This window comes from Micromonospora sp. NPDC049151, from assembly GCF_040648395.1.
GTDB lineage: Bacteria > Actinomycetota > Actinomycetes > Mycobacteriales > Micromonosporaceae > Micromonospora.
In genome coordinates this window covers 57,672-166,601 of record NZ_JBEZDP010000011.1, presented here as the reverse complement: position 1 = coordinate 166,601, position 108,930 = coordinate 57,672, and the positions used below count along the sequence as shown (strand labels likewise).

Genomic DNA, 108,930 nt, shown 5'->3' with positions numbered 1-108,930 from the left:
CCGGGCCACGTCGACCAGTGCCAGGTACGCGTAGGCGTACAGGTGCCGCCAGGCCGGACCCCGCTCGCGGGGCAGCGCCGGGCCCGGTGGCAGCCAGGCGAAACCACCGAGGTCGGCGCGGACCAGGGCGATCGAGCGGTCGAGCAGCCAGCGCAGCTCCGGCGTCCACAGTGGCGACCCGGGCTCCGGCCAGCCCGCCAGGATCTCGGCGGCGTCGTCGGGACGGACCGCGAGCCGGTCCAGCAGCGCGGGCGCGTCCGCCCGGGCGGGCAGCGGCGCGGAGGGCAGGTCACCGGCGAGCCGGCGCACCCGGTCGACCTCCTCGGCGGGCACGCCGAGCCGGCCGGCGACGTCGTCGACATCCATGGCGACGACGCTACCGGCCGGCGCCCGCTCTAACAGCCCCGTGCGGTGCTCAGCGCCGTTGCTGGCACGGCACGCAGAAGCGGGCCGAGGGCAGGATCTCCAGGCGGGCGGTCGGGATGTCCTGCCCGCAGCGTTCGCAGACGCCGTACGTGCCCTCGGACATCCGCTTGAGCGCCTGTGCGGTGTCCGCGACGCCCTGGCGGGCGACCTCGATCAGCCGGCGCAGCGTGTCCGGGTCGTGGCCGCCGTGGCCGGGCTGCCGCGTGTGCAGCGTCAGCTCGGTGAGCTGGTCGGTGTACTCGCCGAACTGCCGGTCGAGCAGTTCGCGCAGGGTGTCGGTGCGGTTGAGGGCGTGCGTCATGATGTGGCGCTCCTTTCCGGGCGGCGCTGGGTGTCGTGCGGGTGGCGCAGGGCCGAGATGGCGGCCATGCCGGCGCCGGTCAGCGCCGCGGTACGGGGTGACGCGGCCCGGTGGACCGTCGCGCCGAGCGTGGCCACCAGGCGGGCGGTCACGTCGGGCCGGGTGGCGCCGTCGCCGATGACGACCGGGCCACGGGCCAGCGCGGCGCGGACCAGGGGCCGCAGCGCCGCGTCCTGCCGCAGCTCGCGTACCAGCCGGGCGGTGGTGTCGGCGAGCATGACGGCGGTCGTCGTGTGGTTCAGGTCCCGGGTGCCGACGTCGGCCCGCCGGGCGGCGACCACCCGGCCGTCCTCCAGCAGCGCCACCTCGCTGAGCTGGGCGCCGATGTCGGCGACCAGCAGCGTGCCGGCGGCGGCGCCGGCGCCGATGGCGCCCGCCCGGACGCTGTCGAGGAACAGCAGCCGGGACGGCGCGAGGACGGCGGTCAGCACCCGGCGCGCCGCCTCCTGCTCGGCCGGCGCGGCGAGCACCGGACGGCAGGCCACCACCAGCGCGCCGACCGGGACCGGGGTGCGGTGGTCGCGCAGGATCCGGCGCAGCTCGGTGACGCAGGCCGGACCGTCGACGATCCGCCCGCGCCGGACGACCGGGCTGCGCAGGCCGTGCCCGACCGGGACGCTCAGCGTCCGGCCCGGTCCCAGCCAGATCCGCAGCAGGCTGCTGCCGAGGTCCACGGCGATCGGCGCCGCGTCGACGGTCACCGACGGGCGGCTGCCGTGGGAACGGCCGATCAGCATGCCGGTACGGGCCGGCGGGCGAATGGCGGTGACAGGGTGCGGCATACCGACCTCTTTCGGATCAGGGTGCCCAACCGGGCGGTGGACGGTGCGGGGAAGGGGCGTGGCCGGGGCCGCGGGCGTCGGATTCACTCGACGACGCCGGTGGCCGGGGGCTTCAGACGCGCTTCTGGTCGCCGCTCGCAGGTCGGGACGCGACGAGAACGGCGAACGCCGGTGGTGGAGCCATCGACGTGCGGGTCATGCTCACCACCTCCTCGCTGCTCGGTACCGCCTCGGACCTCCAGCGTCGCCGGGAACAGCACGCGCGGCACTGCACGCCACCGGCCAACAACGGGCGCGATGATTGCCGGTCGCCGGAACCCGGATCTCCCCATCCCCCCTGGCTATGGTTGACACATGGAGAACGCGAGCGCAGCTCGAACGTCTTCCGCGTCGCCCTGACGCCGGCCGGTTCCGGCGGGTCCGCGGCGACCGCGTCCGAAGGAGGTCCCCGTGATCATCGAACGTACAACCCTCCCCGGCATCGGGGTCCGGCACACGCTGGTCACCGAGGAGGGCCGTCGCATCGGGGTGATCGACTACCAGGTGGGCGGCCGGCGCGACGTCGTCCACGACGACCCGGACGACCCGGACCGCATGGTCACGCTGACCCTCACCCGCGACGAGGCGGCGGCCCTGGCCAACCTGCTCGGTTTCCCGGAGCTGGTCGCCGTACCGGCCTGAGCCGGCCCTACGCCGGCAGCGGCCGGCGCGGCCAGTCCAGCGCCCGCGCCCCGAGCACGGCGGCGTGCAGCGTGAACCGGTCCCGCGCGTCGGCGGGGTCGTAGCCGCTCAACGCCCGGATCCGGGCCAGCCGGTAGGTGACGGTGCGCACCGACACGTGCAGCCGCCGGGCGGCCTCGGTGGCGACCTCGCCGCAGGCGAAGTACTCGTTGAGCGTGTCCAGCAGCGGCTCGGCGCCGCCACGTGCCTGGGCCAGCGGCGTCAGCACCGCCCGGACCAGGTCGACCATGGCGGGCTGGTCACGCAGCAGCACCCGGTAGATCAGCAGGTCGTGCGCGTCGATCACGGATGCCTCACTGTGCAGGCGGCGTGCTGTGGTCAGCGCCTCCCGGGCCTCCTCGTACGAGCGGGCGATGCCGTAGACGCCGGGATGCGGGCGGCCCACCGCCACCTGCCACGGCCGGCCCCGCACCAGGCGGTCCAGCTCGCCGTGCATCAGCGTGCCGAGGTTCGCGGACGGGCCGGCGTCACGGCCCCGGTCGGCGGTCACCGGGTCCGCCGGGGCGATCACCACGAGCAGGCCCTCCTTGGTCGCCACCAGCACGTCCCGGTCACCGAGCCGGTCGAAGATGACCCGCTCCAGCGCGCTGATCGCCGCCTCCGTGTCCGGCAGCCGGCGGCCGGGCGCGGCGAGCGCGACCTGGTGCACCCGGGCCAGGTCCAGGCCGAACGGCTCGGCCCGCTCCACCAGGCCGCCCAGGTCGGAGTCGCCGCGCAGCAGGTCGTCGACGAGTTCCCGGCGCAGTGACTCCTCGCGCCGGACGAGTTCCCGGCGGGCCACCGCGTACCCCTCGGCGAGCGTGGCCACCGCGGTGTCGACCACGTGCAGGACGGCGTCGGCGGCGGCGCGGACCGCCTCGCTGTCGTCGGACCGGTCCAGGTGCGGCAGTTGCCGCCAGACGCGCCGCGCCGCGGACAGGTAGAGGCGTACCGCGCGGCCGGCGGAGATCCCCTGCTCGGCCGCGCGCCGGCCCAGCGCGCCGACCGCGTCGAGTTCGGCGCGGCGCGGCCGGCGGCCGGTCACCGCCGCGTCGGTGAGCAGCCGCAGGTAGTCGCCGAGCAGCTCCACCGGCACGCCACCGGCGTCGGCGCCCGCCTCGCGGGCCACCTCGGCCAGCCACTGCTCGTCCTCGCCGCCCGCGACCGGACCTGGCCGGCGGACGCTGTCGGTCATCGCGATCCCCCCGTGCGGGGCCCGCGCCGGAGGCCGGCCCACCGCGCCCAGCGTAGGCCGCGGGGCCGGCGTCGGCGGGCGTGACCGGCCCGTCCGGGGGCGGGCGCGCCCGGCGTCATGCCCGCGACTGCGGGCCGGGGTCGATCACCAGCGCCGGGCCGATTCGCCGCTCACCCCGGGGACCCCGGGTCAGCCGCCGCGCCGCGACCGCCGGGTCGTCGTCGGCGGCGGTCACCTGATCGGGTACGCGCACCCAGTGCCGGCGGTGCGCGTCGGCGTACGCGGCGCCGAGGACGGCGATCCGGCGGCCCTCGACCGGTGCCGGCCGCAGGTCCCCGCCGGGGGCGGTGGCGCCGAGCGCCGGACCGGCCGGCACCGCCGCGAGTTCGCCCCGGTCACCGGCGACGGTGATCAGGTCGGGGGAGCCGCAGCGCACCGCCGCCACGGCGCCGGCCCGGTCCACCCGCACGATCGTGGCGCGCAGGTGACCCGCCGGGGCGAGATCGCGTACCGCCCGGTCGAGCACGCCGGCGAGGTCCGGCAGCGTGCGTCCCGGCCGGGCGTGGCGGCGGAAGGTCTGCTCGACGGCCCGGCGCCCGGCGGGGGTGTCCAGTGCCGCGCCGGTGACCGTGCCGATCAGGGCGAGCAGGCCGCCGCCGCGCAGCGGAACGGCGGCACCGATCTCCCCGGGTGTGCCGCAGATCGCCAGCGCGGCGCGTCCGGGGCCGGCCGGCACGGTGAACACCGCGACGTCCGGCGGGCCGGCGGCGCGCGCCACGGTCGCGGTCCGTGTCCGGCGGCGGGCCCAGGCCAGGGCCGGCACCGCGGCCAGGCTGACCGCCGAGGCGAGCAGCGCCTGCGGATCGCTGCGGTGGCCGGGGATGACCGGTACGACGACCGACAGCACTACCAGCGCGCCCGCCCAGGCCGACACCAGCACCGCCACCCGGGGCCGGGCCGAGACGCCGAGCAGGCCCGGTAGGAGCACCCAACCCAGCGGCGTGCTGACCTCGGCGAGGCCCATCAGCATCGCGTTCCCGGTGGTGCCCGCCAGGGCGGCTCGCATCGGCAGCACGCCGACCACCCTATCGGGGCGCCCGCCGGACGCCGACCGGTGTACCGGGCAGACCAAACCTCACTCCTTACCCGAAACAGAGCGGAGCTGACACGACACGTTCGCGTGATTCTCTCGACATACCGTCTCGCGGCCTGGCCGGTTAGGGTTGACGTACCGCAGGTCGATCTTGAGGAGTGTGTGTGCTGGTTCTGGTGGCGGTCCATGCGTTCGCAGCCGTGACCGCCCCCGTGCTGGTACGCCTCCTCGGTAGACGTGCGCTCTACCTGCTGGCCGCCGTCCCGGCCGCGGCGCTGGTCTGGGCGCTGACCCGGACCGAGGCGGTCCGCTCTGGCCGGCCCGTCGTCGAGACGGTCACCTGGGTGCCGCAGCTCGGGCTGGACCTCGCGTTGCGGATGGGCACGCTGTCCTGGCTGCTGGTGCTGCTCGTCGGCGGTGTCGGCGCGCTCGTGCTGGTCTACAGCGCGCGCTACTTCGACTCCGACGATCCCAGCCTCGGCCGGTTCGCCGCGGTGTTCGTCGCGTTCGCCGGCGCGATGCTCGGCCTGGTGGTCTCCGACGACCTGCTGCTGCTCTACGTGTTCTGGGAACTGACCACCGTCTTCTCGTACCTGCTGATCGGCAGCGATCCCACCAAGCGGGAGAGCCGGCGGGCCGCGATGCAGGCGCTGCTGGTGACCACGCTCGGCGGCCTGGCGATGCTCGCCGGGTTCGTGATGCTGGGCCAGCACGCCGGCTCGTACCGGTGGTCCGAGATCTCCGGGAACCTGCCCGAGGGCGGCTACCTCACCGTCGCGCTGGTGCTCGTCCTGCTCGGCGTGACCAGCAAGTCGGCGATCTTCCCGTTCAGCTTCTGGCTGCCGCGCGCGATGGCCGCGCCCACGCCGGTCAGCGCCTACCTGCATGCCGCCGCCATGGTCAAAGCGGGTGTGTTCCTGGCCGCGCTGATGGGCCCGGCGGTCGGCCAGGCCACCGTGTGGCGGGCGGTCCTGCTCGCCGGCGGCCTGATCACACTGTTCCTCGGCGGGTGGACGGCGCTGCGGCAGGTCGACCTCAAGCTGCTGCTGGCGTACGGCACCGTGAGCCAGCTCGGCCTGCTCATGGTGATCCTCGGCGCGGGCACCCGGGACACCGCGCTGGCCGGCGCCGCGATGCTGCTGGCACACGCCCTGTTCAAAGCCACCCTCTTCCTCGTCGTCGGCGTCGTCGACCACGTCACCGGCACCCGTGACCTGCGCGAACTGAGCGGTCTGGGTCGCCGGGCGCCGGTGCTGGCGGCCGTCGCCGGCCTCGCCGCCGCCTCCATGGCCGGCCTGCCGCCGCTGTTCGGCTTCGTGGCCAAGGAGGCCGCGCTGGAGGCGTTTCTGCACGGCGGGACCGTCGAGCTGCTGGTGCTCGCCGGGGTGGTCGTCGGCTCGGCGCTGACGGTGGCGTACACGCTGCGCTTCCTCTGGGGCGCGTTCGCCGCCAAGCCCGGCGTCGCGGAGACCCGGCCGCACCGGATCGAGCCGGCGTTCATCGGCCCGGCGGCGGTGCTCGCCCTGGCCGGCCTCGCGGTCGGCATCGGCGCCCCGGCGGTGGACCGGGTGCTCGCCCCGTACGCCGACCAGTTCCCGACCGCCGACCCCGGCTACCACCTGGCGCTCTGGCACGGGCTGACGCCCGCCCTCGGCCTGTCCGCGCTGGCCGTCACCGGCGGCGTCGCGCTGTTCCTCCTGCTGCACCGCCGCCGTCCGTACCTGGCCCGGCTGCCCTTCGACGGCGCCACCGGCTACGACCGGCTGGCGAGCGCCGTCGACCGCGCGGCGGTGGAGCTCACCGGCGCCACCCAGCGCGGATCCCTGCCGTTCTACCTCGGCGTCATCCTGCTGGTGCTGGTGATCATGCCGGGCGGCGCGCTGCTGGCCGGCGTGCCCTGGGCGCAGCGGTTCCAGCTGTGGGACACGCCGTTGCAGGCCGTCGCGGGCGCGGTGGTCGTCGTCGCCGCGCTGGTGGCCGCCCGCGCCCGCCGCCGGCTCACCGCGATGATCCTGGTCGGGGTGACCGGCTACGGCACGGCGCTGCTGTTCATCCTGCACGGCGCGCCGGACCTGGCGCTCACCCAGTTCCTGGTGGAGACCGTCACGATCGTGATGTTCGTGCTGGTGCTTCGCCGCCTGCCGCGCCGGTTCTCGGCCCGCCCGATCCGCGCCACCCGGCGGTTCCGCGTCGCGCTCGGCGTGGCCGTCGGCCTGGTCACCGCCGGCATGGCGTACGTCGCGGCGGGCAGCCGGACGGCCACGCCGATCTCGGCCGGCTTCCCGGACGAGGCGGTGTCCTACGGCGGCGGCAAGAACGTGGTGAACGTGACGCTCGTCGACATCCGCGCCTGGGACACGATGGGCGAGATCGCGGTGCTGGTGGTGGCCGCCACCGGCGTGGCCAGCCTGATCTTCCGCGGCACCCGCGCGCTGGACCTGCGCAGCGGCATCCCCGGCGCCGGCCGGCAGCAGTCGTCGCGTCCGCGCTGGCTCACCACCGGCGCGACCTCCCGGCAGCAGTCGGTGATCCTCCAGGTCGTCACCCGGCTGCTCTTCCACGCCATCCTGCTGTTCGCCATCTACCTGCTCTTCTCCGGCCACAACGCGCCGGGTGGCGGGTTCGCCGCCGGGCTGGTCGCCGGCCTCGGCCTCGCGGTGCGATACCTGGCGGGCGGGCGTACCGAACTCAACGGCGCCGCGCCGGTGGACGCCGGGTTCGTGCTCGGCGCGGGACTGTTCGTCGCGGTCGGCACCGGCGTCGTCGCGATGCTGCTGGGCGGCGAGTTCCTGCAGAGCGCGACGCTCGACTTCCACCTGCCGCTGCTGGGCCACGTCCACTTCGTCACGTCCGTGTTCTTCGACGTCGGCGTCTTCCTCATCGTGGTCGGCCTGGTGCTGGACATCCTGCGCAGCCTGGGCGCCGAGATGGACCGCCAGGAGGAGGACGACGAGCAGGAGAACGAACCGGCCGGCGTACGGGAAGAGGAGCTGGTGTGAGCCCGAACATCCCCAACCTGGTCTACATCCTGGTGATCGGCGTCCTGTTCGCCACCGGGGTCACGCTGCTGCTGGAACGCAGCCTCACCCGCGTCCTCATGGGGGTCATCCTGCTCGGCAACGGCGCGAACCTGCTGCTGCTCACCGGCGGCCGGGCGGGCGGCCCGCCGATCGTCGGCACCTCCGCCGAGGAGGACATGTCCGACCCGCTGCCCCAGGCGATGGTGCTGACCGCGATCGTCATCACGCTCGGCATGACCGCCTTCCTGCTCGCCCTCGCCTACCGCAGCTGGCACCTCAACGGCCACGACGAGGTGCAGGACGACGTCGAGGACCGCCGCATCATGGAGCTGGCCGACCGGGACGAGGGCCCCGGCACCGCCGACGCCGACGCCGACGTGGCCGACGGCAGTCCCGAGGCGCGGGTCCTGGCCGCCGCCGAGGCGGAGGGGGGCCGATGACCTGGCTCGTTCCGCTGCCGGTGGTGATGCCGCTGCTCGGCGCGGCCCTCACCCTGCTGCTCGCCCGGCGGGCCCGCATCCAGCGGTGGGTAAGCATCGTGGTGCTCGCGGCCACCGTCGCGGTCGCGGCTCTGCTGCTGGTCCGCTCGTCGCTGGACGGCCCGCTGGTGGTGGAGGTGGGCGGCTGGGCCGCGCCGATGGGCATCGTGCTCGTCGCCGACCAACTCGCCGCGCTGATGCTCGTGGTCTCCGCCTCGGTGACGCTGTGCGTGCTCGTCTACTCCATCGGGCAGGGCATGGCCGACGGCAACGAGGAGACGCCGCTGTCGGTCTACCACCCGACCTACCTCGTGCTGACCGCCGGCGTGTGCAACGCGTTCCTCTCCGGCGACCTGTTCAACCTCTACGTCGGCTTCGAGATCCTGCTGGTGGCCAGCTACGTGCTGCTGACGCTGGGCAGCACGGAGACGCGGATCCGGGCCGGTACCACGTACGTCGTGGTCAGCCTGCTGTCGTCGCTGATCTTCCTGGTGGCGATCGGCCTGGTCTACTCCGCCACCGGCACGCTGAACCTGGCCCAGCTCGCCGACCGCCTGGACGCGCTCCCCGACGACCTGCGCCTGGTCCTGCAGGGCATGCTGCTGCTCGCGTTCGGGATCAAGGCGGCGGTGTTCCCGCTGTCGGCGTGGCTGCCGGACAGCTACCCGACCGCGCCCGCGCCGGTCACAGCGGTCTTCGCCGGCCTGCTCACCAAGGTCGGCGTGTACGCGATCATCCGCACCGAGACGCTGCTGTTCCCCGGCGGCCGCACCGCCGACCTGCTCATGGTGATAGCGGCATTGACCATGGTGGTCGGCATCCTGGGCGCGGTGGCCCAGTCCGACATCAAACGGCTGCTGTCGTTCACGCTGGTCAGCCACATCGGCTACATGCTGTTCGGGGTCGGCCTGACCACCCCGCTCGGCCTGTCCGCGGCGATCTTCTACGTGGTGCACCACATCACCATCCAGACCACGCTGTTCCTCGCCGCCGGCCTGGTCGAACGGCGCGGGGGCAGCACCGCGCTGGACCGCCTCGGCGGGCTGGCCCGGCTGTCGCCGCTGCTGGCGCTGCTGTTCTTCGTGCCCGCCCTCAACCTGGCCGGCATACCACCGTTCTCCGGGTTCCTCGGCAAGCTCGGTCTCGTGCAGGCCGGCGTGGACGACGGCGGGTTCCTGGCCTGGGCGCTCGTCGCCGGTGGGCTGCTGACCAGCCTGCTCACGCTCTACGCCATCGCCCGGGTGTGGAACCTGGCGTTCTGGCGGGCCCCGCACCCGGACATGCCGGGGCCCGGCGACGCCGACCGGGCGGCCCGGACCGAGGGCGCCGAGCAGCCGCACGAGGGCGCCTCGCCGGCCGGTGCCGTGCTGCCCCGGCTGATGACCGTGCCGACCGCCGCCCTGGTGGTGCTCGGTCTGGCGCTGACAGTGGTGGCCGGGCCACTGTTCGAGATCAGCACCGACGCCGCCGACGACCTGTTGCGCCGTGCCCCGTACGTGGAGGCCGTGTTCCCGGAGGGACCGCCGTGACCAGTCAGCCGAAAGCGCCGCTGACCGCCCGTGACCGCTGGCGCAACCGAGCGATCGCCGTGACCGGCCTGGTCACCGTCTGGGTGCTGCTGTGGGGCACCTTCAGCTGGGCGAACGTGATAAGCGGCCTGGTCGTCGCCGCGGTGCTGCTCGTGGTCTTCCCGCTGCCACCGGTGACGTTCGCCGGCCGGATCCGGCCGGTGCCGCTGCTGAGGTTCCTGGCGCGCTTCCTGCGCGACCTGGTCGTGGCGTCCGCGCAGATCGCCTGGCTGGCTGTCCGGTCCAACCACCCCCAGTCGGCGATCATCGGGGTGCCGCTGCGGGTGAACACCGACCTCAACCTGACCCTCAACGCCGAAGCCCTGTCGCTGGTGCCGGGCAGCCTGATCGTGGAGGCCGACCGGAGCACGGGCACGCTCTACGTGCACGTCATCGGCATCCGCAGCCGCGACGAGGTGGAGCGCTTCCGCCAGAGCGTGCTGGAACTGGAGCAGCGCATCGTGGCGGCCGTCGGCTCGCCCGAGGAACTGGAGCTGGTCCGCCGATCCGCACCCGCCGGGCCGTCCCGGTCGGTCGACCTGGAAGGGGCACCGACGTGACAGTCGTCGCCGTGATCGTCACCCTGTTGCTCGTCGCTGCCGGTGGGCTCACCCTGGTCCGCATCATCCGCGGCCCGTCGATCCTCGACCGGGCGGTCGCCACCGACGTGCTGCTCGCCGTCGCTGTCGCGGCGATCGCGACCGAGGCGGCCTACAGCCGGGACGCCACCGCGCTGCCGGTGCTCGTGGTCCTGGCCCTGGTCGGTTTCGTCGGCTCGGTGAGCGTCGCCCGCTTCGCCGCGCGGAGGAACCCGAAATGAGCCTCGACACGGTCCTGGACACCGTCGCCGGTGCCTGCCTGATCGCGGGCGCGCTGCTCTGCCTCGCCGCCGGCATCGCGCTGGTCCGGTTCCCGGACGTGCTGTCGCGCATGCACGCCGCGGCCAAGCCGCAGGTGCTCGGACTGCTGCTGGTGCTGCTCGGTTGCGCGCTGCGGCTGCGTACCGGGGTGGACATCACCACGCTGGTGCTGGTCGGCCTGTTCCAGCTCGCCACCGCCCCGGTGGCCGCGCACATGGTCGGGCGGACCGCCTACCCGCACGACGACATCCGTCGGGACCTGCTGATCACCGACGAGCTGGCCGGTCACATCGACCGCATCCGCGCCGACCGGGCCGGTGAGCCGTGGGAGACGTCGCCGGTCCACACGCCCTGACGATCGCGAGCGCCGGAACAGGGGAGCCCATGAGCGGCACTGTCTACGAGAACGCCCGCATCCACACCCTCGACCCGGCCCGCCCGTACGCCGAGGCGATGCTGGTCCGCGGCGAGCGGATCGTCGCCGTCGGTGATCTCGCGGAGTGCCGGGACCGGGCCGGCGGCGGCGCACGCCGGGTCGACCTCGACGGGATGGCCGTGCTGCCCGGCCTGATCGACAGCCACATCCACGCGGCGTCCTACGTGCGCGGGCTGGACCAGGCGGACCTGCGCGGCACGGCGAGCCTCGACGAGGCGCTGACCCGGATCGCGGGACACGCCGCCACGCTGCCACCGGACGCCTGGCTGCTCGGCGGCGGGTGGGACAGCAACAGATGGACCCGGCCGGTGCAGCCGGACCGCATCGACCTGGACCGGGCCTGCCCGGACCGGCCGGCGGCGCTGCCGAGCATCGACGGCCACACCATCTGGGTGAACAGCGCGGCCCTGGCCCGGCTCGGCATCGACGCGGCCACCCCCGACCCGCCCGGCGGGCAGATCGCCCGGGACGAGCACGGCGAGCCGACCGGGATCCTGCGCGAGGCGGCGGCGGACGCGGCGTACGCGGTGGTGCGCTCCCCGCACGCCGGTGACCTGGTCGCACAGTTGCGTACCCACCTGCCCCGGCTGCTCGCCGCCGGGCTGACCAGCATCCACGACCTGGACGGGCAGGATGCCCGCGCCGCCTACGAGACGCTGTACGCGCGGGGTGAGCTGCCGCTGCGGGTGCACAAGACGATTCCGGCCACGGCGTTGGACGAGGCGATCGACAGCGGCTGGGCCACCGGGGACGGGGACCGCTGGCTGAGCACCGGCCCGGTGAAGATCTTCACCGACGGCGCGCTCGGCTCGCACACCTGCCTGATGACCGAGCCGTACGACGGTGAACCCGGCAACCACGGCATCGCTGTCACCCCGGCCGAGGAGTTCGAGCGGCTGGTGGCGCGCGCGGCCGGGGCCGGGATCGCGGTGGCGGCGCACGCCATCGGCGACGCGGCGAACCGGATGGTGCTGCGGGCGTACGCGCGCTGGCGCGAGTCGGCGCAACCCGGTCCGGCGGCCCGGCTGCGGCACCGGATCGAGCACACCCAGCACCTGCTGCCGGCCGACGTGCCGCTGCTCGCCCACCACGGGGTGATCGCCTCGATGCAGCCCACGCACTGCACCAGCGACATCCCGCTCACCACCCGGATGCTCGCCGGCCGGGGCCTGGCCTCGTACGCCTGGCGCAGCCTGCTGGACGCCGGCGCCACAGTGGCGTTCGGCTCGGACGCCCCGGTGGAGGATCCCGATCCGTTCTTCGGCATCCACGCCGCGGTGACCCGGCAGCAGCCCGACGGCACCCCGCCGGGCGGCGTCGACCCACACGAGCGGCTCGACCTGGACTCGGCGCTGCGCTGCTTCACCGAGGCCGGGGCGTACGCCTCCTACGAGGAGCACCTGAAGGGCCGGCTGCGCCAGGGCATGCTCGCCGACTTCATCGTGCTGCCCACCGACCCGTACCGGGTGGAGGCGCAGCGGCTGCGCGACCTGACAGTGGCGCTCACGGTGGTCGGCGGCGTGGTCCGCTGGCAGCGCTGACCGGTCCCGCCCGGACGCTGTTGTCCGGGCGGGACCCGGCGGTCAGGCGCCCTTCACCCAGTCGAGGCTGAACCGGGCGAAGTAGATGCCGCCGGTGTTGCCCACCTCGTACAGGTTGCCGACAGTGCCGTCGGCCAGCACCGCCATCGTCGAGTAGCCGGCGCCGCCGGGCTTGACCAGCGCCCGCGCCGGCCAGCTCGCGCCGTCGTCGGTCGACAGCCGTACGGTGAGGTCGTTGCGCGCGGTCGGGTGCGCGTTGTTGCTGAACAGCGCCGTGCGGGTGCGCACCGGCGCCCGGTTCGCGCCGACCTCGGACGGGCGCAGGTAGGACATCTCGTCGGCGTTGCAGAGCGGGTCGGGCAGCAGGGCGCTCGCCGTCGCCGCACCGAACGTCGCGGCCCCGTCGGGGGACGTGGCGTAGAACCGGCTGCGGGTCGAGTTGTGCCGCATGTTCTGCACCACCGCGCCCGTGCCGCGTTCGATCGCCTTGCTCTCGTTGATGTTCCCGCCGGCGGATCCGCCGCGCCGCCAGGTCACGCCGTGGTCGTCGCTGTAGATGTTCGCGGCGTGGCTGGTGCCGGCCGAGTCCCGGTAGGCGATCGGCTGGATGAGGCGGCCGGTGCTGGTCTGGATGCCGTGGCCGGAGGAGAAGAACACCTGCCGCCAGGTGGGGTCCTTGACGGCCGGGTTCAGCTCGACCGGGGCGCTCCAGGTGGCGCCGTTGTCCCGGCTGGTGATGTAGCGCAGGTGCATGCTGTTCGGGTCGTCGGCGGTGTTCAGGCCGGAGCCGCCGGACCAGAAGCTGATGCCGGGCCGGGGGGAGTAGGTGAAGAAGCAGTAGACGACGCCGGTGGCGCGGTCCACGAGCAGGCTGGGGTCGCCGACGCCCTCGCTGGTGGTGGGCGGGGCGTGGATGACGCGGGGCTGCTCGAAGGTCCGGCCGCCGTCGGTGCTGCGGATCATCACGATCTGGATGTTGTTGGTGCCGCCGCCGAGGTCGTACGAGCCGTTGACCCGGGCGTCGGCCACGGCGATCACGGTGCCGTTGTTGGTGACCGCCAGGCCGGGGATGCGGACCGAGGCGACGGTGCCGTCGTACCGGCCGCCCGCGCCGTTGAGGTCGCGGATCACGGTCTGCGTGGTGAGCAGCGTGGTGCTTGTCATCTGCGGGTTGCCGGTGGCCAGGTCGCAGGAGGTGGTGCCGCGCAGCGTGGTGTCGAAGCCGGGCGCGGTGACGCGCAGCGTGTACGGGGTGCCGGCGCCGACGGTCCAGTAGTGCGGGTAGTTGCCCCCGGCGGCGATCGTCCGGGTCCACGGTGAGCCGGTGCGCCCGGCCCATGTGACGGTGAAGTCCCGGGCGGTCGTGGTGCGGTTCTCCAGCGCGAGCTGGAGGCGGCCGTTGGTGCAGTCGAAGCTGGTGAGCGCGGACATGCCGGTGCCGCAGTGGAAGATGCCGCTGGTGGTGTCGTCCAGGCCGGTCGGGGTCGTGGTGCGCAGCGTGTACGGCGTGCCGGGGGACAGCGTCCAGTACAGCTCGGCGCTGCTGCCGGCGGCGACCGTGCGGGTCCACGGCGAGCCGGTGCGACCGGGCCAGGTGACGGTGTAGGTCTGCGCGGTGGTGCTGCGGTTGTCGAGGTCGAGCAGCAGCCGGCCGGTGGTGCAGTCGGTGCCGGCGGTGGCCGTCACTCCGGCCGGGGCGGCGGCCTGGGCCGCCGTGGTGGGCAGTACGGAGAGCAGGGTCAGGGCGGCCACCGCGAGGACGGTTGCCCGGCGCGGCATGGCGCGGCGAGGGGACACGTGGTTCCTTCCGGGACGGGGGAGGGGGATCGGATCGACTATCTGACGTCAGATGTCCGATGTCTGCACGCTAGGCGGATCCGCCCCGGCCCGTCAAGGATCGGTTCCGGTCGACGTCCGATACGGCGCCGAGAGCCCTCAGCGATCGCGCCCGGGCGCCTCGCCGAGCAGCGCCTCGCCCAACGCGGTGAGCCGGTGCAGCATCAGGTTGCCGTGCCGCTGGCTGACGATCAGGCCGGCCTCGCGCAGGATGGTGGTGTGATGGCTGGTGGTGGCCGGCGAGATGCGAGCGCGCCGGGCCAGCTCGCCGGTGGTGGCGCCGCCGGCGGCGGCGCGCAGCACCGCCACCCGGGTGTGGCCGAGCAGTGGGCCGAGCCGGCGTTGCGGGCCGGTCGGCGGCGTCGGTTCCGATCGTTGCCGGCACGCCGGGTAGACAAGCGTGGGCGGCAACTCCGGGTCGGCCAGCGTGATCGGCGCATGCCAGCAGAAGTACGACGGGACAAGCGTGATCCCCCGGCCGTCGAGACGCATCTCCCGGTCCTCCGGGTAGCCGTGCACGGACAGCACCGGGGGATCCCAGGAGGTCTCCGGGCTCAGGTCGTCGAGGATGCGCCCGGCGCCGTCGTCGAGGACCCATGCCCCGCGCAGGGCCCGGTCACCGGAGACGGCGGAGGTGACCTGCGTCCAGTGCGGAGCGAGTGCGACCCGGAAGTAGGCACGCAGCGCGTCGCCGAGGCAGTGCCGGGCGGCGGGTCGGCCGGCGGCCAGATCGACCAGCCAGGGGCTGTCGACGGGAGTCACCATCCGCCCCAGTTCGGTGCGGATCCGCCGGGCCGGGGTGTCGAGAACCAGGTCGATGCCCTCGTCGGGGTCGGTGACCGGGCCGGGGGTGAGGAAGTCCGGGAAGTACCGCCTGAGCGGCGCGATCGGCAGCAGCCGCTCGCGGAGGACCGGGACGAGGCCGGCTCGTTGCAGGTCGGGGCGCACCTGCCGGTGCCAGCGGGCGTAAGCCGCGTGGCCGGCCCGGGTCTGGAGGCGGTGCAGGCTACAGATGATCTCCCACAGTGGATCCGGCCGGGCCGCCAGCCGGGTGCGGCTGAGGTCCCCGGCCGTGAAGTGGATGCGTAGCGTCCCCATGACGCACAGTGTTCCCGCATGCGCCACCGCGCTCAGTCTCGTCCCTGACATTGATGTCCATCACCGAATGACGGCGATGGGGCGGCAGCCGTACGGCTGCCGCCCCGAGGTGTCTCAGCCGGCGCCGCAGCTGGACCGCCAGCGGTGGGAGGCGATGTTGTCGTTGGCGTTGGCCATGTAACCGTCGCGGTTGGAGCCCCAGGTGAACCAGACGCCGGTGAGGTTGTCCCACGCGTCGCCGGCGCCGAGACAGGCGTACGCGCCGGTGTAGTCGGGGTGGATGTAGAGGGCGACCGGCCGGCCGCTGTTGGAGTCGTTCCACGCCGACGACGCCAGGTTGCGCATGCTGGCCCGGTTGTTGTTGTCGCAGTTGGCGTTCTCCGCCGTGTTGATCGTGTCCCAGTTGTTGTCGGCGTTGTACCACCAGCACCACCGGCCCGCCCAGCCGGCGTCCTGGCTGACGTAGAGGTACCCGCTGCCCGCGGCGGCGCGCTGCGCGGTGTCCGCGTGTGGGGTCGGCCGGGGCGCGGCCTGGGCGGCGGTGGCGGTGAAGGCCAGCGCGGCTGCCGCCGCGACCACTGTGGCCAGCACGGCGCGTACTGCTCTCATGGTGTTTCCCTCCGGTCGGTTCCTTCCGTGGCGGGCTGCCACGGACGTCGTGGGTGGGTCAGCCGGCGGCCAGCGCGGCACGGGCCCGTGGCAGCGCGTCGGCCTCCAGGCGGAGCCGGTCCGCGATCTCGGTGCGGAACCGGGAGTCGACGGCCCGACGGTGCTCGGCGTCGAGCCGCCGGGCGAGCCGGCCGAGCCCGGTCCGCGTGGCGCAGGTCGCCTCCTCCACCGCCAGCCTGATCTCGCCGGGCGTGACGGAGCCGGGCGTGACGGACGTCGGCTCCGGCGCCGACGCGCGGGCCGACGCCGGGTCCGCGACGTCGTGTCCGGCGGCCCGCATGCACCGCCGCCACGCCCGCACGCCGTCGGCGTAGCGGGGGTCGGCGAGCACCCGCCCGACGCGCGGGCCGGCGAGGTTGTCGGTGATCCGGGTGACGCGGTACCAGCCGGGCAGGTCGCGATAGAGCTGTCGCTCCGCCTCGGAGGTACAGCTGTGACTGCTGCGGCGCAGCACCCCGCCCGCCGGCAGCGTCACGCGCAGCGCATCCGGCTCGCCCGGGTCGCCGTTGCGCGCGCGTACGGCGGCGGCGCCGCGCTCCGGTGGCAGCTCCCGGGCGTACCGCACGTTCGGGTCGGCCGCGATCGTCTCCTGGAGCCGGCGTTCCAGGGCGCCGCCGTATCCGTACCGGCGGGCGTAGGACACGTCGTCCAGGACGTACGGGAACTCGCGCAGTTCCGGCACCGGCTGCCGGGGGACCGGCCAGTAGCGGAACCCGCGCCGTTGCATGCAGTCGCGGATCAGCACCTGCTCGGCGGCGTACAGCACCTCAGCGGGCGGGGCGGACGCGGCCGGAGCGGACACGGCCGGCGCGCTCGGGTCCGGTGGCAGTGCGGCCGCGCCGTGGTCAGCGGGCGGCGGCACGGCGTCCCGGCTCGCGCCCAGCGCCCCGGCCACCGCCGCCGCGAGCACGGCCGGCACCGCTACCGCGTACCACCAGGACCGCGACCGGCGCGACACCACCGCCATGACACCCACCTCGGCCGTCCGGGGCGCCCGACGCGCCCGTCACAGACAGCTTCGGCACCGGGGGTGCCCCGGGACAGGGGGCTTCGATCAGGCTCGAACGACAGGTCCCGGCGTACGGCGGATCAGGGCTGCGCGGCGCGGGCGATGCTCGCCCGGATGGGCGCGTAGTGCTCGGCGATGGCCGAGCGCAGCGCCGCCGCGTCGGCGGCGGTGAGGGCGGCGACGATCGCCTGGTGCCGCTGGGCGGTGATGACCCGGTCCTCCGGCTCGGTGCGCAGGGTGGGCGCGACGATGGCCTGCACCTGCCAGAACGCCTCTGTCAACTGGACCAGCAGGTCGTTGCCGAGGGGTTCCATCAGCTTCAGGTGGAAGGCGCGGTCGACGTCGAGGAAGTCCTCGCCCTGGGCGGCCCGGCTGTGCATCTCGTCGGCGAGCGCGGACAGCTCCGACCGGTGTTGCTCGTCCAGCGCGTCGATGACGGTGGCGGCCAGGCCCTGCTCCAGCGTCTGGCGGACGTCGACGACCTGGGCCAGGACGTGATGGTCGTCCTCGCCGCTGAGCAGGCCCCGGAACGTCAGGCTCTCCACCAGGGCGTTGAGGGACATGCGGCCGACGAACGTGCCGTGGCCGTGGCGTACCTCCACGATGTCGAGCGCGGAGAGGATCTTGACCGCCTCGCGGACGCTGGACCGGCTGGCGCCGACCGCCTCGCACAGTTCCGTCTCGGTGGGCAGGAGGTTTCCCGGCTTCAGGCGGTTGCGCAGGATGTACTCCTTGATCCTGGTCGCCACCTCCTGTCGGCGAGGGCTGGGCCGCTCGGTGCCGCGTAGCGGACTGGCGTCAATGGTCGTCATCTGCCCCTTGCCCTTCGTTCCCGAATCTGTCACTCTCACCCTACCGGCATCAGACGTCAGACGTCATACACCTTATGCTTCACATCCCCGAGCGCGAGCGGTCACGCGAGCGCATGAAGAGCCTATGGAGGCAGCTACGTGAGCACCACCGGTAAGCCGTCGAGGAGCCGGCGCGCCCTGCGCGGCCGCGTCCGCTCCCTGACCGTCGCCTCCCTCGCGGGCGGTCTCGCGGTCGCGCTGGCGGCCTGCAGCGGCGGTCCCGCCTCGACAAACGCCGTGGGCGACGGGAAGGGGGGCACGTCGATCGAGGCCACGCTGGCCTTCACGCTCTCCAGCGGTTTCGATCCCAGCAACGCCTCCTCGGCCGTGGCGACAGCGGTCAACCAGCACGTCTTCGAGGGCCTCGTCGACCTCGACCCGATCACGCGGGAACCCTACAACGCCCTGGCCAAGAGCGACCCGACCCCCGGGGCCGACGGCCGGACCTACACCGTGACGCTGCGCGACGGCGCGAAGTTCTCCGACGGCACCCCGGTCACCGCCGAGGACGTGGCCTGGTCCTTCACCCGCGTGCTCAAGCCCGCGGACCCGAAGGCGCCGCCGCTCATGCAGGGCTTCGTCTCCTTCATCGACACCGTCACCGCCAAGGACGCCTCGACCGTCGAGTTCACGCTGAAGTACCCGTTCGCGCTGTTCAGCGAGCGGATCGCGGTCATCAAGATCGTCCCCAAGGCGAAGACCGGTGACGCGGCCGCGGCCAAGGCGTTCGACACCGCGCCGATCGGCTCCGGCCCGTTCAAGGTGGACAGCGCGTCCAAGGAATCCGGCATCAAGCTGAGCAAGAACGCGAACTACAACGGCCCGCGCGCCGCCAAGGTCGAGACGATGACGTGGAACACCACCACCGAGGCGTCGGCCCGCGTGTCGGACCTCCAGGGCGGCCGGGTGCAGGCCATCGAGGCCGTGCCGTACCTGAACGTGGACTCGCTCAAGGACAAGTACACGATCGACGTGAAGCAGGCCTTCAACCAGGTCTTCCTCATGTTCAACAACTCCGCCGCGCCGTTCAGCGACAAGCGCGTACGCCAGGCCCTGCACTACGCCATCGACAAGGAGGCGGTCATCAAGACCGCGCTCAACGGCTACGGCAGCCCGGCGACCAGCTACCTCGACGAGGGCAACAAGGCCTACCAGAAGGCCGGCACCGTCTACGACTACAACCCGGACAAGGCCAAGGCCCTGCTCCAGGAGGCCGGCGTCACCAACCTGTCGTTCCGGCTCGACACCACCGACAGCTCGGTGGTCAAGGACGTCGCCCCGCTGGTCATCGAGCAGTGGAAGAAGATCGGCGTCACCGCCACGCTGAACACCGTGCCGTCCTCGGCCATCTACGGCGACATCGTGCCCAAGGACACCTTCCGGGTGCTCATGGCCACCGGTGACCCGAGCGTCTTCGGCGTCGACACCGACCTGCTGATGCGCTGGTACTACTTCGGCGAGACCTGGCCGGGCCAGCGTTACCGCTGGAGCGACGCCGACCGCAAGGCCATGGGCGACCTGCTGGACAAGGCCGCGCAGACCTCCGACGAGGCGGCCCGCAAGGTGCTGTGGAAGCAGGCCCTGGACATGGCGGCGGACCAGGTGCCGCTCTACCCGATCCTGCACACCAAGGTCGTCACCGCGTACGACCCGGCCAAGGTGGACGGCTTCTCCGGCGCCTCCACCACCGGCCTGTACTTCCTGGGCACCGGCCGGACCGGCTGAGCCCACGCGCGGGGTTCCGGCCCCGCAGACGTCCCGCCCGGCCCACGTGACCCGTGCGGCCGGGCGGGCGTCCCGGCGCCCCCGCCACGAGAAAGAGAATCCATGCTGACCGTCCTGAACCTGGTCGCACGACGATTCCTGACGCTGATCCCCCTGGTGCTGGGCATCACGCTCTTCGTCTTCGTGATCATGCAGTTCTCCCCGATCGACCCGGCGCTCTCAGTCCTCGGTGACCAGGCCACGCCGGCGCAGGTCGAGGCGTTCCGCGCCGCCAACGGCCTGAACGACCCGCTGCCGCTGCGCTACCTGCACTTCCTCGGCGACCTCGTCCGCGGCGACCTCGGCATGACGTTCCCGCCGTCGGTCCCGGTCGCCGAGAAGATCGCCATGGCGCTGCCGCTGACCATCCAACTCACCGCGCTCGGTGTCATCGGCGCGCTCGTCATCGCGCTGGCCCTCGGCATCCCGGCCGCCCTGTACCGGGACCGCTGGCCCGACCAGGTCATCCGGATCGTCTCCATGGCCGGCATCGCCACGCCCTCGTTCTGGCTCGCCCTGCTGTTCATCCAGGAGTTCTCGGTCCGCCGCCCGATCTTCCCGACCGGCGGCTACGTCAACCCCGCCGACTCGGTCGGCCTGTGGTTGCAGTCGCTGGCCATGCCGGCGCTGGCGCTCGCCGTACCGGTCGGCTGCTCGCTGGCCCGCATCGTCCGCACGTCGATGGTCGAGGAACTCGACAAGGACTACGTCCGCACCGCGATCGGCGCCGGACTGCCGCCGCGCGTGGTGATCGGCCGCAACGTGCTGCGCAACGCGCTTGTCAACCCGCTCACCGCGCTCGGCCTGCGGATCGGCTACCTCATCGGCGGCACCGTCGTCATCGAGGCCATCTTCTCGCTACCAGGCATGGGCACCCAGATCATGAGCGCCGTCCAGCAGAACGACACCGCGCTCGCCCAGGGCACCGTCCTGACCATCGCCCTCTGCTTCGTCCTGGTGAACCTGGTCGTCGACATCCTCTACCTCTTCGCCAACCCCCGACTGCGCGGAGGCCACTGATGCGCCGCTCCCTCGCCACGCGGCTGTCCCGCCCCGGCATGGCCTTCGCCCGGCTCGGTCTCGCGGCCCGGTTCGCGCTCGGCTTCGTCGCGCTCATCGTCGTGGTCGGCGTGCTCGCCCCGCTGCTGCTGCGCCACGACCCCACCCAGACCGGGCTCGGACCGGCGCTGACCGGCCCGAACGGCGACTTCTGGTTCGGTCTGGACAAGCTCGGCCGCGATGTCTTCTCCCGGCTGGTCGCCGGCACCCGGCGCTCGCTGATCGTCGGCTTCGGCGCGGCCGGCATCGCGCTGGTGCTCGGCGCGATCCTCGGCGCGATCGCCGGCAGCAGCCGCACCGTGGTCGACGAGATCATCATGCGCTGCCTCGACGTGGTCATGGCCTTCCCCACGATCGTGCTCTCCGCGCTGCTGATCATCTCGTTCGGCAAGAACAGCCTGCTGGTCCTCGTCATCGCGATCGGCTTCGTGTTCACCCCGTCGGTCGCGCGCATCGTCCGCGCCAACGTGCTGTCCCAGTACGGCGAGGACTACGTGGCCGCCGAGCGGATCATCGGCGCCCGGCGACCGCACATCCTCTGGCGGCACGTCCTGCGCAACTGCGCCGCCCCGATCCTCGTCTTCGTCACCGTCATGGTGGCCGACGCGATCGTCTTCGAGGCGTCGCTGTCCTTCATCGGCGGCGGCCTCGCCCCGCAGGAGGCGGCCTCCTCGTGGGGCTCGGTGATCGCGTTCGGCAAGGAGATGGTGCAGATCGGCGGCTGGTGGGCCACGTTCTTCCCCGGCCTGCTGATCCTGCTCACCGTGCTGGCGCTCAACGTGCTCTCCGAGGGCATGTCCGACGCGTGGGCCGCCCCGGCGGCGCGCCGCGCCGCGTCCACCACCAGCGGTGACGCGCTGGAGCAGGCGAAGCCCGGCACCGGCGAGGTGGTCGAGCTGCCAGGTCTCGCCGAGGCGGCACAGCGGCTGCGCGAGCGCGCCCGCCCGCTGCCGCGGGGCAAGCCGGTCCTTCAGGTCAGCGACCTGTCCATCGGCTTCGCCGGCCGCCACCGCGGCGTGGACATCGTCGACGGGCTCTCCTTCGACGTCCGCCCCGGCGAGGTCGTCGGCCTGGTGGGGGAGTCCGGCTCCGGCAAGTCGCTCAGCGTCCTGGCCGTGATGGGCCTGCTGCCCCAGGGCGCCCGGGTACGTGGCGAGATCCGCTTCCAGGACACGGACCTGCTGAAGCTGAACGCCAGGGGCCGCCGTGCCCTGATGGGCCGCGAGATCGCCATGGTCTACCAGGACGCGCTGTCGGCGCTGAACCCGGCGCTGCGCGTCGGCGCCCAGCTCGCCCAGATGATCCGCCGCGGCGGCACCCGCTCGGCCGAGGAGCTGATGCGGTTGGTCGGGCTGGACCCGCGGCGCACGCTCGCCGCGTACCCGCACGAGCTGTCCGGCGGGCAGCGCCAGCGCGTGGTGATCGCCATGGCGCTGTCCCGCGACCCGAAGCTGATCATCGCGGACGAGCCGACCACCGCGCTCGACGTCACGGTGCAGGCCCAGGTGATGAAGCTGCTGCTGGATCTGCGCGAGCGGCTCGGCTTCGCCCTCATCCTGGTCAGCCACGATCTGGCCCTGGTCAGCGACGTCTGCGACCGGGTCGTGGTGATGTACGGCGGGCAGATCGTGGAGACCGGCGTGACCGCCGACGTGATGGAGGCACCCGCCCACCACTACGCCCGCGGGCTGCTCGGTTCCGTCCTGTCCCTGGAGACCGGCGCGGAACGGCTCACCCAGATCCGCGGCGTGGTGCCGTCACCCGCCGACTTCCCGAAGGGCTGCCGGTTCTCCGACCGCTGTCCGATGGCGACCGAGATCTGCCGGGACACCGCGCCCGCCCTGGAGGGCACGGACGGCCACGGGTACGCCTGCCACCACCCCGCCGTCACCGTCAGCGAGAAGGAGCCGGCCCGATGAGCGCCACCGCCGAGCACCGGCCGATCGCCGAACTGAGCGGCGTGCACGTGGTGCACGCCGCGCGCGGCGGCGGCATGTTCAGCCGGGAGAAGGTCTACGCGCTCACCGGCGCCGACCTGGTCATCCGGGCCGGTGAGACGGTCGGCATCGTGGGCGAGTCCGGCTGCGGCAAGTCCACGCTCGCCAAGGTGCTCGTCGGCCTGCAACGGCCGACCGCCGGCACGGTCTCGTTCGCCGGCAAGGACGTGTGGTCGATGAGCGCCGCCGAGCGGCGCGAGCACATCGGCGCCGGCGTCGGCATGATCTTCCAGGATCCGGCCACGTCGCTGAACCGGCGGATGCCGGTACGCGACATCCTGCGCGACCCGCTCGACGTGCACCGCCGGGGCACCCGCCAGCAGCGCGAGCAGCGCGTGACCGAGCTGATGGCGCTGGTGGGCCTGCCCCGCTCGGTCGCCGACGTGCTGCCCAGCCAGCTCTCCGGCGGCCAGCGCCAGCGGGTGTCCATCGCCCGCGCGCTGGCCCTGGAACCGGGGCTGGTCATCGCCGACGAGCCGACAAGCGCGCTCGACGTGTCGGTACGCGCCCAGATCCTCAACCTGCTGCTTGACCTCAAGGACCGGCTCGGGCTGGCCATGGTGCTGGTGTCGCACGACATCCAGACCGTCAAGCGGGTCAGCGACCGGGTGGTCACCATGTACCTCGGCCGCATCGTCGAGCAGACCCCCGCCGACCTGCTGCCCGAGGGCGGCCGGCATCCGTACACCCGGGCCTTGTTCTCGGCCACGCCGGGCCTGCTCTCACCGATCGAGCCGATCCCGCTGGTCGGCCCGGTCCCGTCGGCGACCCGGCCGCCGAGCGGCTGCCCGTTCCGGACCCGCTGCTGGGCCGCCACCGAGGGCTGCGCCGTGGACATGCCGGCTCCCCGCCCCGCCGAGGGCGAGGGCCACGAGTTCCGCTGTCACCACCCCGTGCCCGCCGGCACCGCGAACACCGAACTGGTCGCGCTCGCCACCTCGGCGACCGGCCGCACCACATCTGAGTCTGTCGAGGAGAACCTGTGACCACCCCAGCCCCGCGGTTCGCCGGAGTCGTGCCGCCGGCCGTGACCCCCCTGACCGAGGAGGGCGAGGTCGACGTCCGCTCCCTGGAACGGCTGGTCGAGTGGCTGCTCGACGCCGGTGTCGACGGCATCTTCGCCCTCGGCAGCTCCGGCGAGACGGTCTTCCTCACCGACCGGCAGCGGGACCTGGCACTGGAGACCATCGTGAAGACCGCCGGCGGTGCCGTGCCGGTCATCGCCGGCTGCATCGAACCCACCACCCGCCGGGTCGTGGAGCGGGCCGAGGCGTCTACCCGCCTCGGCGCGGACGGCCTGGTCGTGACCGCGCCGTTCTACGCCATCGTCGGCCCGCACGAGATCGAGCGGCACTTCCGCGCGGTCGCCGCGGCGGTCGAGCTTCCCCTGCTGGCGTACGACATCCCGGTCTGCGTGCACAGCAAGCTCTCCGTCGACCTGCTGACCCGGCTCGCCGCCGACGGCGTGCTGGCCGGCGTCAAGGACTCCAGCGGCGACGACGTCGCGTTCCGCCAGCTGGCGCTGGCCGTCGCCGAGCACGCACCGGAACGGGACTTCAGCCTGCTCACCGGCCACGAGGTGGTGGTCGACGCGATGATGCTCGCGGGCGGCTCCGGCTCGGTGCCCGGACTGGGCAACGTGGACCCGGCCGGGTACGTGCGGCTGCACCGCGCCTGTGTGGCCGGCGACTGGGCCGCCGCCCGCCGGGAGCAGGACCGGCTGACCCGGCTGTTCCGCATCGTCGACGCCGCCGACCCGGCCACCTCGGCGGGCGCGACCCGGGGCGTCGGCGCGTTCAAGACCGCGCTGTCCCTGCTCGGCGTCATCGCCGGCAACGCGGTGTCGCTGCCGCTGCGGCCGCTGGACGCCGCCGAGACGGGCCGCGTGCGTACCCAGCTGGAACTGGCCGGGCTGCTCTGACCATGCCCGAGGTGAGCACGACCGGTCTGGTCGCCGCGCTCGACATCGGCGGCACCAAGACCACAGCCGCCCTGGTCACGGCAGGGGGAGAGGTCGTCGGCCGGCACACCGCGCCGACACCCGGTCGCGCCGGCGCCGCAGCGGTGCTCGACACCGCCGCCGGTCTGGTCGAGAAGCTGCGGGCGGACGCGCCGGGTGTCGTACTGGCGCTCGGCGTCGGCAGCGCCGGAGTCATCGACAGCGGCTCCGGCCTGGTGCTGTCCGCCACCGACGTGCTAGCCGGGTGGACCGGCACGGACCTGCGCGGCGACCTGAGCCGGCGCCTGGGCGTGCCGGTCACCGTGGTCAACGACGTGCACGCCCACGCGCTGGGCGAGGCGCGTCACGGCGTCGCGGCCGGGTACGACACGGTGCTCTACGTCGCCGTCGGCACCGGTGTCGGCGCGTCGTTCGTCCTCGGCGGCACCGTGCTCGCCGGTGCGCACAGCGCTGCCGGGCACGCCGGGCACCAGCCGTCGCCGTACGCCGGATCGCTGCCCTGCACCTGTGGCGGGCGCGGGCACCTGGAGGCGATCGCCGCCGGGCCGGCGCTCGCCGCCGAGTACGTCCGGCGTACCGGCCGTCCGGTGGCCGACCTGCGGGCCGTCGCCGCGCTCGCCGCGGACGGCGACGAGACCGCCCGCGAGGTCGTCCGGCTCGGCGGCGCCGCCGTCGGGTCCGCCGTCGGCGGCCTGGTGAACGTGCTCGACCCCGCCGCAGTGGTGATCGGCGGCGGCGTCATCGGCCTCGGCGAGCCGTGGTGGCGGGCGCTGCGCGACGCGGTACCCGCCGAGACGCTGCCCGCCCTGGCCGCAGTGCCCCTCCTCGCCTCCACCCTCGGCCCCGACGCGCCGCTGCTCGGTGCCGCCTCGCTCGCCTGGAAGGTCTCATGAACGCGCTCGTCGACCAGCTCCGTGACCGCCTGGTGGTCTCCTGCCAGGCGTACCCGGGTGAGCCGATGCGCGACCCGGACACCATGCGCCGGGTCGCGCTCGCCACCGCCCGGGGCGGGGCCGCTGGTATCCGCGCCCAGGGCCTGGCGGACATCGCCGCCATCCGCGCGGCGGTGGACCTGCCGCTGATCGGGCTCTGGAAGGACGGCGACGACGCCGTCTTCATCACCCCGACGCTGGAGCACGCGCTCGCCGTCGCCGACGCCGGCGCGCACGTCGTCGCGCTCGACGGCACGTCCCGGCCCCGGCCCGACGGCCGGACCCTCGCCGAGACGATCGCCGCCGTGCACGAGCGCACCGGCGCGCTGGTGATGGCCGACTGCTCCACGCTGGACGAGGGCATCGCCGCCGCCGCTGCCGGCGCCGACCTGGTCGGCACCACGCTCGCCGGGTACACCGCGTACACCACAAAGGGCGACGGGCCGGACCTGGACCTGGTCGCCCGGCTCGCCGCCGCGGTCGACGTACCGGTGGTCGCCGAGGGACGCATCCACACGCCGGAGCAGGCCGCGCGGGCGCTGCGGGCGGGCGCGTGGACGGTGGTCGTCGGCACCGCCATCACCCACCCGAGCACCATCACCGGTTGGTTCGCCGCCGCCGTACGGGAGGCCGCGTCGTGCCGCTGACCGACCTCGACCTGGCCGGCTGCCTCGCGTACCGGCCGGAGCTGGACGTGCCGGCGGACCTGGACGCGTTCTGGGCGCGCACGCTCGACGGCGGCGGCGACCCGGAGGCGGCGGTCTACGAACCGGTCGACACCGGGCTGACCCAGATCCGGACGTACGCCGCCACGATCCCCGGTTTCGGCGGCGAGCCGGTACGCGGATGGCTGCACCTGCCCGCCGGTGCCGACGGGCCGCTGCCCTGCGTGGTCGAGTACCTCGGCTACGGCCGGGGCCGGGGTCTGGCGCACGAGAAGCTGTTCTGGGCGGCGGCCGGCTTCGCGCACCTGATCATGGACAGCCGGGGCCAGGGATGGAGCGCCGCCATCGGCGGTACCCCCGATCCGCACCCCTACCCGGCCGGCACCGTGCCCGGCTTCCTCACCCGGGGGGTCGCCGACCCGGCGGAGCACTACTACCGGCGGCTGATCACCGACGCGGTGCGCTTCGCCGAGGCCGCCCGGCGGCACCCGGCCGTCGATCCCGCGCGGGTGGCGGTGACCGGCTTCAGCCAGGGCGGCGGCCTGGCCCTGGCGGTGGGCGCGCTGAGCCCGGACGTCGTGGCGGTCCTGCCGGACGTGCCGTTCCTGTGCGACATCCGCCGGGGCGTGCGCGTCGCCGGGCCGGACAGCCCGTACGCCGAGATCGTGGACTACCTAGCGCTGCACCGCGACCGCGCCGACCAGGTGTTCCGCACCCTGTCCTACCTGGACGCCGCAGTGCTCGCGCCGCGCGCCACCGCGCCGGCGCTGTTCTCGATCGCACTGCGGGACCAGGTCTGCCCGCCGTCCACCTGCTTCGCCGCCTACCACCGCTACGGCGGCGAGAAGGACGTGCGGGTGTACGAGTTCAACGACCACGAGGGCGGCGAGGCCGCACACCAGCGCGAACAGCTCACCTGGCTGCGCGGGATCCTGGGTGCCTAGCTGACGCGTTCCACCACGTAGTCGGTCAGCTCCAGCAGGAAGCGGCCGTCCTCGGTGTCGGCCGCGGCGCCCAGCGCCCGCTCACCCGCACGCCGGGCGGCGAGCGCGAGTTCCCGGGCGCTGCGCCGCGCCGACTCCACGCAGTCGTACGCGAGCAGCCGCCCGTGCAGCCAGCGCACCTCGGCGTCGGTGCGCTCCGCGCGAGTCCGGCTCAGCAGCCGCACGAGCCGTTCGCGTTCCTCCGGTGTGCACCGCCGCATGAAGTCGATCAGGATCAGCGTGCGCTTGCCCTCCCACAGGTCACCCGCGATCTCCTTGCCGTACCGGGCGTAGTCGCCGGTGAGGTTGAGCGCGTCGTCCTGGATCTGGAACGCCGCACCCAGATACCAGCCGTACCGGTCGAGCACGTCGACGGCGTTCTCCCGGCCGGTCGCCACGAGGACGCCGGTGCGGCACGGGTAGATGCACGTGTACCAGGAGGTCTTCTTCAGGCACATCCGGTAGTAGTCGTCGGCGTCCAGGTCGCACACGTTGTCGCGGATCCAGCCGATCTCGATGGCCTGCCCCTCCAGCGAGTGGCGCATCATCAGCTCGGTCTCGGTGAACAGCCGCCAGGCGATCCCGGAGCCGAGTGCCGACCGGTTAGCGGCCAGCCGCCGCAACGCCAGCAGGTTCGTCATGTTGCCGACGTTCAGTGCCACGCCGACGCCGTACTCGGCGTGCAGCGTCCGCCCGCCGCGCCGCTGTTCGCTTTCGTCCTGGATGTCGTCGTGGATGAGGAACGCGTTGTGGAACAGCTCCACCGTCACGGCGGCGTTGAGGCCCACCGCGTCGCCGCCGCCGAACGCCCGGCACGTCGCCAGGCACAGCGCGGCGCGCAGCCCCTTGCCCCAGCGCCGCGGGTACTCCGCGACCAGGTCGTAGAGGTAACGCGGGCCGCCGTCGGGCACGTCGTCGAGCAGCGCGCCGAGGGCGAGCCCGCGATAGCGCTCCAGCATCCGTTCCACGTGCCCGCCGGCCACCCCGGCGGTCGGCGCCATCGCGCGGCTACCGGCCCGCCGGCCGCTTCGGGGCCGGCGACGCGAGCCGGTCCGCGAGCCCGTTCGCGACCTCGGGGGCCAGCCGCGCCAGATTGAGTACGGTGTCCAGCGCGTCGTGCGCGTCCGAGGTGTACCGCCGGATCACCTCGCCGCGCTGGTCGTCGGCCATCTTCAACTGCCCGACCACAGTGTCGATGAGGGCGTGCCCGTCGGTGCGGACCCGCGCGACCAGTTCGTCGAACGCCTCCGGGTCGACCCGGCGGCTCTCGGTCAGCTTCTCCTCGAGCCGCCGTGCGCCGGCCAGCCCCGCCGCGAGTTCCTCCTCCAGCACCGTGGCCGCGTGGGTCACGGTCTCCGAGGTCTCCTCGGCCACCTTCTCGAAGCGCTCGTTCGTGCGCTCACGCTTGCCGTCTGTCATGGGCGAAGTGTCACCGGACCAGGGACGACACACCAGGCGAGTGTCGCCATGGTGACTGAGCGTGGCCAGCCCGGGCAGCCTTCGCGACTGGGTACGGGTACTCAGCGCGGTACCGTCTCGTCGCTCATGTGCCGGCGTTGCGGCGTCGACAGGATGCTTGTCATGGCCGAGACGCTGCACCGACACGCCGCCTTGCGTACCGTCGACACGCCGCTGCCCGCCGAGGCCGCGCTGGCCCCCGCCGGCCGCGCGGTCGCCGCGCTGGCCCGGCTCGTCGCCCACCACCCGGCCGGCTGGCGCTGGCTGGCCCGGCGCCACCACCCGGTCCTCGATCGGCTCGCCGCCGCGAACGCGCGGTCGACCTGCGTGCGCGCCGCCCGGCGGGTGCCCGCGTACCAGGCGTTCCTGCGGGCCCGCCCCGGCGGCCTGCGCCGGCGGCTGCGGGACTTCCCGGAGACCGACAAGCGCGGGTACGTGATGGCGTACGACGCCTCCGCCCGGTGCCGGGACGGGCGGATGCCGGAGCGGGGCGTGGTGGTCGACGAGTCGGCCGGCTCGTCCGGGCGGCCGTTCAACTGGCCGCGTGGCGAGCGGGAGCTGCGGGGGGTGCACCGGGACATCGCCGGCTACACCGGGCTGGCGTTCCCGATGCGTCGCCCGTTCGTCATCAACGCGTACTCGATGGGCGCCTGGGCGACCGGCACCACCACCGGCGCGGCGATGGCCCGGATCGCGACGGTGAAGAACACCGGCCCGGACCTCGGGAAGATCGTCGACACGCTGCGCGAGTTCGGCCCCGGCCACGACTACCTGGTGACCGCGTACCCGCCGTTCCTCAAGCACCTGCGGGACCGGCTCGACGCGGAGGACTTTCCGTGGTCGCGGTACCGGATCTTCGCCAGTTGCGGCGGCGAGGGCATGACCGAGGCGCTGCGCGACTACCTGGAGCAGCGGTTCGTGCGGGTGCGGTCGGCGTACGGTGCGTCGGACCTGACCATCGGCATCGGTGCGGAGACCCGGTTCACGGTCTGGCTGCGGCGGCGGCTGCGCACCGACGCGGGGCTGCGCGCGGAACTGCTCGGGCGCGGCGAGCAGCGGCTGCCGATGGTGTTCCAGTACAACCCGTTCGCCACCTACCTGGAGACCAACGAGCGGCGGGAACTGCTCTGCACGGTGACGAGCCCGCACGTGCTCCAGCCGCGGCTGCGCTACAACGTCGGCGACGAGGCGCTGCTCGTGCCGTACCGGCGGATCGTCGAGCTGGCCCACGCCGACCCGGTGCGCCGCGCCGAGTTCCGTACCGCCGCGGCCGAGGAGCGGATGACGCTGCCGCTGCTGCTGCTGTTCGGCCGCAGCGACTCCACGGTGTCCTACCTGGGCGCGAACCTCTATCCGCAGGACGTCGAGTACGGCCTGTACACCGGGAACCCGTACGCCGCCGAGATCAACAGGTTCTGCCTGACGCTGCACGAGGACGCGGCGCTGGAGACCCGGCCGGTGATCCACGTCGAGCTGCGCCGCCCGCTGGACACCGCGGCCCGCGCGGCGCTCGCCGACGCCTGCCGCGACGGGGTACGCGCGCACCTGACCTCGGTGTCGCGGGACTTCGCGCAGTCCCTGGTGGAGGACCCGACCGCCGGTGACCTGCGGGTGGAGCTGCACGAACCGGACGGCGGCCCGTTCGCCGCCATGCAGAAGATCAAGAACGTCTACCTGGTGAGGTGAACGATGCGTACCCGTGACTTCTCCCGCGCCCCGGCCCAGGCCCGCGCCGGCGCCATGTTCATCGGCGGCACCCGGTACGCGAACCCGCTGGTGCTGCTGCGCCTGGCACCCGACTGGATCCGGATGGTGCGCGACATGCGCCGGATGTCCGGCTACTGCTGGCACACCGTCTACTGGCAGTTCCCGCTGACGCTCGGCACGATCGCGTTCTTCACCGACCGGGACGCGCTGCTGCGCTTCGCCCGGACGCGGCACCACCGCAAGCTGATGATGTGGCTGACCGACGGCACCCGTAACGCCACCGCCGGGTTCATCCGGCTCTACACCGCGTCCCCGGACGGCTACTCCAACGGCGCGTGGCGGGCCGAGGACGGCGCGATGGGCCACATCGAGCGGTTCACGCCGCTGGGCGCGGAGACGACCGGGCCGGCGGTGCGCCGGTGACCGGCCACCGGTTCGAGCGCGTGACCGGCCGGCGCGGCCTGCGCGACTTCCTCGCCCTCACCGACCGGCTGTACGCGGACGAGCCCCGGTACGTGCCGACGCCCCGGCAGCAGATCCGCCGGTGGTGGCGCGACGGCGTGCCGATGTACGTGCTGCGCGACGCCACCGGCGCCGTGGCCGGGCGGACCACGCTGCACACCGACGCCGACCTCGACGCCAAGCTGGGCCGCCGGTGCCAGCTGTTCGGGCTCACCGAGTTCACCGAGCCCGCCGCCCGGCCGCTGTTCGACGCGATCACCGCGCACGCCACACCCGGCCGGGACCTGCTGTTCGGGCCGGTGGCGCTGCTGCCCAACCAGGCCGGCGGCGTGATCACCGCCGGGTACGCCGACCGGGGTTTCGTGGACAGCGCGTGGAACCCGCCGTACTACCCGGACGCGTACGAGGAGAACGGGTTCACCGGGCGGTTCGTCTCCGACACCTGGATCTGCCCGGTCCCGCCGCCGGCCGGGCCGCCGCCCGCGCTCGGCGTGCAGCCCGACGGCTCCCGGCTGGAACTGCACCGGGGGAACACCCGGCGGCTCGACGAACAGCTCGACCTGCTGCGCGGGATGCTCAACGACTCCTTCGCCCAGCTCGGCTACTACACGCCGATCTCGGCGGCCCAGCTGCGGCGGCAGACCGACGGCCTGGCGTACCTGCTGGACGAGTCCCTGCTGCTCTACCTGACCCGCGACGGGCGCCCGGTGGCGTTCGTGCTCTGCGTGCCGGACATCAGCGACTTCCTGGTCGCGGTGCGCGGCGACCTGAACCCGGTCAACCAGCTGCGGCTGCTTGCGACCCGCCGCCGCTACCGCCGGGAGGCGGTGCTGATCGTCAAGGGCGTGGTGCCGGAGTTCCAGGGGCGCGGCTATCAGCGGCTGCTCTCCGCACACCTGCACCACAACCTGCACGACGGCGGCTACGCGGCGCTGCGCAGCACGTACGTCGGGCGGGACAACCCGGCCTCGGCCGCCCAGTACCGGCGCCTCGGCGGGCGCCCGCTGCACGGCTACACGTTCTACGCCAAGGAGCGGTGACCATGGACCTCGCCGCGTTCCGCGCGCTGGAGCCGCTGTGCTGGCGGGCCCCGAGCGCACACAACACCCAGCCGTGGCGGCTGCGCTACGAGCACTGGGCGATCACCGTCGGCTGGGACCCGGCCGACGCGCTGCCCGCCGGCGACCCGGCCGGGCGGGACCTGCGGCTGTCACTGGGCGCCTTCGTGGAGACCTGCCTGATCGTCGCCGCCGACGCGGGGCTGCGGCTGGACTGGGCCGCCGACCACGACGAGTCCGAGCGGCGGGTGGGGCGGCTGCGACCGGCACGGCAGCCGTACCGGACGCCGTTCCGCACCGCCGACGTGCGGGACCGGCGTACCCACCGGGGCCGGTTCACCGGCGGCCCGGACGCCGACCTGGTCGCCGCCGTGGACGCGGTCGCCCGCCGGGCCGGTGGCGCGGTCCGCGCGGTGCCGGCGGCCGGGCGGCTGCGCGCGTTGCTGCGCACTGCGGACCGGCAGGTGTACGCCGACCCGGCGGTGGTCGCGGAGCTGCGCCGCTGGCTGCGCCTGGACCGGTCGGGCCCGCGCTACCGGGCCGACGGGCTCAGTGACAGGTGCCTCGGGCTGGGCCGGGCCACGGCCACCGGGCTGCGGGCGGCGCTCGCGGCGTACCCGGCGTTGCGCCCGCTGGGGCTGCCCCGGTTGCTCGCCGCCGCGGGCGGTGATCCGCTGGCGCAGGGCGGCGGGGTGCTGGCGCTCGTCGCGCCGCCCGGTCTGGACGCGGCCGGGCAGGTCGAGTTCGGACGGGTGCTGATGCGGATGTGGCTGACGCTGCACACGGCCGGGCTGGCCGCCCACCCGCTCAGTCAGCTCGTCGACGTGGCCGCCACCCGGGACGCGCTCGGCACACTGCTGGACGTGGCGCCGGAGCGGATCGTGCACGTGGCCCGGGTGGGCCGGCCGGCCGGCCCCGCGCCCCGGTCGGCCCGGCGAGTGGAGCGCGGATCGGATCTGTTAGCGGTAACACCCCTTGACGCGGTGTTACTCCATACATGAGAGTCCATGGTGGCTGATGTGTCGCCCGGTCGGGAGCCCTGGGCGCGTAGTGGCAGGAATGCGGCGTCCGGGTGCGCGCGTGTGTGCTGTTAGCGATAACAGCGCCGCCGCGCACCCGGGCCCATCTCTGATCTGCGCGGTTGGGAGCAACCATGTCCGAAGTGACACGACGAAACATCATCAAGGCCACGGCGGCGGGTGCCGGTGCCGCGCTGGTGCCGGCCGCTTGGAGCGCGACCGCGCGCGCCGGCTCGGCGGCGCCACCACAGGTGCTGGCCGCGAACGACCTGGCGCTCTGGTACGACGAACCGGCCGGCACCGACTGGCTGCGCGCCCTGCCGATCGGCAACGGGCGGCTCGGCGCGATGGTGTTCGGCAACGTCGACACCGAACGGCTCCAGCTCAACGAGGACACCGTCTGGGCCGGCGGCCCGTACGACTCGGCGAACACCCGGGGCGCGGCCAGCCTGGCCGAGATCCGCCGCCGCGTCTTCGCTGACCAGTGGACCTCTGCACAGGATCTGATCAACCAGACCATGATGGGCAGCCCGGGTGGGCAGCTCGCCTACCAGACCGTCGGGGACCTGCGGCTCGCCTTCGGCTCGGCGAGCGGGGCGACGCAGTACAACCGGACCCTCGACCTCACCACCGCCACCGTCACCACCACCTACGTCCAGGGCGGCGTACGGCACCAGCGGGAGGTGTTCGCCAGCGCGCCCGACCAGGTGATCGTGCTCCGGCTGACCGCCGACCGGGCGAACGCGATCACCTTCTCCGCCACCTTCGACAGCCCGCAGCGGACCACAGCGTCCAGCCCGGACGGCGCGACCATCGCCCTCGACGGCATCTCCGGCTCGATGGAGGGGGTGAACGGCTCGGTGCGCTTCCTCGCGCTGGCCAACGCCGCCGTCACCGGAGGCACGGTCAGCAGCTCCGGCGGCACGCTGCGGGTGTCCGGCGCCACCAGCGTGACGGTGCTGATCTCGATCGGGTCCAGCTACGTCAACTACCGCACCGTCAACGGCGACTACCAGGGCATCGCCCGCAACCGGCTGAACGCGGCAAAGGGCGTCGACGTCGACCAGCTCCGCACCCGCCACCGCGCCGACTACCAGGCGCTGTTCAACCGGGTCACCATCGACCTGGGCCGCACGGCCGCCGCCGACCAGCCGACCGACGTGCGGATCGCGCAGCACGCGAGCACCGACGACCCGCAGTTCGCCGCGCTGCTGTTCCAGTTCGGGCGGTACCTGCTGATCTCCTCGTCGCGGCCGGGCACCCAGCCGGCGAACCTCCAGGGCATCTGGAACGACTCGCTGACGCCGTCCTGGGACTCGAAGTACACGGTCAACGCCAACCTGCCGATGAACTACTGGCCGGCCGACACCACGAACCTGTCCGAGTGCTTCCTGCCGGTCTTCGACATGGTCAAGGACCTCACCGTCACCGGCGCGCGGGTCGCCCAGGCGCAGTACGGCGCCGGCGGCTGGGTCACCCACCACAACACCGACGCCTGGCGGGGCGCGTCGGTGGTGGACGGCGCGTTCTGGGGCATGTGGCAGACCGGCGGGGCCTGGCTCAGCACGCTCATCTGGGACCACTACCTGTTCACCGGCGACAGCGGATTCCTCCAGGCCAACTACCCGGCACTGAAGGGCGCCGCCCAGTTCTTCCTCGACACCCTGGTCGCCCACCCCACGCTCGGCTACCTGGTGACGAACCCGTCGAACTCGCCGGAACTGGCGCACCACGCGAACGCCAGCGTCTGCGCGGGGCCCACGATGGACAACCAGATCCTGCGCGACCTGTTCGACGCGGCGGCGCGGGCCAGCGAGGTGCTCGGCGTCGACGCCACGTTCCGGTCCCAGGTGCGTACAGCAAAGGACCGGCTGCCGCCGAGCCGCGTCGGCTCCCGGGGCAACGTGCAGGAGTGGCTGGCCGACTGGGTCGAGACCGAGCGCACCCACCGGCACGTCTCCCACCTGTACGGGCTGCATCCCAGCAACCAGATCACCAAGCGGGGCACCCCGGCGCTGTACGAGGCCGCCCGCAGGACGCTGGAGCTGCGCGGCGACGACGGGACCGGCTGGTCCCTCGCCTGGAAGATCAATTTCTGGGCCCGGCTGGAGGACGGCGCCCGCGCCCACAAGCTCCTGCGTGACCTGGTCCGCACCGACCGGCTCGCGCCGAACATGTTCGACCTGCACCCGCCGTTCCAGATCGACGGCAACTTCGGCGCCACCTCCGGCATCGCCGAGATGCTGCTGCACAGCCACACCGGCGAGCTGCACCTGCTGCCCGCGCTGCCGACCGCCTGGCCCGCCGGGCGGGTCGCGGGCCTGCGCGGCCGGGGCGGCTACACGGTGGCGCTGGCCTGGACGGTCGGCCAGGCCGACGAGATCACCGTCCGGGCCGACCGTGACGGCACGCTGCGACTGCGGTCCCGGCTGTTCACCGGGAGCTTCACCCTCGCCGACGTCACCGACGGCAGCACACCGGCCACCACCCGCCCGGAGTCCGACGTCGTCGCGCTCACCGTCCGCGCCGGCCACACCTACCGCGCGGCCCGGCCGGGCGTGACACCCTCGCCGACGGTGACAGCGACGCCGACCTCCACGCCGTCACCGACCCCGACGCCGACCACCAGTTCCCCGGCGCCGTCCGGCGCGCGTGCCACGTACTCGATCACCGGCTCCTGGTCCGGCGGCTTCCAGGCCGAGGTCACGGTGACCGCCGGCACCACCGCGATCCGTGGCTGGACGGTGTCCTGGACGTTCCCGAACGGTCAGGTCATCAACCAGATCTGGAGCGGCACGCACACCCAGAACGGCGCGAACGTGACGGTGCGCAACGTCGACTACAACGGCTCACTGCCGGCCGGCGGCTCCACCACGTTCGGCTTCATCGGCTCGGCGGGCGGCGCCAACAACCCGCCGACGAACATCACCTGCACGACCACCTGACCACCGCGCGCCCCGCCCGGCCACCCGGCCCGGGCGGGCGCGTCGCACAGCCGATCAGGCCAGCAGCGTCTCGCGCAGCCGCGCACCCAGGTTCAGCTCGCCGACCACGCGGGGACCGGCCGGGTCGTACACGGCGATGCGGTGGTTGCGGCGCATCATCTCCCGCACCGCCGGCGGCAGCCGGGGCGGGTCGTCCATCGTCGCGAGCACCCGCGCGCCGGTGCCCATCAGCCGTTCCACGAGCGTCGCGCTGTCGGTGTCCACACGCACCCGGCCGAACTCCCAGCCGACGGTGGTCAGGTCGAGCACCTCGAACAGGCGCGTCACGAACGGCTGCGGGTCGGTCACCCGGTCCAGCCGGTCGGCCCGCCCGCCGACCACCGCCACGGCGGCGGTGACCTGAGCGTACGGGTGCAGCCCGCTGGGCAGCGCGCCGAGCGGCCAGCGCAGCGCCGGCCCGGCCTCCTTCCACAGGGGACGGTAGTTGCGGCGGTGCACCAGCAGCCGCCGCCCGGTACGCCGGAACACCTCCTGCGCCTGCCCCTGGAGGTCGGCGTGCGCCTGGTCGGCGGCCTCGCAGACGATCCCGGCGGCCACCACGAGACCGTCGTCATCGGACAGCAGCCGGGTGATCGCGTCGGCCTGCTCCGGGAACCGGAGGCGGGCGTGCGCCCCGTAGGACTGCCGCACGTCCCGCAGCAGCTCCTGCTGACGTGTGGGGTCCAGTTCGACCCGTCCGCCACCGAGCAACCGCTGGAGCCAACCCATCGCGCCTCGCTTCCGTCGCCGTCTGCGGACCGGGCAATGCTAGTTCGTCGGTCGGAGCTCGTATGGTGACGGGGTGACCGATCGATCCCTGACCCTGATGGCGGTGCACGCTCACCCCGACGACGAGGCGACGAGCACCGGTGGCGTCCTGGCCCGCTACGCGGCCGAGGGCGTCACCACTGTGCTCGTGACGTGCACCGACGGTGCGTGCGGAGACGGACCCGGCGGGGTCAAGCCGGGCGAGGACGGGCACGACCCGCGGTCCGTGGTGGACATGCGCCGCGCCGAGCTGGCCGCGAGCTGCGAGGCGCTGAAGGTGACCCACCTGGAGACGCTCGACTACGGCGACTCCGGGATGATGGGCTGGGCGACGAACGACGCGCCCGGCGCGTTCTGGAACACGCCGGTGGCGGAGGCGGCCGACCGGCTGGCGGAGCTGATTCGCCGCTACCGCCCCGACGTGGTGGTCACCTACGACGAGAACGGCTTCTACGGCCACCCGGACCACATCCAGGCCCACCGGATCACGATGGCCGCGGTCGAGCAGACCGGCATCCCGGCCAAGGTCTACTGGACCACAGTGCCGCGCAGCGCGTTCCAGCAGTTCGGCACGATCATGCGCGAGATCGGGGTGGAGTTCCCCGAGCCGGAGGCGACCGACGAGATGCCGGCGCTGGGCCTGCCGGACGACGAGATCACCACCTGGGTCGACACCAGCGGCTACGGCGGGCAGAAGTTCGCCTCGCTCGCCGCGCATGCCAGCCAGGCGGAGAACATCTTCTTCCTGCGGCTGGGGCAGGAGCGGTTCACCGAGCTGATGGGCATGGAGACGTTCGTGCGGGTGCGGGACACCACCGGCGCGGCGACGCCCGAGGACGACCTTTTCGCCGGGCTGCGCTGACCGGTCGCGGGCCCGGTCCGGGGCGGTCACCGGTTCACGCCGAGACGGTCTGGGCGGCCAGGTGCGCCAGCACCGCGCCCACGTCGCCGTCGGTCTCGGCCATGATCCGTCGTTGGCGGGTGGCGCCGGTGCCGTCCCGGCGTACCCGCTCCAGCTCGCTTCGGACCAGGTCCAGGTCGCCGTGGCGGGCCAGCGCGGGCGTGACGGTGACGACCAGGTCGTCGACGAGGTCCCAGGCGGGCCGGGGCCGTCCGGTGCGCAGGTCGACGAGCCGGCCGTCGACGCCGTCGTGGGCGGCCCGCCAGTGCGCGGCGGCGACCAGGCAGTCCCGGATGCGGAGGGCGGGCACGCCCGCGCGGACGTCGTCGATCAGCGTCGCCACGAGCGCCCGGACCAGCCCGGCGACCAGCACGGTGTCGTCGACAGTGGGGCACACGTCGCCGACCCGGACCTCCACTGTCGGGTACGACGCGGACGGGCGCGCGTACCAGTAGACCATCGCGGCGTCGAGCATGATCCCGGCGGTGATCAGGTCCGCCACCGTGGCGTCGTAGTCGGCGGCGGAGTCGAAGTGCGGTGTGGGTCCGATGCTCGGCCACCGTTCCAGCTGCATCGAGCGCCAGCTCGCGTGCCCGGTGTCGCGCCCGTCGTGCAGCGGCGAGTTCGCGGTGAGCGCCTGCACCACCGGCAGCCACGGGCGCAGGTGGTTGCAGACCTGCACGGCCAGTTCCCGGTCGGGCACGCCGACGTGCACGTGACAGCCGCAGACGGCCGGATCGTGGGCGACCGGGCCGAACCGGCGGGACATGTCGTGGTAGCGCTGCTCGTCGGGCACCGTGCGGTGAGCCTCGCAGACCGGTGTGGCACCGACGGCGACCAGCCGCGCCCCGGCCGCGTCGGCCGCCCGGGCGGCGGCCCGGCGCAGCGTGACCAGGTGTTCGCGCAGCTCCCCGAGGTCCGGGCTGACCGGCGTCACCATCTCCACCATGCTGTGCCGGAACTCCTGCCGGCTCTGCTCGCGGGCGGTGCCGGAGAGCGCGTCGCGTACCCGGTCGGCGACCGGCATGCTCTCGCCGCTGACCGGGTCCAGCAGCAGGAACTCCTCCTCCACCCCGAGGGTCAGGACGGCGGGAATCTCGGGGGTGGTGGTGGCGGTGGTGGTGGGCCGCGGCCTCACCGACGGCTCCACCGGCACGGAACTGGCGGCGGACCGTCGTGAGTCGGGCTCATATCCCGACGGTACGAGGGCGGACGACGGTCCGAAGCCGTTTCCGCCGACCACCGCCCCCACGGGTGGCGGGGGCGGTGGCGGTGCGGATCAGCAGTCGAAGTAGAGCGCGAACTCGTGCGGCGTGGGCCGCAGGCGCACCGGGTCTACCTCGTTCGTGTTCTTCCAGTCGACCCAGGTGGAGATCAGGTCGTCGGTGAAGACCCCACCGTCGAGCAGGTAGTCGTGGTCGACCTCCAGCGCCGCCAGCGCCTCGGGCAGCGAACCGGGCACCTGCTTGACGTCGCCCCACTCCTCCGGCGGGAGGTCGTAGAGGTCCTTGTCGATCGGCGCCGGCGGCTCGATCTTGTTCTTGATCCCGTCCAGGCCGGCCATCAGCATGGCCGAGAACGCCAGGTACGGATTGCTGGACGGGTCCGGGACGCGGAACTCGACGCGCTTGGCCTTCGGGTTGCTGCCGGTCACCGGGATGCGGGTGCAGGCGGAGCGGTTGCGCTGCGAGTAGACCAGGTTCACCGGCGCCTCGAAGCCGGGCACCAGACGCCGGTAGGAGTTCACCGTCGGGTTGGTGAAGGCCAGCAGCGACGGGGCGTGGTGCAGCAGGCCACCGATGTACCAGCGGGCGGCGTCGGACAGCCCGGCGTAGCCGGTCTCGTCGTAGAACAGCGGCTCGCCGCCCCGCCACAGGCTCTGGTGGGTGTGCATGCCGGAGCCGTTGTCACCGAAGACCGGCTTGGGCATGAAGGTCGCGGTCTTGCCGTGCGCCCACGCCTCGTTCTTGATCAGATACTTGAAGAGCTGGAGCTGGTCGGCCGAGTGCAGCAGCGTCGAGAACTTGTAGTTGATCTCCGACTGCCCTCCCGTGCCCACCTCGTGGTGCGACCGCTCGACAGTGAAACCGGCGTCCACCATCCGGCGGACCATGCTGTCGCGCAGGTCGGCGTAGTGGTCCACCGGGGGAACCGGGAAGTAGCCGCCCTTGTAGGCGGTCTTGTAACCCCGGTTGCCGCCCTCCTCGATCCGCCCGGTGTTCCAGGCGCCCTCGATCGAGTCGATGTAGTAGAACGACTGGTGCGCCGAGGTCTCGTGGCGGATGGAGTCGAAGATGTAGAACTCCGCCTCCGCGCCGAAGTAGGCGGTGTCGGCGATGCCGCTGGCGGCGAGGTAGGCCTCGGCCTTCTTCGCCACGTTGCGCGGGTCGCGGGAGTAGGCCTCGCGGGTGAACGGGTCGTGGATGAAGAAGTTCAGCGCGAGGGTCTTCTGGGCCCGGAACGGGTCGATGAACGCGGTGGCGACGTCCGGCAGCAGCAGCATGTCGGACTCGTGGATGGCCTGGAACCCGCGGATCGAGGAGCCGTCGAAGGCGAGGCCGTCGGTGAACACGCTGTCGTCGAACGACTCGACCGGCAGGTTGAAGTGCTGCATCACGCCGGGCAGGTCACAGAAACGTACGTCGACGAACTTCACGTCCTCGTCGGTGAGGTATCGCAGGAGTTCCTCGGAATTGGCGAACACACGTCCTCCTGGCAGGCGTCGTTGATCCTGGCCACGTCCCGTGGCCGGACCGCCCGGGGACATGGCCCGTACCGCCACCGTACGACGGCTCGCCCGGCCCGGCTCGGCAACCGCCCATCCGGGTTTCCTACGCCACAGGCCGGGTAGTCGCCGTACCCGGCGGACCGCCCGGGAGACGACGCGGCGGGAGGTTGGCGTGGTGGGTGCTCCTCGGCTGACCGGTGGACGCTGAGATGTGCGGGATCAGCGGTGAGGCCAGATTCGACGGGGCCCTACCCGACGCCGCCGCGGTGAACCGGATGACCGCCGCCATGCGCTCACGCGGCCCGGACGGCGAGGGCGCGTGGAGTGACGGCTGGATCACCCTCGGGCACCGCCGGCTGACAGTGATCGACCTGTCCGAGGCCGGCGCCCAGCCGATGGTCCGCGACGACCTCGGCCTGGCCCTGGTCTTCAACGGCTGCGTCTACAACTATCCGGAGCTGCGCGACGAGCTGCGCGCGGCCGGGCACACGTTCCACAGCACCAGCGACACCGAGGTGATCCTGGTCGCGTACGCGCAGTGGGGGGAGCGGTTCGTCGACCACATGGTCGGCATGTTCGCGGTGGCGCTGGTCGACCGGCGGCGGCGCCGTCTCGTGCTGGCCCGCGACCGGCTCGGCATCAAACCCCTTTACCTCGCCGAGTCGCCCGGCCGGCTCCGGTTCGCCTCCACGCTCCCGGCGCTGCTGGCCGGCGGTGACATCGACACCGGCATCGACCCGGTCGCGCTGCACCACTACCTGTCCTGGCACTCGATCGTTCCGGCGCCGCGCACCATCTTGCGCGGCATCCGCAAGCTGCCCCCGGCCACCGTCCGGGTCGTCGAGGCCGACGGGCGCAGCCGCGAGCGCGTCTACTGGCGGCCCGCGTACCGGCGCGACCCGGCCCACGCCGGCATGGACGCCGCCGACTGGCGGGCCGCCGTCGGGGACGCGCTGCGCACCGCCGTACGCCGCCGGCTGGTCGCCGACGTGCCGGTCGGCGTGCTGCTCTCCGGCGGCCTCGACTCCAGCATGATCGTGGCGCTGCTCGACGACGCCGGACAGCACCACCTCCAGACGTTCAGCATCGGCTTCGACAGCCGCGGCGACGAGACCGGCGACGAGTTCCACTACTCCGACCTGGTCGCCCGCGCGTTCGGCACCGACCACCACCGCATCCGGCTCGCCGACGGCGACCTCGGCCCGGCCGTACGCGCCACCGTGGCGGCCATGACCGAGCCGATGGGCAGCCACGACGTGGTGGCGTTCCACCTGCTCTCCGAGCAGGTCGCCAAGCACGTGAAGGTGGCGCAGTCCGGCCAGGGCGCCGACGAGGTGTTCGCCGGCTACGGCTACCACCACCGGCTGGCCCGCTCGGCCCGCGAGGACGCGGCGGCCGGGTTCACCGCGGCGTTCTTCGACCGCGACCACGCGGAGCTGACCGAGGTGGTCGAACCGGCGTACGCCTGCGTCGGCGACGTCAGCGGCGAGCTGGTCGCCGCGGACCTGGCCGCGCCCGGCGCGCAGACCGCCGTGGACGCGGTACTGCGCCTGGACACGCACCTGATGCTGCCCGACGACCCGGTCAAGCGGGTGGACAGCATGAGCATGGCGTGGGGACTGGAGGTGCGCACGCCGTTCCTCGACCAGGATCTCGTCACGCTCGCCGCCGCGTGCCCGCCCGAGCACAAGCTGGCTCAGGGCGGCAAGGGCGTGCTCAAGGAGGTGGCCCGGGAGGTGCTTCCCGCCGAGGTCATCGACCGGCCGAAGGGCTACTTCCCGGTGCCGGCGCTGCGCAACGTCGACGGACCCGTGCGAGAGTTGGTGGTCGAGGCGCTGGGTGCGCCCGAGGCGCGCCGGCGCGGGCTGTTCCGCCGGGCGTACGTCGACGAGCTGCTGGCCGAGCCGGAGCGGACCCAGGCCGCCGCGGGCAGCAACAAGCTGTGGCAGCTGGGTCTGCTGGAGCTGTGGTTGCAGACGCACGGTGTGAGCTGAGCTAAGCGGGAGGAGCACTGTGAAGTTCGTGATCGAGAGCGAGGCCGACGGCAGCGTGGGATTCACAGTGGTCGGCGGCGACGGCCAGGTGCTCGCCACCGGCGCGCCCTGCCCGGACAAGGGCTCGGCGCTCGCCGTCGTCGGTGAGCTGATGCACGGGCTGGGCGACGCCTGCGTGGAGGACCGCACCGAGGCCGGCGCCGGTCCGGTGGCCGGCACCCGGACCGAGATCGGCGACGACATGTCGGACATCGGCCGCTCGGGTATCCCGCCGGTCTGACGCGACACGTCCCGCCCGGCCCACGAGCCCGGGCGGGACGGTGCGCTCACTGCTCGTCGTCGAGCACGTCCGTGTGGCCGTCGCGGGTGACTGTGGGCGGCAGGTGCTCGTCCGGCTGGGGCGCCTCGGCCAGCGTGTGGTGCGGGTCGCCGTCGGGCGAGAACAGCACCCGATCGGTCTTGCTGGTCTTCTCCTGCTCCTCCTCCGGCTCCGTCACCGTGTTCTCCCTCCGCTCACCGGCGCCCCGAGCAGGCCGCCCCTCGTCCCACGCTATGTGCCGGCCGGGCACCGGGAGCACGTTTCCGCCCGACGGCCGCACTCACCTGCCTGGCTCGTCGCGGGGGCGGGACCCGGTACGCCGTCGTGACGCCCTCGAAGCCCGGCACCCCCGGCTTCGCCAGCCCTGCCCGTCACCTCCTGTAGTCGTGGAGCTGCCCGCGACATGGCTCACCGCGCGCCCTTTGCTCTGCAGCCTCATACGCGGCGATGGCCGTGCGTCACCGCTGCGCCAATGGATGCAGAGCAAAGGGCGCACAGGGATGTGTGTGCGGCAGGTGCCTGGCCGCGCATCGCCACTGGTCGGGAGCTTGTCGTGCCCAAATCTGCCTATTCCGCCTGGCGGCCGGCCGTCACCCTCTGTGACTCACTGCCGGATCGAGGCGACGTGACGGTGCGTCACGTCCGACGCGGGCCAGCCACGAAACGCCGGCCGCCGGAGCTGGATCGCGTCGAACGGCGGGCGGATCAGGCGGCTCGCCAGTCGCGGACCAGAGCGGCCACTGTGGCGTACCGCGACGCCGGGTCAGGCCGGCTGGCCCGGTCGGCGACAGCGCGCTCGGCGGTGGTGCCCCGCCAGCCGGACGGACCGTCGAGCAGGTGGTGCAGCGTACGACCCAGCGCGTGGACCGTGGTGCGCTCGTCGATCACAGCGCCCCGGGTCAGTTCCTCCGGCGACAGATAACGACGGGAACCGGGCAGCCGGTCGGAGTCGAGCACGAACGGGCCCGGGCGGTACTCGTCCAGGTCGATCAGGCGCATCCGCCGGGCGTCGAAGTCGTAGAGGAAACAGCCGTCGTACAGGTCCACCGCCACGTACCCGGCCGCGCTCACGGCCAGGTGGGCGTCGAGGATGATGTCCAGCGCCGCGCGTACCTCGGCGACCGGCAGCCGCTGTAAGCGGACCAGCCCGCTCCGGTCGCTGCCGCCGCCGGTGGTGGCGTGGTTGAGCACGACGCCGTCGTGCCACGGGTAGACCAGCGTCGGGCCGTCCGTGCCGTCGCGTACCAGCTCGGGCCGGACCACTGCCGGGTGCCGGACCGCGGCGTGCAGGCCCAGGGCCCGGGTCAGCGACGCACGCGCGGCCGGTGTCCCGGCCCGCTTGACGAACCAGCGCCGGCCCGCCGACTCCACTCCGTAGGAGACGCATCCGGAGTCCTGGTCGCCGAAGACGGCGAACGCATGAGCCAGGTCCAGGTTCCACACCCGTCGAGGCTACGACGACGCCCGCCACGCCGGGTCACCGCGACTGCTCCACCACCTCGATCACGTCGGCGGGCGCGCGGCGCGGCGCCGGCGGCAGCTCCGCGTCCGGACCCCAGCCGACGCGCACCACCAGGTACGGGTCGCCGATGCCGGCCAGCAGGTCGCGCATCATCCGGCGCGGCCACGCCAGCTCCACGGCGTCGCTGAGCGGCGCGCTGGCCAGCCCTTCGGCGGTGGCGGTGAGCAGCAGCGCCGACAGCGCCTCGCCGCCGCGCAGCCACGCGGCCGGCTCGTCCGAGTCGCCGAAGAGGATCAGGTACGCGGCACCCCGGTCGAAGTCCGCGCCCGCGCTGAGCCCGGCCGCCCCGCCGGGGGCGTAGTCGCGCAGCGGCACCCGTCGCGCGGACGGGCGCACGGCGGTGGCGGCGGGCACCCCGTCGCCGCTGCCCGCCGGGCGGTGGGTCCAGTCGTGCAGCTCCTGCCGGTACGCGGGGTCGGCCAGCTCCGTGTCCGCCGCGCGTCCGGTGGACACGGCGAGCATCGGCATCTGGTCCGGCCGCACCACGTGCAGGTGCGCGCCCTCGGCCTCGACGGCGTCCCCGAGCCGGGCCAGTACGGCCTCGGGCACCGGCCGGTCCCCGTACGCCCGGCGGTCGGTGCGGCGGCGCGGAATCGCCTCGACCAGGCGGCCCGCCGGCACGTCCAGGTCGGCCGGGCCGGTGGTGCGCAGCCGGGCCAGCAGCGACGGGTCGGCCGGGTCGGGCAGCCGCTCGACGGTGACCGCCCAGCCGACCGCCGTCAGCGACGCACGCGCGTGGTGCAGGGCCGCACCGCAGCTCAGCATGAGCAGCCGCCCGTCCGGGTCGGTGTGGGCGAGCTGCCGGTCCGCCTCGGCGCGCAGCTCCAGCGTGTCGCCGGTGACCCGCCAGCGCCAGGGCTGGGTGTTGAACACCGACGGGGCGTGCAGGGACTGCCGGGCGGCCGCCTCCAGCACCCGTACCCTCGGATCCTGGTCGGTGCGGGTCGATGAGCTGTTCATGGCGGCCCTCCTGGTTGCTCGTCCCCTTCCGACCCTGCCCGCCGCCCTCGCGGGCGGACAGGGCCGGAGGTCCCGGCCGCACCGGGCCGTGCGCCCCCGGGGGTCAGGCGTCGTCCGGCTCCTGGGGTACGGCCAGGGCGATGGTGAGGTCGAGGACCGTGGCGGGATCGTGCAGCCGGTCGCCGAACAGCTCGCGCAGCTTGCCCATCCGGTAGCGGACGGTCTGCGGATGGACGAACAGGTCGGCGGCCACCTCGTCGCGGCGTCCCTGGTGCAGCAGCCACGAGCGCAGCGTCTCGGCCAGCCGCTGTGCGGTGGCCGGCGGCAGTGCGGCCAGCGGCGCGAGGGCCTGCGCGCGCAGGTCGGCGAGGGCCTCCGGGTCCATGCTGAGCAGCAGCGTGGACAGGTGGCGTTCGGTGTCGACAGGGCCCGCGTCCGGCTCGCCGAGGTCGAGCGCGAGCGCCCGGGTGGCCCGCTGGTACGACGCGGCGACCCGGTGCCAGGGCCGGGCCGGGCCGAGCACCGCCCGGTGCCCGTGCAGCAGCCGGGTGAGCTGGCGACGGCGGCCGCCGTGCATGTCCGGCACCAGCAGGACGGCCAGTTCCTCCACCGGGTCCATGCCGGGCAGGTCCTCGCCGCTCTCCAGCGTGTACGGGCTGAGCAACGCCAGCACCGCGCGCAGGTGCCGGCGGGGGAGCAGCACCACCGTCAGCGTCTGCGGTGGTGGCCAGTCGGCGCGTTCGGCGCTGCGCCGCAGCGACTCCTCCGGCTCGCCGGCCAGCAACTGCTGGGTGAGCCGTTCCAGGCTGCGGCGGCGCATCCGGCCGGCGCTGGCCAGCTCGTCGGCGTGCCCGGCGACGCTCGCGGCGGACAGCTCGTCGATGTAGGCGAACATCAACTCGGCGAACTCGGCCACCGTCGCGGCGGCCAGCCCGCTGCGTACCGTCGTGGTGGACACCTCGCGCCAGGCCACCCGGGCACCGACCCGGTACGCGGCCAGCAGCGCGTCCATGCTGCGCCCCGAGCGGGCCTCGCCGCTGCCCAGCGCGTACGCGGCCTCCAGCGCCGGGGCCAAGGGGGTGCTCGGGTCGAACGCCTGGGTACCCTCGATGAGCTGGAGGAACGTCCCCAGCGCGATGCGTACCGCGTTTTCGATCTTCGCCCGCATGGCGCCGGTGAGCGCACCGGAGTAGTCCGGCACCTCGGCGGTGATCGCGGAGACGGTCCGCTCGGCGACCATCGGCAGCCGGGCGCGCAGCGCCTCGGCCATCCCGGCGTCGAGGTTGAGGTGGGCGGCACGCTGCCCCGCACCGGCCTCCAACGTCATGTTTGTTCCCTCCGAACAAAAACCCGCGCGTGTTTCACCTTTGCTGGTCAAGATGTTATGCGATCGGGCGGCCACGCTGGTCATATGACCACAACTGCCTCCCGCCGCCCTCAGAAGGTCACCTTCCGGGACAGGCTGCTGCGGCTGGCCGGAGCGGTCACCACACCGGTGCTGCCCGACGACTATCTCGACCTGATCGCGCCCCTGCGCGCCGGCGCCCCGTTGCGCGGCCGGATCGTCGCCGTCCGCCCGGAGACCCGGGACGCGGCCACCCTGGTGATCCAGCCCGGCCGCGCCTGGCAGGGCCACCAGCCCGGCCAGTACATCCGCCTCGGCGTGGACGTCGACGGGGTACGCCAGTGGCGCGCGTACTCGCTCACCTCGCCGCCGGACGCCGCCGACGGCCGGATCTCCGTCACCGTGAAGGCCATCCCCGACGGCAAGGTCAGCAACCACCTCGTACGCCGGCTCCGGCCCGGCACGATCGTGCACCTCGACCAGGCCCAGGGCGAGTTCGTGCTCCCCGCCGCGACGCCCGAGCGCGTCCTGTTCGTGACCGCCGGCAGCGGCATCACCCCGGTCATGGGGATGCTGCGCTCCGGGCTGGCCGAGCGGGCCGACGTGGTGCTCGTGCACTCCGCGCCCACCCGCGACGACGTCGTCTTCGGCGCGGAGCTGCGGGCGCTCGCCGAACGCGGCGCGCTGCGGCTGATCGAGCGGCACACCGACACCGACGGCCTGCTCGACGTCGCGGAACTGGCCGCCCTGGTGCCCGACCACCTCGACCGGGAGGCGTGGGCCTGCGGACCCATCGGCATGCTCGACGCGGTTGAGGGGTACTGGTCCTCGAACGGCCTCGTCGAGCGGTTGCACACCGAGCGGTTCCGCCCGACCGTGATCACGCCGGGCGAGGGAGGAGCCGTGACCTTCACCGGGGCGGGTGTGACAGTCGAGTCCGACGGGTCCACCACCCTGCTCGACGCGGGGGAGAACGCCGGAGTGCTGATGCCTTCCGGCTGCCGGATGGGCATCTGCTTCGGCTGCGTCGTACCGCTGCGCCAGGGCGCTGTCCGCGACCTGCGCAACGGCGACATCACCACTGCCGTACCGGGGGACGGCGTGCTCGTACAGACGTGCGTGTCGGCCGCCGCCGGTACCTGCGACATCGATATCTGACAGGAGCCACCCACGTGACCGTCATCCAGAAGAAGGCCGTCAACCCGATCGCCCATCTGAGCGCCGAGGACATCGAGATCATCGGCAAGGAACTGGACGCGATCCGGGACCGGGTACTCGCCGACCGGGGGGAGCGGGACGCCCGCTACATCCGCAAGGTGGTCAAGACCCAGCGGACACTGGAGATGAGTAGCCGGGCGGTGCTGCTGTTCTCGCTGTTCCCGCCGGCGTGGGTCGTCGGCACGGCCGGCCTCACCGTCGCCAAGATCCTGGAGAACATGGAGATCGGGCACAACGTCCTGCACGGCCAGTGGGACTGGATGCGCGACCCGAAGATCCACTCCACCACCTGGGAGTGGGACCACGTCTCCCCGGCCGACCAGTGGAAGCAGTCGCACAACGAGCTGCACCACCGCTACACGAACGTCGTCGGCAAGGACAACGACCTCGGCTACGGCATCATGCGCGTCGACGAGGACCAGCCGTGGCACCCCATGCACCTCGGCCAGCCGCTGTGGAACCTGCTCAACGCCGCGTTCTTCGAGTACGGCATCGCCGCGTACGACATGGAGCTGGGCGACCACCTCAAGCAGCGCAGGCTCAAGGACCCGAAGTTCCGCGCCAAGGCCCGGGCGGTCGGCCGCAAAATCCGCCGCCAGGTGCTCAAGGACTACGTGGTGCACCCGCTGCTGTCCGGCCCGTCGTTCCTGACCACGCTCGCCGCCACGTTCACCGCGAACCTGCTGCGCAACGTGTGGAGCCACTCGGTGATCATGTGCGGGCACTTCCCCAACGGCGTGGAGACGTTCGAGAAGACGTCCATCGACGGCGAGACCCGCGGCGAGTGGTACCTGCGGCAGATGCTCGGCTCGGCAAACATCAGCGGCAGCCGGCTGCTGCACATCATGACCGGCAACCTGTCGTACCAGATCGAGCACCACCTCTTCCCCGACCTGCCCAGCAACCGCTACCAGGAGATCGCCCCGCAGGTGCGGGCGCTGTTCGACAGGTACGGCCTGCACTACACCACCGGTCCGCTGCCCAAGCAGGTCGCCTCCGCCTGGTGGAAGGTCATCCGCCTGTCGCTGCCCAACCGCAAGGACAGCCGGCAGCCGGTCGCCCCGGCCGCGCTGGCCTCCTCCGGCACGGCCTGACCCGCCCGGTCGGTGCACGGCCGGTGAACTTCCACCGGCCGGCACCTGACCATCGCCTGCACAGTCGGCATCCGCCCAGCTCAAGGCGGGTTTCGCGGCCGTCGCTACGGTTCCGCGCCGCCGTACACTCGCGCCCGTCAGGGCGTACGGGTGAAGGGGTGCGAGATGCGGCGCGTGGTCATGCTCGTCGACAACGCGGTCGACTGTGACTCGCGGGTGCAGAAGGCGGCCCGCTCGGCCGCCGACGCCGGCTGGGACGTCACGCTGATCGGCTGCGCCCACGTCGACGCCGAACGCCGCTGGCGGATCGGCCAGGCCGAGGTGCGCGTCCTGCCGCTGTCCAGTGCTCGCGGCCTCCCACCCGTCACCGCACCGGCCGTCGTCTCTCATCCGGGCGGCGGTGTCTCCGCCGTCTCCGGTCCCGGGGTCGGCAGCGTTTCCGCTTCGGGCCGGGACGCAGGTCCGCGCGACGGTTCCGGGCTGCGCGGCGGGTCCGGCCTGCGCGCTCGGCTGGTGGCCCGGGGCGGGCTGCCGTTGCGCGCGGCGCGGCTGGCCCGCCGTCCGGTGGAGCACGCCCAGGTCCGTTACTGGCGGGCCCGGCTGCGCGACGGGGCGTGGCGGCGGCTGGAGCCGGGGCTCTGGGACTACGAGCGGGCCGCCGGTCCCGTCGTCGACGAGCTGCGCCCCGACCTGATCCACGCGCACGACTTCCGGATGCTCGGCGTGGCCGCCCGCGCCGTGGAGCGTGCCCGGGCCGCCGGGCGGGACACCAAGCTGGTCTGGGACGCGCACGAGTGGCTGCCCGGCGCGCGGCCGCGTCGCGACAACGCCCGCTGGCTGCCCGCGCACCTCGGCTACGTCCGCGAGTACGTCGGCGCCGCCGACGCGGTCGTCACCGTCTCCGACACGCTCGCCGACCTGCTGGTACGCGACCACGCCCTGCCGGAGCGCCCGACAGTGGTCCTCAACGCCCCGGTCACCGCCACCCCCGACGAGGACGCCCCCGACCTGCGGGAGCGCTGCGGTCTGCCCCCGGACACGCCGCTGCTGGTCTACAGCGGGGCGATGGCCGCCCAGCGCGGCGTGGACACGGTGGTCGAGGCGTTGCCGCTGCTGCCCGGCGTGCACCTGGCGCTCGTCGTCGCCGACCCGGCCGCCCCCTACGTCCGCCAGGTCGTCGCCCGCGCGGCCCGGCTCGGTGTGGGTGACCGGGTGCACGTGCTGCCGTACGTGCCGCACCGGCAACTCGTCGCGTTCCTCGCCACCGCCGACGTCGGCCTGATCCCGCTGCACCACTGGCCCAACCACGAGATCGCGCTGATCACCAAGTTCTTCGAGTACGCGCACGCGCGGCTGCCGATAGTGGTCAGCGACGTCCGGACCATGGCGGGCACGGTCCGTGCCACCGGCCAGGGCGAGGTGTTCCGCGCCCGCGACGCCGCCGACCTGGCCCGGGCGGTGCGAGCGGTGCTCGCCGACCCGGCCCGCTACCGCGCCGCCTACGAGGGCGAGGACTCCCCGCTGCCGGGGTGGACGTGGGAGGCGCAGGCCGAACGCCTGGACACGCTCTACCGCCGCCTGCTCACCCCCACCCGCTGACGCCCGCACGTGGGCGCGGGAAAAGGGCTGGGCGGGAGTGTGCGGACCGGGCTACCGTGGGCGGCATGCAGAGCAGGCGCAGCATCACCGCCGCGGCCGCGCGAGCTTTCCGCTCGCCGGTTGCCGCCGCCTGACCTGCCCCACACCCACGCCGGCGACCGGAAACGGTCCGCCGGCGTCGTCGTGTCGACGTCAACGCGCGCGGCGGGCCGTCCGGTCACCCGTAGCCGGAAGGCACCCGCCATGACACCAGACGACATCACCCGGACGTTCCTCGACCACTACCACAGGCACGGCCACCGCGACGCGCCGGAGAGTTCGCTCATCCCGCCGCCCGGCGACCCGGTGCTGTTCACCACGTCCGGCATGCACCCGCTCACGCCGTACCTGCTGGGGCGCCCGCACCCGGGCGGACGGCGACTGGCGAACGTGCAGCGGTGCCTGCGCACGACGGACCTGGACGAGGTAGGCGACGACACGCACCTGACCGTGTTCCAGATGCTCGGCTCCTGGACGCTCGGCGACTACGGCATCGCGACCAGCCTGCGCTGGGGCTTCGAGCTGCTCACCGACGGGTTCGGCATCCCGGCGGGGCGGCTGCACGCGACGGTGTTCGGCGGCGACGACCGGCTCGGGCCGGACGACACCGCGCGCGACACCTGGACCGCGCTCGGCGTGCCGGTGGAGGCGCTGGGCGAGGACAACTGGTGGTCCAACGGCCCGACCGGCCCGTGTGGACCCGACTCGGAGATCTTCGTGTGGACAGGCGACGGCCCGCCGACCGGCACGCCGGGCACCGACGCGCGCTGGGTGGAGGTGTGGAACCACGTGCAGATGCGCTACCACAGGCACCCCGACGGGCGGCTCACGCCGCTGCCGCACTCCAGCATCGACACCGGCATGGGTTTGGAGCGGCTGGAGATGGTGCTGCGCGGCGACCGGTCCGTGTTCACCGGCGACGGCCTGCGCCAATGGGTGGACGAGGTGGCGGAGCGGTGGGACCTGCGCGGCGAGGACCTGCGCGTGGTCTCCGACCACCTGCGGTCCGCCGTGGTCGTGCTCGGTGACGGGGTACGCCCCGGCAACACCGGTCGCGGGTACGTGCTGCGGCGGCTGCTGCGCCGCGCGCTCACCGTGCTGTGGCGCGACGACCCGGCGCGCACCCTGGGCGACCTGCCACCCCTGGTGTACGCGGACACGCTGCACCGCTTCCGCCAGCTGCCCGATCGGAGCACGCGGCCGGTCGACGTCGGCTCGCCGCACGCGACGCTCGTGGACGAGGAACACCGCTTCCGGGGGCTGCTGCGACGCGGACGGCCGCTCGTCGACCGGGTACGGGCGCGCGGGCCGCTGTCCGAGCGCGACTACCACTGGCTGCACGACACCCACGGACTGCCCCGCGACCTGGTCGAGGGCCTGCTCGCCGAGGCGAGCTGAGCAGCGGCCGGGTGAGCGGCGGCCAGATGAGCGGCGGCGGCTGAGCGGTGGCCGCCCGGCCGGGGCGGTGCCAGACTCGGAGGCGGACCCACGCGAGGGAAGCGGACGCCGCCGCGAGGAGAGGGCAGCCGATGACCGAGGTACGGCCGGACGAGGAGACGGTGCCGCTGCTCGGCGCCGAGGTGCGCATCGCCGGCGCGGCTGGGCTGCTCGCCGCCGCCGTCGACGGGCCGGTGGAGTTGCTGGTCGACGGCGACTTCCCGGCCCCGGTGCGGGAGATGCGCTGCACCGTGCGCGCCGACGCCGCAGATGGGCAGCCGGTGCACCGCTTCGAGGCGTACCTGCGGGTGGAGAACACACCGGCGGGCCTGATCGCCCTCGGTCTGGCCGGGCCGGTCGGCGTGCTGCTCGCCGAGCGGCTGGCCGCGCGCGGCGGCGACGGCCCGGCCGCCGCGGTGGGCCGGATGGCCGCGGAGGCCGGTCGGCGGATCTGGCCGCGACCGGTCGCCACGCTCGCCGCGCCGCCGGGCGACGAGGCCGGCCGGGAGGTGCTGCGCACGGCCCGGGAAGCCGGGCTGCGGCCCCGCGTCGACCAGGCCAACGGCACGGTACGCATCCGCGCCGACGTACCAAGCGCCGAGGTGGGACCGGCGCACCTGCATGCCGTGCTGGGCCTGCTGCTCCAGGCCGTACGCGAGTTGTCCGGCGACAGCGACGAGCCGACGGTGCTGCGCGGACGGACGTACCTCGTGGGGCGGCGACCGGTGACGGCGGCCGGGCCGCGCAGCGCGGCGGTGACCCTCGACCAGGTCGGCGGGCTGTCCGACGTGGTCGCGCGGTTCCGCGAGGTGGCGGTGTCGTTCCGGCACCCGGCGGCGATGGCCCGCTGGGGCGCGCGCCGGCCACAGGGCATCCTGATGTACGGGCCGCCCGGCACCGGCAAGACCATGCTGGCCCGGGCGCTGGCGAACGAGGTCGGCGCGGACTTCGTGGAGATCCGTACCCCGGAGATCCTGGACAAGTACCTCGGCGGCTCGGAACGCAACATCAAGCGCATCTTCCGGGAGGCACGCCGCTACCGGCGGCCCACAGTGATGCTGTTCGACGAGTTCGACTCGATCATCAGCTACGCCGGCGCGGGCGGCGACGCGGCCAGCCAGGCGGTCAACGCGGTAGCGGGCATCTTCAAGCAGGAGATGAACACGCTGTTCGAGGAGAACCCCGACGTCATCGTGGTCGCCACCACCAACTTCCCGCAGCGCGTGGACGCGTCGCTGATCCGCTCCGGCCGCTTCGACCTGAAGATCGCCATTCCGGCGCCGGACGAGAACGGACGCGCCGAGATCCTCACCAAGATGGTCCGCGAGCTGATCGAGCGGCACGAACGGCCGGGCTTCAAAATGTTTGCCGACGACCTCGACCCGGCCGCCCTGGCGGCCGACACGGCCGGTCTGACCGGCGCGGACCTGCGGGAGGCACTGCGCCGGGTGCAACTCGCCAAGGCACTGCGGGAGGCGGCGGAGGGTGCGCCGCCGGCTCCGATCGGTCAGGATGACCTGCGGGAGGCCGTTGCCGGGTTGCGCCGCGGCTGACCGGAAGGAGTCCACATTGTCCTCGTCCGATTTGCTGCTGTCCCGCCGTGACCTCGCGTTCCTGCTGCACGACTGGCTTGACGTGACCCGGCTGACCGAGCGCCCCCGCTACGCCGAGCACACCCGGGAGACCGTCGACGAGGTGCTGGACCTCGCCGCGCGGGTCGCCGCCGAACGCTTCGCCCCGCACAACCGGGCCGCCGACACCGGCGAACCCACGTTCGACGGGCAGCGGGTGCGGACCATCCCGCAGGTCAAGGCCGCCCTGGCGGCGTTCGCCGAGACCGGGCTGCTCGCCGCCACCATGGACGAGTCGGTGGGCGGCCTGCAACTGCCGCACACGGTGGCCGCCGCCGCGTTCGCCTGGTTCCAGGCCGCGAACGTGGGCACGTCGGCGTACCCGATGCTCACCCTCGGCAACGCCAACCTGCTGCTCGCCCACGGCAGCACCGAGCAGATCGACACCTGGGTCCGTCCGATGGTCGAGGGCCGGTTCTTCGGCACCATGTGCCTGTCCGAGCCGCAGGCCGGCAGCTCCCTGACCGACCTCACCACGCGGGCCGAGCCGCAGGACGACGGCACCTACCGGGTCGTCGGCACCAAGATGTGGATCTCCGGCGGCGACCACGAGCTGGCCGAGAACATCGTCCACCTGGTGCTGGCCCGCATCCCCGGAGCGCCGCCCGGCGTGAAGGGCCTGTCCCTGTTCATCGTGCCGAAGGTGCTGCTCGACGACGACGGCAACCTCGGGCCGCGCAACGACGTGGCGCTGGTCGGCCTCAACCACAAGCTCGGCTACCGGGGCACCACAAACACGCTGCTGAACTTCGGCGAGGGCGTGCACCGCCCGTACGGGCGCGCCGGGGCGGTCGGCTACCTGGTGGGGCAGGCACACCAGGGGCTCGCCGTGATGTTCCACATGATGAACGAGGCGCGCATCGGCATCGGGGCCGGCGCCACCGCGCTCGGCTACACCGCGTACCTGAAGTCCGTCGCGTACGCCCGGCAGCGCCCGCAGGGCCGCCCGGTCGCCGACAAGGACCCCACCACGCCGCAGGTGCCGATCGTCGCCCACCCCGACGTACGCCGGATGCTGCTGGCCCAGAAGAGCTACGTGGAGGGCGCACTCGCGCTGGTGCTCTACTGCGGACGGCTGCTCGACGAGCGGAAGACCGCGCCCGCCGAGGCCGACCGCGAACGGGCGCAGCTGCTGCTGGACCTGCTCACCCCGATCACCAAGAGCTGGCCGGCCCAGTGGTGCCTGGCCGCCAACGACCTGGCCATCCAGGTGCACGGCGGGTACGGCTACACCCGCGACTACGACGTCGAGCAGCACTGGCGGGACAACCGGCTCAACGCCATCCACGAGGGCACCCACGGCATCCAGGCGTTGGACCTGCTCGGCCGCAAGGTCACCATGCGCGACGGCGCCGCGCTGGAACTGCTGCTGGAGACGATCCGCGGCACCGTCACCCGGGCCTGGAAGGCGGAGGGGTTCGCCTCGGAGCTGGCCGGTCAGCTCGCCGTCGCGGTGGACCGGATCGCCGTGGTGACGCGACGGCTGTGGGCTCCGGGTGATCCGGAGCTGGCGCTGGCGAACGCCTCGGTGTACCTGGAGGCGGTCGGGCACGTGGTGATCGCGTGGATGTGGCTGGAGCAGGTGCTGGTGGTGGAGGCGCTCGGGTCGCCGGACGGGGCCGAGGGGGAGTTCCTGGCGGGGAAGAGGCAGGCGGCGCGGTACTTCTACAGGTGGGAGTTGCCGAAGGTGGGGGCGCAGTTCGACCTGCTGGAGGGGCTGGATCGGACCACGCTGGACATGCGGGAGAGCTGGTTCTGAGCCGTGTGGGTCCGGCAAAGCCAGCCCCGCCGTCACCACCAGAGCCACTAAGCACCGTGTCGGTGCTGCCTGGAGTTCTCGCACGTGCGTGATGGTCGCGGGTTTGGCAGACTGCTGCGTCGCCTGCCCTGTTGAACAAAAGGTGCTGATGATGCTTGACGAAGGTGTCCAGCCCAACGAGACCACCGTGCCGATGCTGCCCTGTGTGGCACCGGAGGAAACCCTGGCCTTCTGGCGCGCCCTGGGCTTCGCTGTGACCTACGAACAGACGAAGCCCTACCTATACCTGGCGTTCCGGTGGCGCGGATTCGAGCTGCACTACGGGCGCGCGTCCAGCAACCTGGACCCGCCGGAGAACACCGGCGGATGCCTGGTAATGGTCGATACGGTCGCGCCGTACCACGCAGCGTTCACCGAGGCGATGCGCCGCACGTACGGGAGGGTGCTTGCCAAAGGGCTACCTCGGATAACGCGGTACCGGCCCGGCGCCTCACGGTTCACCGTCACGGACCCGTCGGGAAACTCGATCATCTTCATCCAGCGCGACGAGCCGACGGAGTTGGAGTACGGCGGCTCCAAGCAGATGCAAGGGCTTGCCCGGGTTCTGGACAACGCTCGGATCCTGCGCGAGTTCAAGAACGACGACCGGCATGCCTTCCGAGCCCTGAACTCGGGACTGCGCCGCCACGGCGACAGCGCACCGACCGTGCAGCAGGCAATGGCGCTGGCCGTGCTCATCGAGCTGTCGACGGCACTGGAGGAGTCGGAACGGGTGCCGGAGTGGGGCGCCAGGCTTAGGCAACTCAGCCTGACTATGGAGGAGCGTCGTCAGGTTGAGTCCGTCGTTGCCGACCCCACGCTGCTCGAGCGGTGGATGCCCGCCACGGCCTGACTGACGCACCGGCCACCCTGTGACGCCGATGAGGAGGACTCCACAGCGTCATAGCAGCACGCCCCGTCACGTTCGTCTGTGGGCCTACACAACGTACGCGGTGGATTTCGCCGGTCCGCCGGTGTCGGCCGCATCAGGGGCTCGATGACGCACCGTTCTCGGCAGTTGCGGAAGCCCGGTCGAGCGGCCAACAGACGGTCAGCGGCATGTGCGGGCGTCTCGGGTCACGGGCGTGCCTGGTTACACTGCTCGGCTATGCGCTCGGTCGAGGTCCTCGAACAGTTCGACGCCGCAGCCGAGGAGTTCCTGTTTCCGGACTTGGGCCACGGCTACAACTACGCTGTTGACGTTCGGCTACATGGGTATCGTGACGCTGAGCAGTGGGCCCTCATCGTCGAGGCGGTCGGCTATTCGCCACGGGCCGGCAACCTCACCGACGTGCTCCACGTGTTCGGCAACTGCCTGACCAGCGGCGAACCTGGCTATGGCAACGGTGACTTTCTCGACCGAGTCGACAACTGGGACGAGACAGAAGACCCCGACGAGCCCGAGACCTACCGGGGAGGACCGGTAGTGGTTCGTGGCCAGACGATCGCCCTTGCGGCCGAGCCGGGCGAGGACCTGGTCGACGTGCTGCGCCGGCTCGTTCCACGCCATCGCGAGCTTCTCCTTGCCGACGAGGAAGAACTGCGGCGCCGAATCCGGGTCGACATACCCGAGGTGCTCCGGCTGGACCAGTGGAACCACCCCGACCTGGCCGGCGGGCTACGACCCAGCGAGTCTGAGACCTTCCGCCAGATTGCCGATGTCCTGACAACCGGCGACCTCAGGCGATACGCGCCGAGCCTGCCGCCCAACACCCACTGGTCCAACTGGCCGGACTCGGGAAGCCTGTAGCCGGGCCGGACCAAGCCGCTCACCTCGTAGCAGAAGAGCCCATGACCTGTACCGTCTGCGCTCGTGATCCCGCCCTGCCATGGCTGCGGTGAAACCGGCCGCGCCCGGTCGGCGGCATGAGAGGAAGCTGGATGTGGGTCCAAGTCCGCTACGGTTGGCCGATGCGGCGACTTACCGACGAGACGGTCATGGCCGTTGGCAGGCTGACGTTAGCCGCGACCGAGTTGGAGTACCTTCTCGCAGGCATCGGCGCCAGCCAGGCCGACGACGATCGTGCCGCGATCTTCACCGCTGCCGACGAGCCGTTGCGCACGGCGCGACGATCCGCTCAGCTCGCTTCACCGGACCACCGTGACGAGTTCACCGGGCTGATCGAGGCCGCCGCGACATACCTGGCGCAGGGCCGGACCGCCGTGCGCGCGATGTGGTTCGAGAACGGACTCGTCAGCGCGGCGACCTTCGACGAAATCTCCAGCCTCATCCTGCGATGCCGCGACCGGTTACAGGCACTGCTTGACGAATTGGATGGGACGCCTGCCGCTCTACCTCGATCTCGGTAGCAGTCAGGGCCACGTCCCCAGCGCGGCAGAAGAGGATGTCGCGTGACGGTATTCTGCCGCCGTGCCGAACCGCTTCTATCGCCGTCGTTGGAACGAGACCAGAGGCGATGAGTTCGACGACTGGGGCCGCTCGCTCTGGTATCTCGAGGTTGGCGATGACGGTTGGCCCGTCCGCCAGATCGAGGTGTACGACGCAGGCCACGTCCTTCGTTATGGGCCCAAGTGCGGCGAAGACCGCTACGGAGGCCTCGGCCAAGCCAGCCTCTACGACTCGGATGAAGACTGGAGTGGCTTCGAGATCACGGGTGTCGAGTTCGAGCGGATCTGGCACTCGGACGGCGAGTAACGGCCCTGCTGGTCAGTACGCCCGGAAGGCGGCAGAACAGTAAAACCTATCTGCGAGTTCGACGCCATCGTGTCGCAAGCCGCTGATGGCCCGGGTGATACCTGCCTTCGGTCAAGCGAGACCAGGCGTCAGCACCCGGCAAATCTCAGAGCCTCGTCACGGAGTCCCTTCAGCACTTCGATGTTCTGCAGCATGGCGCCGGGGTCGTAGGTATTGGTCAACCTTAGCCTCGACATCCGATCGAGCACCTCCTCGTCGGCCAACTGGGCCAGCCACGCTGCGATCTGCTTGCCGTCCGGGGAGCTGTCCACTTGGCCGATCAGATCGGCCAGGTCGGTCCGTACGACTGCCGCGCTTAAGCGCCGAGCGTGGCATTGTGCGGCTGATGTCGTCGAACCCATCGATATAGCGCGGCGTTCGTCCTGATGACCAACGACGATCTCATAGCGCGTCGGAAGCGCTGGCTCGGGCGGCTCCGTGCCCGTGACTAGGCGCGGCACCGCCTGGGTGCGGACCCAATGGCAGATCTCATCGAGCTCCTGCATCAGCACTGGCCACTGGCCCGTGCCCGGTCGATTGATCCCGACCGTTGGAAACAGGGTGACGGGAATGATGGTGCCGATCGGTGTCTCCGCGATGACGTCCCCCACACGCAGCGGCTCTTCGGGCTGCGGTGGCAGGTCGCGGACCGAGCGGGGCAACCGGTTATCCTGGTACATGGCAGCCAAGCGGACCGCAGTGATCGCGGGCGTCCTGTGCTTTGCGTGGTTCGTGTGGAGCACCAGTCGAGCCAGAGGGTGCATCTGAGGATCGCTCTGACGGTGAAAGGGCTGTAGGCGATCGATCCGCCGCACGAGTTCGCTGCCAGCTCGCAGCGCTGCCGGACGGTTACGGAGCTGCTTCTTCGTCCACTCCTCGAACTTTTCGCATGTGTCCGACGCGGGCATTTCGACCAGCCTGGCCGCCTTCTCGTCGAGCGGCGCGCCATCCAGAAACTCGACTTCGGCGAACAGCGCGTGCTCAAGCGCGGCCCGTAGTGCCACCAACGCGTCGGCGACGAGGAGTGGCACTTTGCGTGGGATCGGAGCCACGCTGCCCACGACGGTCCGACTGACCGGCCCCGCCGGTACCTCACGCAAGCCGATCACGCCGTGGGACTGTGTCTGGTAGCCATAGAGCAGATCGCCGACCTGTCCGATGAGCTCATCCGCATGCGAGAGCGTCGCGGCGACGCCGAGATGGCGCTCGGGGAGCCAATGGGGCGTCGAGTCCGTCACGCCGTGATCTTACGCGGTGCCGAAATCGGGTGCCCTCGGTGCAACGCACCCGTTCTCGTACGACCCACGCTGTGCGCATGAGAAGCTTCAATGCGCTTCCCTTCATGGGACAGAAGTTCACATTAGGAGTGACCAAGTGCTTGCGGCTGCACCGGGGACCAAAGACTTTAAAGCTGCCTCGTGGGGGGCATCGGACGCCTACGTGTCCTCATCAAGGAAGTCACGCTTTGATCCCAGGGCGTCAGCTACCCTGAGCGGCAGCTCGCCTTGTGGTGAATCACAAACTGGCTCCACCGGCACTCCCGTCGGCATGAGCGCACGCAGCGCAGCAGCAGCGAGGAATTCGCCCCAAAGAGCCTACCTTCAGTTACCGCGCCCTCCGTTCTCGTGAAGTAGGCCATGGAGGCTTCTGAATAACTGACGCCCAGAGATCACCAAGTCGTCGAAGGTAACAACATCGATAAGACTGCTGTTAACACACCAGCGCCGCAGCTTTTTCTCTTGCTTCTCCGTCAGAGCCGACCTTCTCCCGATAACCAGGAGTCCTCGCGGATTTTCAATGCTTGGAAGCTTGCTGCGAGCATATTCACCACGTTCCGCAACCCAGCCTTGGAAGTCGAGAACTTGCCCCAGGGCATGGGAGAACTCTCCGGTAAAGTCATCCTTCTTGTTGAAGATTCTGTCCTTTGGCTTCTCAATCTCAACCACCAGGTACCGGAAATCGTGCCTCCTGATGACGAAATCCGGGACGTAGTCGTCACCAAACTGATGTTTCGGCACTACCTCTGCAGCTAAGGGATCCAGGACAGTAGGATGATGCTTGAGAAATTCCTGGTAGCTCGATTCTCCGAGATCTTGGGCCACCAAGGCTTCGAAATCATCGAGGAGCGAAGGGGGGACAGAGATTGAGCCGGCCGCGAACACCCTCATTACGTAGTGAGAGAAGTCATTAACTCCGCCGACCACATGATTGGCGCTGGCTTCCTCGCTGGCAAGTGTCATTACCCTCGAGAACAGCGACCGATTCTCCTTCGACGCATTGATTAGTTCGTCGAGAGCAATCTTCGCCTCCCGCCGGGCGCCATCAGCGATCGGAAACGACTTGCCTAACAGGGACCTAGTGTAGCCATCACCTGGGATAGCTTCGCCCGAGGCCGCCAGCCACAACGCCCTGACTGCATACTTGGCCCATGATTTATAACTTTGATCTGCGGCAATCTCGGTTAGTAGCCGAACGCCAGGGTCACCCGCAACAAGAGCGGCACCCGCCGCAATTTCCGCGTAGCTCATCCTCTCGGTGTAACCGATCCGCCGCTCATCCCTGAGTACTTGCTCGACTAGCCCAAGCTCGCCAGCCTGGCCGAGCGCGACAAATACTCCAGCTATTTTTCTGATAGACGCATCAGCCTCGTCATGCCTGGCGCGGCGGTTCGCGTCTTCCTCTCGCGGCGCTTGCGGTTGAGCGTCTAGCCACCACATCGTGAACTGCTCCGGCCTCAATTTGGTTCTTCCCCGGCTCAACATCTCTCCAACATGTGACTTATCTTAGGAATCTTGCATTTGCGGCATTTCGACGCCTCGCACCAGGGGCTGCAACGCATTATTGCACCCCATTGGCCCGCGTCTCGTGAGCCCGTCGGGGAATCTGTGCCAGCATTACCGTCAGTCGCTACCTGAGAGACTACCCAGGGTGACACTCTCATCGGCAGATGTGGAAGCCGGAGGGAGCCGGGCGGCAGCCGACGTCTATGTCAGGCTGGGCGGACGGCGTCTTGAGTGCCGCCTGCGAGCTATCGATCCAGCGTTGAACGTCCGCGACTCCCTGATGCCGGTACTCGACCGCTTGGACGAGGCACTCCAACTTGTCCGCGTCCCGGGCCACGACCGCTTCCAGGGTTTCGCCGGCCTCGTACTCGGCGACGGCAGCGTTGATCAGATCGGCTACGGCGGGCGGGCAGTCGGCGACCTGGTCGGCGGTGACGGCGGTGTTGGGCGCAGCGGTGAGGTAGCGTTTGGCGATGTGGGGGATGTCGGTGATCCGGGTTTCCTGCGTGTCGTGCAGGATGCACAACATCGAGACGCGAGCCGGGTCGGCGCCCTCCATGGCCGCGAGCATCATGCCGATGAGCGCCGTGCGGAACGAGTGTTCGGCGATCGACTCCGGATGCTTCACGCCGGCGAACCACCATCCGGTGCGCGCGGCGCGCTTGAGCGCGCCCGCCTCGAAGATGAAGCTCATGGCTCCTGCATGAGGATCGTTGTCCACCGGAAGTGCCCTCTCACCCGCTGAGCTCGTCGACACCGCATCCCCCTCGCCAGTCGTCAGTCGATGGGGAGACGGTAGACGAGGTCATACCGGCCGCCTGGTAGCACGATGTCGGCCGTCTCCACCGGCGTACCGCCCGCGGTGTAGGTCCGCTCGATGGTGTGCACGAACGTGCGGGCCGGCAGGTTGAGCGCCTCGACCTCCTCTGCGGTCGCCGAGCGAAGGCTGACGCGCTCCACAACCTCGTCGACCCGCACGCCGATGGTGTCCATGCGTGCGACGACGCCCTTCACGTCGCTGTCCTCGGGCCACTCGATCGGAGTGTCCTTGGTGAGAGCAAGAGGCTCGTGCGACACGGAAAGCTGTATCGGTTCACCGTCGGCGAGGAAGCGGTACGACGTCCGCATCACCGGTGCGCCCGGCTCGATGCCGAGCCGGGCGGCAATCCGCTCATCGGCCCGCTCATGTCGGCTGTCGTGCTCCCAGGTGCCCTGCTGCCCGGCGCCGGCCGCGTCGCGCGCGAACGGGGAAGTCGGCCCGTCGTCGGAGCGAACATCGCGGCCCCGGGCGTGACGAACCAGCCGGGTGGTGCCTCGGACGTATACGCCGGATCCGGCGCGACCCTCCACGATGCCCTCGCCCTTCAGCACGGCGATGGCCCACTTGGCGACGGTCCGGCTCACGTCGTACTGGCGCATCAGGCCGGACTCGGACGGCAACCTCGCTCCGGTGGGCAGCTCTCCGGACAGGATCGCGGCACGTAGGTCGGCGGCGATAGCCAAGTAGGCAGGCGGCATTGGCATGTCGGCGGCACCTCCGGTCAGCCCAACCAGTCGACCACAGAGCGCGGGGGAGCGGCAGGTAGGAACCCCTCGACGTCAATGCGAGAGCACCGATCCACGTACACTGGCGCACGGGTATGCCGGCTCACCGGCCGGTGCCGAAGTCCCAGCCCTCGTCCTGGGAGGCAGGCGAGACATGGCCAGCAAGGCCGACACGATCGGTGCCCGGATCCGCTACTGGCGGATGCGCCGTGGCGGGATGAGCCAGGCCGTCCTCGCCGGGCTCGCCGGGGTCAGCCAGTCCTACATCTCCCAGGTCGAGTCCGGCCGTAAGACGATCGACAGGCGCTCCACTCTGGTCGCCGTCGCCGCCGCGTTGCAGATCACCGTCGCGGACCTGCTCGGTCAGGGCACCGAGACGGGCGATCCGGCACGCGAGCGCGCGGCTGAGTGCGTGCCGGCAATCTGGTCGGCGCTGATCGAGATCGAGGACGGTGAGCGGCGGCCGTCGACGCGTACCCCTGAGGAACTGGCGGCGGGAATCGCCCGCAGTGAGCGGCTCCGTCACCGCTCCAACTTTCCGGCCATGGCCCAGATGCTGCCCGGCCTGCTGTTGGAGGCGGCTGCGGCAGACGGGCCGGCGCTCGCGCAGGTGGCGTACCAGGCGTCGGCCTGCCTGCGGCACCTCGGGTACCGCCACCTGGCGTTGAACGCGGCGCGGGTGGCGGTGACGGCGGCCGAGGACGTGGAGGAGGCGGCGTGGCTGGGCGCGACCCGTTTCGCGTACGCGCAGAGCCTGCCGATCGAGTCCGCTTCGCTCGCCGCGCGGGCGGCTGACCGGTCGCTCGCGGAGCTTCAGTCCGCCGCCTCCGACGAGCGGGTCCGGCAGATGCTCGGCCAGTTGCACCTGTCTGCGGCTCTGGCCTCGACAGTCAGCGGGCACCTCGACGACGCGCGTGACCATCTGACCGAGGCTGCCCGGGAAGCGGCGACCCTCGGCGACCCGGCGGACGGCATGGGGTTCAACGGCTGCGGTTTCGGGCCGACGAACGTGACGCTGTGGGAGATGTCCATCGCGGCCGAGTCCGGCGAGCCGGGCCGGGTGATCGAGCTGTCCCGCACGGTACGGCCGCAGGTGCTGGCGGCGTCGATCCGGCAGATGTCGTACTGGCTCGACCTCGGGCGGGCGCTGGCCGATTCCGGTCGCCGGGACAACGAGGCGATCGCGGCGTTCGTGCGCGCCGAGCAGGCCGCGCCGGTGCCGTTCTCGCTCAACCCGCTCGCCCAGGACGCCGTCGTCGCGATGGCGCAGCGGGCCAAGCGGCGGGCCGTGCCGAACGAGCTTCGTCTGCTGGCCGGGCGTCTGGGCATCAGCCTGGCGGCATAACCAGCGGTAATTTCTCCATCACCATGCGGCCCTAGTGTCCGTTTTCGGGTGAGGAAGCGCCTCATCCTGCCGGGCGCGCCGCACTTCCTTGTGAAGTGATCCGTCGCGCCGGAGCGGACGGAGGTGGTGATGGGCGGGCGAAACGGTTGGCGCCGCACGGGGCAGGAGACGCAGCAGGCCGAATGGGAGGCGGCGAAGAGGCGGATTCTCGCACTGGCTGAATCGGATCACTCGCAGGCAGCGCCCGGTGAGTCGGCAGCGGCCCAAGCGCCGCGCCGGGACGCCGACTTCGTCGCACCCGTCGAGCGGCGCCTGCCGTACGAGGGTTACCTCCTCGCTGTCGCGTCGACGCTCGTACGCCGGCATCGCCCGGCCTGGTCGTGGCGGAAGTGGCGGTGGGTGTGCCGGTGTGGTGCGGACCTGCCGTGCCGGAACCGGCACCGCGTACCGATCAATCGCGGTCACTGGCCGTCGCAGGAGGACCAGTGAGCACTGCGGAACAGGCGATCCTCGCGGTGCACGTACGGGGTCTGGACGGCATGTGCGTGGGTTGCCGGCTGTGGTGGGCGCGGCTGACTCCGTACCCCTGCTGGCAGGTCGCGTGGGCGACCAGCCGGCAGGCGCGCGCGAGCGTCGCCCGCTTCCTCGGGGTGCGCGGGTGAGCACCCACGGGCCGGTGCCGCCGGTCTGGACGTGTGGCGGGTGCGGTGCGCCGTGGCCGTGCGCGACGCGGCGGCGGGAGCTGCTTGCGGAGTACGAGGGCGCGCCGGTGTCGCTTGCGGTGTACCTGGGGGCGCAGTTGGTGCGGGCGACGGCGGATCTGAGCTGGGCGCCGGCCGGGGCGTTGCATCGGCGGTTCCTGGGGTGGGTGCGGTGAGCGTGTTGCGGGCCGGGGACGAGAAGTTCCACTACAGCGACGGGTACGCACTCGACGGATCGTGTGATCCCGGCCGATCGTGCGGCGAATGCGAGACTGAGCGGGTGACTCACCCGCTCGCGCGCCGCGTCTATGACACCTGCCATCTCACCGGCCGGTTCCATCTGCGATCCGGGCAGGTCAGCGACGAGTACTTCGACAAGTACCTGTTCGAGGGGAAGCCCGAGCTGCTGCGCGAGGTCGCCGAGGCGATGGTCGCTCTGCTGCCGGAGTGCGACGTGTTGGCGGGGATGGAGATGGGTGGCATTCCGATCGCCACGGTGATGTCACAGCTGACCGGGCTGCCCACGGTCTTCGTGCGGAAGCAGGCGAAGGAGTACGGCACCGCGAAGGTGGCCGAGGGCGGGCCCGTGAGCGGTCTGCGGGTCGTGGTGATCGAGGACGTCGTGACCACCGGCGGCGCGCTCCTGGCCTCGTGCGGACACCTGCGGTCGGTCGGCGCGCAGGTGGAGACGGTGGTCTGCGCCATCGACCGCGAGCAGGGCGGCCGGGAGAACCTGGCGGCCGAGGGACTGCACCTCCGCGCTGCCCTCACCCGCCGGGATCTGGAAGCCGCACTGACGGCGTAAGGCTAGGGCTGCGCCGGGCCGCTGCTGACGTTGTACGAGTTCTTGGCGGCGACCACTGCTGCCTGGATGTGCTCGGGGTCGACGCCGTGGACGTTGAGCGGCGGGTGTAGACGCCGGACGAGTTCGGCCTCGATGTCCGCCGGCTCGGGGTCCTCCGCCCAGGTCAGGCGCAGGTGCGTGTGCATCCACGCGGTCAGCCGCGTCTCGTCCTCGGGGACCAGGACGACGCGGTCGGTCCAGGTCGTCCGGTAGCCCTCGGACACGAGGAGCCCGGCCAGCGTGCGGCGCAGCGTCGAGCTGCCCGACCGTCGCAGATGGTTGCGCAGGATCCGGCCCCGCAGGCTGGTTGCCCGGCCGAGATAGAGCAACCGCCGCGACGGGTCGCTGTCGTTCGGTGGCCCGGGGAGGTCGGGAAGGACCGAGGGCGGGGCCCACCAGGCGTAGACGCCGCTGCCACGGGCGAGGCGCTTGACGGCGACGTCGAGCGCGACCGGCGGGCCGGAGAGCAACCGCAGGGCCTCGTCGACCCGTTCTTCGTCGGTCGGGACGTCGGCGGATCGCCGTTCGGGGAAGGTCACCGGGACCATCCTAGGCGGTTGGCGGGTTCCCTTGACTCTCGACCCGGTCGAGGGCCGACCCTTCCCGGGTGACGTCTGAGAAGCACGACCGACGATCAGTCCCACTCGCGATCGACCTGGAGACGCTGCGGCCGGTGCTGCGCGCCGGCTGGGGAGCGGACACCTGCGACCCGCACGACGTGCAGGATTGGCACGCCGGCAACCCAGCCCGTGGTCAATGCGGGGTGACCGCACTGATCATTCAGGACCTGCTCGGCGGAGAGCTGATCCTCGGCGAGGTCCACGCCGGGGACGCCAGGGTCGGCTACCACTACTGGAATCGACTGGCCGACGGCCGCGAGGTGGACCTGACTGCTGACCAGTTCCAGCCGTCGGAAGTCGTTGTCGGCGGTCAGGCTCAGCAGCGCCCGCCGGGACCACCCGTCCGGTGCCGCCGACAGTACGAGATCCTGCGGGACCGCGTCCTCGTCGCCCTCTACGGCGGCAATCCGGGTTGACGGTCGCGACGGCGGGTTGCCTGAACTCGTCCGGCTGGCGCCATCTTCATAGACTCCCGCCTGTGCGAGTTCGTCTGGTGATCGCCGGGGTGATTGTCGTGCTGGCCGTGGTCGCGGCGACGGTGGCCGGGGTGCGCTGGTCGACGGCCGGTGAACCGGTCTCCGTCGCGGCGCCGTCCGGGGCGTCCACCGTGCTGCCGGAAGGCGCGTACGAGGACGTCGTCGACAACCGGGCGCTCGAGGTCTCCGTCGACCTGAGCAACGACCGCGGCCGGCCGATGGTCGACACGTACGCCATGCCGTCCACGACCGCCTGGGAGCAGGTCCGGTCCGCCGTCGCCGGGCAGCTCGACGGATGGGAACAGGTCGGGGACTGCGCCGACACGGGGGAGCGGCGGGTGCAGTGCTCCTGGTCGGAGCCGACCCGCTGGTGGCCCCGCACGGTGCGGATCGTCTTCCTCCGGCCCGCCCCGCCCGGTGGCGACCAGTCCTACGAGTGGCCCGACAACACCTTCCTGGTGGTCGGCTCCGCACCCGGCGCCTCTCCTACGCCACGGACGTCCGCCCTTCGGTGACGCCCGGATGAGCTTGGTGGCGGCGTTCGTACCGATCTGGATCCTCACCGCGATCGGCTACGCGGCCTGTCGCTGGGGCCTGCTGGGCGAGGCGGCTGCCTCCGTGCTCGGCCGGTTCGTGTTCCACCTCGCGATGCCGTCCGCCCTGTTCCTGGCCCTGTCCCGGATGCCGCTGTCCGGGCTCGCCGGCCGCTCGCTGCTCGCCTTCGGGGTGAGCACCGCCGCGGTGATCGGGGCCGGGTGGGCCGGCGCGAGCCGGCTGTTCGGTCACGAGCCCGGCGAACGGCCGATCTGGGGCATGGCCGCCGGGTACGTGAACTCGGCGAACCTCGGCATCCCGATCGCGACGCAGGTTCTCGGCAGCGTGTCTTTCCTGGCCGAGGTGGTGCTGCTCCAGGTGCTGGTGGTGACGCCGGTGATCCTGGTCGCGCTGGACCGGCACCGCGACCCCGCCGGGCGGGTGCGGGTGCGCCGGATCGCCTCCCTGCCCGTACGCAATCCGGTGATCCTGGCGTCGCTGCTCGGTGTCGCATGCTCGGCTGCGGGCGTGCGCCTGCCGTCGGCGGCCGCCGCGCCGCTGACCCTGCTGGCGGGCGCCACGGCCCCGGCGGCGCTGGTCGCGCTCGGCGCGTCGCTGCACCGCACCGCGTCGTCACTGGCCGAACCGGCCGAGCCCGCCGCGCTCGCCGTGATCACCGCGCTGAAGCTGGTCGTACAACCGGTCATCGCGTACGCGACCGGGCTGGCCCTGCACCTGCCCGCGCCGCAGTTGCTCGCCGTGGTGGTGTGCGCGGGCCTGCCGACGGCGCAGAACACGTTCATCTTCGCCCAGGAGTACGGCACCGGCGAGACGGTGGCCAACCGGGCGGTGGTGGTGACCACGACGCTGTCACTGGCCACAGTGGCCGCGGCGGCCATGCTGCTCGGGTAGCTGCCGCTACGCGGGGAAGTGCCTCCAGTTTCCCTCGGAGACCACCTCGACGGTGCCGTCGGCCACCGTGATGGCCGTCTGGTCGTCGATCGCGTACGCCGGACCGGCGATCTCGGCCGCCCATCTCTCGGCGGCGGCCATGGTGTTATACGGTTCGAGGCCCAGGTGCGGGAAGATCGAGAAGTCGACGAGCCCCAGGGCGCGGTCGTCGGGTGCGGACTGCCACTCGACGAATTCCGTGCCGACCCGTGGGGTGAGCACCATGCTGCCGGCACTCAATCCCACCCAGACGGTGTCCCGCAGCGACGGCAGGAGGGCCGCCAGGCCGGACTGCCGCATCCAGTGGCACAGGTACGTCGCGTCGCCGCCATGCACGAGGATGGCGTCTGCCTCCCGGACCCAGGGGACCCATCGCTCCTCGCCGATGCTGGGCAGCGCCGTCAGTTCGAGGACGCCCAGCGACTTCCAGCCGAGACCGGTCATGGGCAGTGGCGTCTGGCCGGTGATGAAACGCCAGGCCGAGGCCGGACCGCCCATCGGGTAGGCCGCCGTGGGGATGCAGAGTGCGTTGGACTCGGCTATCGGCTTGCCCAGCAGGCCGACCAGCGCATCGTGGATGCTCGGGTTCTGGACACCCGCGGATGTGAGTAATAGCTTCACGCCTGCCTCCTGTGCGTGGCGGTCATGCGGACGCCGTATCGAAACTCGTCGCCGATCCGAGCGGGTGCCGGTGCGAACGACGAGGACGTGGCGTCACTCGCGGATGTCCATCGCGGAAACCAGCCCGTTGTCGAGGCGGTAGACGTGCGTGACGGTGTGATCCGCGAGCTTCGCTCCGGCCTTGTCGTGGACGACTTGATGAACGGTGACGGCGATGCGACCGTCGGCCTCTGTGCGGAACGCGGTCGGCGTGACGACGGGTTCGAGCTGGTCCCACTGCCGTCGCCAGTAGGCGCCCACCTGGCCCCGGCCGCGAAGGACGCCTCCTTCCCAGCCGTTCGGCCACGAGACGTCAGGCGACATCGCGGCCAGCAGCGCAGGGATGTCACGCTCGTTGAACGCCGCGTACAGGTTCGTGAGCAGGGCCTCGGGAGAAAGGCGCCTCGGCGGATCCATCGAATCAGTATGGCCCTGGGGATGACACCTCATGGTGACCTCTTCGCGAGGAACTCCTTGACTCTCGACCCGGTCGAGGGATGACCCTTCCCGAGTGACGTCTGACGAGCGCGACCACCGATCAGTCCCTCTCGCGATCGACCTGGAGATGCTGCGTCCGGCGCTGCGCGCCGGCTGGGGAGCGGACACCTGCGACCCGCACGATGTGCGGGATTGGCACGCCGGCAACGCAGCCCGTGGTCAGTGCGGGGTGACCGCGTTGATCGTTCAGGACCTGCTCGGCGGAGAGCTGATCCTCGGTGAGGTCTTCGCCGGAGACGCCAAGGTCGGCCACCACTACTGGAATCGACTGGCCGACGGCCGTGAGGTGGACCTGACTGCTGACCAGTTCCAGCCACCGGAGATCGTCGTCGGCGGTCAGGTGCAGCACCGCCCTCCCGGCCCACCCGGGCGTTGCCGCCGGCAGTACGAGATCCTGCGGCACCGCGTCCTCGTGGCCCTCTACGGCGACGGATCGGTGAACTGATCCTGGTGGGCTGGTGTCGGTTCCGCGCCGGCTTTCGTGAACCCGCCCCGGCGAGGCGTCGGCGAGGACGGTGGGCCGTCCGCGAGGCTGTGGGCGTGGAGTACGTGTCCAGAGTGCCGCGACCGCCACTGGACGGGCTGATCGACGACCTCTACTAGCTGGCGGGTTCGCCGCCGTACCCCCGGCTGACGCTGCCGCCGATGCCGGTGACGTCGGAGGCCAGGTGCTCGCCGCGGGCCTGGTCGACGAGGTACGCATGGACGTCGTACCAGTGGTCCTCGGGTCCGGCAGGCGCTTCTTCGGGCCGGTGGACGCGCAGCACCTGCTGGCGGACCCGGACGTGGTGATCCCGGGCGACCGGGTGCTCCACTTGCGCTATCGGGTGCGCCGCTCCGCCCGGTCAGCGCGGTCCGAGCCCGGTGCGCCCATCGATCAGTTCGCGTACGACGTCCAGGTGGCCGGCGTGCCGGGCGGTCTCCTCGATGACGTGCAGAATGATCCGGCGTAGGTCGGTGGTCTGCGACGCTATCGTCTCGTCCGGATGCCGGCCGGCGGGTGCCGCCGTCAGCGGGGCCCCGGCGATGATCGCGTCCGAGATGTCGCACTGGTCGCGGTAGAAGGCGAAGACGTGGGGCGGCGGTCGAGTGGTGCGCAGTGGTGTGTTCTCGTCCGGCCAGGGCAAGGGCTCCGCCGCACCACGGAAGACCTCCTGGAACCAGTGGCGTTCCGCGTGCCCGAGATGCTCCACCAGCCCGAGCGGCGACCATCCGGAGGGCAGGACGGATGTCCGCAACGCGATCTCGTCCAGATCCGCCAGGATGGCCCGGACACTCGCGCGCTGATAGTCCAGGAACTCACACAGCGCGGCCTTCTCCACATCGACTACCAACACGCCGGCAAGCTAGCTGCCACCCCCGACACTTTCGCCGCCACACGGTCGGCGACCGGGTTAGCTGGCGAACCAGACGACGAGTCGTACGTTGTCCTCGCCGTGCCGTTCGGCCAGTTCACGCATGCCGTCCAGTACCGCGCGCAGCGCCGGGTCGTGACGCAGCACATCGCCGTGGGACAGGGCACGGTGGCTAGGCTGTGCCGGTGTGGAAGGCGGGGTCCCGGGGTGACCGTCGTGGTTGACGCGGACGACGTCCGCCGGGTGGCGCTGTCGCTGCCCCATGTGGTCGAGATCGACAGCGACGGCTTCGACTTCCGGGTCGCCGGCAAGGGATTCGTCTGGTCCTATCCCGAGCGGACGCCCGGGAAACCGCGCCGCATCCGCACCGACATCGCGGTGCTGTACGTGGGCGACGAGGCGGAGAAGCAGGCGTTGCTCCTGGGCGAGCCCGACCTCTTCTTCACCACGCCCGCGTACGACGGGTCACCCCTGGTCATGCTGCGCCTGGCGTACGTCGGCGTCGAGCGCCTGACGGAACTGGTCACCGACGCGTGGCGGATGCGTGCCCCCGACTCGCTTCACCGGTGACCTCGACGAGGGCACCGGAGCGTGAGCCGGCCGTCTCTGCCCTCGTCGTCGGTGTCGACGATTGACAGGTTCGCACCGGGCGAGGAATTGTTGTCGCCGAGCCCGCGATTCGCGTGGGCACTCCGCATGAGGGAATGACGCCTGTGATCCGGGTAGGCCGAGCGGCCGCCTGAGTGTCGACCACGCGACGGATGACCGTCGCGCGCCTGCGACACGGCGGGGCGGCCCGACGATTCCTCCGCCCATCGCAGCTTCTGTCATGCATCGAGGTCTCACGGTGAACATGGATGCCCGCATCCAGCAGTCAGTCGTCGTCAACCTGTCCCGCCGGCCCGCGCCGGTCGAGGTGGGGCCCTTCGTGCTCGGGCTCGACCCGACCACTACCAGCCCGTACGTCAACTACGCGACGCCGCGTCCCGGCGCCGCCGTCACCGCTGCCGACGTCACCGCCCTGGTCGCGGCGTTCGGCGCCGCGGACCGCAAACCCCGTCTGGAGTACGTCACCAGTTGCGTCCCCGATCTGGAGGCGCTGCTGACCGCCGCCGGCTTCGTCGTGGAAGCCCGGCACACCTACCTGCTCTGCGTGCCGGAGACGCTGGCGTCCCCACCCGTGCCGGACCACTTCCACCTGTGCGTACCGGGTGCCGATTCTCAGCGCGCGGCGCTGATCGGCGCGCAGAACGAGGCGTTCGGCGACGAATCGGTCCCCTCCGAGGCTGACGTGGCTCGGCTGCGGCGTCAGCAGGACGCCGGAGGCGTGGCCGTCATGGCCGTGGGCGACGACGGCACCTGCGCGGGCGGCGGCGGTGCTGCCGCGCCGGTCGGCGCGGTCAGCGAGGTGGCCGGCATCGCCGTACGCCGTCCGTACCGCCGCCGGGGACTGGCGTCCGCGATCACCGCCGAGGTGACCCGGCGACTGTTCGGCGCCGATACCGAGGTCGCCTGGCTGGAGGCCGGCGGCGAGGACTCATGGCGCGTCTACGAGCACGTCGGCTACCGGCCCGCCGGTCAGCGGCTCTACCTCACCATGACCTGAGGACGGAGCAGCCGGGTGCCGCGGCATCCGCGAGACGCCACCGAGGACTTCGGGGCCGACCGGATAGCCGTTAATGCCGCGCTGATCGCTGAGGCTCCGGGTACACCTGGCCGGTGATCCTCATTCAGCGGGTCCGCGTCCGGTGGACCGCCGCCGCCCGCGGTGCGCCGGCCGCGAACGCCCGCAGCGGCCTCGCCCGGCCGAGGCCGCTGCCCGGGCCGTTTCCGGAGGCCGAGGTGGTCGTCCACGACGTGCTCGCCGACCAGGCGGTCGGCTACCAGGACCGGGAAGGGGTGCGCGCCGGCGGCGTCGCGCTGGCCCGCGAGGCCGGGCTGTGGCTCGGGTACGGCCGGGCGTCGGTCGTCGTGGACCGGCTGCCCGGGTCGGCGGCGTATCCGCGTCCGTCCGCGTCGGCACGGGTACGGCGAGCCGGACCGCGACGTCGACCACCGGGTCCGGTTGTACGGGGGCGCGCGCGTGGGGGAGCCTTCCTGACCGTGTGAGCGTGACCTGAGCGGCTGATGCGACGCGGTTACGCTCCGGCGGCGGTGTCCGAGCCGTACGCGGGCGTGGTACATGGTCCACTCCGGTCAGCCGGAGGGGTGCGGGGAGCCGAACCGTACGCCGGTGGCCTGTTCGGACAGCTCCCACAGGCGGCGGCCGTGCTCGGGGTCGGTGGCGGCGGGGGAGAGCCTGCCCGGCGCGGGGTGGCCGCGCAGCTCGGCTGTCCCGCCGGGCGCGATGAGCCGGCCCGACCTCGCCGTGGGGTCGGTGGCGGCGAACAGTTGCGGCCAGGCGCCGCTGTCGGCCGGCTGGGCGAGCAGCGGGTTGCCGATCCGGCCCAGCAGGATCCGCCAGATCCCGGTGGTGGCGCTCGTCTGCAGGTTCGTGGCGGCGTAGCCGGGGTGGGCGAGGACGCTGCGCAGCGGGCTTGCCGCCGCGCGGAGCCGGCGGTGCAGCTCGACGCCGAAGATCGCGTTGGCCAGCTTCGACGTGTTGTAGCAGCCCATCGGGGAGTACCGCCGCCCACCGGGCGGGTCGGGGAAGGGCGGCCTCGCCCGCCGGTGGTTGACCGAGGTGACGGTGACCACGCGGGGATCGCGGCCGGCCAGCAACAGCTCCAGCAGGAGGCCGGTGAGCGCGAAGTGTCCGAGGTGGTTGGTGGCGAACTGCAGCTCGTGCCCCTGCGGGCTGAGGTTGTGCGGCGTAGCCATCACCCCGGCGTTGTTGATCAGTACGTCCACCCGGCGGTGGTCGGCGTGCATCCGGGCGGCGAACTCGCGTACCGAATCGAGGTCGGCCAGGTCGAGCCGCCGTACCTCCAGATCCACGCCGGGCCGGGCGGCGGCGATGCCGGCGGCGGCCCGGCGGCCCTTCTCCTCGTCGCGGACGGCCAGCACCACGCGCGCGTCGCGGGCGGCGAGCGCCCGGGTGGTGACCAGGCCGAGGCCGCTGGTCGCGCCGGTGACGACGAAGGTACGGCCGCTGAGGTCGGGGATCCGTTCCGGTGTCCAGCCGTCAGCACTCATGAGTCTCACTGTGCGCTTAGTGGCACTCAGTGTCAATGGAAGCGTCAGGTGCCATGCAGGGCATGGCATAGCATCGACTGATGGCATCTCGTGCGGGCAGCAGCATGGCCGAACGCAAACGCCGGCTCGTCGCCGACGAGCTGCGCGACGCCGCCCTGATGCTCCTCGCCACGCGCGGCTTCGACGCGGTGACCGTCGACGACATCGTGGCGGCCGCAGGCATGTCGCGGCGCACGTTCTTCCGTTACTACGCGTCCAAGGAGGACGTGGTCGTCCGGTTCCTGGCCGACATGGGAACGGACGTCGTCGCCGAACTCGCCGCGCGACCGGGCAACGAGCCGCCGTCGGTCGCGCTGCGCCACGCCGTCTGGGTGCCGCTCGCCTCCTGCACCGGCCATCCCGACCACGCCGAGCGGGCCCGGGTCGTGGTCCGGCTGATCCTGGACGCCCCGGCCCTGCACGCCCGCTGGCTGGAGCGTCAGATCCGGTGGCGTGCCGGTCTGGCCGCCGAACTGGCCGCGCGCCACGGCCTCGACCCGGACACCGACCCCTACCCGCGGCTGGCCGCCGGGATGGCCCTGCTGGCGTTCGACACGGTGCTCCAGCAGTGGCGGACGGGCGACGACGAGCAGCGCCTGGCCGAGCTGACCGACCGCGCGTTCGCGATGGTGGCCCCGGCCCTCGACGCCGGTCACGGGGCACACGAGCCGGACCGCCGCCGCTAGGGTCATGATCATGGACATCCTCCGATACGCGGCGTTCACCGCCGACCCCGCCGGTGGCAACCCGGCCGGCGTCGTGCTGGACGCCACCGGCGCGGGCGACGCGCAGATGCGGCGGGTGGCGGCGCAGGTCGGCTACTCCGAGACGGCGTTCCTCGTGCCCGCGCGCGACAGACGGTTCACGGTGCGCTACTTCAGCCCGAAGGCGGAGGTGCCGTTCTGCGGACACGCGACGATCGCGTCGGCGGTCGCGTACGCCGAGCGGCACGGCCCCGGTGTGCTGCACCTGGACACCCGCGCCGGGCTGGTCGAGGTCGCCACGAGCGTACGGCCCGACGGCACCACCACCGCCACGCTGACGAGCGTCGCGCCGCGCACCGTACCGCTGGGCGCGGAGGATCTGGCGGCGCTGCTCGCCGCGTTGCGCTGGTCACCGGACGATCTCGACGCGACGCTGCCGCCGCGTGTCGCGTACGCCGGGGCCTGGCATCCGATCGTGGCCGCCGCGACCCGGCAGCGCCTGGCGGACCTAGACTACGACATGGCCGCGCTGGGCGCGCTGATGGCCGAGCGGGACTGGACGACGATCGACCTGGTGCACCGGGAGTCCCCGCTGCTGTTCCACGCGCGCAATCCGTTCCCGCCCGGCGGCGTGGTCGAGGACGCCGCGACCGGTGCGGCGGCCGCCGCGTTCGGTGGTTACCTGCGCGAGATGGGCCTCGTGGAGCCGCCCGCGACGGTCACCGTGCGGCAGGGCGAGGACATGGGCCGCCCGAGCCTGCTCACGGTCGGCATCCCCGTCGCGCCCGGCGCCGGGATCGCGGTGACCGGCACCGCCGTGCCCATCCCGCCTGCCGAAGGGGCGGCTCGGTGAGGCCGGACCACTACGATGGCTTCGCCGAGCGGTACGCCGCGGAGAACGAGTCCAGCCTGTTCAACGCCTACTACGAGCGGCCCGCGATGCTGGAACTCGCCGGGGACGTGCGGGGCCGGCGGATCCTCGACGCGGGCTGTGGCGCCGGCCCGCTGTCCGAGGCGCTCGCCGCGCGTGGGGCCGTCGTGACCGGCTTCGACGCCAGCCCGACGATGGTCGAGCTGGCCCGCGAGCGGCTCGGCGGGGACGCGACGCTGCTGGTGGCCGACCTGGGCGCGCCGCTGCCGTTCGCCGACGGCGCGTTCGACGACGTGATCGTGTCGCTGGTGCTGCACTACTTCGAGGACTGGACCGCGCCGCTGGCCGAACTGCGCCGGGTGCTGCGTCCCGGCGGCAGGCTCCTGGTGTCGGTGAACCATCCGGTCGGCTACGAGGTGGCGTTCCCGGACGCCGACTACTTCGCCGTCGCGAGATGGTCCGAGGAGTACGACTTCGACGGGCAGCGGGCCACGCTCACCTACTGGCACCGGCCGCTGCAAGCGATGACGAAGGGGTTCACCGACGCGGGTTTTCGCCTCTCGGTGATCAGCGAACCGCCGTTCTCGCCCGACACCCCGCGTGAGCTGCTGCCCCCGGAACTCGCCGGCCGTACGGCGTTCCTCTGCTTCATCTTCTTCGTCCTCGAAGCGCAGTGAATCCGGGAGGCGCATAACGTCGGATCCGGGGCCGCTCGTTCGTGGTACGGGTGAGAGGCGGCCGCACCGGGCCGCCCGGACGACAAGGGAGTCATGGCATGCCGCGGTACCTGATCTCGTTCAACGACGGCGCGATGGACCACATCCCCGCCGAGGAGATCCCCCAGGTGGGCAAGGACGCGCACGCGGTCATCCAGGAGGCCGTGAACGCGGGCGTGTTCGTGTACGGCACCGGGCTCGAACGCCAGCGGGCGAGCATCGTGGACACGGACGGGGTGGTCACCGACGGGCCGTTCCCGGAGACCAAGGAGGTCATCGGCGGGTTCGTGGTCCTCGACGTGGCCTCACACGACGAGGCGCTGAAGTGGGCCGCCAAGATCGCTGGCGCGTGCCGCTGCGCCCAGGAGGTCCGGGAAATCATGCCCGACCCCGAGACGGAGGCGATGCTCCGCGTGGCGGGCCGCTGACCGGTCCGATGTCGACGCGATGACCCGGTGGGCGTGGCACCCGGCCCGGGGTCACGCCCACCATGATCGCTAGCCTCAGGCGGTGAAACGTGAACTCGCCGCACTCTCCCTGCTGTTCGTCGTCTCCGCATGCGCACCGGCGGAGCCCGCGCCGTCGTCGTCCGCCGCGCCGTCGTCGTCCGCTCCGCAGGCCGGCTCGACAGCGCCCGCGGACAAGGTCGCGGCCGGGGCGTGCAACATGGTGGCCCGGGTGATCGAGCAGCAGGACGTCCGCTTCACCTCGAACTCGCCGATCGCCATGCGTGCCCGCAAGGCGGCCGATCCGGGCGTCCGGGACGCCGGTGAGCGGCTGGCGGTGGCGGCGAAGGAATCCGGGGACATGTTCGTCCGCAACGACCCGAACGAGGACACCGGCCCGGTCGACGCCCGTATGGCCGAGGCGCAGCGCGGGCTCCTGTCCGCGTGCACGGTGCTGTTCGGGCCGCAGCCGTGGCCGTTCGCCCCGTCGCCGACACCGACCACCTGAGCCGGGTGGGGCGCGGCGGGCGGTGATGGCGGCTCACGCCGGGCTGGCGGCCCGGGCGATGGCGAGTGTGTGCTGATATTCGCGCCAGTGGGCCAGCTTGCCGTCCCGGGTCCGCAACACCCCGATGAACGGCGCGGAGGCGGTCACCCCGGTCGCCGTGTGCGTGCCGACGAGTTCGTACTCGACCACGATCACCTCGGGATCGGCGGTCTCGTGTACTACCACGCCGCGGCAGTCGTCGAACCGCACCGGGAACGACGCCCGGCCCGCTCGCGTGTACTCGAGAACGGGTTGCTTCCCCTCGGTGCGCGTCGGGTGGCCGGGCGCGGCGAAGGGCGTCTCGATCACCACGTCGTCAGCCAGCGAATCCGCCTCGAAGGTGGGCAGGTCGGCCAGCCACCTGGCGCGCATGCTCTCGAAGATCTGCTGCGGTGTCATGCCAGCCTCCGCGATAATGAGTCGTGACTCGACTTTTGTCACAGGATAATGAGTGGAGACTCACTTTGGTAGAGGGTCCGCCCCTGCGCGCCGACGCGCAACGCAACCGGGCACGCATCCTGGACGCCGCCGAGGCGGTCTTCGCCGAGTTCGGCGCCCGCGCCTCCACCGAGGAGGTGGCCCGCCGGGCCGGCGTCGCCATCGGCACGGTCTTCCGTCATTTCCCCACCAAGCAGGACCTGCTCGCCGCGCTCATGAAGCGACTGCTCGCGCAGCTCACCGAGGAGGCGGGACGACACGACCTCTTCGGGTTCTTCAGACACACTGTGGCACAGGCCGCCGCGAAGAAGACGGCAGTCGAACTGCTCGCCGGATCCGGGCTGGACATCCGGCTTCCGGACGCGGTAGGTCACCTGGAGGAGGCGGTGGGCAGGCTGCTGGAACAGGCCCGGGCCGACGGAACCGTCGCCGGCTCGGTACGGCTACCCGAGGTGATGGCGCTGCTCACCGGCCTGTGCCAGGGCGCCCTGAACGGCGGATGGGACGAGCACCTGCAGGCCCGCACGCTCGCGGTCGTCTTCGCCGGCTTCGAGCGCGGCTGACGGTCCGGCGTGGATCACGCCGCGATAAACCGGTTGGCGGCCCCGGCGAGCGCTGTTAGCGTTCCGCTGGCCGTGCCGGAGGACGAGGGAGGTGGTACCCGTGACCGCAGTAACGACATGGGTGCTCCCCTCGGGGGTCACGGCCGGGCGATAGGTCGTCCGGGAGCGCCGTCGCACTCCCGAAAGGCACGACCATGCGATTCACCTCCGAACAGCGCCTCGCCGACGGCGTCCGCGAGCGCACGTTCACCCTCGGCGAGATCCCCGGCCTCCTGTGGACGCCCGCATCCGCGTCCGAGCCGGCCCCGCTGATCCTGCTCGGTCACCCCGGCGGCCTGCGCCGGATGTATCCCCGCCTGGTGGCCCGAGCGGAGGGCTGCGTCGCGCAGGGCTTCGCCGCGGCCACCATCGAGCTGCCCGGAAGCGGCGACCGCCCCGCGTCCGCCGCCGCCGAGCAGGCCCGCGCCGACCTGCGCCGAGCCCTGGCGGCCGGTGAGCCGGTCGCCGACGAGATCGTCGACCGGCTCGTCCTGCCGCTGGTCGAGAAGGCGGTCCCGGAGTGCCGGGCCGCGCTGGACGCGCTCCTCGCGCTGCCCGAGGTCGGCGGCCCGGTCGGGTACGCCGGCGGGGTGATCTCGATTGGCGTACGGCTGGCGGTGGTCGAGCCGCGCATCGTGGCCGCGCTCCTGTTCGCCGGGAGCTTCGTGCCGCGCGCCATCATCGACGAGGCGCGGCGGGTCAACATTCCGCTGCACGTCCTGTTGCAGTGGGACGACGAGGGCAACGACCGGCAGATGGCACTGGACCTGTTCGACGCCTTCGGCTCGGTGGAGAAGACGCTGCACGCCAACATGGGCGGGCACGCCGGCGTCCCGTGGTTCGAGGGGGAGGCCGCGAACCGGTTCTTCGCCCGGCACCTGAAGGCGGGCCGGCCGGTGACAGCCTCGGCGGATCCGGGGGAGCGGACGCCGTCCGGCCCATAGGGTGATCGCATGGCGCCCGTGACTGGACTGGACCACGTCGTCATCGCCGTGTCCGACTGGCGGACCGCCACCGACTTCTATCGTGACGTCGTCGGCGCCGAGGTGATCGGCGTCGGCGGCGACCGCGTCGCGTTCCGGGTCGGTACGAACCAGTTGAGCGTGCACGGGCCGGGTCTCGACCTCGGCGGCAACGTCGCCCGCGTCCCGGTCCGCCCGGGCAACAGCGACATCTGCTTCGTCTGGGCGGGGCCGATCGAGGAGGCGGTGGCGCATCTGCGGCGGCACGACGTCGAGGTGGAGACCGGACCGGTCCGGCGGGTCGGCGCCGGCGGCGCCGGCACCAGCGTCTACTTCCGCGACCCGGACGGAAGCCTGCTGGAGTTCATCTCCTACCAGGAGACGCCGTGACGATGGCCGGTCGACAGCGGTGACACCACCAGCTCGACGTGGCGGGCCTCGGTCGCGTCGTCTACGGCGAACTGCAGCAGCCAGCGGCCCGGCGCCAACTCGATCTCGTCGTTGTCGTCGGCGTCGCCGACGTAGAGCCGCCCGGACGGGACGTCCAGGGTCACCTCGTACGGGTGCCCCGTGACGCGCTGCGACGTCACCCGGATGTCGAGGGTGACATCTGCCTCTCCCTCGTCCGCCACGGCGGCGGAGGCGACCACGACCGCGACGTGGTGCGTCGTGGCGAACACCGGCGCGTCCCCGGCGTGGAAGTCGATGTCGAAGTCGGCCTCGCAGAGGGCGTCGCTGAGGTAGACGGCACCCCAGTGGTAGGGGCGGACCCGGCGTACAGGTGGATTCACGCGGACCTGCTCACCGGCGGCGCCCAGGTCGGGCGCGGGATCAGGCAGAACGGGTGACCGGCCGGGTCGGCGTACACGTGGTCGCCCGGCAGCCGCCGCGCGCCCAGCGCGAGCACCGCCGCGCCGGCCGCGTCCTGGTCGTCGACCATCACGTCCAGGTGCATCTGCTGCGGCACCGCCGGATCCGGCCACGTCGGCGCAACCAGGTCGGGGGCGCGCTGGAACGCCAGGCCGGACGCCGCCGTACCGGCCGAGACGACGGCGAAGTCGTCGTCGGCGTACGTGACCGGGTCGCCGAGGACGGCGCTCCAGAAACGTGCCTCGGCCATCGGATCCGGGCAGTCGACGATCAGGTGGTGGAGTCTGCCGAGCGGCATCGCGATCGCCTCGTCAGCTCAGCCGCAGGTCGTGTTCGGCGAGGGCGGCCTCGATGACGCCCAGCGCCTTCGGCCCCATGCCGTGCAGGCGGGCCAGCTCCGCGCGCGGCACCCCGGCGAGCTGGCGCAACGTGGTGTAGCCGGCCGCGTGCAGCGCCCGCGTGGCCGGTGCGCCGATCTTCGGCAGGCGATCCAGGGGCGACGTCATCGCCCGATGCTAGACCGCCACGGTACGGCTCGCCTGCCCGTCTCCTGGCCGTCAGGGACGAAATGGGGGAAAGACCCGACGGGCAAATCGGGGCGTTTCCGTATGGGACTCGGGCGGGACGCCGCTGAAGAATCGACAAGCATCCACACACTGGGAGGCGCCGTGTTCCGACGTACCGTGGCGATCGCTCTGGCCGCACTCACCGTCCTGACGGGACTGCCCGGCGCGGCGCGCGCCGATGGTCCGAGGCAGCGGCTCGTCTGGGGCGAGTGTGCGGACGACCTGCCGGACGTCCCGCCGGATGAGCACGTGCGGTGCGCCCGGCTCCGCGTGCCGGTGGACTGGGCGCGGCCGAACGGCCCGACGTTCGAACTCGCCGTGGCACGCCGGCTGGCGCGAACGCCGGAGCGGGTGGGCACACTGGTGTTCGGGCCGGGCGGCCCCGGCGACTCGGGGGTGGAACGCATCCGTAAGGGCGACCGGTTCAGCGACGAGTTGCTGGACCGGTTCGACCTGGTCAGCTTCGACCCGCGTACGGCCGCCCGCACCGCCGCGCCCGTCTGCACGCCCGATCCGGTGCTGCGCAAGCCGCCCGTCCCGCTGACCGGCCAGGCCGACTTCGACGCCGCGGTGGCCTACAACCGGGCGCTGTGGGCCAGGTGCCGCCCGACCAGCCCGGTGTTCGACCACGCCGACACACTCAGCACGGTCCGTGACCTCGACGCGTTGCGGCGGGCGCTGGGGGAGCGGCGGCTGTCCTTCCACGGCAGCTCGTACGGCACGCTGCTGGGACAGCAGTACGCCGAGCGTTACCCCGGCCACGTGCGGGCGGTCGTGCTGGAGGGCGTGTTCGACCACAGCCTCGGCGTGCGGTCCTTCGTGCGGACACAGGCCGCCACGTTGCAGGACTCGTTCGACGAGTTCGTGTCCTGGTGCGACAGGTCGGCGGACTGTGTGCTCCACGACCGGGACGTCCGGTCGGTGTGGGCGCGGGTGCTGGCCCGCGCGGACCGTGGCGAGTACGCCCCCCGTACTCCCTTCGACGTCACCGCCGTGGCACTCGGCCTGCTCGCCGGCCCACGCTGGCCGCAACTCGCCGCGACCGTGCGGGACATGGACGCCGGAACGCCGTCACCGGCTGTGAACCTCCCGCTCTCGGTCGCGGCGTTCTGCGCGGACTGGCCGGCGCGGGTGCGCGACTTCACCGGATACGCCGGCCTGGTCCGGGACGCCGCGGCCGCCGCACCGGACGTCCGGTACGGTGCCGGTCTGCTGGCCGTGCAGACCTGCCTGGGCTGGCCGTCCCCGGTCCGCAACCCGCCGCACGCGCTGAATGTGCACACCCGCACGCCGCTGCTGCTGCTCAACGCCCGGCACGATCCCCGCACCGGCTACGCCTGGGCGGTGAACGTCGCCCGGCAGTTGGGCCGGCACGGGCGCCTGGTCACCTACGAGGGCTGGGGCCACGGCATCTACCAGCGCACCGCCTGCACGGAGGCGGTGGTGGACAGATACCTGATCGACCTGACGGTGCCCGCGCCCGGCACGCGATGCCCCGAGGGCTGACCCGTGCCGCTAGACCGCCGGGTCCGACACCTCGGCGAGCCGACGGCCGGCCGGACGCCGGTGCGGCAGCGCCGCCAGGCCCAGCACGAGCAGCAGCAGGACCGCGCCGACCAGGAACGGCAGCGACAAGGTGGGCTGGCCGAGCCACTCCCACGGCACGTGCCAGCGCGGATGCGGCTCGTCCAGGTGGTGGGTGAGCATCAGCGGCACGCCCAGCAGGATCGGCGCGGTCCAGAACAGCATCGCGACGCCGTACAGGACCTTCGCCGGCCCCTGCACCAGCGGGCGCTGTCCCTCGATGCGCCGGCTGACCCAGCCGAACAGCACCCAGCCGCCGACGGTGCCCAGCACGAAGCCGAGTAGCCCGGCGGGGTAGGCGGTGCCGGGGGTGGCGCGACTGAGGGTGATGTTCGTCGAGCCGTCGGCGGTGAGTTCCACGGCGAGGATGTGGTCGCCGCGTTCGGCGTACACGGTGATGTCGGAGGGGATGGACGCCCTGTCGCACTGCGGACTGCCGGAGACGCAGTCGTAAGCGTTGGCGTAGAAGGGCTCGTGGCGCTCCCACCCGGTGGCGTCCAGGCGTTGCCGCAGGTCGCGGAGGCCGCCGGCCGGCGTCTGGTCGAACGACGCGGTCAGCTCGGCCAGCGCGTACTCGCCGCCGTCGCCGAGCAGCAGCTCGGACATGAGGTCCTCGTTCAGCGGGTGGCTGTAGATGAGGAACACGGCGGGCGGGTCGTCCTGGTCGAGGTGGCTGACCTGCCGATCCGGGTAGAGCTGCCCGACCACGGCGGCGAGGTCCCGGTGGTCGAGCGGGCGGGAGCCGAGCCACGCGAGCCAGGTGCCGAACGACCCGGCGAACAAACCGCAGACCACCGCGAAGACCGACGCCCAGGCCACCACGGTGCGGCTCGCCGGCCGTCCCAGCCGGGCGCGCAGACCATGACGTACGAGATTCGCCGCCACCCGGGTGCGCCGGTGGGCCGCGCCGACGTCCCGTACCGTCTCCAGGATCTCGGCCCCGCGCGCCCGGCGGTAGTCACGGGGGTAGGCAAGCAACAGCCAGCGGTGCATGGGTTTCTCCCTACGGGGCCGCGACGGCGGGGGTGTCAGGCGGTGCGGGGCCGCAGGGCGCGCAGCCGGGACTCGGCGGCGGACGCGAGCTGCCGCAGCCGTTCGGTCTGGCGGGCCAGCTCGGCCTGGCCGTCGGCGCGCAGCCGGTAGTAGCGGCGCAGCCTGCCGTCGACGACCTCTTCGTGGCTGAGTTCGACGAGACCCTGCGCGACCAGGCGGTCCAGCGCGGCGTAGAGCGTGCCCGGCAGCAGCCTGACGCGACCGCCGGACAGGCCGGAGACCTCCTGGATGATCCCGTAGCCGTGGCGCGGCTCGTCGGCCAGCGCGGTCAGGATCAGGAAGGTCGCCTCGCGCATCTCGCTCACCGAGGCAACATATACAGTCAATCAATACATCGTCAACGGTCGCCGAGAAGTTGCCGCCCGTCCATGAAGGCACGCAGCGTCTCGGCCTGCTCGGCGGACATCAGCCACCGGGGGATCACAGTGGCCGGCATCCGGCCCACGTACACGATCCAGAAGTCAGGCGTCTCGGTGACCCGCGTGACGCCGTCCCAGGCGATGCCGCCGGACTCCGAACCGCTGCGCATCATGATGTTGGTCTCGTCGATGTCGTAGCCGCCCTCGACCGCGTAGCCGCCGGAACGGCGCCGGGCCCGCCACCGGACCCACGGCGCGTACAGCATGGACAGCACCCCGGCCACGATCAGCGCGGTCCACAGCGACGCGAACCGCGCCGACGCCTGCGAGGCGATCCAGCCGATCACCCCGATCGCGGCGAGGGCCGCGCCGATGTAGCCGAACCGGCGCAGGCGGGCGGCGGCGAGCGCGGCGGCCACCCGGGCCGGATAGGCGGGGTCGGCCGGTACGGCGAAACGGATCTGCACGCCCGAACGATAGTGCCCCGCCCGCCTGTCCCGAGCCGGACCCGCGCGGCCGGTCAGGTCCGGCGCAGCACCAGCGTCACGAAGCCGAGCACGCCCCGGTATCCGCGCAGCCACTGGTCGCGGTGCTCCCGGGCTGCGGCGAGCGCCCCGGCGGCGTCCGGATGACCCGGGTTGTCAAGCGCCCACTCGGTCAGCGAACCGGTCCACGACCACTCGTAGTCGTCCCACTCGGCGGCGTCGCTGACGTGCGCGTACACCGGGGTCCAGCCGGCCCGTTCGGCGGCCGTGACCAGACCGGCGAGGTCGGTGTGGTCGCCGGGCTTCGCCTCCAGCGCGGACAGCGCCTCCGGCGTCGGCGGCACCTGCCAGAATCCCTCGCCCACCATCAGGATGCCGTCGGCGTTCACGTGCCGGCCCGCCAGCTCCAGCGTTCCGGCGAACCCGCCGAACGCGTGCGTCGACCCGACACAGAGCACCAGGTCGTAGTCGCCGTCCGGCACGTACGACCGGGCGTCGCGCTCGTGCAGCGTGAGCCGGTCGGCGAGGCCGCGCACGGCGGCGGCCTCCGCGGCGCGCTCCAGCGCGTACGGGCTGAGGTCCACGCCGTCGGCGTGCCCGTCCGGGTGGTGCGCGAGGGCCTGCAACGCCCAGGCGGCCTCACCACAGCCCAGGTCGAGGATCCGGGCCGCCGGCCGGCGACCGGCCCGGCGCAGCAGCCGGTTGACGTTGACGCCGGAGAGCGGCGCCGCGATCGGGTGGTGCGAGTGCGCGATGCTGCTCAGGCGTTGACGGTCCATCGCCGCAGTCAACACGAGACGGCCCGGCCCGCGCACCCCGGTTGCCGCGGTGGTCAGAGCCGGCAGACGATGGTCGCGTCGTCGGTGGCGACGCCCTCGCGTGCCTCCGCCTGCCGGACCCGGTGAATGACCTCGGCCGGGCCGTCGGTCTCCAGCAGGCGCAGCAGGCCGGGCCAGTCGGTCAGCCCGAACGTGTCAACGAGCCGGCTCGCGCCGTTGCTGAGCAGCGCCGCCACTGTCACGCCGTCCGCCGGACCGCTGCCGGTCACCGCCTCGTCCACGACCGTCGGGTCGTCCTTCGCGACCCAGAACCCGCCAGGGCTGTTGCGGCGGGATCGCAGTTCCATCAGCAGCCGCCGGTACTCGTCGCCGCCCTCGGGCACGTCCTTCAGCCGCTCCTCGAAGGACCGGGCGATCACCACCTCGCGCGGATCGTGCGCGACGACCGGCTCACCCGTGGTGCGGCCCACGACCGCCACCGCGTCGCCGAGGACGAGGTGCTCGACGGTCCCGCCGGAGAACCGGAGCATCGCCACCGCCGCGAACGGGCTGATCGGATGGGCGACGTCGCAGGTGTCGCGGTGCGCGTCGGTGACCCGCTCGATGCCCCCGGCCAGCACGTCGCGCAGGCCGCGCTCCTCGGACAGCGCGCCGAGCAACGCGCCGCCGAGCCGGGTCGCGTACCAGGCGATGCCGTGGTGGCAGACCTCGTCCGCGCCGGCGATGCCGCCCGCGCCATCGATCAGGACCATCCCGCATCCGACGGCGCCGGCGAAATCCTCATTGCTGCGCCCGGGGTGCCCGGCGTCGGTCGCCAACGTCACCATCACCACAGCCGTCTCCGTCCCTCGGGGTCAAGCTGGCGTAGTGAACACGCCGACGCCGCATCCTGGCAAGCCTTCACCGGAACGTTTGGTGCGATAAAGGCGCATGTCTCGACAGAAAAGGTGCTTTTCGTTGCCCTGTCGATCAACAGCGGGGAAAGCGTCGGACTGCACCGCGTGGCAGCTCAAGATTTGCTCAAGTTCGATCGACATCGACGATGGGAATTCCCGCTGTTGCTAATCTCCGACCATCTGCAACCAACGGGGAGTGAAGATGAATCGAAGAATGCGTCTGATCGCGTCGGCCGCAATTTCCACCGCCCTTGCGCTCTTCGGGATGGCCGGGGTCGCCACGGCGGCGCCGGTGTCCGAGAAAACCGCGACCACATTCTCGTCGGTGAGCGCCTCTACGGCTCTCGACTCGGGCGCCCTGCTGGCGGCGTCCGACTACCGGAAAGAAGCCACCTCGTATTTCTCGGTAACCTACGCCGTGGCGGGGGGTGACAGCACGCCGTGCTCCGGCATGGCATTCGTCGGGCAGACGTGGAACGGCTACATCGAGGCGAGCACGACAGTTACCTGCTCCTTCGTGCCTGCATTCTCCACCACCGCCCGGGCGAAAATCACTCTTGGTCGTCTCGGCAGCGTCAAGTCGACGAAGAACTCCACGTGCGACAAGGCGAAGTTCTGCGCGGCGTCCACCAGTTACAACGGGGGCTCGAACGGCAAGACCTGGTGCAACGAGGCCTTCGCGACCGCAGCGAATTTTGTCAACCGCTCCGGATCCACGATCGTCTGCATCAATACCTGAGTGGATGAGTGAAGGGCGGCGGCCACGGATATCCGTGCCGCCGCCCCATTCGCTCAACGGGTCAGGGCCGGAGAGCTGGCGAGCGTCTTGTCGAGACGCACGCTCTTGGCGCTCCTGCCCTGGTCTGTGTCACGAATCGCGCGGCGGCTTCGTCTTCTGCGGGTGGAACGTCTCGTGGCGGGCCAGCATGGCGACGAACTCGCCGATCTTGCGCGTCCGGGTCTCCGCGCGTTTGACCGCGTTGAGCCGGTGGATGAGCGCGAACCGGTTGGCGCTGGTGAGCACGTCGAACATGGCCTGGGCGGCGGGCTCGGCCGCGATGGCGGCGAGCAGGTCGGCCGGCACCTGGGCCTCCGACGGCGGGGCGTAGGCCGCCGCCCACCGGCCGTCCGCCTTCGCGGCCTCCACTGCGGCCCGGCCCGCCGGCGTCATCCGCCCTTCCGCCTCCAGCCGGGCCACGTGCGCGACGTTGCGCTGCGACCAGGAGCTGCGCGCCCGGCGCGGGGTGAACCGGATCCAGGAGCTCTCGTGGTCGCGCTTGCGGGCCTGCCCGTCGATCCAGCCGAAGCAGAGCGCCTCGTCGACCGCCTGCTGCCAGGTCAGCGTGGTGACGGTGCCGCCCTTGCGGGTCAGGGCGAGCCAGACGCCGGGCGAGGTGTCGTGATGGGCGGACAGCCACGCGCGCAGCGCGCCCCCGTCGGCCACGATCAGCTCATCCAGCTCAGCGGTTCCCATGACCAGCAGGCTATGCCGGGGGTACGACATCGACGCCCGCCCGCCGCTCGTGTGACCGGCGGGCCGCCAGCAGCTCGCCCAGGTGCCGTTCGCTCCACGACCGGGCGGCCGCGACGAGCGTCAGCAGGCTGCGGCCCAGCGGCGTCAGCGCGTACTCCACGCGCGGCGGATTCTCGTCGTAGGCGGTACGCGTGACAAGCCCGTCGCGTTCCATCGCCCGCAACGTCTCGGCCAGCACCTTCGGGGTGATCGTGCGCAGCGGCACCCGCAGCTCGGTGAACCGGCGCGGCCCGTGTTCCAGGCACAGCACCACCATCGCGGTCCACTTGTCGCCGATCTGCAACGGCATCATCCGCGACGGACAGGCGGGTGGAACATGTCCGGATCGAGCGGCGTCACCGCCCGAGCGTAACCCCGGTACCGTTGCGGTAACCGGCACCCCGCGGCCTAGCGTCGCGCCATGACCAGCATCGCCGTCTTCGGCGCGGGCGGCCGGGCCGGTCGCGCGATCAGCGCCGAGGCCCACCGCCGAGGCCACCGCGTCACAGCCGTCGTCCGCGACCCCGTCCGCCATCCCGGCCTCACCTCCGCGGTACGCGGCGACGTCACCGACCCGGAGGCCGTCACCTCCATCGGGTACGGGCACGACGCCGCCGTCCACGCGGTCAGCCCGGCGTCCGGGCCGGACGCGCTGGCCGCAGCCGGCCCCGACCCGGGGTTCTTCGTCCGGGCGGCCGACGCGCTGCTGCACGGCCTGGCTCGCGCGGGCGTGCCCCAGCTCGTGGCGATCGGCCTGTTCGCCACGCTCACCGACACGCACGGCCGGCCCCTCCACGACGACCCGGCCGTCCTGCCCGCCGAGCTGCGGCCGTTCGCGCTCAGCCACGCCGCCGGCCTGGACCGGCTCCGCGCGGCGGACACCACTGTCGACTGGCTCGTGCTCACCCCACCGGCCGCGCTGGCCGTGGACGGTCCCCGCACGGGGCGGTACCGCCTCGGCGGCGAGCAGGCTCCGGCACTCGCGCACCTGTCGTACGCGGATCTGGCGGTCGCGGCGGTCGACGAGATCGAGTCGCCGCGCCACCACCGCACGCGGGTGTCGGTCTTCGGGGACGTGCCGGGCTAGCCGCCCGCCGCGTTGTGCCGCGCGACCAGCGCCGGCAACTCGTCCAGCGAGTCGATGCGGAACAGGCACCGGTCGGCCACGTCCGGCATGTCGAGGATGTGGCCCCACGGTCCGCGCCGGATCAGGCACGCCGTCATGCCGGCGGCCATCGCCGGGGCGGCGTCGTTGTCCGGCCGGTCACCGACGTACAGGATCGCGGACGCGTCGCCGCCGCCCTCGCGGACCACCCGGTCGAAGAACTCCGGCGCCGGCTTCGCCACGCCCCAGGCCGCCGACGTGCCGATCACGTCCACCGGCAGGTCCAGCGCCCGCAGTGTCGCCTCGGCGTGCTCCGGCTGGTTGCCGGCCAGGCCGACCCGCAGGCCCTGCTCCCGCAGGGCGGCCAGGCACGCCCGCGCGTCCGGGTAGAGATCCTCCTCGCCGAACGACTCCGGGTCACCGGCCGCGACCCGGCGCGCGAGTTCGGCGGTGAGGTCGAAGTCCGGCCGGAAGGCCCGGAACACCTCCTGGTAGTCCAGGCCACGGGCGATCACCGCGCCGAAGACGGCGGAGAACGTGTGCCTCGGTACGCCGAGCCAGTCCGCCCAGGTCGCGAACTCGCGCGTCTCGTCGAGGATCGTCCCGCCCACGTCGAAGAAGACCGTCCGGATCATTCGCGGATCGTACTGTCGTTGATCAGCCTGTGGGGGGTGGCCGGACGGTGCAGACTGCCCGCATGAACGCCGCCTTCCTCCCCGAACCGCCGCAGAGTCCGGCGGCGAAAGCCGCGTACGAGGACGACCTCGCCGCCGACGGCTACGTCAACAACCTCACCCGCGTCTGGTGCTGGCGACCCGACGTGCTGATGTCCTTCCAGAACACGCGCACCGAGCTGCTGGCCGAGTCCACGCTGTCCTCGCGTGAGGTGGCGGTGCTGGTCGCCGCCACCGCCGCCGCGCGGGGCGACTCGTACTGCGCGCTGGCTTGGGGCGCGCGGCTGGCCGGGATGAGCGACGAGGAGACCGCCGCCGGGGTGCTGCGCGGCGACGAGGCGGACCTGTCGGAGCGGGAGACGGCGCTGGCCGACTGGGCCCGCCGGGTCGTGACGGATCCGAACGCCACCACCGAGGCCGACACGCGACGCCTGCGCGACGCCGGCCTGAGCGACCGGGAGATCTTCGAGGCGACCACGCTGATCGCGTTCCGGCTGGCCTTCTCGACGGTGAACGACGCGCTCGGCGCCCGGCCGGACGCGCAACTGGCGGAGAAGGCGCCACGGCTCGTCCGGGAGGCGGTCACGTTCGGCCGCCCGGTCTGAACGAGCGCGCCCGCGACTCGGCCGGGGCCGCCTCGGGGCAGCGGCGTGCCACATGAGCGGAGATCATCGTCTGGTGACCGACACCGCCGTGTACACGTTGGCCGTTCCGCCGTTGTTCGCCGCCCTCGAGCCGGCACGCGACATCCTCATCGCCGGTGCCGGCGGCGGCTTCGATGTCTACGCCGGCCTGCCGCTGGCACTCGCGCTGTGGCAGGCCGGCAAGCGGGTGCACCTGGCCGGCTTCTCCTTCTCGGAGCTGGAGCTGCTCGACCGGCAGGTGTGGGTGGCCGAGCACGTCGCGGCGATCCGGCCGGACACCCTCAGCCCGGACTGGTACTTCCCGGAGGGGCACCTGGCCCGCTGGCTGGCGGGCCGGGACCTGCCGTCGACCGTGTACGCCTTCCCGCCGCTGGGCGTGCAGCCGTTGCGTGAGGCGTACCGGCACCTGGTCGACCGGCTCGGCCTCGACGCGATAGTGCTCGTCGACGGCGGCACCGACATCCTGCTGCGCGGCGACGAGAGCGGCCTGGGCACCCCGGTGGAGGACATCACCAGCCTGGCCGCCGTGGCCGGGCTGGACGTGCCGGTCCGGTTGGTGAGCAGCCTCGGCTTCGGCATCGACGCGCACGACGGCGTCAACCACGTCGAGGTGCTGGAGAACCTTGCCGCGCTCGACCGGGAGGGCGGCTACCTCGGCGCGCTGTCCATTCCCGGCTCCAGCCGTGAGGCGGTGCTCTACCGCGAGGCGGTCGCGCAGGCCCAGGCCGCCACCCCGCACCGGCCGAGCATCGTCCAGGGGCAGATCGCCGCCGCCACCGGCGGGGCGTGCGGAGACGTACGGTTCAGCCGGCGCACCGGCGACGGCGACCTGTTCGTCAACCCCCTCATGGCGATCTATTTCTCCGTCGACCTGCCCCGGCTCGCCGCCCGCTGCCTCTACCTCGACCGCATCGAGAACACGATCGGGCGGCGGCAGGTCGTCACCCGCATCGAGGCGTTCCGCGACGAGCTGCGGGCCACCCGGGTGCCCCGGGCGTTTCCGCACTGACGCCACGGCATGTCGTACCGGTGTGGGAGGGTCCGGACATGACGACGTTCGTGCTCATCCACGGTGGCGGTGGCAGCGCGTGGGACTGGCACCTGCTCGTTCCCGAGCTGGCCGCCCGGGGTCACGACGCGGTGGTGCCGGAGCTGCCGATCGGCGACCGGTCGGCGGGGTTCGCCGAGTTCCGCCAGGCGGTGATCGACGCCGTCGGCGAGCGCGACGACCTCGTGGTGGTCGGGCACTCGTACGGCGCGTTCACCGCATCGCTGGTCGCCGACCGGCTGCCGGTGCGGCTGCTGGTCCTGCTCACCCCGATGATCCCTCGACCTGGTGAGAAACCGGGGGACTGGTGGGGCAACACCGGCTACCGCGAGCCGGAAGGGCTCAGCGAGGAGCAACAGTTCTACAACGGCGTGCCCGCCGAGATCGTCGCCGAGGCGCCGGCGCACTCCCGGGAGCAGGTCAGCACGGAGTGGGACGAGCCGTGGCCGCTGGTCGCCTGGCCGGACGTGCCGACGGCGGTGCTGATCGGCCGCGACGACCGGTTCTTCCCCGCCGACTTCCAGCGCCGGGTGGCCGCCGACCGGCTCGGCGTGGTTCCGGACGAGATCGACGGCGGTCACGCGGTGGCGCTCAGCCGTCCCGGCCCGCTCGCCGACCGGCTGATCGCCTACCTGGCGTCCTGACCGTCCGGCCGCCGGGTTCAGGAGGAGGCGCTCCTCGATGACCTCGCGGGCCTGCCGCCGCTGCCCGGGCCGGTCTGGCGACCCTCCTGGCCCGGGTGATCAGGGCTGCGACGTCCGCCGGGCCAGATGGACCGTGACGTCGGCGGTGAGTTCGACCGCGTCCGGCAGGGCGTCCCGGATGCGGCGGAACGCCTGCTCGCGCACCGGTGGTGGCAGTTCGAGATAGGCCGAGACGGTCGACAGGAGACCGACGTAGTCGTCGGCGCTCATCGTGATCCGCCGCGCGATCTCCGACTGGCGCACGTCGGTGAACCACCCGGACGCGCGCAGCTCGGTGCCGGGCCACTGCATGCCGGCCTCCGGTGGCGTCCCGTCCGGCGACGGGATCTCGTCGTCGGCGAGGAACTCGGACCGGGCCGCGGCCACCGCGTCGCGCAGCGCCGGGTCGGCCAGCCGCAGCGGCCCGCCGAACGAGGCGAACACCCCACCCGCCGCGAGCAGCGCGGCGATCCGCTCCCACCGCCGGTCCGGGTCGGTCCAGTGCAGGGCCGCCGCCGCGTACACCAGGTCGTGACGCTCGTCGGCGCGCAACTGCTCGAACGCGGTCTGCCGGACCTTCACCCCGGCCGGGACGTGCCGGCGCAGTTCGGCGAGCATCGCGGGGTCCGGGTCGGTGGCGGTGACCGCGATGCCGCGCCGGGCGATCAGGCGGGTGGCCTTGCCGGTCCCGGCGCCGATCTCCAGGGCGGTCCGGACGGCCCGGTCCGCGTACGCCAGCACCAGGTCGGCGAGCTCCTCGGGGTAGCCGGGCCGGAACCGCTCGTACGCCTGCGCGACGGCTCCGAAACTCAACGCACGACCGGGCATGCCGAGCATCCTCCCACGAGCGTCCGCTCGTGCCGTGTTCTGGCAGGCGGTCCGGACGGGACCACACGAGACGACCACCATTGATAGGCTCCAATCTCGCTTCAGGGCTTACAGAAGGGTCGGTCATGCGGTTCTCACGGGTGGGCGCACGTCTGGTCACTGTCACTACTGCGGTGCTGACGCTGGGGGCGGTGACTGCCGCTCCGGCGGCCGCCGACGCCGGCAGTTGGCGGGCCTACGGCAACACGAACCCGATCACCTCCAGCTCCAGCGCCTGGAGGTGTGGCAACACCCACGCGATCGCCACCGACATGGTCGCCCAGGTCTGCGCGATCCGGTCGGCAGGCGGGGGTGCCGTGCAGGGAGCGGTGATCGTCCGCAACAACCGGTCCAGCCTCGGCCCGGCGGCCGCGTCGGTGTCGCTCTCGAACTACTACCGAGAGAGCCAGGGCTCTTGGACGTGCCCGTCCTCGGGAGTGGCGGCCAATTCCTGGTCCGTGTGTTTCGGGGCGACCATTCCCAGTTTGCCCAGCCTCGCCGCCACCGGCAACTCGCTGGGTGTGGGCCTCGGCAGCAGCGCGTTCGTCTAGGGCTCGCCGAGGTGACGAGATCCGGTGTCCGGTTCGGCGTTCAGCCGGAGCCCGGCCACCAGCACGAGGGACGGACATCATCGCGATGATCAGATACAACCTGAATAACCTGGAAAGGTCTGTTATGCGTTTTTCACGGCTGGGCGTACGTCTGGTTACTGTCATCACTGCCGCGCTGACGCTGGGGGCGGTGACCGCCGCGCCGACCGTGGCTGCCGCGCCCGCCGCGCCCGCCGCTGTCGCTGCCGCCGACGACGGCGCGTGGCGGGCCTACGGCAACACGAATCCGATCACGAGCAGTCCCAGCACCTGGAGCTGTGGCAGCACGGAGACGATCACCACCAACGTGATCGCCCAGGCCTGCGCGATCCGGACGGTGAATGGGGATCGGGTGCAGGGAGCGGTGATCGTCCGCAACAACCGGTCCACCCTCGCCAGCGTGTCCGCCTGGACGACGGTGTACCAGTTCAACGGATCCCTACTGGGTGAGTGGAAGTGCCCGTATTCGGGAGTGGCGGCCAATTCCTGGTCCGTGTGCTTCGGCGTGACCCGCACCTGGTCCAGCTCCGTCTTTGCCGGGGGGGCCGCGCTGGGTCTGGAACTTGGCACCAGCTCGCTCGTCTAGGGCCCCCACAGAATTGCTACCGAAGCTGAGCTCCGAGCGGTAACGAGGTCTCCGGTGTCCGGTTCGGCGATCGCAGCGGAACCCGGATGCCGGAGACCTCACCCTCGCCGCCTGCGTCGGCGCGGCGGTAGAGGTGCGGGGCGTCAGCGCGCGGCGCGCGGCACGGAGCCCGTCCGCCGGTCGCCGCCGGAGCGCTTGAGCAGTAACACGCCGCCGCCGATGAACACGAGGCTGAGCACGATCCCGACCAGGTTGCCCTGGGCGAGCGTGGAGAAGATGCCGAGCAGGCCCAGGATGACGGCCACGCCGCCGACCAGACGCATGAGGTAACGACCGACTGACTTGCCCCGTGAATCCACCATGGACGCTCGTCTACCCCTGCCGCGCCGCCGCGAAACGGGCGGCCGGGTCAGCGGTCGGCGAGCAGCCGTTCGCGGACCTCGCGGCGCAGGATCTTGCCGATCTGGGAGTACGGCAGCTCGTCGACGATCACGACGCGGCGGGGCACCTTGTAGCCGGCCAGGTGGGTGCGGCACGAGGTGCGGATCGCCTCCGGCGTGGCGGCCACCGCCGGGTCGACCACCACCGCGGCGACGACCTCCTCGCCGTCGTCGGTGGGCATCCCCACGGCGGCGGCCTCCCGTACGCCGGGGACGCGACGCAGCGCCTCCTCCACCTCGGACGGGTAGACGTTGAAGCCGCCGGTGATGATCAGCTCTTTGATCCGGTCGACCACCGTCACGAAGCCGTCGGCGTCCATGGTGACGATGTCGCCGGTCCGCATCCAGCCGCCGGGCAGCAGCACCTTCGCCGTCTCCTCCGGCCGGTGCCAGTAGCCGGAGAACACCTGCGGGCCGCGTACCAGCAGCTCGCCGGCCTCGCCCGGGGCGCGGTCGCGGGACGGGTCCTCCGGGTCGACGATGCGCACGTCGGTGGAGGGGAACGGCACCCCGACGGTGCCGGGACGGCGGGTCGGGGCGACCGGGTTGCCGACGGTGATCGGGGACGTCTCGGTCATCCCGTACCCCTCGACAAGCAGCCCGCCGGTCACCTGCTCCCACAGCTCCACTGTGGCCGGGGGCAGCGACATCGCGCCGGAGATCGCGTACCGGATGGAGGTGAGGTCGACGCCGCGCTCCCGGGCGGCGGTGGCCAGCTTCGCGTAGACCGGCGGCACCGCGGGCAGGAACGTCGGCGGTTGGCGCCGGACCGCGTCCAGCACCTGGTCGGCGTCGAAGCGGGGGAACAGCACCAGGGTGGCCCCGATGCTCACCGCGAAGGTGAGACAGAGCGTGAGCCCGTAGGCGTGGAACAGCGGCAGCACCGCGTACACCGTCTCCGCGCCGTCGCGCAGGCCCGGCACCCAGGCGCGGCCCTGCGCGGCGTTGGCGCGCAGGTTGCGGTGGGTCAGCACCGCGCCCTTGGGCTCGCCGGTGGTGCCACCTGTGTACTGGAGCAGCGCCACGTCGCCGGCCTCCGGCGCGGGATGTCCGGCGGGCAGCGGCCCGGCGGCGGCGACCAGCTCCGACCAGGGCAGCGCGCCGGGCGCGGGGGCGGTCATCGCGGCGCGGGCGGCGCGGACCTTCGGCAGCGGCGCCCGCAGCGCCCACCGCTTGAGCCGCGGCAGCGCCGCGGTGAGGTCGACCGACACCACGGTACGCACGGCGCCGCGTCCCGCCACCAGCGGCGCGACCTTGTCCCACGCGATCGCGACGGCGGCGCCGTGGTCGGTGAGCTGCCGGTCCAGTTCGTCGGCGGTGTAGAGCGGGTTGTGCTCGACGACGACCGCGCCGAGACGCAGCACGGCGTAGAAGGCCACCACGTGCTGCGGGCAGTTCGGCAACACCAGCGCGACCCGGTCGCCGGGCCCGACGCCGAGCCGGCGCAGCGCCTCGGCGGCGTGGGACACCTGGTCGGCCAGCTCGGTGAACGTGGTGGTGGCGCCGTAGAAGTCGAGCGCGACCCGGGGCCCGAACCGCCCGGCCGCCTCGGTGAGCAGGTCGACGAGCGAGCCGCCGGGCTCGGCGATGTCGGCCGGGACGCCGGGTGCGTAGCTACGGGTCCAGGGTCGCTGGGCGGTCGCGTCCATCGCCGTTACTCCTCGTCGCGCGGATGACGCCCCCAGCCTAACGTGACCGCCGGGTAACCTACGCTCACGTAGGTTGCCGCGTCGGTCACACCCGCCGCAGGTCAGCGGCGGCCGGTCGAGTGCTGGTGCATCGCCCGCCGGCCCTTGACGATCCCGACGACGATCACCGCGGCGAGCGCGATCACGCCGATGATGACGAACCAGCGGACCGCCTCCAGCAGCAGCCCGAGCAGGATGATCACACCGGCGGCCACGCCGACCACCCAGAGTAACGCGCGCATGTCCCAGCCTCCCGTCGTACGGTCGGCCAGGCGCTTTCCCGCTGGACGGGCGGGCATGCCGCCGCCGGGTGGATCAGTGCCGGGCCACGTACACGGTGTTCGCCGCCTCCCGGCCCTGCAACGGGTTCGGGAACCGGACGACGTGCGCCACCGAGGTCGGGAACACCTCGGTCAGCGTGCGCTGGAACGCCGGGTCCGGCGGGTCGTTCGACCACAGCGCGAAGACGCCCTCCGGGTGCAGCAGCGCGGCCAGCCGGCGCAGCCCGTCGACCGTGTAGAAGGCGGCATGGCTGGGGTGCAGCACCTGTCGGGGGGAGTGGTCCACGTCCAGCAGCACCGCGTGGAAGCGGCGCCCGGGCTCGTCGCTGTCGAAACCGCCGCCGGCGACCGCGGCGAAGAAGTCGGCCCGGACGAAGCGGGTACGCGGGTCGGTGGCCAGCCCGGCCGCGAACGGCAGCAGATCCCGCCGGTGCCAGTCGATCACGTCCTCGATCGCCTCGACCACCAGCAGCGACCGCACCCGGGGATCCTCCAGCGCGGTACGCGCGGTGTAGCCGAGCCCGAGCCCGCCGACCACCACGTCCAGCGCGTCACCGGTCAGCGGGGCCAGCCCGAGCCGGGCCAGCTCGATCTCCGCGACCGGGAAGGCGCTGGACATGAGGTACTCGTCGTCGAGCTTCACCTCGTACACGTCGGATTCCAGCGCCGGGTCGCGGCGCCGCCGCAGGCTGATCTCGCCGATCGGCGTCTCCCGCCAGGCCAGTTCCTCGAAACGCGCGCCCACCCGTGTCCTCTCCGCCGATCCGTCCCCGGGATGCTACCGGCCGGTCCCGGCCCGGCCCGGCGGAACGGCGGCGGCCGGCGGTCAGCCGGCCGGACGGGTGGCCACCACGACGGTGTCCAGCGCGTCGACGGTGCCGCCGTCGGTGGCCGGGACCGGCCGGCGAGCCGTCTCGGCCCGCCGCACGCGCAGCCCGGCCAGCCCGTCGACCACCGCCTCCGGCGTGAGCAGGATGGCCGGGTCCTGCGGGCCGCCGACGCCTCCGGAGAGGTTGGCCAGGTCGTGCCCGACCACCACGAGTGTGCCGCCGGGGCGCAGCGCGGACTTCGCCGCGGCGAGCACCCCGGCGAACTCGGGGGCGGGCAGGTGTAGGTAGCTGATCAGCACCAGGTCGTAGCTGTTCGGCACCGGCCGGTACGCGGTCACGTCCGCGACCCGCCAGTCGACTGTGACGCCCCGCGCGGCGGCCAGTTCCCGGCCCCGGTCGACGGCCACCGCGGAGAAGTCCACGGCGTTCACCCGCCAGCCCTGGCCGGCCAGCCAGACCGCGTTGCGGCCCTCGCCGGCGGCGATGTCCAGTGCTGAGCCGGGGGTCAGGCCGGCGACCGACTCGACCACGAATCGGTTGGGCTCAGCGCTCCACACCAGTCCGGGCGTGTCGGCGTACCGGCTGTCCCAGGCGCTGCTGTCCACTGTGTCCCCTCCTTCGGCGGCCCCACACCGCCATGGTGACCGTACCGGCCACGGCGAGCGCTCCCACGGCGAGTCCCCACACCGGCGGCAGCTGCTGGGCGAGCACGAACACGCCCATCACCACGACGAACCAGCCGAATCCCCGGCGCAGCAGATCGGCCGGGATCCGGGCGGTGAGCCGGCCGCCGAGCAGGCTGCCGACGACGGCCGCGGCGGTGACCCCGGCGGCCAGCCCCCAGTGGATCTGCACGCTGGACAGGTAGCCGGCCAGACCGGCGAACGACTTCATCGCGATGACGACAAGCGAGGTGCCGACCGCGACCGGCATCGGCAGGCCGCCCAGCAGGGCCAGTGCGGGCACGACCAGGAAGCCGCCGCCCGCGCCGACCAGGCCGGTGACCAGGCCGACGACCACGCCGTCCCCGACCACCCGCAGCATCGGCAGCTCGTGCGGCACCGGCCGGCCCTCGGCGGACCGGCGGCCCCGGATCATCGCGACAGCGGTGGCGAGCATCATCAGGGCGAACCCGGTGAGCAGCAGACCGGCCGGGACGAACTCGGCCAGCCGGCCGCCCGCGTACGCGCCGGTCATGCCGGCCACGCCGAAGATGAGCCCGGTACGCCAGCGGACCCGGTTCGCAAGCGCGTGCGGCAGCACCGCGACGGCGCTGGTCACGCCGACGACGAGCAGCGAGGTGGCGATCGCCTCCTTGGCGGGCAGGTCGGCGACGTAGACCAGCAGCGGCACGGCGAGGATCGACCCGCCACCGCCGAGCAGGCCCAGCGTCACGCCGATCAGCACCGCACCGGCCAGCGTCAGCGCGAGCGTGGTCACCTGCGGTCCCCGTCGCGCAGCTGCCCCACGATGGTGTCCAGGTCGCAGCTCGCGCCGCGGTTGTACGGCAGCTTGCTCAGCATCATGCCCATGGCGCAGGTGTTCGTGAGCGCGGCGAACGTGAGGCCCGCGCCGATGAACGCGGCGACCCACTTCAGGCCCGGCACGAACACCGACCCGAGGATCGCGGCGAGCACGATCGAGCCGGCGACGAGGCGTACCTGGCGCTCCAGGTCCCAGCGGGCCTTGCCCTGGTTGACCTGCGCGCCGGTGGCCTGCCAGGCCAGCATGCCGCCGTCGAGCACCTTGAGGTTGGGCAGGCCGACGGTGGCCAGCGCCTGCCCGGCCTGGCCGGCCCGGGCGCCGGAGCGGCAGATCAGCACCACGTCCTCGTCCAGGTGGCCGCGCAGCTCCGCGCGGTGCTCCCGGAGCAGGTCCAGCGGCACGTTGTACGCGCCGGGGATGTGCGCGGCCTCGAACTCGCCGGGCATGCGCACGTCGAGCATCCGGGGCGCGCGGCCGGCGGCGATCAGCTCACGCAGGCCGGTCGCGTCGATGGTGGTGGGGGTGGTCGTGGTCATGCGGTTTCTCCTTCACGGGGTGTTCTCGGGCAGCGTCCAGCGCCGGCCGGCGTGGGGACACGCCGGCCGGGCGCCAGGGGAGAGGTCAGGCGGTGGGTGCCATCCGTACGCCGGCCGCCTCGGCCCGGCCGTACGAGTCGTCGATCAGCACCACGTCCCGGCCGGCGTTGGCGAGCAGGGACGCGGCGGCGGTGGCCCGGTAGCCGGAGCCGCAGTGCACCCAGATCGTCCCGGCGGGGATGTCGGCGAGCCGCTTCGGCACGTCGGGCAGCGGCACGTGCACCGCGCCGTCGATGTGCCCGGCCTTCCACTCGTTCGTCATCCGCACGTCGAGGACGACCTGCGGCTCGGGCAGCCCGGCCGGCGTCTTGCCGGCCTGCGCGGCGGCGAGCGCCGGGAAGTCGGCAACCGCCATCTCCCGCAGCTGCGACGGGTCGCTCGTCCACTGCTCGGGCTCGCCGGTGGCCTGGGCGGCCGGGCGGTCGATGCCGATGCGGACCAGTTCCCGCTGGGCGTCGGCGACCTGCTCCGGGGTCTGCGCCAGGAACGTGATCGGCACGCCCCAGTCGATCAGCCAGCCGAGCCAGGTCGACATCGGCCCGTCCAGGCCGAGGCTGACGGTGCCGGCCAGGTGCGAGGTCGCGTACGCCTTGCGGTGTCGCAGGTCGACCACCCACTCGCCGGCGGCGATGCGGCGGCGCAGCTCGTCGGCGTCGGCGCGGGCCACCGGCGTGAGGTCGACCGGGGCGGGACCGGCGGCGTTGGCGACGCCCATGTGGGCGTAGTACGCCGGGTAGGCGTCCAGCCCGGCCAGCGTCTCGGTGACGAACTGGTCGGCGGCGAGCCGCAGCACCGGGTTGGCCTGCTTCTCCCGGCCGATCGTCGACTCGGGGGCGTCGGCCTGGCTGGCCGAGCAGAAGCTGCCGAAGCCGTGGGTGGGCCAGACCTGCGCGCCGTCGGGCAGCAGGTCGGCGAGCTTGCGCGCCGAGGCGTACTGGTGGTGCGCCAGCTCGTGCGCGTACTGCTTGCCGAGCAGGTCGGTACGGCCGGTGGTGCCGAACAGCAGCGACCCGCCGGTGAACACGCCGACCGGCGTCCAGCCGCCGTCGTGCGCGTCGAGCACGTACGACAGGTGGTGGAACGTGTGGCCCGGGGTGCCGAGCACTCGCAGGCGCATCGTGTCCGACACCGGCACGGTGTCGCCGTCGGAGACCGCGGTCCGGTCGAACTCGACGGTGTCGGCGGCGGCCACCAGGTACTGCGCGCCGGTGATCCGGGCCAGTTCCAGGCCGCCGGAGACGTAGTCGTTGTGGATGTGCGTCTCGACCACGTGGGTGATCCGTACGCCCTTGGCGCCGGCCAGGTACAGGATGCGGTCGATGTCGCGCTGCGGGTCGACCACGATCGCCACCCGGCCGTCGGAGGCCAGGTAGCTGCGGTCGCCGAGCGAGGAGGTCGCGATGACGGACACGTCGAGAGTCATGCCGTTTCCTCTCTTTAGCCTATATACCCCGGGGGGTATGTGGGTTGCAGTCTGCGGCCTGGGATCTCCAGGCATGTGGTTACCCGCCCGCGTCGTCGTCACACGGCGCGGACGGGATTCAGCCGGTCAGGCGGGCGCCGTCGGGCCGGGTGAGAGCGTCGGGTCGGGGTGTGTCAGGCCAGGGACATGAAGAGCTTCTCCAGCTCCTCCTCGGTCATCTCCGGCTCCTCGCCCGCCTGGCGGGCGGCGTCGCAGTAGCGCATGCCGGAGGCGATGATCTTGAAGCCGGCCCGGTCGATGGCCTTGGAGACCGCGGCGAGCTGGGTCAGCGCGGCGCGGCAGTCCTCGCCGTTCTCCATCATCTCGATGACGGCGTTGAGCTGCCCCCGGGCCCGCTTGAGCCGGGTCAGCGCCTCGCCTGTCATCTCCGGTCGAAGATTCACGTCGTACCTCCTGCGCTCGAAGATACCCCAGGGGGTACCCGTGCCGCCACCCCGGATCAGGCTGCGGCCTGTGCCCGGACCTCGTCCATGTCCAGGGCGCGGACGGCCCGGATCAGCTCCTCCAGCCCGGCCGTCGGCAGTGCGCCCGGCTGGGCGAAGACCAGTACGCCGTCCCGGAACGCCATCAGCGTCGGGATCGACCGGATCTGGGCGGCGGCCGCCAGGGTCGGCTCGGCCTCGGTGTCGACCTTGCCGAAGACGATGTCCGGGTGCTGCTCGCTGGCCTTCTCGTAGACCGGGGCGAACGCCCGGCACGGGCCGCACCAGCCGGCCCAGAAGTCGACAAGCACGATGCCGTCCCGGTTGACGGTCTCCGCGAAGTCGGTGGTGGTCAACGCCACGCTGGCCATCAGTACCTCCGTTGGTTCGGTTCCGCCATGTGTAACACACCCCCGGGGGTATCCATTCCGCGGTGGCGACGCGATCCGGGTGTCGACACGCAGGGTCGCCGGGACATCGACGGAGCGCTTATCCTGTGCGCCGGCGATCCCGGCGGAAGGGACACGATGGCGTCGCGGCAGGACCAGCTCCACTCGTACCAGTTCACCGTCCAGCGGGCGGTCGCCGCGCTCGTGATGCGGGAGACGGACCCGCCGCGGTCACCGTTCCGCCGCTTGGCCGGCGCGGGTCTGGCCAGCATGCTGGTCGCGGCGATCGCGCTCGGCGGTACGGCGCTCTACGGCCTGTTCACCGGCGGCGGGGACTCCTGGCGCGAGACCGGCGCGGTGATCGTGGAGAAGGAGTCGGGGGCGCGGTTCGTCTACCGCGACGACAGGCTGCACCCGGTGCTCAACTACGCCTCCGCGCTGCTGATCATCGGGGCGGAACGGCCGAGGACGGTGCTGGTCGGCCGCCGCGCCATCGACGGCGTGCCGCGCGGCCTGCCACTCGGCATCGCCGACGCGCCGGACTCGCTGCCCGCCCCGGACCGGCTGGTCCGCGACGCCTGGACGCTCTGCTCGGTCACCGGCGACGAGGCCGGACGCGGGGAGGCCGGGCGTCCGGCGGCGGGGCGCGGCGAGGCCCGCTCGGTGCTGCTCATCGGGCGGGCGGCCACCGGCGGCCGGGCGCTCGGCGACCAGGGTCTGCTCGTCCGGCACCCGGACGGCGGCCTGCACCTGCTCTGGCACGACCGGCGCTACCTGCTGCGCGACACCGACCGGGTGCTGGCCGCGCTGGCCGCCACCCGGGAGCGCGCGGTGCCGATCGCGGCGGCGCTGCTGAACACGCTGCCGGCCGGCGCCGACCTGGCCCCGCCGCCGGTGGGTGAGCTGGGCGCGCCCTCCGAGCGGGTCACTGGCGCGACCGTGGGCGACGTCTACCTGGTGCGCAACTCCGGCGGCGGGCGGCAGTACGCGGTGGCCCAGCGCGGCGGCCTGGCCGGCATCACCGAGTTGCAGGCGGCGCTGCTGCTGGCCCGCACCGGCCAGGGTGAGCCGGAACCGATCACGCTCGGCCGGTTCGCGGCGTTGCCGAAACTGCCCGGCCTGGTCCCCGGCGGGCCGACCGCGCCGCCCGCGGTGCCGCCCGGGCTGGCCGCCGCCGAGGGGGGTGCGCTCTGCGCGCGGGCCGGCGACGACACCGGCGTACGCGAGATCCGTCTCGGCGTCACGGTGCCGGACCCGGCCGCCGCCGCTCGGCCGCCCGGCGGACGGGCCGGACCGGCCGACGAGGTGGTGGTGGAGCCGGGACGCGGCGCGCTGGTGGAGGCGGCCGCCTCACCGGGCGCGACGGGCGGCGCGATCTGCGTGGTCACCGACCTGGGCCGGCGGTACGCGCTGACCGGCGCGGACGTGCCGGCCATGCTCGGGTACGCGAACGTGCGCCCGGTGCGCCTGCCGGCGGGCATGGTGGACCTGCTGCCGGCGGGCAGCCCGCTGGATCCGGAGGCCGCCCGCACGGTGGCCGCGCCCGCCTGACCGGCCGGGCGGCGACGAGCGACCGCGAACGGCCGGGATAGTGCCCGCCACGGCGCGCGGCGGGGCCGGGAGGCGCTGGGGAGCGGGTCAGCCGGCGGGGCGGCGCAGCACCGTCACCGCGAAGCCGGCGTCGTCCCGCCAGGGCCGCAGGTCCCAGGTGGCGAAGCGGTGCTCGGGGCGCAGCCCGGCGGCCACCGCGTCGGCGTCGAGGTCGGCCACCGGGTAGCCGCGGTCGGTGGCGAAGCCGACCACCACCAGTCCGTCCGGGCGCACGTGCGCGGCGACGCGCCCCAGCACGTCCCGTTCGGTGCCCGGGGCGACGAACACCATCACGTTGCCGGCCAGCACCGCGGCGTCGAACGGCTCGGCCTCGCCCTGGGCGGCCAGGTCCAGCTCGGCCAGGTCGGCGACCAGGAAGCGGGGACCGGGGTGGTCGGCGCGGGCCGCCTCGACGAGCGTCGGGTCGGCGTCCACGCCCACCACGTCGTGCCCGCGCGCGGCGAGTGCGGCGGCGACCCGGCCGGTGCCGCAGCCGGCGTCCAGGACGCGGCCGCCGGGCGGCACGAGCGCGTCCAGCAGCCGCGCCTCACCGGTCAGGTCGGCGCCCTCGGCGGCGAGTTGGCGGAACCGGTCCACGTACCACTGCGAGTGGCCGGGATCCGTGTCTGTCACCCAGCGGGTCGGCTTGCCCATGAGGCCACCGTAGCTGATCTTGCGGCGGCGGGTCAGGCGAGCGCCAGGAACGTGCCGGCGGCGAGCGGCCCGCCCAGCGCGACGCCGGCCAGCACCTGCGGCCAGGTGTGGTCGGCCAGCCGTACCCGGGACCAGCCGACGGCCGCGACGAGGGCCCAGCCGAGGTTCGCGGCCGGGCCGGCCAGCGGCACCAGCACGGCGACGGTGGCGGCGGCGACCGCCGCGTGGATGCTCAGCTTCCACCAGTGGTTCACCAGCGCGCAGGCCGCGCCGACCACGAAGACCACCACGATCACGGCGAACAGTTCGGCCGGCGCGCGAACCGCTGCCAGCAGCAGCAAACCGGCCGCCACCGAGGCCAGCCCGATCGACAGCGGCCGGGCCCGCTGTGTGCGGTCGCCGACGTGCCGGTCGGTGAGGCGCCCCCGGCGTACGCCGTGCACGAGCACGCCGATCGGAATGACGGCGCAGAACGTCAGCGCGATGCCGCCCCAGAGCAGGAACTGGCCCGCCGAGTGGCTGACGCGGGCGGCGGCGATCAGCGGCAGCGCCGTGACCAGGACGGTCGGGGCGAGCGCCTCGGTGAGCAGCCGGGCCGCCCGCGCGCCGGCCCGGCGCTCCCCTGATGCTCGCACCCGATCATCCTGGCACGGACGCTCAGCCCTTCTCGGCCCCGCTGGTGAGCCCCTCGGTGAGCATCCGTTCCCCGGCGAAGAACAGCACCACGATCGGCAGGGTGAGGATGACCGAGCCGGCCATCAGCACGGTCTTCGGCACCTCCACCCCGTCGGCCAGCAGCGACAGGCCCAGCGACACGGTCCACCGGTCCGGCCGGTCGACCATGAACAGCAGCGCGAACAGGTACTCGTTCCAGGCGATCATGAAGTCGTACAGCGCGACGGCCATCACCGACGGCGCGGCCAGCGGCAGGCTGACCCGGCGGATGATGCCGAGCCGGCCCGCGCCGTCGATCGCCGCCGACTCCTCCAGGCTGATGGGGATCGTCTCGAAGTAGTTCTTCAGCATGTAGACCGACACCGGCAGCGTCTGCGAGATGTAGACGAGCACCAGGCCGGTCAGCGACCCGCGCAGCCCGGCCCGGGTGAAGACCACGAACAGCGGGATCGCGATGACGATGGACGGGAACAGGTAGACCGCCAGGAACAGCGCGCTGACCTGCCGGCGGCCGAAGAACCGCAGGCGGGACACCGCGTACGCGCCGGGAATGGCGATCACCAGGGTGAGCGCGGTGGCGGCCAGCGCCACCAGGCCGCTGTTGCGGATGAACGTGAGGAAGCCCTGGCCGCCGTCGGAGACGGACTTCAGCACCTCGGCGTACGTGGCGACGGTCAGCTCACCGAACGGCACCCAGAGCGAGCCGGGTTCGAGCAGCAGGCGTTCGATCGGGCGTACCGACAGCACCAGCATGTACCAGAACGGCAGGAGCGTGACCACCAGGAACCCGGCGATCACCAGCCGGCGCAGCCAGCGCAGGCTCACCGTCTCGATCCGGTCCCGGTCCATCACGCCTCCCGTCGCGCGCCGAAGAAGCGCAGGTAGATCGCCACGAACACGAGCAGCACCACGGCGAGCACGACGGCCTGGGCGGCGGCCGCGCCGATGTCGGTGCGGGCGGTGAGGAACTGGTAGACGCGGACGCTCACCACCTCGGTGCCCGCCGCGCCGCCGGTGAGCAGGTAGACGTCGTCGAACTTGTTGAACGTCATGATGAACCGCAGGACGCCGATCAGCGCGATCACCGGCATGAGCTGCGGCAGCAGGATGTGCCGGAACCGCTGGGTGGGCGTGGCCCCGTCGACCCGGGCGGCCTCCTCCAGCTCGCCCGGTACCGCCTGGAGCCGGGCCAGCAGGAACAGGAACGCGAACGGGAAGTAGCGCCACGCCTCGAACGCGATCACCGTCCACAGCGCGGTGGACTCCTGGGACAGGAACGGCACCGGCTGATCCCAGCCGAGGAAGCGCCGCCCCCAGTCGTTGACGATGCCGAGCTGGGGGTCGAGCATCACCTGCCAGACGAACGTCATGGCGACCACCGGCGCCACGTACGGCAGCAGCATCGACGCGCGGACGAGGGTGCGGCCCCGGAACGGCCCGCGTACGGCCAGCGCCGCCACCAGGCCGACCACTATCGAGCCGGCGGTGCCGCCGACGCTGTAGAGCACAGTGGTCCAGAGCGTGTCGGCGAACCCGGGCGTGTGCAGCACCCGGTCGATGTTGTCCAGCGTCAGCTCGCCGAACAGGCCGGTCTTGCGCAGTGTGGCCAGGCGTACCCGCTGGAAGGCCAGCACCACCGTCCAGACGATGGGTATGCCGATCACCGCGAGCACGACGAGCAGGGTCGGGGCGACCAGCGCGAGCCCGGCGCGGGACTCGCGGCGGCGTAGCGTCAGCGGGCGTCGGCCGGGTCGGCGGGGTCGCTCCGGTGCGGGGGAGCGGCCGGCCTCCGGCGCGGTGGTGGTCAATTGACGCCCTTGGCTATCGCCTCGACGTCCTTGCGGGCGCGTTCGGCGGCGGCGCGGGCGTCGGACTTGCCGCCGACGACGTCGGCGAGCGCCTTGGGTACGGGCAGCTCACCGAGGATGGCGCCGACCAGCTTGCCCTGGTTCTCGGTCAGGCCCCAGCGCTGGAACGTGTCGGGGCTGCGCCGCAGCGTGGCGAGCACGTCCTCGCCGTACACCTCGGACAGCGGCTTCTTGGTGTCCACCCCGGCCGGGCTGGTGTTCCAGGCGGTCCGGAACTTCTGCTTGTCCTCTCGCGTGCCGGTGCGCACCGGGAAGCGCCCCTCGGGGGACATGCCGAACCAGCGCGGGTAGCCGTCGGAGAGCATGTACTCCACGAACGACTTCGCCGGGTCGGCCGCGCCGTCGAGCACCGACCAGGAGCTGACCTCGCCGTACTGGGCCGGCTCGGTGCCGTTCGGGCCCTTGATCGCGGTGACGAACCCGCTGTTGCGCGCCAGCCACGCCGGGTCGGACTGGCACTGCGGGCAGGTGGGACGGGCGTCGGCGCGCAGCCCGGCCAGCTCGTCGAGGATGAACGGCGACCAGATCAGCATTGCCGCCTTGCCGGCGAAGTAGGTGGCCCGGGTGGTATCGACGTCCTGGGCGCCCTTCACCGAGTGGTTGCGCATCAGGTCGCCGTAGAAGCGGAACGCCTCGACGCACTCGGGGGAGTCGAGCGTGACAGTGCCGGAGTCGTCGGTCAGCCGGCAGTTGTTCGCCAGCGCCAGGTGCTCGAACGTCTGCTGGGTGAACACGTCGCCGGGGGCGGTGGCCGCGGTGATGCCGGCGACGCCGCCGGTGTTCAGCTTCGCCGCCGCGGCGGCGATCTTCTCGTACGTGTCGGGCGCCGGCAGGCCGGCGGCGGCGAACAGGTCCTTGCGGTAGACGAGCAGCTGGCCCCACCCGTCGCTCGGTACGGCGAGCTGCTTGCCGCCGTCGCCGGTGAGTTCCAGCGCGCGGGGCGTGAACGTGTCCCGGCCGAGCCGGTCGATCACCGCGCCGTTGGCGTCGGCGTCGACCAGTTCGTTCGCGGACAGCGTGCGCACCCCGGCCAGGGAGACCGAGCCGACCACGTCGGGCAGGTCGCCGGCGGCGGCGCTGGAGGCGATCAGGGCCGGGAACTGGTCCTCGTTGACGGTGACCAGGTTGACCTTGACGCCGGTCTTGGCGGTGTAGTCGGCGATGATCGCCTTGGTGGCGTTCACGCGGTCCGCCACGTCTTCCAGGCTCCAGACGGTGATCTGCGAACTGTCGGATTTCTGCCCGTCGTCGCTGCATGCGGCCACGCCGGTCCCGGCCAGTGCCAGGATCAGGCTGATTGCGAGCCGCCGCGTGGAGGGTGATGACATCGGTGGCACTCCTCTCGAAAGAGCACGGCCTGCCGCTAATACCCATCGATTCCTCAATCTAATCACATATGCCCATTTCTTAGGTTAGAATCGGGGCCGGTACTTTCTTCGGAGCGACGCCATGAGCAACTGGGTTGTCTCTCTGGCCGGGCCCCGGCACGTACGCCTGGAGCCCTGCCCCACGGACCGGCTCGGTCCGGGTCAGGTCCGCGTCCGCACCCGCTACTCGGGCATCTCCGCCGGCACCGAACTCACCCTCTACCGGGGCAGCAATCCGCGTCTGCGCAAGGACTGGGACTCAGTTAGCCGCATGTTCGTGCCCCGGCAGACCACGCCCGCGTACCCGGTGGTGGGTTTCGGCTACGAGGAGGTCGGCGAGATCGTCGAGGTCGCCCCCGACGTGGCCGGGCGGCGGCCCGGCCAGCTCGTCTGGGGCATCTGGGGGCACCGCGCCGAGGCGGTGCTCCCCGCGACGGCCGCTCGTCCGCTGCTGCCCGGCCTCGACCCGCTCGCCGCCGTGTTCGCCCGGCCCGGCGCCATCGCGCTGACCGCCGTGCTCGCCGGTGACCTGCATCTGGGCGACTGGGTGGGCGTCTTCGGGCAGGGCGTGATCGGGCTGCTCGGCACGCGCCTGGCCGCGCTCTCCGGCGCCCGCGTGGTCGCCGTCGACCGGATGCCCGGGCGGCTCGCGCACGCCACCCGGCTCGGCGCCCGCCGGGTGGTCGACGCCGCCGCCGACTCGCCCGCCGCCACGCTGCGGGCGGCCACCGACGGCCGGGGCGCCGACGTCTGCCTGGAGCTGTCCGGGTCGTACCCGGCGCTGCACGAGGCGATCCGCGCCACCGCCCACGCCGGCCGCGTCGTGGCGGCCGGCTTCTACCAGGGGTACGCCCACGGGCTGGAACTCGGCGAGGAGTTCCACCACAACCGGATCCAGCTCGTGGCCGCCCAGGTCTCCGGGCCGGACCCGGCACCCGGCACGGCCGGCCGGTGGTCCGGGACGCGGATCGCTGACACCTTCATGGACCTGGTGGCCGAGGGCAGCGTCGACCCGCTGCCGCTGGTGAGCCACGTCGTCGACGCGGGCGCGGTGGCCGACGCCCTGGCGTTGCTCGACCGCGGTGACGGTGACGTCCTCCAAGTGGTGCTGAGGTTCTGATGGACATTCCGCTGGCCTGCCAGGAGCAGTTGCTTCCCGGCGCCGACCTGACCCAGAAGTACGCCCTCGCCGTGTCCCTCGGCTACCAGGGCATCGAACTGCGCGGCCGGGGCGACCACGCCCTGGCCCGGCGGCGCCCGGAGCTGCGCCGCGCCCGCGCCGCCGGGGTGGTCATGCCGACCGTCTGCGTCGAGATGGACCACTTCATCGGCGACTTCGACCCGGTCCGCTCCCGCGACGCGGTGGACAACCTGCGCTCCCAGCTCTCGGTGATCGCCGAGCTGGGCGGCGTCGGCGCGATGACCCCGGCCGCGTGGGGCATGTTCTCCCGCCGGCTGCCGCCGTTCGAACCACCCCGCTCGGCCGAGGGCGACCGGCGGGTGCTCGTCGACGCCCTGGGCGAGCTGGCCGGGCACGCCCGCGCCGAAGGGGTCACCATGTTCCTCGAACCGCTCAACCGGTACGAGGACCACATGGTCAACCGGCTCGACCAGGCGGTCGAGCTGTGCCGGGCGGTCGGGTCACCGGCGCTGCGGGTGGCCGCCGACACCTACCACATGAACATCGAGGAGGACGACCCGCACGCCGCGCTGCGCGCCGCCGCGCCGTACCTCGGGCACGTCCAGGTCAGCGACTCCAACCGGCACCAGCCCGGCGCCGGGCACCTGGACTGGGGCGCGTTGCTGGCCACGCTCGACGCGATCGGCTACACCGGGTGGCTGGCGCTGGAGTGCCGGCTACGCGGCGAGCCGGTCGCCGCGCTGCGCCAGGCCGCCACCGCGTTGGCCCAGGCCCGTCCCCGGCGGGCCGCCGCATGACGCTGACCACCGGGGTACGCGCCGACGCCGAGCGGCACGCCCGGCTGCGCCGCCTCGCACTGGCCACCCTGGACGCCAACTGGGAACACGACCACACGGTCCCCTCCCGC

Annotated in this window: 120 protein-coding genes and 2 pseudogenes (2 of these 122 running past the window's edge); 66 read left to right on the top strand and 56 right to left on the bottom strand. The window is 72.5% G+C overall.

The genetic code is table 11. From position 1 onward, the window contains the following. The 3 genes in view from AB0B20_RS15690 to AB0B20_RS15680 are tightly spaced (at most 49 nt apart) and all read right to left on the bottom strand, a layout consistent with a single transcriptional unit that may run on beyond the window. Positions 1-366, bottom strand: the beginning of a protein-coding gene (locus AB0B20_RS15690) for an acyltransferase domain-containing protein (protein WP_357384869.1). Its footprint begins 582 nt before the window's first position; only the first 366 of its 948 coding nucleotides appear in the window; the start codon lies at positions 364-366; its stop codon lies beyond the left edge, outside the window. Positions 367-415: 49 nt separating this feature from the next. Next, a complete protein-coding gene (locus tag AB0B20_RS15685) occupies positions 416-727 on the bottom strand; it encodes a TraR/DksA C4-type zinc finger protein (protein ID WP_357384871.1) in 312 nt (103 codons plus the stop codon). Then, a complete protein-coding gene (locus tag AB0B20_RS15680; RefSeq protein WP_357471196.1) occupies positions 724-1,569 on the bottom strand; it encodes a cell shape-determining protein MreB in 846 nt (281 codons plus the stop codon). Before AB0B20_RS15680 ends, AB0B20_RS15685 begins: the two co-directional genes overlap by 4 nt. A 450-nt stretch (positions 1,570-2,019) precedes the next feature. Here AB0B20_RS15680 and AB0B20_RS15675 point away from each other — a divergent pair, with 450 nt between their 5' ends. Further along, positions 2,020-2,250 carry a potassium transporter TrkA gene (locus AB0B20_RS15675; protein ID WP_357471194.1) on the top strand — a complete coding sequence of 77 codons (231 nt, stop codon included), beginning with the start codon at positions 2,020-2,022 and terminating at the stop codon, positions 2,248-2,250. A gap of 7 nt (positions 2,251-2,257) precedes the next feature. On the opposite strand, the gene AB0B20_RS15670 is transcribed toward AB0B20_RS15675, so the two are convergent. Next, positions 2,258-3,484, bottom strand: coding sequence for a helix-turn-helix domain-containing protein (locus AB0B20_RS15670; RefSeq protein ID WP_357384877.1), 1,227 nt, complete (start codon positions 3,482-3,484; stop codon positions 2,258-2,260). A gap of 115 nt (positions 3,485-3,599) precedes the next feature. Next, positions 3,600-4,550, bottom strand: a complete 951-nt coding sequence (locus tag AB0B20_RS15665) for a hypothetical protein (protein ID WP_357384973.1) — start codon at positions 4,548-4,550, stop codon at positions 3,600-3,602. 191 nt (positions 4,551-4,741) lie between these two features. Between AB0B20_RS15665 and AB0B20_RS15660 the strand changes: the two genes are divergently transcribed. From AB0B20_RS15660 to AB0B20_RS15630, 7 genes are read left to right on the top strand one after another with little or no spacing between them, the layout of a single operon-like run. Beyond that, a complete protein-coding gene (locus tag AB0B20_RS15660; protein ID WP_357384879.1) occupies positions 4,742-7,576 on the top strand; it encodes a Na+/H+ antiporter subunit A in 2,835 nt (944 codons plus the stop codon). After that, positions 7,573-8,037: a Na(+)/H(+) antiporter subunit C gene (locus tag AB0B20_RS15655; protein ID WP_357471191.1), complete on the top strand. Its 465-nt coding sequence runs from the start codon at positions 7,573-7,575 to the stop codon at positions 8,035-8,037. Before AB0B20_RS15660 ends, AB0B20_RS15655 begins: the two co-directional genes overlap by 4 nt. Then, entirely contained in the window at positions 8,034-9,605 is a 1,572-nt protein-coding gene (locus AB0B20_RS15650) for a Na+/H+ antiporter subunit D (RefSeq protein WP_357384883.1), read from the top strand. Before AB0B20_RS15655 ends, AB0B20_RS15650 begins: the two co-directional genes overlap by 4 nt. Next, entirely contained in the window at positions 9,602-10,204 is a 603-nt protein-coding gene (locus tag AB0B20_RS15645) for a Na+/H+ antiporter subunit E (RefSeq protein ID WP_357384886.1), read from the top strand. The genes AB0B20_RS15650 and AB0B20_RS15645 overlap by 4 nt, the downstream gene beginning before the upstream one ends. Then, positions 10,201-10,464: a monovalent cation/H+ antiporter complex subunit F gene (locus tag AB0B20_RS15640; protein WP_354873039.1), complete on the top strand. Its 264-nt coding sequence runs from the start codon at positions 10,201-10,203 to the stop codon at positions 10,462-10,464. The genes AB0B20_RS15645 and AB0B20_RS15640 overlap by 4 nt, the downstream gene beginning before the upstream one ends. Continuing rightward, positions 10,461-10,859 (top strand): monovalent cation/H(+) antiporter subunit G, encoded by a 399-nt coding sequence (gene mnhG, locus AB0B20_RS15635; RefSeq protein WP_357384888.1) that lies wholly within the window; start codon positions 10,461-10,463, stop codon positions 10,857-10,859. The genes AB0B20_RS15640 and mnhG overlap by 4 nt, the downstream gene beginning before the upstream one ends. Positions 10,860-10,888: 29 nt before the next feature. Then, the gene (locus AB0B20_RS15630; RefSeq protein WP_357384890.1) at positions 10,889-12,481 is read left to right on the top strand and encodes an amidohydrolase; all 1,593 of its coding nucleotides are present in this window, start codon (positions 10,889-10,891) and stop codon (positions 12,479-12,481) included. Between the two features lie 42 nt (positions 12,482-12,523). Here the strand turns inward: AB0B20_RS15630 and AB0B20_RS15625 are convergent, their stop codons facing one another. The 5 genes from AB0B20_RS15625 to AB0B20_RS15605 form a co-directional block, all read right to left on the bottom strand. Further along, positions 12,524-14,233 carry an exo-alpha-sialidase gene (locus tag AB0B20_RS15625; RefSeq protein WP_357384892.1) on the bottom strand — a complete coding sequence of 570 codons (1,710 nt, stop codon included), beginning with the start codon at positions 14,231-14,233 and terminating at the stop codon, positions 12,524-12,526. A gap of 183 nt (positions 14,234-14,416) precedes the next feature. Beyond that, positions 14,417-15,415: a helix-turn-helix domain-containing protein gene (locus AB0B20_RS15620; protein ID WP_357384894.1), complete on the bottom strand. Its 999-nt coding sequence runs from the start codon at positions 15,413-15,415 to the stop codon at positions 14,417-14,419. A 114-nt stretch (positions 15,416-15,529) separates the two neighbouring features. After that, a complete protein-coding gene (locus AB0B20_RS15615; RefSeq protein ID WP_357384896.1) occupies positions 15,530-16,024 on the bottom strand; it encodes a hypothetical protein in 495 nt (164 codons plus the stop codon). 58 nt (positions 16,025-16,082) lie between these two features. After that, entirely contained in the window at positions 16,083-17,051 is a 969-nt protein-coding gene (locus AB0B20_RS15610; protein ID WP_357471188.1) for a hypothetical protein, read from the bottom strand. Positions 17,052-17,173: 122 nt separating this feature from the next. Beyond that, entirely contained in the window at positions 17,174-17,905 is a 732-nt protein-coding gene (locus tag AB0B20_RS15605; protein ID WP_357471185.1) for an FCD domain-containing protein, read from the bottom strand. A 138-nt stretch (positions 17,906-18,043) separates the two neighbouring features. On the opposite strand from AB0B20_RS15605, the gene AB0B20_RS15600 reads away from it, so the two are divergent. From AB0B20_RS15600 to AB0B20_RS15565, 8 genes are all read left to right on the top strand, one after another. Next, entirely contained in the window at positions 18,044-19,669 is a 1,626-nt protein-coding gene (locus tag AB0B20_RS15600; RefSeq protein ID WP_357471182.1) for an ABC transporter substrate-binding protein, read from the top strand. A gap of 102 nt (positions 19,670-19,771) precedes the next feature. Further along, on the top strand, positions 19,772-20,728 hold the full coding sequence (locus tag AB0B20_RS15595) for an ABC transporter permease (RefSeq protein ID WP_357471179.1): 957 nt from the start codon (positions 19,772-19,774) through the stop codon (positions 20,726-20,728). Continuing rightward, on the top strand, positions 20,728-22,686 hold the full coding sequence (locus AB0B20_RS15590; RefSeq protein WP_357471176.1) for a dipeptide/oligopeptide/nickel ABC transporter permease/ATP-binding protein: 1,959 nt from the start codon (positions 20,728-20,730) through the stop codon (positions 22,684-22,686). Before AB0B20_RS15595 ends, AB0B20_RS15590 begins: the two co-directional genes overlap by 1 nt. After that, positions 22,683-23,750: an ABC transporter ATP-binding protein gene (locus tag AB0B20_RS15585; protein ID WP_357471173.1), complete on the top strand. Its 1,068-nt coding sequence runs from the start codon at positions 22,683-22,685 to the stop codon at positions 23,748-23,750. The genes AB0B20_RS15590 and AB0B20_RS15585 overlap by 4 nt, the downstream gene beginning before the upstream one ends. Further along, positions 23,747-24,685 carry a dihydrodipicolinate synthase family protein gene (locus AB0B20_RS15580; protein ID WP_357471170.1) on the top strand — a complete coding sequence of 313 codons (939 nt, stop codon included), beginning with the start codon at positions 23,747-23,749 and terminating at the stop codon, positions 24,683-24,685. Before AB0B20_RS15585 ends, AB0B20_RS15580 begins: the two co-directional genes overlap by 4 nt. A gap of 2 nt (positions 24,686-24,687) precedes the next feature. Then, positions 24,688-25,617, top strand: coding sequence for an ROK family protein (locus AB0B20_RS15575; protein ID WP_357471167.1), 930 nt, complete (start codon positions 24,688-24,690; stop codon positions 25,615-25,617). Then, positions 25,614-26,303 carry an N-acetylmannosamine-6-phosphate 2-epimerase gene (locus AB0B20_RS15570; RefSeq protein WP_357471164.1) on the top strand — a complete coding sequence of 230 codons (690 nt, stop codon included), beginning with the start codon at positions 25,614-25,616 and terminating at the stop codon, positions 26,301-26,303. Before AB0B20_RS15575 ends, AB0B20_RS15570 begins: the two co-directional genes overlap by 4 nt. After that, the gene (locus AB0B20_RS15565; RefSeq protein ID WP_357471161.1) at positions 26,294-27,265 is read left to right on the top strand and encodes an acetylxylan esterase; all 972 of its coding nucleotides are present in this window, start codon (positions 26,294-26,296) and stop codon (positions 27,263-27,265) included. The genes AB0B20_RS15570 and AB0B20_RS15565 overlap by 10 nt, the downstream gene beginning before the upstream one ends. Here AB0B20_RS15565 and AB0B20_RS15560 read toward each other — a convergent pair. After that, positions 27,262-28,305, bottom strand: coding sequence for a polyprenyl synthetase family protein (locus AB0B20_RS15560; RefSeq protein WP_357471158.1), 1,044 nt, complete (start codon positions 28,303-28,305; stop codon positions 27,262-27,264). The genes AB0B20_RS15565 and AB0B20_RS15560 overlap by 4 nt on opposite strands. 7 nt (positions 28,306-28,312) lie before the next feature. Next, positions 28,313-28,723, bottom strand: coding sequence for a hypothetical protein (locus tag AB0B20_RS15555; RefSeq protein ID WP_357471155.1), 411 nt, complete (start codon positions 28,721-28,723; stop codon positions 28,313-28,315). 162 nt (positions 28,724-28,885) lie between these two features. Between AB0B20_RS15555 and AB0B20_RS15550 the strand changes: the two genes are divergently transcribed. The 5 genes from AB0B20_RS15550 to AB0B20_RS15530 all read left to right on the top strand — a co-directional run bounded on the left by AB0B20_RS15550 (position 28,886) and on the right by AB0B20_RS15530 (position 35,953). Beyond that, positions 28,886-30,448: a phenylacetate--CoA ligase family protein gene (locus tag AB0B20_RS15550; RefSeq protein WP_357384922.1), complete on the top strand. Its 1,563-nt coding sequence runs from the start codon at positions 28,886-28,888 to the stop codon at positions 30,446-30,448. A 3-nt stretch (positions 30,449-30,451) separates the two neighbouring features. After that, positions 30,452-30,892, top strand: coding sequence for a DUF4188 domain-containing protein (locus AB0B20_RS15545; RefSeq protein ID WP_357471151.1), 441 nt, complete (start codon positions 30,452-30,454; stop codon positions 30,890-30,892). Then, on the top strand, positions 30,889-31,971 hold the full coding sequence (locus AB0B20_RS15540; protein ID WP_357471148.1) for a hypothetical protein: 1,083 nt from the start codon (positions 30,889-30,891) through the stop codon (positions 31,969-31,971). The genes AB0B20_RS15545 and AB0B20_RS15540 overlap by 4 nt, the downstream gene beginning before the upstream one ends. 2 nt (positions 31,972-31,973) lie before the next feature. After that, entirely contained in the window at positions 31,974-32,990 is a 1,017-nt protein-coding gene (locus tag AB0B20_RS15535) for a nitroreductase (protein ID WP_357471145.1), read from the top strand. A 152-nt stretch (positions 32,991-33,142) separates the two neighbouring features. Beyond that, positions 33,143-35,953: a glycoside hydrolase N-terminal domain-containing protein gene (locus tag AB0B20_RS15530; protein ID WP_357471140.1), complete on the top strand. Its 2,811-nt coding sequence runs from the start codon at positions 33,143-33,145 to the stop codon at positions 35,951-35,953. 54 nt (positions 35,954-36,007) lie between these two features. Here the strand turns inward: AB0B20_RS15530 and AB0B20_RS15525 are convergent, their stop codons facing one another. Next, positions 36,008-36,721 carry a hypothetical protein gene (locus AB0B20_RS15525; RefSeq protein ID WP_357384929.1) on the bottom strand — a complete coding sequence of 238 codons (714 nt, stop codon included), beginning with the start codon at positions 36,719-36,721 and terminating at the stop codon, positions 36,008-36,010. Between the two features lie 73 nt (positions 36,722-36,794). Here AB0B20_RS15525 and AB0B20_RS15520 point away from each other — a divergent pair, with 73 nt between their 5' ends. Beyond that, complete coding sequence (locus AB0B20_RS15520) at positions 36,795-37,622, top strand: PIG-L family deacetylase (protein WP_357384931.1); 828 nt, start codon at positions 36,795-36,797, stop codon at positions 37,620-37,622. A 34-nt stretch (positions 37,623-37,656) separates the two neighbouring features. Here AB0B20_RS15520 and AB0B20_RS15515 read toward each other — a convergent pair whose 3' ends face one another. Beyond that, a complete protein-coding gene (locus AB0B20_RS15515) occupies positions 37,657-38,799 on the bottom strand; it encodes a glutamate--cysteine ligase (protein WP_357471137.1) in 1,143 nt (380 codons plus the stop codon). A gap of 141 nt (positions 38,800-38,940) precedes the next feature. Then, on the bottom strand, positions 38,941-40,365 hold the full coding sequence (glnA, locus tag AB0B20_RS15510) for a type I glutamate--ammonia ligase (protein WP_357471134.1): 1,425 nt from the start codon (positions 40,363-40,365) through the stop codon (positions 38,941-38,943). Between the two features lie 233 nt (positions 40,366-40,598). Here glnA and AB0B20_RS15505 point away from each other — a divergent pair, with 233 nt between their 5' ends. Both AB0B20_RS15505 and AB0B20_RS15500 read left to right on the top strand, forming a co-directional pair. Next, positions 40,599-42,383, top strand: coding sequence for an N-acetylglutaminylglutamine amidotransferase (locus AB0B20_RS15505; RefSeq protein ID WP_357471237.1), 1,785 nt, complete (start codon positions 40,599-40,601; stop codon positions 42,381-42,383). 19 nt (positions 42,384-42,402) lie between these two features. Beyond that, the gene (locus AB0B20_RS15500) at positions 42,403-42,663 is read left to right on the top strand and encodes a hypothetical protein (protein ID WP_013285859.1); all 261 of its coding nucleotides are present in this window, start codon (positions 42,403-42,405) and stop codon (positions 42,661-42,663) included. A gap of 46 nt (positions 42,664-42,709) precedes the next feature. On the opposite strand, the gene AB0B20_RS15495 is transcribed toward AB0B20_RS15500, so the two are convergent. From AB0B20_RS15495 to AB0B20_RS15480, 4 genes are all read right to left on the bottom strand, one after another. Then, entirely contained in the window at positions 42,710-42,880 is a 171-nt protein-coding gene (locus tag AB0B20_RS15495) for a hypothetical protein (RefSeq protein WP_357384937.1), read from the bottom strand. Between the two features lie 527 nt (positions 42,881-43,407). Continuing rightward, entirely contained in the window at positions 43,408-44,145 is a 738-nt protein-coding gene (locus AB0B20_RS15490; protein ID WP_357471130.1) for a serine/threonine protein kinase, read from the bottom strand. Between the two features lie 34 nt (positions 44,146-44,179). After that, positions 44,180-45,184: a nitroreductase gene (locus tag AB0B20_RS15485; RefSeq protein ID WP_357471127.1), complete on the bottom strand. Its 1,005-nt coding sequence runs from the start codon at positions 45,182-45,184 to the stop codon at positions 44,180-44,182. A 103-nt stretch (positions 45,185-45,287) separates the two neighbouring features. Continuing rightward, positions 45,288-46,511 (bottom strand): helix-turn-helix domain-containing protein, encoded by a 1,224-nt coding sequence (locus AB0B20_RS15480; RefSeq protein ID WP_357471123.1) that lies wholly within the window; start codon positions 46,509-46,511, stop codon positions 45,288-45,290. A gap of 84 nt (positions 46,512-46,595) precedes the next feature. Between AB0B20_RS15480 and AB0B20_RS15475 the strand changes: the two genes are divergently transcribed. The 10 genes from AB0B20_RS15475 (at position 46,596) to AB0B20_RS15430 (ending at position 58,001) form a co-directional block, all read left to right on the top strand. Then, on the top strand, positions 46,596-47,687 hold the full coding sequence (locus AB0B20_RS15475) for a ferredoxin reductase (protein ID WP_357471120.1): 1,092 nt from the start codon (positions 46,596-46,598) through the stop codon (positions 47,685-47,687). Between the two features lie 14 nt (positions 47,688-47,701). Beyond that, positions 47,702-48,841 (top strand): acyl-CoA desaturase, encoded by a 1,140-nt coding sequence (locus AB0B20_RS15470; RefSeq protein WP_357471117.1) that lies wholly within the window; start codon positions 47,702-47,704, stop codon positions 48,839-48,841. 165 nt (positions 48,842-49,006) lie between these two features. Next, positions 49,007-50,440, top strand: a complete 1,434-nt coding sequence (locus AB0B20_RS15465) for a glycosyltransferase family 4 protein (RefSeq protein ID WP_357471114.1) — start codon at positions 49,007-49,009, stop codon at positions 50,438-50,440. Positions 50,441-50,683: 243 nt separating this feature from the next. Next, positions 50,684-51,877, top strand: coding sequence for an alanine--tRNA ligase-related protein (locus tag AB0B20_RS15460; RefSeq protein ID WP_357471111.1), 1,194 nt, complete (start codon positions 50,684-50,686; stop codon positions 51,875-51,877). Positions 51,878-52,008: 131 nt separating this feature from the next. After that, on the top strand, positions 52,009-53,469 hold the full coding sequence (locus tag AB0B20_RS15455) for an ATP-binding protein (protein ID WP_357471107.1): 1,461 nt from the start codon (positions 52,009-52,011) through the stop codon (positions 53,467-53,469). A 16-nt stretch (positions 53,470-53,485) separates the two neighbouring features. Further along, positions 53,486-55,306, top strand: coding sequence for an acyl-CoA dehydrogenase (locus AB0B20_RS15450; RefSeq protein WP_357471103.1), 1,821 nt, complete (start codon positions 53,486-53,488; stop codon positions 55,304-55,306). Positions 55,307-55,454: 148 nt separating this feature from the next. Then, positions 55,455-56,198, top strand: coding sequence for a glyoxalase (locus AB0B20_RS15445; protein ID WP_357471100.1), 744 nt, complete (start codon positions 55,455-55,457; stop codon positions 56,196-56,198). Between the two features lie 255 nt (positions 56,199-56,453). Then, positions 56,454-57,095 (top strand): hypothetical protein, encoded by a 642-nt coding sequence (locus AB0B20_RS15440; RefSeq protein WP_357390630.1) that lies wholly within the window; start codon positions 56,454-56,456, stop codon positions 57,093-57,095. Positions 57,096-57,256: 161 nt separating this feature from the next. Continuing rightward, complete coding sequence (locus AB0B20_RS15435) at positions 57,257-57,655, top strand: hypothetical protein (protein WP_274477829.1); 399 nt, start codon at positions 57,257-57,259, stop codon at positions 57,653-57,655. A gap of 61 nt (positions 57,656-57,716) precedes the next feature. Beyond that, positions 57,717-58,001 carry a hypothetical protein gene (locus tag AB0B20_RS15430; RefSeq protein ID WP_357390628.1) on the top strand — a complete coding sequence of 95 codons (285 nt, stop codon included), beginning with the start codon at positions 57,717-57,719 and terminating at the stop codon, positions 57,999-58,001. Positions 58,002-58,129: 128 nt separating this feature from the next. On the opposite strand, the gene AB0B20_RS15425 is transcribed toward AB0B20_RS15430, so the two are convergent. From AB0B20_RS15425 to AB0B20_RS15410, 4 genes are all read right to left on the bottom strand, one after another. Then, complete coding sequence (locus tag AB0B20_RS15425) at positions 58,130-59,278, bottom strand: hypothetical protein (RefSeq protein WP_357471097.1); 1,149 nt, start codon at positions 59,276-59,278, stop codon at positions 58,130-58,132. Between the two features lie 363 nt (positions 59,279-59,641). After that, positions 59,642-60,802 carry a Shedu immune nuclease family protein gene (locus AB0B20_RS15420; RefSeq protein ID WP_357390624.1) on the bottom strand — a complete coding sequence of 387 codons (1,161 nt, stop codon included), beginning with the start codon at positions 60,800-60,802 and terminating at the stop codon, positions 59,642-59,644. Between the two features lie 175 nt (positions 60,803-60,977). Further along, on the bottom strand, positions 60,978-61,517 hold the full coding sequence (locus AB0B20_RS15415) for an HD domain-containing protein (RefSeq protein WP_357471094.1): 540 nt from the start codon (positions 61,515-61,517) through the stop codon (positions 60,978-60,980). A gap of 83 nt (positions 61,518-61,600) precedes the next feature. Beyond that, positions 61,601-62,347, bottom strand: a complete 747-nt coding sequence (locus tag AB0B20_RS15410) for a GntR family transcriptional regulator (protein ID WP_357390620.1) — start codon at positions 62,345-62,347, stop codon at positions 61,601-61,603. A gap of 175 nt (positions 62,348-62,522) precedes the next feature. Between AB0B20_RS15410 and AB0B20_RS15405 the strand changes: the two genes are divergently transcribed. From AB0B20_RS15405 to pyrE, 4 genes and pseudogenes are all read left to right on the top strand, one after another. Continuing rightward, a complete protein-coding gene (locus tag AB0B20_RS15405) occupies positions 62,523-63,713 on the top strand; it encodes a helix-turn-helix domain-containing protein (protein ID WP_357390618.1) in 1,191 nt (396 codons plus the stop codon). Between the two features lie 317 nt (positions 63,714-64,030). Beyond that, a pseudogene (locus AB0B20_RS15400) lies at positions 64,031-64,375 on the top strand (hypothetical protein); the annotation flags it as partial. After that, on the top strand, positions 64,372-64,590 hold the full coding sequence (locus AB0B20_RS15395) for a hypothetical protein (RefSeq protein ID WP_357471089.1): 219 nt from the start codon (positions 64,372-64,374) through the stop codon (positions 64,588-64,590). The pseudogene AB0B20_RS15400 and the gene AB0B20_RS15395, both read left to right, overlap by 4 nt. Positions 64,591-64,694: 104 nt before the next feature. Further along, the gene (pyrE, locus tag AB0B20_RS15390; protein WP_043324701.1) at positions 64,695-65,219 is read left to right on the top strand and encodes an orotate phosphoribosyltransferase; all 525 of its coding nucleotides are present in this window, start codon (positions 64,695-64,697) and stop codon (positions 65,217-65,219) included. Positions 65,220-65,221: 2 nt separating this feature from the next. On the opposite strand, the gene AB0B20_RS15385 is transcribed toward pyrE, so the two are convergent. Continuing rightward, positions 65,222-65,806, bottom strand: a complete 585-nt coding sequence (locus AB0B20_RS15385) for a GIY-YIG nuclease family protein (RefSeq protein WP_357390616.1) — start codon at positions 65,804-65,806, stop codon at positions 65,222-65,224. A 59-nt stretch (positions 65,807-65,865) separates the two neighbouring features. Here AB0B20_RS15385 and AB0B20_RS15380 point away from each other — a divergent pair, with 59 nt between their 5' ends. The 3 genes from AB0B20_RS15380 (at position 65,866) to AB0B20_RS15370 (ending at position 67,800) form a co-directional block, all read left to right on the top strand. After that, positions 65,866-66,294, top strand: a complete 429-nt coding sequence (locus AB0B20_RS15380) for a hypothetical protein (protein WP_357390614.1) — start codon at positions 65,866-65,868, stop codon at positions 66,292-66,294. A 62-nt stretch (positions 66,295-66,356) separates the two neighbouring features. Beyond that, entirely contained in the window at positions 66,357-66,869 is a 513-nt protein-coding gene (locus AB0B20_RS15375) for a hypothetical protein (RefSeq protein ID WP_140946045.1), read from the top strand. A 7-nt stretch (positions 66,870-66,876) separates the two neighbouring features. Further along, positions 66,877-67,800 (top strand): AEC family transporter, encoded by a 924-nt coding sequence (locus AB0B20_RS15370; RefSeq protein ID WP_357390612.1) that lies wholly within the window; start codon positions 66,877-66,879, stop codon positions 67,798-67,800. Between the two features lie 6 nt (positions 67,801-67,806). Here AB0B20_RS15370 and AB0B20_RS15365 read toward each other — a convergent pair whose 3' ends face one another. Together AB0B20_RS15365 and AB0B20_RS15360 are read right to left on the bottom strand one after the other, a co-directional pair. Next, on the bottom strand, positions 67,807-68,460 hold the full coding sequence (locus tag AB0B20_RS15365) for a Type 1 glutamine amidotransferase-like domain-containing protein (protein WP_357390610.1): 654 nt from the start codon (positions 68,458-68,460) through the stop codon (positions 67,807-67,809). Positions 68,461-68,553: 93 nt separating this feature from the next. Then, positions 68,554-68,916 (bottom strand): nuclear transport factor 2 family protein, encoded by a 363-nt coding sequence (locus tag AB0B20_RS15360; RefSeq protein WP_357390608.1) that lies wholly within the window; start codon positions 68,914-68,916, stop codon positions 68,554-68,556. A gap of 94 nt (positions 68,917-69,010) precedes the next feature. Between AB0B20_RS15360 and AB0B20_RS15355 the strand changes: the two genes are divergently transcribed. Both AB0B20_RS15355 and AB0B20_RS15350 read left to right on the top strand, forming a co-directional pair. Beyond that, on the top strand, positions 69,011-69,442 hold the full coding sequence (locus tag AB0B20_RS15355) for a hypothetical protein (RefSeq protein ID WP_357390606.1): 432 nt from the start codon (positions 69,011-69,013) through the stop codon (positions 69,440-69,442). Between the two features lie 202 nt (positions 69,443-69,644). After that, positions 69,645-69,833, top strand: a pseudogene (locus AB0B20_RS15350) (dihydrofolate reductase family protein); the annotation flags it as partial. A 9-nt stretch (positions 69,834-69,842) separates the two neighbouring features. Here the strand turns inward: AB0B20_RS15350 and AB0B20_RS15345 are convergent. After that, positions 69,843-70,334 (bottom strand): DinB family protein, encoded by a 492-nt coding sequence (locus AB0B20_RS15345; protein ID WP_357390604.1) that lies wholly within the window; start codon positions 70,332-70,334, stop codon positions 69,843-69,845. Positions 70,335-70,568: 234 nt separating this feature from the next. Here AB0B20_RS15345 and AB0B20_RS15340 point away from each other — a divergent pair, with 234 nt between their 5' ends. The 3 genes from AB0B20_RS15340 (at position 70,569) to AB0B20_RS15330 (ending at position 72,461) form a co-directional block, all read left to right on the top strand. Next, positions 70,569-70,922: a hypothetical protein gene (locus AB0B20_RS15340; RefSeq protein ID WP_357390636.1), complete on the top strand. Its 354-nt coding sequence runs from the start codon at positions 70,569-70,571 to the stop codon at positions 70,920-70,922. A 283-nt stretch (positions 70,923-71,205) separates the two neighbouring features. Next, positions 71,206-71,958, top strand: coding sequence for a GNAT family N-acetyltransferase (locus AB0B20_RS15335; RefSeq protein WP_357390634.1), 753 nt, complete (start codon positions 71,206-71,208; stop codon positions 71,956-71,958). 113 nt (positions 71,959-72,071) lie between these two features. Further along, positions 72,072-72,461, top strand: a complete 390-nt coding sequence (locus tag AB0B20_RS15330) for a hypothetical protein (RefSeq protein ID WP_357471085.1) — start codon at positions 72,072-72,074, stop codon at positions 72,459-72,461. An 87-nt stretch (positions 72,462-72,548) separates the two neighbouring features. Here the strand turns inward: AB0B20_RS15330 and AB0B20_RS15325 are convergent, their stop codons facing one another. Continuing rightward, the gene (locus AB0B20_RS15325) at positions 72,549-73,487 is read right to left on the bottom strand and encodes an oxidoreductase (protein ID WP_357471082.1); all 939 of its coding nucleotides are present in this window, start codon (positions 73,485-73,487) and stop codon (positions 72,549-72,551) included. Between the two features lie 80 nt (positions 73,488-73,567). Here AB0B20_RS15325 and AB0B20_RS15320 point away from each other — a divergent pair, with 80 nt between their 5' ends. From AB0B20_RS15320 to AB0B20_RS15300, 5 genes are all read left to right on the top strand, one after another. Then, positions 73,568-74,212 carry a TetR family transcriptional regulator gene (locus tag AB0B20_RS15320; protein WP_357471079.1) on the top strand — a complete coding sequence of 215 codons (645 nt, stop codon included), beginning with the start codon at positions 73,568-73,570 and terminating at the stop codon, positions 74,210-74,212. A 10-nt stretch (positions 74,213-74,222) separates the two neighbouring features. Further along, on the top strand, positions 74,223-75,083 hold the full coding sequence (locus AB0B20_RS15315; protein WP_357471076.1) for a PhzF family phenazine biosynthesis isomerase: 861 nt from the start codon (positions 74,223-74,225) through the stop codon (positions 75,081-75,083). Beyond that, a complete protein-coding gene (locus tag AB0B20_RS15310) occupies positions 75,080-75,778 on the top strand; it encodes a methyltransferase domain-containing protein (protein WP_357471073.1) in 699 nt (232 codons plus the stop codon). The genes AB0B20_RS15315 and AB0B20_RS15310 overlap by 4 nt, the downstream gene beginning before the upstream one ends. A gap of 98 nt (positions 75,779-75,876) precedes the next feature. Continuing rightward, the gene (locus AB0B20_RS15305; protein ID WP_357471070.1) at positions 75,877-76,245 is read left to right on the top strand and encodes a YciI family protein; all 369 of its coding nucleotides are present in this window, start codon (positions 75,877-75,879) and stop codon (positions 76,243-76,245) included. Between the two features lie 82 nt (positions 76,246-76,327). Beyond that, positions 76,328-76,771 carry a hypothetical protein gene (locus tag AB0B20_RS15300; RefSeq protein WP_357471067.1) on the top strand — a complete coding sequence of 148 codons (444 nt, stop codon included), beginning with the start codon at positions 76,328-76,330 and terminating at the stop codon, positions 76,769-76,771. A gap of 33 nt (positions 76,772-76,804) precedes the next feature. Here AB0B20_RS15300 and AB0B20_RS15295 read toward each other — a convergent pair whose 3' ends face one another. After that, the gene (locus AB0B20_RS15295; protein ID WP_357471063.1) at positions 76,805-77,209 is read right to left on the bottom strand and encodes a nuclear transport factor 2 family protein; all 405 of its coding nucleotides are present in this window, start codon (positions 77,207-77,209) and stop codon (positions 76,805-76,807) included. 65 nt (positions 77,210-77,274) lie between these two features. On the opposite strand from AB0B20_RS15295, the gene AB0B20_RS15290 reads away from it, so the two are divergent. The 3 genes from AB0B20_RS15290 (at position 77,275) to AB0B20_RS15280 (ending at position 79,202) form a co-directional block, all read left to right on the top strand. Then, entirely contained in the window at positions 77,275-77,811 is a 537-nt protein-coding gene (locus tag AB0B20_RS15290) for a helix-turn-helix domain-containing protein (RefSeq protein WP_357471060.1), read from the top strand. Between the two features lie 194 nt (positions 77,812-78,005). Next, positions 78,006-78,794 (top strand): alpha/beta hydrolase, encoded by a 789-nt coding sequence (locus AB0B20_RS15285; protein WP_357471057.1) that lies wholly within the window; start codon positions 78,006-78,008, stop codon positions 78,792-78,794. A 9-nt stretch (positions 78,795-78,803) separates the two neighbouring features. Next, on the top strand, positions 78,804-79,202 hold the full coding sequence (locus AB0B20_RS15280) for a VOC family protein (RefSeq protein WP_357471054.1): 399 nt from the start codon (positions 78,804-78,806) through the stop codon (positions 79,200-79,202). On the opposite strand, the gene AB0B20_RS15275 is transcribed toward AB0B20_RS15280, so the two are convergent. The 3 genes from AB0B20_RS15275 to AB0B20_RS15265 are packed head-to-tail and all read right to left on the bottom strand — an operon-like array spanning position 79,184 to position 80,188. Then, on the bottom strand, positions 79,184-79,603 hold the full coding sequence (locus tag AB0B20_RS15275; RefSeq protein ID WP_357471050.1) for a hypothetical protein: 420 nt from the start codon (positions 79,601-79,603) through the stop codon (positions 79,184-79,186). The genes AB0B20_RS15280 and AB0B20_RS15275 overlap by 19 nt on opposite strands. After that, positions 79,600-79,980, bottom strand: coding sequence for a VOC family protein (locus AB0B20_RS15270; protein WP_357471047.1), 381 nt, complete (start codon positions 79,978-79,980; stop codon positions 79,600-79,602). The genes AB0B20_RS15275 and AB0B20_RS15270 overlap by 4 nt, the downstream gene beginning before the upstream one ends. A 13-nt stretch (positions 79,981-79,993) precedes the next feature. Further along, a complete protein-coding gene (locus AB0B20_RS15265; RefSeq protein ID WP_357471044.1) occupies positions 79,994-80,188 on the bottom strand; it encodes a helix-hairpin-helix domain-containing protein in 195 nt (64 codons plus the stop codon). A gap of 162 nt (positions 80,189-80,350) precedes the next feature. Between AB0B20_RS15265 and AB0B20_RS15260 the strand changes: the two genes are divergently transcribed. Then, positions 80,351-81,754 carry an alpha/beta hydrolase gene (locus tag AB0B20_RS15260; protein WP_357471041.1) on the top strand — a complete coding sequence of 468 codons (1,404 nt, stop codon included), beginning with the start codon at positions 80,351-80,353 and terminating at the stop codon, positions 81,752-81,754. 9 nt (positions 81,755-81,763) lie between these two features. On the opposite strand, the gene AB0B20_RS15255 is transcribed toward AB0B20_RS15260, so the two are convergent. From AB0B20_RS15255 to AB0B20_RS15235, 5 genes are read right to left on the bottom strand one after another with little or no spacing between them, the layout of a single operon-like run. After that, a complete protein-coding gene (locus tag AB0B20_RS15255; RefSeq protein WP_357471038.1) occupies positions 81,764-82,825 on the bottom strand; it encodes a hypothetical protein in 1,062 nt (353 codons plus the stop codon). A gap of 35 nt (positions 82,826-82,860) precedes the next feature. Continuing rightward, on the bottom strand, positions 82,861-83,181 hold the full coding sequence (locus AB0B20_RS15250) for a PadR family transcriptional regulator (RefSeq protein WP_357471234.1): 321 nt from the start codon (positions 83,179-83,181) through the stop codon (positions 82,861-82,863). A gap of 41 nt (positions 83,182-83,222) precedes the next feature. Then, a complete protein-coding gene (locus AB0B20_RS15245; RefSeq protein WP_357471035.1) occupies positions 83,223-83,711 on the bottom strand; it encodes a YcxB family protein in 489 nt (162 codons plus the stop codon). Positions 83,712-83,764: 53 nt separating this feature from the next. After that, complete coding sequence (locus AB0B20_RS15240) at positions 83,765-84,508, bottom strand: class I SAM-dependent methyltransferase (protein WP_357471032.1); 744 nt, start codon at positions 84,506-84,508, stop codon at positions 83,765-83,767. Positions 84,509-84,561: 53 nt separating this feature from the next. Further along, positions 84,562-85,260, bottom strand: a complete 699-nt coding sequence (locus AB0B20_RS15235; protein ID WP_357471029.1) for a hypothetical protein — start codon at positions 85,258-85,260, stop codon at positions 84,562-84,564. A gap of 358 nt (positions 85,261-85,618) precedes the next feature. Here AB0B20_RS15235 and AB0B20_RS15230 point away from each other — a divergent pair, with 358 nt between their 5' ends. Continuing rightward, a complete protein-coding gene (locus tag AB0B20_RS15230; RefSeq protein ID WP_357383943.1) occupies positions 85,619-86,143 on the top strand; it encodes a hypothetical protein in 525 nt (174 codons plus the stop codon). Between the two features lie 129 nt (positions 86,144-86,272). On the opposite strand, the gene AB0B20_RS15225 is transcribed toward AB0B20_RS15230, so the two are convergent. Beyond that, complete coding sequence (locus AB0B20_RS15225) at positions 86,273-86,878, bottom strand: YdeI/OmpD-associated family protein (RefSeq protein ID WP_357471026.1); 606 nt, start codon at positions 86,876-86,878, stop codon at positions 86,273-86,275. 10 nt (positions 86,879-86,888) lie between these two features. Further along, on the bottom strand, positions 86,889-87,227 hold the full coding sequence (locus tag AB0B20_RS15220) for a helix-turn-helix domain-containing protein (RefSeq protein ID WP_357471023.1): 339 nt from the start codon (positions 87,225-87,227) through the stop codon (positions 86,889-86,891). A 111-nt stretch (positions 87,228-87,338) separates the two neighbouring features. Here AB0B20_RS15220 and AB0B20_RS15215 point away from each other — a divergent pair, with 111 nt between their 5' ends. Next, positions 87,339-88,004, top strand: coding sequence for an NAD(P)H-binding protein (locus AB0B20_RS15215; protein ID WP_357471020.1), 666 nt, complete (start codon positions 87,339-87,341; stop codon positions 88,002-88,004). On the opposite strand, the gene AB0B20_RS15210 is transcribed toward AB0B20_RS15215, so the two are convergent. Continuing rightward, entirely contained in the window at positions 88,001-88,657 is a 657-nt protein-coding gene (locus AB0B20_RS15210; RefSeq protein WP_357383953.1) for an HAD family hydrolase, read from the bottom strand. The two genes, AB0B20_RS15215 and AB0B20_RS15210, sit on opposite strands and share 4 nt — an antisense overlap. Positions 88,658-88,719: 62 nt before the next feature. Here AB0B20_RS15210 and AB0B20_RS15205 point away from each other — a divergent pair, with 62 nt between their 5' ends. The 3 genes from AB0B20_RS15205 to AB0B20_RS15195 all read left to right on the top strand — a co-directional run bounded on the left by AB0B20_RS15205 (position 88,720) and on the right by AB0B20_RS15195 (position 91,032). Beyond that, positions 88,720-89,301 (top strand): hypothetical protein, encoded by a 582-nt coding sequence (locus AB0B20_RS15205; protein ID WP_357471017.1) that lies wholly within the window; start codon positions 88,720-88,722, stop codon positions 89,299-89,301. 73 nt (positions 89,302-89,374) lie between these two features. Then, on the top strand, positions 89,375-90,349 hold the full coding sequence (locus AB0B20_RS15200) for a DUF1152 domain-containing protein (protein ID WP_357471014.1): 975 nt from the start codon (positions 89,375-89,377) through the stop codon (positions 90,347-90,349). Between the two features lie 38 nt (positions 90,350-90,387). Beyond that, positions 90,388-91,032 carry an alpha/beta hydrolase gene (locus tag AB0B20_RS15195; protein WP_357471011.1) on the top strand — a complete coding sequence of 215 codons (645 nt, stop codon included), beginning with the start codon at positions 90,388-90,390 and terminating at the stop codon, positions 91,030-91,032. Between the two features lie 99 nt (positions 91,033-91,131). Here the strand turns inward: AB0B20_RS15195 and AB0B20_RS15190 are convergent, their stop codons facing one another. Beyond that, positions 91,132-91,899 (bottom strand): class I SAM-dependent methyltransferase, encoded by a 768-nt coding sequence (locus AB0B20_RS15190; RefSeq protein ID WP_357471008.1) that lies wholly within the window; start codon positions 91,897-91,899, stop codon positions 91,132-91,134. Positions 91,900-92,024: 125 nt separating this feature from the next. Between AB0B20_RS15190 and AB0B20_RS15185 the strand changes: the two genes are divergently transcribed. Then, on the top strand, positions 92,025-92,489 hold the full coding sequence (locus tag AB0B20_RS15185; protein ID WP_357383963.1) for a hypothetical protein: 465 nt from the start codon (positions 92,025-92,027) through the stop codon (positions 92,487-92,489). 85 nt (positions 92,490-92,574) lie between these two features. Next, the gene (locus tag AB0B20_RS15180; protein WP_357383965.1) at positions 92,575-93,114 is read left to right on the top strand and encodes a hypothetical protein; all 540 of its coding nucleotides are present in this window, start codon (positions 92,575-92,577) and stop codon (positions 93,112-93,114) included. Positions 93,115-93,257: 143 nt separating this feature from the next. Here AB0B20_RS15180 and AB0B20_RS15175 read toward each other — a convergent pair whose 3' ends face one another. From AB0B20_RS15175 to trxA, 10 genes are all read right to left on the bottom strand, one after another. Next, positions 93,258-93,476, bottom strand: a complete 219-nt coding sequence (locus AB0B20_RS15175) for a hypothetical protein (RefSeq protein WP_357383967.1) — start codon at positions 93,474-93,476, stop codon at positions 93,258-93,260. Between the two features lie 47 nt (positions 93,477-93,523). Then, complete coding sequence (locus AB0B20_RS15170; RefSeq protein WP_357383969.1) at positions 93,524-95,203, bottom strand: long-chain-fatty-acid--CoA ligase; 1,680 nt, start codon at positions 95,201-95,203, stop codon at positions 93,524-93,526. Positions 95,204-95,304: 101 nt separating this feature from the next. Beyond that, the gene (locus tag AB0B20_RS15165; protein WP_357383971.1) at positions 95,305-95,484 is read right to left on the bottom strand and encodes a hypothetical protein; all 180 of its coding nucleotides are present in this window, start codon (positions 95,482-95,484) and stop codon (positions 95,305-95,307) included. 73 nt (positions 95,485-95,557) lie between these two features. Beyond that, positions 95,558-96,268 carry a spermidine synthase gene (locus AB0B20_RS15160; RefSeq protein ID WP_357383973.1) on the bottom strand — a complete coding sequence of 237 codons (711 nt, stop codon included), beginning with the start codon at positions 96,266-96,268 and terminating at the stop codon, positions 95,558-95,560. An 81-nt stretch (positions 96,269-96,349) separates the two neighbouring features. Further along, on the bottom strand, positions 96,350-96,958 hold the full coding sequence (locus AB0B20_RS15155) for a class I SAM-dependent methyltransferase (RefSeq protein WP_357383975.1): 609 nt from the start codon (positions 96,956-96,958) through the stop codon (positions 96,350-96,352). Further along, a complete protein-coding gene (locus AB0B20_RS15150) occupies positions 96,897-97,793 on the bottom strand; it encodes a sulfite exporter TauE/SafE family protein (protein WP_357471005.1) in 897 nt (298 codons plus the stop codon). Before AB0B20_RS15150 ends, AB0B20_RS15155 begins: the two co-directional genes overlap by 62 nt. Further along, the gene (locus AB0B20_RS15145) at positions 97,790-98,374 is read right to left on the bottom strand and encodes a rhodanese-like domain-containing protein (protein ID WP_357383979.1); all 585 of its coding nucleotides are present in this window, start codon (positions 98,372-98,374) and stop codon (positions 97,790-97,792) included. The genes AB0B20_RS15150 and AB0B20_RS15145 overlap by 4 nt, the downstream gene beginning before the upstream one ends. A gap of 85 nt (positions 98,375-98,459) precedes the next feature. Further along, positions 98,460-99,857, bottom strand: coding sequence for an MBL fold metallo-hydrolase (locus AB0B20_RS15140; RefSeq protein ID WP_357383981.1), 1,398 nt, complete (start codon positions 99,855-99,857; stop codon positions 98,460-98,462). A 173-nt stretch (positions 99,858-100,030) separates the two neighbouring features. Continuing rightward, positions 100,031-100,300, bottom strand: a complete 270-nt coding sequence (locus AB0B20_RS15135) for a metal-sensitive transcriptional regulator (protein WP_357383983.1) — start codon at positions 100,298-100,300, stop codon at positions 100,031-100,033. 56 nt (positions 100,301-100,356) lie between these two features. Beyond that, positions 100,357-100,710 carry a thioredoxin gene (trxA, locus tag AB0B20_RS15130; RefSeq protein WP_357471001.1) on the bottom strand — a complete coding sequence of 118 codons (354 nt, stop codon included), beginning with the start codon at positions 100,708-100,710 and terminating at the stop codon, positions 100,357-100,359. 156 nt (positions 100,711-100,866) lie between these two features. Between trxA and eccB the strand changes: the two genes are divergently transcribed. Next, positions 100,867-102,279, top strand: a complete 1,413-nt coding sequence (gene eccB, locus AB0B20_RS15125; protein ID WP_357383987.1) for a type VII secretion protein EccB — start codon at positions 100,867-100,869, stop codon at positions 102,277-102,279. A gap of 87 nt (positions 102,280-102,366) precedes the next feature. Here the strand turns inward: eccB and AB0B20_RS15120 are convergent, their stop codons facing one another. Genes AB0B20_RS15120 through AB0B20_RS15100 form a run of 5 tightly spaced genes read right to left on the bottom strand, consistent with a single transcriptional unit; the run spans position 102,367 to position 106,843 of the window. Next, entirely contained in the window at positions 102,367-102,972 is a 606-nt protein-coding gene (locus tag AB0B20_RS15120) for a class I SAM-dependent methyltransferase (RefSeq protein WP_357383989.1), read from the bottom strand. A gap of 32 nt (positions 102,973-103,004) precedes the next feature. After that, the gene (locus AB0B20_RS15115; protein WP_357383991.1) at positions 103,005-103,607 is read right to left on the bottom strand and encodes a phosphatase PAP2 family protein; all 603 of its coding nucleotides are present in this window, start codon (positions 103,605-103,607) and stop codon (positions 103,005-103,007) included. Positions 103,608-103,629: 22 nt separating this feature from the next. Beyond that, on the bottom strand, positions 103,630-104,496 hold the full coding sequence (locus tag AB0B20_RS15110; RefSeq protein WP_357470997.1) for a carbohydrate ABC transporter permease: 867 nt from the start codon (positions 104,494-104,496) through the stop codon (positions 103,630-103,632). Then, the gene (locus AB0B20_RS15105; protein WP_357383996.1) at positions 104,496-105,455 is read right to left on the bottom strand and encodes a sugar ABC transporter permease; all 960 of its coding nucleotides are present in this window, start codon (positions 105,453-105,455) and stop codon (positions 104,496-104,498) included. The genes AB0B20_RS15110 and AB0B20_RS15105 overlap by 1 nt, the downstream gene beginning before the upstream one ends. Beyond that, on the bottom strand, positions 105,452-106,843 hold the full coding sequence (locus AB0B20_RS15100; protein WP_357470994.1) for an extracellular solute-binding protein: 1,392 nt from the start codon (positions 106,841-106,843) through the stop codon (positions 105,452-105,454). The genes AB0B20_RS15105 and AB0B20_RS15100 overlap by 4 nt, the downstream gene beginning before the upstream one ends. A gap of 121 nt (positions 106,844-106,964) precedes the next feature. Between AB0B20_RS15100 and AB0B20_RS15095 the strand changes: the two genes are divergently transcribed. The 3 genes in view from AB0B20_RS15095 to AB0B20_RS15085 are tightly spaced (each overlapping or abutting the next) and all read left to right on the top strand, a layout consistent with a single transcriptional unit that may run on beyond the window. After that, positions 106,965-108,002 (top strand): zinc-binding dehydrogenase, encoded by a 1,038-nt coding sequence (locus AB0B20_RS15095; protein ID WP_357384000.1) that lies wholly within the window; start codon positions 106,965-106,967, stop codon positions 108,000-108,002. Then, the gene (locus AB0B20_RS15090) at positions 108,002-108,820 is read left to right on the top strand and encodes a sugar phosphate isomerase/epimerase family protein (protein WP_357384002.1); all 819 of its coding nucleotides are present in this window, start codon (positions 108,002-108,004) and stop codon (positions 108,818-108,820) included. The genes AB0B20_RS15095 and AB0B20_RS15090 overlap by 1 nt, the downstream gene beginning before the upstream one ends. After that, positions 108,817-108,930 carry the 5' portion of a hypothetical protein gene (locus AB0B20_RS15085; protein ID WP_357470991.1) on the top strand. 1,224 nt of this gene lie beyond the right edge of the window, so the window shows 114 of its 1,338 coding nt (coding positions 1-114); its start codon is at positions 108,817-108,819; its stop codon lies off the right edge, out of view. Before AB0B20_RS15090 ends, AB0B20_RS15085 begins: the two co-directional genes overlap by 4 nt.

What these genes read in the sequence shown, in the direction of transcription:
- AB0B20_RS15410 (WP_357390620.1), bottom strand. Translation starts at nt 62,347, where the DNA reads ATGCCAATGCCGCCTGCCTACTTGGCTATCGCCGCCGACCTACGTGCC.
- AB0B20_RS15210 (WP_357383953.1), bottom strand. Translation starts at nt 88,657, where the DNA reads ATGATCCGGACGGTCTTCTTCGACGTGGGCGGGACGATCCTCGACGAG.
- eccB (WP_357383987.1), top strand. Translation starts at nt 100,867, where the DNA reads ATGGCGTCGCGGCAGGACCAGCTCCACTCGTACCAGTTCACCGTCCAG.
- AB0B20_RS15440 (WP_357390630.1), top strand. Translation starts at nt 56,454, where the DNA reads ATGCGCTCGGTCGAGGTCCTCGAACAGTTCGACGCCGCAGCCGAGGAG.
- AB0B20_RS15435 (WP_274477829.1), top strand. Translation starts at nt 57,257, where the DNA reads ATGCGGCGACTTACCGACGAGACGGTCATGGCCGTTGGCAGGCTGACG.
- AB0B20_RS15405 (WP_357390618.1), top strand. Translation starts at nt 62,523, where the DNA reads ATGGCCAGCAAGGCCGACACGATCGGTGCCCGGATCCGCTACTGGCGG.
- AB0B20_RS15180 (WP_357383965.1), top strand. Translation starts at nt 92,575, where the DNA reads ATGATCAGATACAACCTGAATAACCTGGAAAGGTCTGTTATGCGTTTT.
- AB0B20_RS15145 (WP_357383979.1), bottom strand. Translation starts at nt 98,374, where the DNA reads ATGACCACGACCACCCCCACCACCATCGACGCGACCGGCCTGCGTGAG.
- AB0B20_RS15680 (WP_357471196.1), bottom strand. Translation starts at nt 1,569, where the DNA reads ATGCCGCACCCTGTCACCGCCATTCGCCCGCCGGCCCGTACCGGCATG.
- AB0B20_RS15205 (WP_357471017.1), top strand. Translation starts at nt 88,720, where the DNA reads ATGAACGCCGCCTTCCTCCCCGAACCGCCGCAGAGTCCGGCGGCGAAA.
- AB0B20_RS15460 (WP_357471111.1), top strand. Translation starts at nt 50,684, where the DNA reads ATGACACCAGACGACATCACCCGGACGTTCCTCGACCACTACCACAGG.
- AB0B20_RS15555 (WP_357471155.1), bottom strand. Translation starts at nt 28,723, where the DNA reads ATGACAGACGGCAAGCGTGAGCGCACGAACGAGCGCTTCGAGAAGGTG.
- AB0B20_RS15195 (WP_357471011.1), top strand. Translation starts at nt 90,388, where the DNA reads ATGACGACGTTCGTGCTCATCCACGGTGGCGGTGGCAGCGCGTGGGAC.
- AB0B20_RS15615 (WP_357384896.1), bottom strand. Translation starts at nt 16,024, where the DNA reads ATGAGAGCAGTACGCGCCGTGCTGGCCACAGTGGTCGCGGCGGCAGCC.
- trxA (WP_357471001.1), bottom strand. Translation starts at nt 100,710, where the DNA reads ATGGCCAGCGTGGCGTTGACCACCACCGACTTCGCGGAGACCGTCAAC.
- AB0B20_RS15250 (WP_357471234.1), bottom strand. Translation starts at nt 83,181, where the DNA reads ATGCGCGAGGCGACCTTCCTGATCCTGACCGCGCTGGCCGACGAGCCG.
- AB0B20_RS15095 (WP_357384000.1), top strand. Translation starts at nt 106,965, where the DNA reads ATGAGCAACTGGGTTGTCTCTCTGGCCGGGCCCCGGCACGTACGCCTG.
- AB0B20_RS15550 (WP_357384922.1), top strand. Translation starts at nt 28,886, where the DNA reads ATGGCCGAGACGCTGCACCGACACGCCGCCTTGCGTACCGTCGACACG.
- AB0B20_RS15560 (WP_357471158.1), bottom strand. Translation starts at nt 28,305, where the DNA reads ATGGCGCCGACCGCCGGGGTGGCCGGCGGGCACGTGGAACGGATGCTG.
- AB0B20_RS15575 (WP_357471167.1), top strand. Translation starts at nt 24,688, where the DNA reads ATGCCCGAGGTGAGCACGACCGGTCTGGTCGCCGCGCTCGACATCGGC.
- AB0B20_RS15535 (WP_357471145.1), top strand. Translation starts at nt 31,974, where the DNA reads ATGGACCTCGCCGCGTTCCGCGCGCTGGAGCCGCTGTGCTGGCGGGCC.
- AB0B20_RS15315 (WP_357471076.1), top strand. Translation starts at nt 74,223, where the DNA reads ATGGACATCCTCCGATACGCGGCGTTCACCGCCGACCCCGCCGGTGGC.
- AB0B20_RS15175 (WP_357383967.1), bottom strand. Translation starts at nt 93,476, where the DNA reads ATGGTGGATTCACGGGGCAAGTCAGTCGGTCGTTACCTCATGCGTCTG.
- AB0B20_RS15595 (WP_357471179.1), top strand. Translation starts at nt 19,772, where the DNA reads ATGCTGACCGTCCTGAACCTGGTCGCACGACGATTCCTGACGCTGATC.
- AB0B20_RS15385 (WP_357390616.1), bottom strand. Translation starts at nt 65,806, where the DNA reads ATGGTCCCGGTGACCTTCCCCGAACGGCGATCCGCCGACGTCCCGACC.
- AB0B20_RS15415 (WP_357471094.1), bottom strand. Translation starts at nt 61,517, where the DNA reads ATGAGCTTCATCTTCGAGGCGGGCGCGCTCAAGCGCGCCGCGCGCACC.
- AB0B20_RS15445 (WP_357471100.1), top strand. Translation starts at nt 55,455, where the DNA reads ATGATGCTTGACGAAGGTGTCCAGCCCAACGAGACCACCGTGCCGATG.
- AB0B20_RS15270 (WP_357471047.1), bottom strand. Translation starts at nt 79,980, where the DNA reads ATGCCGCTCGGCAGACTCCACCACCTGATCGTCGACTGCCCGGATCCG.
- AB0B20_RS15235 (WP_357471029.1), bottom strand. Translation starts at nt 85,260, where the DNA reads ATGGTCCTGATCGATGGCGCGGGCGGCATCGCCGGCGCGGACGAGGTC.
- AB0B20_RS15590 (WP_357471176.1), top strand. Translation starts at nt 20,728, where the DNA reads ATGCGCCGCTCCCTCGCCACGCGGCTGTCCCGCCCCGGCATGGCCTTC.
- AB0B20_RS15620 (WP_357384894.1), bottom strand. Translation starts at nt 15,415, where the DNA reads ATGGGGACGCTACGCATCCACTTCACGGCCGGGGACCTCAGCCGCACC.
- AB0B20_RS15525 (WP_357384929.1), bottom strand. Translation starts at nt 36,721, where the DNA reads ATGGGTTGGCTCCAGCGGTTGCTCGGTGGCGGACGGGTCGAACTGGAC.
- AB0B20_RS15480 (WP_357471123.1), bottom strand. Translation starts at nt 46,511, where the DNA reads ATGACGTTGGAGGCCGGTGCGGGGCAGCGTGCCGCCCACCTCAACCTC.
- AB0B20_RS15685 (WP_357384871.1), bottom strand. Translation starts at nt 727, where the DNA reads ATGACGCACGCCCTCAACCGCACCGACACCCTGCGCGAACTGCTCGAC.
- AB0B20_RS15475 (WP_357471120.1), top strand. Translation starts at nt 46,596, where the DNA reads ATGACCACAACTGCCTCCCGCCGCCCTCAGAAGGTCACCTTCCGGGAC.
- AB0B20_RS15465 (WP_357471114.1), top strand. Translation starts at nt 49,007, where the DNA reads ATGCGGCGCGTGGTCATGCTCGTCGACAACGCGGTCGACTGTGACTCG.
- AB0B20_RS15370 (WP_357390612.1), top strand. Translation starts at nt 66,877, where the DNA reads ATGAGCTTGGTGGCGGCGTTCGTACCGATCTGGATCCTCACCGCGATC.
- AB0B20_RS15545 (WP_357471151.1), top strand. Translation starts at nt 30,452, where the DNA reads ATGCGTACCCGTGACTTCTCCCGCGCCCCGGCCCAGGCCCGCGCCGGC.
- AB0B20_RS15100 (WP_357470994.1), bottom strand. Translation starts at nt 106,843, where the DNA reads ATGTCATCACCCTCCACGCGGCGGCTCGCAATCAGCCTGATCCTGGCA.
- AB0B20_RS15120 (WP_357383989.1), bottom strand. Translation starts at nt 102,972, where the DNA reads ATGGGCAAGCCGACCCGCTGGGTGACAGACACGGATCCCGGCCACTCG.
- AB0B20_RS15280 (WP_357471054.1), top strand. Translation starts at nt 78,804, where the DNA reads ATGGCGCCCGTGACTGGACTGGACCACGTCGTCATCGCCGTGTCCGAC.
- AB0B20_RS15170 (WP_357383969.1), bottom strand. Translation starts at nt 95,203, where the DNA reads ATGGACGCGACCGCCCAGCGACCCTGGACCCGTAGCTACGCACCCGGC.
- AB0B20_RS15255 (WP_357471038.1), bottom strand. Translation starts at nt 82,825, where the DNA reads ATGCACCGCTGGCTGTTGCTTGCCTACCCCCGTGACTACCGCCGGGCG.
- AB0B20_RS15305 (WP_357471070.1), top strand. Translation starts at nt 75,877, where the DNA reads ATGCCGCGGTACCTGATCTCGTTCAACGACGGCGCGATGGACCACATC.
- AB0B20_RS15570 (WP_357471164.1), top strand. Translation starts at nt 25,614, where the DNA reads ATGAACGCGCTCGTCGACCAGCTCCGTGACCGCCTGGTGGTCTCCTGC.
- AB0B20_RS15650 (WP_357384883.1), top strand. Translation starts at nt 8,034, where the DNA reads ATGACCTGGCTCGTTCCGCTGCCGGTGGTGATGCCGCTGCTCGGCGCG.
- mnhG (WP_357384888.1), top strand. Translation starts at nt 10,461, where the DNA reads ATGAGCCTCGACACGGTCCTGGACACCGTCGCCGGTGCCTGCCTGATC.
- AB0B20_RS15265 (WP_357471044.1), bottom strand. Translation starts at nt 80,188, where the DNA reads ATGACGTCGCCCCTGGATCGCCTGCCGAAGATCGGCGCACCGGCCACG.
- AB0B20_RS15420 (WP_357390624.1), bottom strand. Translation starts at nt 60,802, where the DNA reads ATGTTGAGCCGGGGAAGAACCAAATTGAGGCCGGAGCAGTTCACGATG.
- AB0B20_RS15505 (WP_357471237.1), top strand. Translation starts at nt 40,599, where the DNA reads ATGTGCGGGATCAGCGGTGAGGCCAGATTCGACGGGGCCCTACCCGAC.
- AB0B20_RS15530 (WP_357471140.1), top strand. Translation starts at nt 33,143, where the DNA reads ATGTCCGAAGTGACACGACGAAACATCATCAAGGCCACGGCGGCGGGT.
- AB0B20_RS15215 (WP_357471020.1), top strand. Translation starts at nt 87,339, where the DNA reads ATGACCAGCATCGCCGTCTTCGGCGCGGGCGGCCGGGCCGGTCGCGCG.
- AB0B20_RS15605 (WP_357471185.1), bottom strand. Translation starts at nt 17,905, where the DNA reads ATGACGACCATTGACGCCAGTCCGCTACGCGGCACCGAGCGGCCCAGC.
- AB0B20_RS15610 (WP_357471188.1), bottom strand. Translation starts at nt 17,051, where the DNA reads ATGGCGGTGGTGTCGCGCCGGTCGCGGTCCTGGTGGTACGCGGTAGCG.
- AB0B20_RS15190 (WP_357471008.1), bottom strand. Translation starts at nt 91,899, where the DNA reads ATGCCCGGTCGTGCGTTGAGTTTCGGAGCCGTCGCGCAGGCGTACGAG.
- AB0B20_RS15670 (WP_357384877.1), bottom strand. Translation starts at nt 3,484, where the DNA reads ATGACCGACAGCGTCCGCCGGCCAGGTCCGGTCGCGGGCGGCGAGGAC.
- AB0B20_RS15225 (WP_357471026.1), bottom strand. Translation starts at nt 86,878, where the DNA reads ATGGGAACCGCTGAGCTGGATGAGCTGATCGTGGCCGACGGGGGCGCG.
- AB0B20_RS15220 (WP_357471023.1), bottom strand. Translation starts at nt 87,227, where the DNA reads ATGCCGTTGCAGATCGGCGACAAGTGGACCGCGATGGTGGTGCTGTGC.
- AB0B20_RS15360 (WP_357390608.1), bottom strand. Translation starts at nt 68,916, where the DNA reads ATGGATCCGCCGAGGCGCCTTTCTCCCGAGGCCCTGCTCACGAACCTG.
- AB0B20_RS15165 (WP_357383971.1), bottom strand. Translation starts at nt 95,484, where the DNA reads ATGCGCGCGTTACTCTGGGTGGTCGGCGTGGCCGCCGGTGTGATCATC.
- AB0B20_RS15485 (WP_357471127.1), bottom strand. Translation starts at nt 45,184, where the DNA reads ATGAACAGCTCATCGACCCGCACCGACCAGGATCCGAGGGTACGGGTG.
- AB0B20_RS15185 (WP_357383963.1), top strand. Translation starts at nt 92,025, where the DNA reads ATGCGGTTCTCACGGGTGGGCGCACGTCTGGTCACTGTCACTACTGCG.
- AB0B20_RS15585 (WP_357471173.1), top strand. Translation starts at nt 22,683, where the DNA reads ATGAGCGCCACCGCCGAGCACCGGCCGATCGCCGAACTGAGCGGCGTG.
- AB0B20_RS15240 (WP_357471032.1), bottom strand. Translation starts at nt 84,508, where the DNA reads ATGGACCGTCAACGCCTGAGCAGCATCGCGCACTCGCACCACCCGATC.
- AB0B20_RS15090 (WP_357384002.1), top strand. Translation starts at nt 108,002, where the DNA reads ATGGACATTCCGCTGGCCTGCCAGGAGCAGTTGCTTCCCGGCGCCGAC.
- AB0B20_RS15630 (WP_357384890.1), top strand. Translation starts at nt 10,889, where the DNA reads ATGAGCGGCACTGTCTACGAGAACGCCCGCATCCACACCCTCGACCCG.
- AB0B20_RS15320 (WP_357471079.1), top strand. Translation starts at nt 73,568, where the DNA reads ATGGCATCTCGTGCGGGCAGCAGCATGGCCGAACGCAAACGCCGGCTC.
- AB0B20_RS15335 (WP_357390634.1), top strand. Translation starts at nt 71,206, where the DNA reads ATGGATGCCCGCATCCAGCAGTCAGTCGTCGTCAACCTGTCCCGCCGG.
- AB0B20_RS15665 (WP_357384973.1), bottom strand. Translation starts at nt 4,550, where the DNA reads ATGCGAGCCGCCCTGGCGGGCACCACCGGGAACGCGATGCTGATGGGC.
- AB0B20_RS15140 (WP_357383981.1), bottom strand. Translation starts at nt 99,857, where the DNA reads ATGACTCTCGACGTGTCCGTCATCGCGACCTCCTCGCTCGGCGACCGC.
- AB0B20_RS15295 (WP_357471063.1), bottom strand. Translation starts at nt 77,209, where the DNA reads ATGACACCGCAGCAGATCTTCGAGAGCATGCGCGCCAGGTGGCTGGCC.
- AB0B20_RS15285 (WP_357471057.1), top strand. Translation starts at nt 78,006, where the DNA reads ATGCGATTCACCTCCGAACAGCGCCTCGCCGACGGCGTCCGCGAGCGC.
- AB0B20_RS15455 (WP_357471107.1), top strand. Translation starts at nt 52,009, where the DNA reads ATGACCGAGGTACGGCCGGACGAGGAGACGGTGCCGCTGCTCGGCGCC.
- AB0B20_RS15325 (WP_357471082.1), bottom strand. Translation starts at nt 73,487, where the DNA reads ATGAGTGCTGACGGCTGGACACCGGAACGGATCCCCGACCTCAGCGGC.
- AB0B20_RS15110 (WP_357470997.1), bottom strand. Translation starts at nt 104,496, where the DNA reads ATGGACCGGGACCGGATCGAGACGGTGAGCCTGCGCTGGCTGCGCCGG.
- AB0B20_RS15230 (WP_357383943.1), top strand. Translation starts at nt 85,619, where the DNA reads ATGCGTCTGATCGCGTCGGCCGCAATTTCCACCGCCCTTGCGCTCTTC.